General features: G+C 71.0%; 102 protein-coding genes, 1 tRNA gene, 1 pseudogene and 1 riboswitch (1 of these 105 only partly in view). Of the genes and pseudogenes, 64 read left to right on the forward strand and 40 right to left on the reverse strand.

What is annotated here, in order from left to right:
• From ACIQ7M_RS33810 to ACIQ7M_RS33860, 11 genes are all read left to right on the forward strand, one after another.
• Positions 1-3752, forward strand: a 3752-nt coding sequence (locus tag ACIQ7M_RS33810) for a DUF6531 domain-containing protein (RefSeq protein WP_403651414.1), incomplete at its 5' end; no start/stop codon positions are given.
• An 11-nt stretch (positions 3753-3763) separates the two neighbouring features.
• Complete coding sequence (locus tag ACIQ7M_RS33815; RefSeq protein ID WP_403651416.1) at positions 3764-4348, forward strand: hypothetical protein; 585 nt, start codon at positions 3764-3766, stop codon at positions 4346-4348.
• Positions 4349-4720: 372 nt separating this feature from the next.
• Positions 4721-5446: an RcpC/CpaB family pilus assembly protein gene (locus ACIQ7M_RS33820; protein WP_403651418.1), complete on the forward strand. Its 726-nt coding sequence runs from the start codon at positions 4721-4723 to the stop codon at positions 5444-5446.
• A gap of 20 nt (positions 5447-5466) precedes the next feature.
• Complete coding sequence (locus ACIQ7M_RS33825) at positions 5467-6327, forward strand: hypothetical protein (RefSeq protein ID WP_355761795.1); 861 nt, start codon at positions 5467-5469, stop codon at positions 6325-6327.
• On the forward strand, positions 6324-7634 hold the full coding sequence (locus ACIQ7M_RS33830) for a CpaF family protein (protein WP_386978901.1): 1311 nt from the start codon (positions 6324-6326) through the stop codon (positions 7632-7634). The genes ACIQ7M_RS33825 and ACIQ7M_RS33830 overlap by 4 nt, the downstream gene beginning before the upstream one ends.
• Before the next feature lie 227 nt (positions 7635-7861).
• A complete protein-coding gene (locus ACIQ7M_RS33835) occupies positions 7862-8791 on the forward strand; it encodes a type II secretion system F family protein (RefSeq protein ID WP_355761924.1) in 930 nt (309 codons plus the stop codon).
• Positions 8788-9711, forward strand: a complete 924-nt coding sequence (locus ACIQ7M_RS33840; protein WP_403651421.1) for a type II secretion system F family protein — start codon at positions 8788-8790, stop codon at positions 9709-9711. Before ACIQ7M_RS33835 ends, ACIQ7M_RS33840 begins: the two co-directional genes overlap by 4 nt.
• 63 nt (positions 9712-9774) lie before the next feature.
• On the forward strand, positions 9775-10026 hold the full coding sequence (locus tag ACIQ7M_RS33845; RefSeq protein ID WP_028805786.1) for a hypothetical protein: 252 nt from the start codon (positions 9775-9777) through the stop codon (positions 10024-10026).
• Positions 10027-10116: 90 nt separating this feature from the next.
• Entirely contained in the window at positions 10117-10497 is a 381-nt protein-coding gene (locus tag ACIQ7M_RS33850; RefSeq protein WP_386978980.1) for a TadE family protein, read from the forward strand.
• Positions 10494-10940, forward strand: a complete 447-nt coding sequence (locus ACIQ7M_RS33855) for a TadE/TadG family type IV pilus assembly protein (protein ID WP_403651424.1) — start codon at positions 10494-10496, stop codon at positions 10938-10940. The genes ACIQ7M_RS33850 and ACIQ7M_RS33855 overlap by 4 nt, the downstream gene beginning before the upstream one ends.
• 143 nt (positions 10941-11083) lie before the next feature.
• On the forward strand, positions 11084-11533 hold the full coding sequence (locus tag ACIQ7M_RS33860; RefSeq protein WP_386978983.1) for a Tad domain-containing protein: 450 nt from the start codon (positions 11084-11086) through the stop codon (positions 11531-11533).
• A 30-nt stretch (positions 11534-11563) separates the two neighbouring features.
• Here the strand turns inward: ACIQ7M_RS33860 and ACIQ7M_RS33865 are convergent, their stop codons facing one another.
• The 7 genes and pseudogenes from ACIQ7M_RS33865 to ACIQ7M_RS33895 all read right to left on the reverse strand — a co-directional run bounded on the left by ACIQ7M_RS33865 (position 11564) and on the right by ACIQ7M_RS33895 (position 14658).
• Positions 11564-11905 carry a hypothetical protein gene (locus ACIQ7M_RS33865; RefSeq protein WP_403651426.1) on the reverse strand — a complete coding sequence of 114 codons (342 nt, stop codon included), beginning with the start codon at positions 11903-11905 and terminating at the stop codon, positions 11564-11566.
• 86 nt (positions 11906-11991) lie between these two features.
• Positions 11992-12321, reverse strand: coding sequence for a hypothetical protein (locus ACIQ7M_RS33870; RefSeq protein ID WP_355761813.1), 330 nt, complete (start codon positions 12319-12321; stop codon positions 11992-11994).
• 34 nt (positions 12322-12355) lie between these two features.
• Positions 12356-12574: pseudogene (locus ACIQ7M_RS33875) on the reverse strand (hypothetical protein); the annotation flags it as partial.
• 115 nt (positions 12575-12689) lie between these two features.
• Entirely contained in the window at positions 12690-13049 is a 360-nt protein-coding gene (locus ACIQ7M_RS33880) for a toxin-antitoxin system YwqK family antitoxin (RefSeq protein ID WP_403651586.1), read from the reverse strand.
• Positions 13049-13555: a hypothetical protein gene (locus ACIQ7M_RS33885; protein ID WP_403651428.1), complete on the reverse strand. Its 507-nt coding sequence runs from the start codon at positions 13553-13555 to the stop codon at positions 13049-13051. The genes ACIQ7M_RS33880 and ACIQ7M_RS33885 overlap by 1 nt, the downstream gene beginning before the upstream one ends.
• Before the next feature lie 39 nt (positions 13556-13594).
• On the reverse strand, positions 13595-13798 hold the full coding sequence (locus ACIQ7M_RS33890; protein WP_403651430.1) for a DUF397 domain-containing protein: 204 nt from the start codon (positions 13796-13798) through the stop codon (positions 13595-13597).
• Between the two features lie 8 nt (positions 13799-13806).
• Complete coding sequence (locus ACIQ7M_RS33895; protein WP_403651432.1) at positions 13807-14658, reverse strand: helix-turn-helix domain-containing protein; 852 nt, start codon at positions 14656-14658, stop codon at positions 13807-13809.
• 353 nt (positions 14659-15011) lie between these two features.
• Here ACIQ7M_RS33895 and ACIQ7M_RS33900 point away from each other — a divergent pair, with 353 nt between their 5' ends.
• From ACIQ7M_RS33900 to ACIQ7M_RS33915, 4 genes are all read left to right on the forward strand, one after another.
• Entirely contained in the window at positions 15012-18038 is a 3027-nt protein-coding gene (locus tag ACIQ7M_RS33900) for a BTAD domain-containing putative transcriptional regulator (protein ID WP_403651434.1), read from the forward strand.
• Between the two features lie 431 nt (positions 18039-18469).
• Positions 18470-19207 (forward strand): A24 family peptidase, encoded by a 738-nt coding sequence (locus ACIQ7M_RS33905; protein WP_355761832.1) that lies wholly within the window; start codon positions 18470-18472, stop codon positions 19205-19207.
• 206 nt (positions 19208-19413) lie between these two features.
• The gene (gene mqnC, locus ACIQ7M_RS33910; protein ID WP_355761834.1) at positions 19414-20613 is read left to right on the forward strand and encodes a cyclic dehypoxanthinyl futalosine synthase; all 1200 of its coding nucleotides are present in this window, start codon (positions 19414-19416) and stop codon (positions 20611-20613) included.
• A gap of 7 nt (positions 20614-20620) precedes the next feature.
• Positions 20621-21220 (forward strand): hypothetical protein, encoded by a 600-nt coding sequence (locus tag ACIQ7M_RS33915; protein ID WP_403651436.1) that lies wholly within the window; start codon positions 20621-20623, stop codon positions 21218-21220.
• Positions 21221-21327: 107 nt separating this feature from the next.
• Here the strand turns inward: ACIQ7M_RS33915 and ACIQ7M_RS33920 are convergent, their stop codons facing one another.
• Positions 21328-22371, reverse strand: a complete 1044-nt coding sequence (locus tag ACIQ7M_RS33920; RefSeq protein ID WP_403651438.1) for a chitinase — start codon at positions 22369-22371, stop codon at positions 21328-21330.
• A gap of 328 nt (positions 22372-22699) precedes the next feature.
• On the opposite strand from ACIQ7M_RS33920, the gene ACIQ7M_RS33925 reads away from it, so the two are divergent.
• The 5 genes from ACIQ7M_RS33925 (at position 22700) to ACIQ7M_RS33945 (ending at position 29418) form a co-directional block, all read left to right on the forward strand.
• Positions 22700-23119, forward strand: coding sequence for a hypothetical protein (locus ACIQ7M_RS33925; RefSeq protein ID WP_403651440.1), 420 nt, complete (start codon positions 22700-22702; stop codon positions 23117-23119).
• An 18-nt stretch (positions 23120-23137) separates the two neighbouring features.
• The gene (locus ACIQ7M_RS33930; RefSeq protein ID WP_403651442.1) at positions 23138-25489 is read left to right on the forward strand and encodes a bifunctional polysaccharide deacetylase/glycosyltransferase family 2 protein; all 2352 of its coding nucleotides are present in this window, start codon (positions 23138-23140) and stop codon (positions 25487-25489) included.
• Positions 25490-26827, forward strand: a complete 1338-nt coding sequence (locus ACIQ7M_RS33935; RefSeq protein ID WP_403651444.1) for an acyltransferase — start codon at positions 25490-25492, stop codon at positions 26825-26827. It abuts the gene before it with no gap.
• A gap of 80 nt (positions 26828-26907) precedes the next feature.
• A complete protein-coding gene (locus ACIQ7M_RS33940; protein ID WP_403651446.1) occupies positions 26908-28479 on the forward strand; it encodes a reprolysin-like metallopeptidase in 1572 nt (523 codons plus the stop codon).
• Positions 28480-28722: 243 nt separating this feature from the next.
• A complete protein-coding gene (locus ACIQ7M_RS33945; protein WP_355761854.1) occupies positions 28723-29418 on the forward strand; it encodes a demethylmenaquinone methyltransferase in 696 nt (231 codons plus the stop codon).
• A 40-nt stretch (positions 29419-29458) separates the two neighbouring features.
• Here ACIQ7M_RS33945 and ACIQ7M_RS33950 read toward each other — a convergent pair whose 3' ends face one another.
• Positions 29459-29791: a PASTA domain-containing protein gene (locus ACIQ7M_RS33950; RefSeq protein ID WP_355761857.1), complete on the reverse strand. Its 333-nt coding sequence runs from the start codon at positions 29789-29791 to the stop codon at positions 29459-29461.
• 147 nt (positions 29792-29938) lie between these two features.
• Positions 29939-30445 (reverse strand): GNAT family N-acetyltransferase, encoded by a 507-nt coding sequence (locus tag ACIQ7M_RS33955; RefSeq protein WP_355761859.1) that lies wholly within the window; start codon positions 30443-30445, stop codon positions 29939-29941.
• 47 nt (positions 30446-30492) lie between these two features.
• Between ACIQ7M_RS33955 and ACIQ7M_RS33960 the strand changes: the two genes are divergently transcribed.
• Complete coding sequence (locus ACIQ7M_RS33960; protein ID WP_403651449.1) at positions 30493-31845, forward strand: geranylgeranyl reductase family protein; 1353 nt, start codon at positions 30493-30495, stop codon at positions 31843-31845.
• Between the two features lie 121 nt (positions 31846-31966).
• Here ACIQ7M_RS33960 and ACIQ7M_RS33965 read toward each other — a convergent pair whose 3' ends face one another.
• Positions 31967-32794 carry a C40 family peptidase gene (locus ACIQ7M_RS33965; RefSeq protein WP_389847260.1) on the reverse strand — a complete coding sequence of 276 codons (828 nt, stop codon included), beginning with the start codon at positions 32792-32794 and terminating at the stop codon, positions 31967-31969.
• Between the two features lie 724 nt (positions 32795-33518).
• On the opposite strand from ACIQ7M_RS33965, the gene ACIQ7M_RS33970 reads away from it, so the two are divergent.
• From ACIQ7M_RS33970 to nuoN, 14 genes are read left to right on the forward strand one after another with little or no spacing between them, the layout of a single operon-like run.
• The gene (locus tag ACIQ7M_RS33970) at positions 33519-33878 is read left to right on the forward strand and encodes an NADH-quinone oxidoreductase subunit A (RefSeq protein ID WP_037627175.1); all 360 of its coding nucleotides are present in this window, start codon (positions 33519-33521) and stop codon (positions 33876-33878) included.
• Between the two features lie 13 nt (positions 33879-33891).
• Positions 33892-34446, forward strand: a complete 555-nt coding sequence (locus ACIQ7M_RS33975; protein ID WP_003998928.1) for an NADH-quinone oxidoreductase subunit B family protein — start codon at positions 33892-33894, stop codon at positions 34444-34446.
• A complete protein-coding gene (locus tag ACIQ7M_RS33980) occupies positions 34443-35183 on the forward strand; it encodes an NADH-quinone oxidoreductase subunit C (protein ID WP_355761868.1) in 741 nt (246 codons plus the stop codon). The genes ACIQ7M_RS33975 and ACIQ7M_RS33980 overlap by 4 nt, the downstream gene beginning before the upstream one ends.
• Positions 35180-36520: an NADH-quinone oxidoreductase subunit D gene (locus ACIQ7M_RS33985; protein ID WP_355761870.1), complete on the forward strand. Its 1341-nt coding sequence runs from the start codon at positions 35180-35182 to the stop codon at positions 36518-36520. Before ACIQ7M_RS33980 ends, ACIQ7M_RS33985 begins: the two co-directional genes overlap by 4 nt.
• Entirely contained in the window at positions 36517-37359 is an 843-nt protein-coding gene (gene nuoE, locus ACIQ7M_RS33990) for an NADH-quinone oxidoreductase subunit NuoE (protein WP_386978955.1), read from the forward strand. The genes ACIQ7M_RS33985 and nuoE overlap by 4 nt, the downstream gene beginning before the upstream one ends.
• A complete protein-coding gene (gene nuoF / locus ACIQ7M_RS33995) occupies positions 37356-38708 on the forward strand; it encodes an NADH-quinone oxidoreductase subunit NuoF (RefSeq protein WP_355761876.1) in 1353 nt (450 codons plus the stop codon). The genes nuoE and nuoF overlap by 4 nt, the downstream gene beginning before the upstream one ends.
• Complete coding sequence (locus tag ACIQ7M_RS34000) at positions 38705-41209, forward strand: NADH-quinone oxidoreductase subunit G (RefSeq protein ID WP_403651452.1); 2505 nt, start codon at positions 38705-38707, stop codon at positions 41207-41209. Before nuoF ends, ACIQ7M_RS34000 begins: the two co-directional genes overlap by 4 nt.
• Positions 41206-42576, forward strand: coding sequence for an NADH-quinone oxidoreductase subunit NuoH (nuoH, locus tag ACIQ7M_RS34005; RefSeq protein WP_403651454.1), 1371 nt, complete (start codon positions 41206-41208; stop codon positions 42574-42576). Before ACIQ7M_RS34000 ends, nuoH begins: the two co-directional genes overlap by 4 nt.
• On the forward strand, positions 42569-43198 hold the full coding sequence (gene nuoI / locus ACIQ7M_RS34010; protein WP_103548329.1) for an NADH-quinone oxidoreductase subunit NuoI: 630 nt from the start codon (positions 42569-42571) through the stop codon (positions 43196-43198). The genes nuoH and nuoI overlap by 8 nt, the downstream gene beginning before the upstream one ends.
• Positions 43195-44013: an NADH-quinone oxidoreductase subunit J gene (locus ACIQ7M_RS34015; RefSeq protein WP_355761885.1), complete on the forward strand. Its 819-nt coding sequence runs from the start codon at positions 43195-43197 to the stop codon at positions 44011-44013. Before nuoI ends, ACIQ7M_RS34015 begins: the two co-directional genes overlap by 4 nt.
• Positions 44010-44309, forward strand: a complete 300-nt coding sequence (gene nuoK / locus ACIQ7M_RS34020; RefSeq protein WP_355761887.1) for an NADH-quinone oxidoreductase subunit NuoK — start codon at positions 44010-44012, stop codon at positions 44307-44309. Before ACIQ7M_RS34015 ends, nuoK (ACIQ7M_RS34020) begins: the two co-directional genes overlap by 4 nt.
• Positions 44310-44323: 14 nt before the next feature.
• A complete protein-coding gene (gene nuoL, locus ACIQ7M_RS34025) occupies positions 44324-46237 on the forward strand; it encodes an NADH-quinone oxidoreductase subunit L (RefSeq protein ID WP_355761890.1) in 1914 nt (637 codons plus the stop codon).
• 5 nt (positions 46238-46242) lie between these two features.
• A complete protein-coding gene (locus ACIQ7M_RS34030) occupies positions 46243-47814 on the forward strand; it encodes an NADH-quinone oxidoreductase subunit M (RefSeq protein WP_355761893.1) in 1572 nt (523 codons plus the stop codon).
• Positions 47811-49469, forward strand: coding sequence for an NADH-quinone oxidoreductase subunit NuoN (gene nuoN, locus ACIQ7M_RS34035; protein ID WP_355761895.1), 1659 nt, complete (start codon positions 47811-47813; stop codon positions 49467-49469). Before ACIQ7M_RS34030 ends, nuoN begins: the two co-directional genes overlap by 4 nt.
• Positions 49470-49528: 59 nt before the next feature.
• Here nuoN and ACIQ7M_RS34040 read toward each other — a convergent pair whose 3' ends face one another.
• Complete coding sequence (locus tag ACIQ7M_RS34040) at positions 49529-50239, reverse strand: hypothetical protein (RefSeq protein ID WP_403651458.1); 711 nt, start codon at positions 50237-50239, stop codon at positions 49529-49531.
• Positions 50240-50529: 290 nt separating this feature from the next.
• On the opposite strand from ACIQ7M_RS34040, the gene recQ reads away from it, so the two are divergent.
• Positions 50530-52575 carry a DNA helicase RecQ gene (gene recQ / locus ACIQ7M_RS34045; protein ID WP_403651582.1) on the forward strand — a complete coding sequence of 682 codons (2046 nt, stop codon included), beginning with the start codon at positions 50530-50532 and terminating at the stop codon, positions 52573-52575.
• Positions 52576-52789: 214 nt separating this feature from the next.
• Here recQ and fahA read toward each other — a convergent pair whose 3' ends face one another.
• Positions 52790-54019 carry a fumarylacetoacetase gene (gene fahA, locus ACIQ7M_RS34050; protein WP_403651460.1) on the reverse strand — a complete coding sequence of 410 codons (1230 nt, stop codon included), beginning with the start codon at positions 54017-54019 and terminating at the stop codon, positions 52790-52792.
• 734 nt (positions 54020-54753) lie between these two features.
• Here fahA and ACIQ7M_RS34055 point away from each other — a divergent pair.
• The gene (locus ACIQ7M_RS34055) at positions 54754-55563 is read left to right on the forward strand and encodes an HAD family hydrolase (RefSeq protein ID WP_355761904.1); all 810 of its coding nucleotides are present in this window, start codon (positions 54754-54756) and stop codon (positions 55561-55563) included.
• 77 nt (positions 55564-55640) lie between these two features.
• Here the strand turns inward: ACIQ7M_RS34055 and ACIQ7M_RS34060 are convergent, their stop codons facing one another.
• Both ACIQ7M_RS34060 and ACIQ7M_RS34065 read right to left on the reverse strand, forming a co-directional pair.
• Positions 55641-56411, reverse strand: coding sequence for a LysM peptidoglycan-binding domain-containing protein (locus ACIQ7M_RS34060; protein ID WP_355761907.1), 771 nt, complete (start codon positions 56409-56411; stop codon positions 55641-55643).
• 4 nt (positions 56412-56415) lie between these two features.
• Positions 56416-56609: riboswitch (cyclic di-AMP (ydaO/yuaA leader) on the reverse strand.
• A 549-nt stretch (positions 56610-57158) separates the two neighbouring features.
• Positions 57159-59156 carry a CocE/NonD family hydrolase gene (locus ACIQ7M_RS34065; RefSeq protein ID WP_403651463.1) on the reverse strand — a complete coding sequence of 666 codons (1998 nt, stop codon included), beginning with the start codon at positions 59154-59156 and terminating at the stop codon, positions 57159-57161.
• Between the two features lie 432 nt (positions 59157-59588).
• On the opposite strand from ACIQ7M_RS34065, the gene ACIQ7M_RS34070 reads away from it, so the two are divergent.
• Positions 59589-60599 carry a polyprenyl synthetase family protein gene (locus ACIQ7M_RS34070; protein ID WP_355761912.1) on the forward strand — a complete coding sequence of 337 codons (1011 nt, stop codon included), beginning with the start codon at positions 59589-59591 and terminating at the stop codon, positions 60597-60599.
• A gap of 157 nt (positions 60600-60756) precedes the next feature.
• Here the strand turns inward: ACIQ7M_RS34070 and ACIQ7M_RS34075 are convergent, their stop codons facing one another.
• On the reverse strand, positions 60757-61359 hold the full coding sequence (locus tag ACIQ7M_RS34075) for a hypothetical protein (protein ID WP_403651466.1): 603 nt from the start codon (positions 61357-61359) through the stop codon (positions 60757-60759).
• Positions 61360-61598: 239 nt separating this feature from the next.
• Here ACIQ7M_RS34075 and ACIQ7M_RS34080 point away from each other — a divergent pair, with 239 nt between their 5' ends.
• From ACIQ7M_RS34080 to ACIQ7M_RS34095, 4 genes are all read left to right on the forward strand, one after another.
• Positions 61599-62690 (forward strand): CHRD domain-containing protein, encoded by a 1092-nt coding sequence (locus ACIQ7M_RS34080; RefSeq protein ID WP_403651468.1) that lies wholly within the window; start codon positions 61599-61601, stop codon positions 62688-62690.
• 317 nt (positions 62691-63007) lie between these two features.
• On the forward strand, positions 63008-64273 hold the full coding sequence (locus ACIQ7M_RS34085) for an outer membrane lipoprotein carrier protein LolA (RefSeq protein WP_403651470.1): 1266 nt from the start codon (positions 63008-63010) through the stop codon (positions 64271-64273).
• A gap of 32 nt (positions 64274-64305) precedes the next feature.
• The gene (locus ACIQ7M_RS34090; RefSeq protein WP_403651472.1) at positions 64306-65445 is read left to right on the forward strand and encodes an ABC transporter ATP-binding protein; all 1140 of its coding nucleotides are present in this window, start codon (positions 64306-64308) and stop codon (positions 65443-65445) included.
• Positions 65432-66436 carry an ABC transporter permease gene (locus tag ACIQ7M_RS34095; protein ID WP_403651474.1) on the forward strand — a complete coding sequence of 335 codons (1005 nt, stop codon included), beginning with the start codon at positions 65432-65434 and terminating at the stop codon, positions 66434-66436. The genes ACIQ7M_RS34090 and ACIQ7M_RS34095 overlap by 14 nt, the downstream gene beginning before the upstream one ends.
• A gap of 11 nt (positions 66437-66447) precedes the next feature.
• Here ACIQ7M_RS34095 and ACIQ7M_RS34100 read toward each other — a convergent pair whose 3' ends face one another.
• Both ACIQ7M_RS34100 and ACIQ7M_RS34105 read right to left on the reverse strand, forming a co-directional pair.
• Positions 66448-67032 carry a flavodoxin family protein gene (locus ACIQ7M_RS34100; protein ID WP_403651476.1) on the reverse strand — a complete coding sequence of 195 codons (585 nt, stop codon included), beginning with the start codon at positions 67030-67032 and terminating at the stop codon, positions 66448-66450.
• A 436-nt stretch (positions 67033-67468) separates the two neighbouring features.
• Positions 67469-70114, reverse strand: coding sequence for a hypothetical protein (locus tag ACIQ7M_RS34105; protein ID WP_403651478.1), 2646 nt, complete (start codon positions 70112-70114; stop codon positions 67469-67471).
• 46 nt (positions 70115-70160) lie between these two features.
• Between ACIQ7M_RS34105 and ACIQ7M_RS34110 the strand changes: the two genes are divergently transcribed.
• Positions 70161-70718 (forward strand): hypothetical protein, encoded by a 558-nt coding sequence (locus ACIQ7M_RS34110; protein ID WP_355767078.1) that lies wholly within the window; start codon positions 70161-70163, stop codon positions 70716-70718.
• A gap of 14 nt (positions 70719-70732) precedes the next feature.
• Here the strand turns inward: ACIQ7M_RS34110 and ACIQ7M_RS34115 are convergent, their stop codons facing one another.
• The 11 genes from ACIQ7M_RS34115 to ACIQ7M_RS34165 form a co-directional block, all read right to left on the reverse strand.
• Positions 70733-71899, reverse strand: coding sequence for a zeta toxin family protein (locus tag ACIQ7M_RS34115; protein ID WP_403651481.1), 1167 nt, complete (start codon positions 71897-71899; stop codon positions 70733-70735).
• A complete protein-coding gene (locus tag ACIQ7M_RS34120; RefSeq protein WP_403651483.1) occupies positions 71896-72207 on the reverse strand; it encodes a hypothetical protein in 312 nt (103 codons plus the stop codon). The genes ACIQ7M_RS34115 and ACIQ7M_RS34120 overlap by 4 nt, the downstream gene beginning before the upstream one ends.
• An 18-nt stretch (positions 72208-72225) precedes the next feature.
• Positions 72226-72678: a DUF4913 domain-containing protein gene (locus ACIQ7M_RS34125; protein ID WP_403651485.1), complete on the reverse strand. Its 453-nt coding sequence runs from the start codon at positions 72676-72678 to the stop codon at positions 72226-72228.
• A 151-nt stretch (positions 72679-72829) separates the two neighbouring features.
• Positions 72830-74587 (reverse strand): TraM recognition domain-containing protein, encoded by a 1758-nt coding sequence (locus tag ACIQ7M_RS34130; RefSeq protein WP_403651487.1) that lies wholly within the window; start codon positions 74585-74587, stop codon positions 72830-72832.
• A gap of 226 nt (positions 74588-74813) precedes the next feature.
• The gene (locus ACIQ7M_RS34135; protein WP_403651489.1) at positions 74814-76316 is read right to left on the reverse strand and encodes an ATP/GTP-binding protein; all 1503 of its coding nucleotides are present in this window, start codon (positions 76314-76316) and stop codon (positions 74814-74816) included.
• Positions 76313-77806, reverse strand: coding sequence for an SCO6880 family protein (locus tag ACIQ7M_RS34140; protein WP_355767095.1), 1494 nt, complete (start codon positions 77804-77806; stop codon positions 76313-76315). The genes ACIQ7M_RS34135 and ACIQ7M_RS34140 overlap by 4 nt, the downstream gene beginning before the upstream one ends.
• 154 nt (positions 77807-77960) lie before the next feature.
• On the reverse strand, positions 77961-79106 hold the full coding sequence (locus tag ACIQ7M_RS34145; protein WP_355767098.1) for a hypothetical protein: 1146 nt from the start codon (positions 79104-79106) through the stop codon (positions 77961-77963).
• A 1-nt stretch (position 79107) separates the two neighbouring features.
• Complete coding sequence (locus ACIQ7M_RS34150; protein WP_403651492.1) at positions 79108-79878, reverse strand: hypothetical protein; 771 nt, start codon at positions 79876-79878, stop codon at positions 79108-79110.
• Between the two features lie 39 nt (positions 79879-79917).
• A complete protein-coding gene (locus tag ACIQ7M_RS34155) occupies positions 79918-80217 on the reverse strand; it encodes a hypothetical protein (protein WP_328554028.1) in 300 nt (99 codons plus the stop codon).
• A gap of 581 nt (positions 80218-80798) precedes the next feature.
• Positions 80799-81056 carry a hypothetical protein gene (locus ACIQ7M_RS34160; protein ID WP_386985944.1) on the reverse strand — a complete coding sequence of 86 codons (258 nt, stop codon included), beginning with the start codon at positions 81054-81056 and terminating at the stop codon, positions 80799-80801.
• Positions 81053-81658 (reverse strand): hypothetical protein, encoded by a 606-nt coding sequence (locus tag ACIQ7M_RS34165; protein ID WP_403651584.1) that lies wholly within the window; start codon positions 81656-81658, stop codon positions 81053-81055. Before ACIQ7M_RS34165 ends, ACIQ7M_RS34160 begins: the two co-directional genes overlap by 4 nt.
• Positions 81659-81863: 205 nt before the next feature.
• Between ACIQ7M_RS34165 and ACIQ7M_RS34170 the strand changes: the two genes are divergently transcribed.
• From ACIQ7M_RS34170 to ACIQ7M_RS34180, 3 genes are read left to right on the forward strand one after another with little or no spacing between them, the layout of a single operon-like run.
• Positions 81864-82898 carry a peptidoglycan DD-metalloendopeptidase family protein gene (locus ACIQ7M_RS34170; RefSeq protein WP_355767110.1) on the forward strand — a complete coding sequence of 345 codons (1035 nt, stop codon included), beginning with the start codon at positions 81864-81866 and terminating at the stop codon, positions 82896-82898.
• A 14-nt stretch (positions 82899-82912) separates the two neighbouring features.
• A complete protein-coding gene (locus tag ACIQ7M_RS34175; RefSeq protein WP_403651495.1) occupies positions 82913-83680 on the forward strand; it encodes a hypothetical protein in 768 nt (255 codons plus the stop codon).
• Between the two features lie 8 nt (positions 83681-83688).
• A complete protein-coding gene (locus ACIQ7M_RS34180) occupies positions 83689-86103 on the forward strand; it encodes a hypothetical protein (protein WP_403651497.1) in 2415 nt (804 codons plus the stop codon).
• A gap of 66 nt (positions 86104-86169) precedes the next feature.
• On the opposite strand, the gene ACIQ7M_RS34185 is transcribed toward ACIQ7M_RS34180, so the two are convergent.
• From ACIQ7M_RS34185 to ACIQ7M_RS34195, 3 genes are all read right to left on the reverse strand, one after another.
• Entirely contained in the window at positions 86170-86640 is a 471-nt protein-coding gene (locus ACIQ7M_RS34185) for a VOC family protein (RefSeq protein WP_403651499.1), read from the reverse strand.
• Between the two features lie 284 nt (positions 86641-86924).
• Positions 86925-87980 (reverse strand): EamA family transporter RarD, encoded by a 1056-nt coding sequence (rarD, locus tag ACIQ7M_RS34190; RefSeq protein ID WP_403651501.1) that lies wholly within the window; start codon positions 87978-87980, stop codon positions 86925-86927.
• A gap of 264 nt (positions 87981-88244) precedes the next feature.
• A complete protein-coding gene (locus ACIQ7M_RS34195; protein WP_403651502.1) occupies positions 88245-89099 on the reverse strand; it encodes an SDR family oxidoreductase in 855 nt (284 codons plus the stop codon).
• Positions 89100-89228: 129 nt separating this feature from the next.
• Between ACIQ7M_RS34195 and ACIQ7M_RS34200 the strand changes: the two genes are divergently transcribed.
• Positions 89229-89645 carry a helix-turn-helix domain-containing protein gene (locus ACIQ7M_RS34200; RefSeq protein WP_355767127.1) on the forward strand — a complete coding sequence of 139 codons (417 nt, stop codon included), beginning with the start codon at positions 89229-89231 and terminating at the stop codon, positions 89643-89645.
• A 43-nt stretch (positions 89646-89688) separates the two neighbouring features.
• Here ACIQ7M_RS34200 and ACIQ7M_RS34205 read toward each other — a convergent pair whose 3' ends face one another.
• The 5 genes from ACIQ7M_RS34205 to ACIQ7M_RS34225 form a co-directional block, all read right to left on the reverse strand.
• A complete protein-coding gene (locus tag ACIQ7M_RS34205) occupies positions 89689-90768 on the reverse strand; it encodes a 2-oxoacid:ferredoxin oxidoreductase subunit beta (RefSeq protein ID WP_355767130.1) in 1080 nt (359 codons plus the stop codon).
• Entirely contained in the window at positions 90761-92704 is a 1944-nt protein-coding gene (locus tag ACIQ7M_RS34210; protein WP_403651503.1) for a 2-oxoacid:acceptor oxidoreductase subunit alpha, read from the reverse strand. The genes ACIQ7M_RS34205 and ACIQ7M_RS34210 overlap by 8 nt, the downstream gene beginning before the upstream one ends.
• A gap of 236 nt (positions 92705-92940) precedes the next feature.
• Positions 92941-93600, reverse strand: a complete 660-nt coding sequence (locus ACIQ7M_RS34215; protein ID WP_276313648.1) for a response regulator transcription factor — start codon at positions 93598-93600, stop codon at positions 92941-92943.
• Positions 93601-93871: 271 nt separating this feature from the next.
• Positions 93872-95227 carry a sensor histidine kinase gene (locus ACIQ7M_RS34220; protein ID WP_403651505.1) on the reverse strand — a complete coding sequence of 452 codons (1356 nt, stop codon included), beginning with the start codon at positions 95225-95227 and terminating at the stop codon, positions 93872-93874.
• Positions 95228-95500: 273 nt separating this feature from the next.
• The gene (locus ACIQ7M_RS34225) at positions 95501-96700 is read right to left on the reverse strand and encodes a sensor domain-containing protein (protein ID WP_355760741.1); all 1200 of its coding nucleotides are present in this window, start codon (positions 96698-96700) and stop codon (positions 95501-95503) included.
• A gap of 273 nt (positions 96701-96973) precedes the next feature.
• On the opposite strand from ACIQ7M_RS34225, the gene ACIQ7M_RS34230 reads away from it, so the two are divergent.
• From ACIQ7M_RS34230 to ACIQ7M_RS34290, 13 genes are all read left to right on the forward strand, one after another.
• Positions 96974-97387 carry an NADH-quinone oxidoreductase subunit A gene (locus ACIQ7M_RS34230; protein WP_095936005.1) on the forward strand — a complete coding sequence of 138 codons (414 nt, stop codon included), beginning with the start codon at positions 96974-96976 and terminating at the stop codon, positions 97385-97387.
• Positions 97378-98037: an NADH-quinone oxidoreductase subunit B gene (locus ACIQ7M_RS34235; protein ID WP_403651507.1), complete on the forward strand. Its 660-nt coding sequence runs from the start codon at positions 97378-97380 to the stop codon at positions 98035-98037. The genes ACIQ7M_RS34230 and ACIQ7M_RS34235 overlap by 10 nt, the downstream gene beginning before the upstream one ends.
• Entirely contained in the window at positions 98034-99518 is a 1485-nt protein-coding gene (locus ACIQ7M_RS34240; RefSeq protein ID WP_403651509.1) for an NADH-quinone oxidoreductase subunit C, read from the forward strand. The genes ACIQ7M_RS34235 and ACIQ7M_RS34240 overlap by 4 nt, the downstream gene beginning before the upstream one ends.
• A complete protein-coding gene (locus ACIQ7M_RS34245) occupies positions 99515-100483 on the forward strand; it encodes a complex I subunit 1 family protein (protein WP_355760752.1) in 969 nt (322 codons plus the stop codon). Before ACIQ7M_RS34240 ends, ACIQ7M_RS34245 begins: the two co-directional genes overlap by 4 nt.
• A 2-nt stretch (positions 100484-100485) precedes the next feature.
• Complete coding sequence (locus ACIQ7M_RS34250) at positions 100486-101157, forward strand: NuoI/complex I 23 kDa subunit family protein (protein ID WP_403651511.1); 672 nt, start codon at positions 100486-100488, stop codon at positions 101155-101157.
• A complete protein-coding gene (locus ACIQ7M_RS34255; RefSeq protein WP_355760758.1) occupies positions 101154-101819 on the forward strand; it encodes an NADH-quinone oxidoreductase subunit J in 666 nt (221 codons plus the stop codon). The genes ACIQ7M_RS34250 and ACIQ7M_RS34255 overlap by 4 nt, the downstream gene beginning before the upstream one ends.
• Positions 101819-102193 (forward strand): NADH-quinone oxidoreductase subunit NuoK, encoded by a 375-nt coding sequence (gene nuoK, locus ACIQ7M_RS34260; protein WP_355760760.1) that lies wholly within the window; start codon positions 101819-101821, stop codon positions 102191-102193. The genes ACIQ7M_RS34255 and nuoK (ACIQ7M_RS34260) overlap by 1 nt, the downstream gene beginning before the upstream one ends.
• A complete protein-coding gene (locus tag ACIQ7M_RS34265) occupies positions 102190-104181 on the forward strand; it encodes an NADH-quinone oxidoreductase subunit L (RefSeq protein ID WP_403651514.1) in 1992 nt (663 codons plus the stop codon). Before nuoK (ACIQ7M_RS34260) ends, ACIQ7M_RS34265 begins: the two co-directional genes overlap by 4 nt.
• Positions 104182-104187: 6 nt before the next feature.
• A complete protein-coding gene (locus tag ACIQ7M_RS34270; RefSeq protein WP_403651516.1) occupies positions 104188-105762 on the forward strand; it encodes a NuoM family protein in 1575 nt (524 codons plus the stop codon).
• Entirely contained in the window at positions 105759-107258 is a 1500-nt protein-coding gene (locus ACIQ7M_RS34275) for an NADH-quinone oxidoreductase subunit N (protein WP_403651518.1), read from the forward strand. The genes ACIQ7M_RS34270 and ACIQ7M_RS34275 overlap by 4 nt, the downstream gene beginning before the upstream one ends.
• A 209-nt stretch (positions 107259-107467) precedes the next feature.
• Positions 107468-108331, forward strand: coding sequence for a zinc metalloprotease HtpX (gene htpX / locus ACIQ7M_RS34280; protein WP_403651520.1), 864 nt, complete (start codon positions 107468-107470; stop codon positions 108329-108331).
• Positions 108328-108720, forward strand: coding sequence for a YccF domain-containing protein (locus tag ACIQ7M_RS34285; RefSeq protein WP_403651522.1), 393 nt, complete (start codon positions 108328-108330; stop codon positions 108718-108720). The genes htpX and ACIQ7M_RS34285 overlap by 4 nt, the downstream gene beginning before the upstream one ends.
• Before the next feature lie 110 nt (positions 108721-108830).
• Complete coding sequence (locus tag ACIQ7M_RS34290) at positions 108831-109397, forward strand: SMI1/KNR4 family protein (RefSeq protein WP_403651524.1); 567 nt, start codon at positions 108831-108833, stop codon at positions 109395-109397.
• Between the two features lie 111 nt (positions 109398-109508).
• Here the strand turns inward: ACIQ7M_RS34290 and ACIQ7M_RS34295 are convergent, their stop codons facing one another.
• Positions 109509-110753: an APC family permease gene (locus tag ACIQ7M_RS34295; RefSeq protein WP_403651526.1), complete on the reverse strand. Its 1245-nt coding sequence runs from the start codon at positions 110751-110753 to the stop codon at positions 109509-109511.
• A gap of 188 nt (positions 110754-110941) precedes the next feature.
• Here ACIQ7M_RS34295 and ACIQ7M_RS34300 point away from each other — a divergent pair, with 188 nt between their 5' ends.
• On the forward strand, positions 110942-111208 hold the full coding sequence (locus ACIQ7M_RS34300) for a GlsB/YeaQ/YmgE family stress response membrane protein (protein WP_103554853.1): 267 nt from the start codon (positions 110942-110944) through the stop codon (positions 111206-111208).
• Between the two features lie 115 nt (positions 111209-111323).
• Here the strand turns inward: ACIQ7M_RS34300 and ACIQ7M_RS34305 are convergent, their stop codons facing one another.
• Entirely contained in the window at positions 111324-111812 is a 489-nt protein-coding gene (locus tag ACIQ7M_RS34305) for a YajQ family cyclic di-GMP-binding protein (protein WP_355760782.1), read from the reverse strand.
• A 201-nt stretch (positions 111813-112013) separates the two neighbouring features.
• Here ACIQ7M_RS34305 and ACIQ7M_RS34310 point away from each other — a divergent pair.
• Positions 112014-112095: transfer RNA gene (locus tag ACIQ7M_RS34310), tRNA-Tyr, on the forward strand.
• An 899-nt stretch (positions 112096-112994) separates the two neighbouring features.
• On the forward strand, positions 112995-113207 hold the full coding sequence (locus ACIQ7M_RS34315; protein ID WP_355760785.1) for a hypothetical protein: 213 nt from the start codon (positions 112995-112997) through the stop codon (positions 113205-113207).
• A 198-nt stretch (positions 113208-113405) separates the two neighbouring features.
• On the opposite strand, the gene ACIQ7M_RS34320 is transcribed toward ACIQ7M_RS34315, so the two are convergent.
• Positions 113406-114062, reverse strand: coding sequence for an SDR family oxidoreductase (locus tag ACIQ7M_RS34320; protein WP_355760787.1), 657 nt, complete (start codon positions 114060-114062; stop codon positions 113406-113408).
• A gap of 144 nt (positions 114063-114206) precedes the next feature.
• On the opposite strand from ACIQ7M_RS34320, the gene ACIQ7M_RS34325 reads away from it, so the two are divergent.
• Positions 114207-114909: the 5' portion of a hypothetical protein gene (locus ACIQ7M_RS34325; protein ID WP_403651529.1), read on the forward strand. 371 nt of this gene lie beyond the right edge of the window; 703 of the gene's 1074 nt are visible here — the first part of the coding sequence; its start codon is at positions 114207-114209; the stop codon falls past the right edge of the window.

Consider the following 114909-nt stretch of genomic DNA (forward strand, 5'->3'; position numbering starts at 1 on the left):
TCCTCGCCGACACGCTGTACAAGTACTCCAAAGGCCAGGCGTCCCTCTGGGATGTGGCCTTCGCGGCGCTGGACTGCATCCCCGGCATGAAGGGGCTCACCACCCTCGGCGGACTCGCCAAGGGACTCAAGGGCCTCAAGGCCTTCGGCAAGACCGGCCTCAAGGGCCTGGCCTTGGGGGCCAAGGGGTTCGGCAAGAGCGCACGCTCCCTGAGCCGTCCGATGAAGAAGCTCTTCACCTGCGGAGATCCCGTCGACATGGCGACGGGCCAGATGGTGATGTCCGAGACGGACGTGGCCCTGGACGGCGTACTGCCCCTGGTGCTGGAGCGCCATCACCGCACCGGTCTGACCGGCGGCCGTCACTTCGGGCGGGCCTGGACCTCCACGCTCGACCAGCGACTGGTCCTCGACGCCACGGGCGTGCGGTTCTTCGCCGCCGATGGCATGATCCTCACCTACCCCGTGCCCGAACCGGACGTGCCCGTCCTGCCCGTGGAGGGTCCGCACTGGCCGCTGAGCTGGGACGGCGGCCCTGGAGGAACCCTCACGGTGAGCCAGCCGGAGACGGGCCGCACGCTGAGCTTCCGGCCCCGGGAGGGCCGGCCGCCGCAGGAACTGCCCCTCGCCGTGATCGGCGACCGGAACGACAACACGATCACCGTCGAGTACGCCGCCGACGGCAGCCCGGCCGAGATCGCCCACCAGGGCGGCTACCGCGTCGGCGTGACCTGCGCGTCGGGGCGGATCGTGAACCTCACCCTGCTCAGCGACCCCGCGCGGCCGACCCTGATGACGTACGGCTACGACACGCACGGCCGTCTCACCGAGGTCCGCAATTCCTCGGGCCGGCCGCTGAAGCTGGCCTACGACGACCGCGGCCGACTCACCGGCTGGGAGGACCGCAACGGAGCCTGGTACCGGTACACGTACGACGAGGGAGGCCGCTGTGTCGCCGTCAACGGTGTGCACGGAATCCTCGACTACACCTTCGACTACGACGACGAGAGGCACCTGACCCGCGCCGTCAGCTCCCTCGGGCACACCACCGCCTATCAGTTCAACGACGCGTACCAACTGATCGCCGAGACGGACGCGCTGGGCCACACCGAGTTCCACGAATGGAACCGGCGGGATCAACCGACCTCCCGGACCGACCGGTTGGGGCAGGTCACGCGTATGGAGTGGGACGACCTCGGCCGGCTCGCCGAAGTCGGGCTCCCCGACGGGACGGTGTCCGCGGCCCGTTACAACGCGCAGGGCCTGACCGTCGAGCTCATCGGATACGACGGCACGGTCGTACGACAGGAGTGGGACGAGCGGGGCAACTGCACGTCGGTCACCGACACCGACGGGACGACCACGGAGTTCACCCGGGACCGCACCGGCGCCGTCACCTCCGTGACCGATCCGCTCGGGGCCGTCCAGCGGTTCGTCAACAACCCCGCGGGACAGATCGTTTCCGCGACCGACGCCCTGGGGGCGGAGACCCGGTTCGGGTACGACGCCTCCGGGCGGGTCACCGCCGTCGTCGACCCGGTCGGGGAGGTGACCCGCCAGGAATGGACCGTGGAGGGACATCTCGCCGCCCGGACGGGCCCGGACGGATCGACCGAGGCATGGACGTACGACGGCGAGGGGAACCGGCTCACGCACACCGACGCGCTGGACCGGGTCACCCGGTTCGAGTACGGCGCCTTCGATCTGCTGACCGCGCGCACGACACCGGACGGCGCGCGGTACGCCTTCCGCCACGACAGCGAGCTGCGCCTCTGCCAGGTCACCGATCCTCGCGGGCTGACCTGGGACTACACCTACGACGCGGTGGGCAGCCCGACGTCCGAGACCGACTTCGACGGGCGGACCGTCCGCTACGTCTACGACGCCGCGCGCCGGCTCACCGGCCGGACGAACCCGCTGGGGCAGAGCACCACCTTCGCCTACGACGCGGTGGGCAACCAGGTCGAGAAGACCGTGGACGGCCGGACCACGGTGTTCACGCACACACCCGGCGGCCGTCTGCTGCGGGCCGCCGGCCCCGACACCACCCTGACGCTCCGCTACGACGAGGCCGGGCGCATCGCCGGAGAGGCGGTGGACGGACGGGAGCTCTCCACCTCGTACGATGCCGCGGGGCGGCCGGTCCGCCGTGTCACACCGGCCGGTGCCACGACGACGTACACCTACGACGCCGCGGGGAACCGCACGGCGCTCAGCGCCTCGGGTCACGTCCTCACCTCCTCCTACGACGCCGCGGGGCGCGAGACGGCCCGGGCGTTCGGGCACGGCCTCACCCTCGGTTTCGCATGGGACAGCGGGGACCGCCTCGGCTCCCAGACGCTGGAGGACACCCGCTCCTCCCGTCCGCCGGCCCGCCGGACGTACACCTACCGCGCGGACGGGAACCTGACCGGGGTCGACGACCCGGCCGCCGGCCGGCGCACGTTCGATCTCGACGTCCTGGGCCAGGTCACCGCGGTGCGCGCCGCCGGCTGGACCGAGTCGTACGCCTACGACGGCACGGGCAACGTGACCGGCGCGGACTGGCCCGCGCACCGCGACCAGCCCGAGGCGCGGGGGGCGCGCGCCTACGCGGGCAACCGCCTCGTCGGTGCCGGTTCCGTCCACTACGAGTACGACGACGCCGGCCGCGTGATCCTGCGCCGCCGCACCAGGCTGTCGCGCAAGCCGGACGTCTGGCGCTACTCCTGGGACGCCGAGGACCGGCTCGTCGGCGTCACCACGCCGGACGGCACGCGGTGGCGCTACCTCCACGATGCGCTCGGCCGCCGTGTGGCCAAGCGGCGGCTCGCGGCGGACGGGGTCACGGTCGCCGAGGAGACGCGCTTCGTGTGGGACGGCCCGCACCTCGTCGAGCAGACCGGCCGGGTGGCCGGCCCGGACGGGGGCGCCGACCGCGAGACGACGCTCACCTGGGAGCGCGACGACACCCGCCCCCTGACCCAGACGGAACGCACGACCCTGTCCGGAGCGCCCCAGGACGTCGTCGACGAACGGTTCTTCGCCATCGTCACGGACCTGGTCGGCACCCCGACCGAACTCGTCGACGAGACCGGCGTGATCGTCTGGCGCGGCGACACCACACTGTGGGGGCTGGGCACCGTCCCCGACCCGGGGTCGGACACGGCGCCGGGCTCCGGCGCGTCCACCCCGCTGCGCTTCCCCGGCCAGTACCACGACGCCGAGACGGGGCTGCACCACAACTGCTTCCGGCACTACGACCCGGCGTCGGCCGTCTACCTCAGCCCCGATCCGCTGGGCATGGACGCCGGGCCCAACCCGCGCCGCTACGTGGTCAACCCGCTGCTGTGGTCCGACTATCTCGGACTGAAGCAGTGCTCCAAGATCCTCGGCGAGAACATGGCGAAGGAGGGCCGCGCGGTGGGACCCGGCCAGGCGGCCGCCCACATCGTCCCCTCCGGGTTCTCGCGCGGCGGCGGCCCGCGGATGCGGGGACTCCTGGCCAAGTACAAGGTCGACATCAACGACGCGGCGAACGGCATCCCGCTGGGGCATCCGAGGCCGCACAACTTCACGCACAGCAACCGGTTCCTCGGCCGCCTCGACGCCCATCTGCACAACGTCGTCGCGGACCGCGTCGCCCGGGGCTTCGGGGACCGCGCCATCCGCACGACGCTTCGGAGGGAACTGCGCAGTATCGGCCGGCAGATCGAGTCCGAGCTGTCCGGCGTCACCACCGCGGTGCCGAGCACCGCCTACTGGACGGCGTGATGATGTCCTCCATGAACTCCGAACCCCTGGCCGTGTACCGGCTCATGCCGAGCGCCCGGAACCTGCGCACCCTGCGTCTGGACGACTCGCTCATCGATCTCAAGCGCTGGCAGTTCCAGGGCGACCGGGCGCCGCGGCCCACCGCGTTCGCGGCGGAGTGGACGGGTGATCCGAAGGCCCGCGAGGCCGAGTTCGCGTCCGACTATCCCGGCGCTCCGATCCTCGCCGGCCCGCTCGCGGAGCGGCTGCGGGAGGATCTGGAGAGGTCGGGCAGCCTGCTTCCGGTCCGTGTCGAAGGGGCGTCCGCGGACGCCTACCTGCTCCACCTCGTGGACCAGGTCGTCGACTGCGTGGACACCCGTGCCTCGTCGCAGCCGAAGAAGGCGACCGGCGAGATGCAGAAGACCGTCTTCCGCCCGGACGCCCTCCCTCTGGCCCTGCCCTCCTTCCGCGTGCCGCAATTCCCCGTCGGCGTGCAGTGGAACGCCTGGGCCGTCGACCGCCTGACCCAGCTCCTCGGGGACGACCTGGAGGCCCGCCTGGTCTGGTCGGAGGACCCGGCGGTCAAGCCTCATCCCGCTCCCTGGGGGTTCTGAGTCCGGTTCTCCACCCGCCTCGTCCGTGAGCACCTCGTGCAGGCCTCGTGCACGGCCCGTGACGGCTGTTCCGGCCGGCGGCGGTGATTCGCTGGCGCACAGCCGACGGACAGCCCGTGCCGCCGGGCCCAACACGGAACCGAACGGCCGTCGTTGCGCGTCGATAACGTCGAGTCGGGTGCGCTTCAGGGGTCTTGACGCGCCTTGAGGGGCTTATGTGCGGCTGATACGGTGCCATGGCTTGACACTCGCCCCGGCGCCGGAAGTTCGACCAGGTCGCACGGTCCGTCCCGTAAAGGGGATCGGGGGCGAAGTGTCCTACTTGGCTCGTGAATTGACAGACATTTTCTTGGGTGTACGGGGAGCGGTCGCGTGAGGATCCAAGAGCGTACGGGGGCGGGCAACAACCGTTCCGCCACGTCGGCCCAGCCGGCGATGGGCGAGCGGCTTCCCACCCCGCCTCGCGAGCGCAAACCCGCGCTGGCCGCGCTCGCCGTGCTCCTGATCCTCGTCGGCGCGCTCGGGGCCACCATGCTCGTGCTGCGCGCCGGTCACCGTGTCGAGGTCGTGAAGGTGACGAGCGACATCCAGGCCGGTGAGTCCGTGGACGGTCACGTGACCTCCGTCCTGGTCGCGGACGACGCCTCCATCCACTACGTCAAGTGGAACCAGCTCGCCGTGCTCAAGAAGCTCAAGGCCAAGTCCACGATCTACAAGGGCACCGTGGTCATCGGCGACATGTTCGCCTCCGGTGCCGAGCTTCCCGCCGGCAAGGCCTCCGTGGGTGTCTCCCTCAAGGAGGGCCAGTACCCCTCGGGCATCAAGTCCGGTGACACGGTGGCCGTCTACCGCGTCGGCGACACCGGAACGAGCGGCAGTCGCGCGTCGAGCCCGTCCAACTCCTCCGGTTCGTCGAGCGCGGACGGCGCGCCCATCGTCGAGCAGGCGAAGGTCATCTCCGTCAAGAACGACACGGACAGCACGATCAGCAGCACCAACCTGCCCGTCACCCTGATGGTGGACAGCGGCCAGGCGGCCTCCGTCACCGCCGCGGCCTCGGCGGGCCAGGTCGCCCTCGTCATCGTCCCCGGCAACTAGAGGCGAGTGAGTAGACAGACATGGCGCTCATCGCCCTCGCCGCAGACAAGGGTTCCCCGGGAGTCACCACCGCAGCGGTGGCACTCGCGGCGGTCTGGCCCCGCAGAGTCCTGCTCGCCGAGACCGACCCGGCCGGCGGCGACCTCGTGTACCGGAGCGCGGCGGCCCACGGCGGCCCGCTGAACCCGAACACCGGCATGCTCTCGATCGCGGCGACCGCCCGGCGCGGGCTCGTCCCCGACCAGCTCTGGGACCACGTACAGCCGCTGAGCGGCGGACTCGACGTCCTCGTCGGACTCGGGATCGCCGAGCAGGCCGCCGGCCTCGCCGGACTCTGGCCCACCCTGGGCCGGGCGTTCGCGCAGCTCGCCGACTCCCCGAACGCGCCCGCCGACGTCATCGCCGACTGCGGCCGGATCAGCGGGGACACCCCGGCGGCCGAACTGTTCCCGCACGCCGCCCTGGTGCTCCTGCTCTCCCGCACCGAGCCCGAGGCCATCGCCCGCGTCCGCGACCGGGCCGCCGCCCTCACCGCCAAGCTGCACGGCGGACCGCGCGGCGCCGGCGGACTCGCCACCCCGTTCATCGGCGTCGTCCTCGTCGCCGACCCGGGCGACTCCGCCAAGCTCGTCCACCAGGTCAACGACATGCTCGTGGCGGCCCAGACCGGAGCCCGCGTCGTGGGCACCATCGCCGACGACCCCGCGGGCGCCGCCCAGTTGTCCGGACGCCGACGCGGGCGCCTCGACAAGTCCCTGCTCATCCGCTCGGCCCGCAAGGTGACCGCGGATCTGTATCAGCAGTACGGCGCCGCCTGGTCCGTACCCGCCGACGGACCGAACGCCGGGCACGGACAGCCCGCCGCCGGAGCCGGCCGATGACCACCGTCGACCACCAGCTCGTCAAGCGGTTCCGGCAGGACGCCGGCGACCGCATCTCCGAACAGCGCCGCGAGGACCAGGTCCGCGGCGTCACCCCGATGTCCAGCGAGGACGAACGGCACTACGCCCGCGCCGTCATCGCCCAGATACTCGAGAACCACGCCCGTACGGAGATCAACCTCGGCCGGACCCCGCTCGACGCGGAGACCGAGGAGCAGTACGCGGCCGCCGTCCACGCCGCGCTCTTCGGCGTGGGCCGTCTCCAGCCGCTCCTCGACGACCCGGAAGTCGAGAACATCGACATCAACGGGTACGACGAGGTCTTCATCGGCTACGCCGACGGCCGGGAGACCAAGGGGGACCCCGTCGCCGAGACCGACGAGGAGCTCGTCGAGCTGATCCAGGTCCTCGGCGCGTACTCCGGTCTGTCGTCCCGTCCCTTCGACTCCGCGAACCCGCAGCTCGACCTGCGGCTGCCGGACGGCTCCCGGCTCTCCGCCGTCATGGACGTGACCCGCAGGCCCGCCCTGTCGATCCGCCGCGCGCGCCTGGGCAAGGTCTTCATGTCCGACCTCGTGGGCAACGGCACCCTGACCCCCGAGGTCGCGCACTTCCTCGCCTGCGCCGTCCGGGCCCGCCAGAACATCATGATCGCGGGCGCCACCAACGCCGGCAAGACGACGCTGCTGCGCGCGCTCGCCAACGAGATCCCGCCGCACGAGCGGCTCATCACCGTCGAGCGCGCCCTGGAGCTCGGCCTCGACACGTTCGCCGAACTGCACCCGAACGTCGTGGCGTTCGAGGAGCGGCTGCCCAACTCCGAGGGCCAGGGCGCCATCACCATGGCCGAACTGGTCCGCCGTTCGCTGCGTATGAACCCCTCACGGGTCATCGTCGGCGAGGTCCTCGGCGACGAGATCGTGACGATGCTCAACGCGATGTCGCAGGGCAACGACGGCTCGCTCTCCACGATCCACGCGAACAGCTCCAGCGAGGTGTTCAACCGCATCTCCACGTACGCGCTCCAGGCGTCCGAGCGACTGCCCATCGAGGCCAGTCAGATGCTCATCGCGGGCGCGGTGAACTTCGTGGTCTTCATCCAGCGGCGCAACGACTACGAGTCCGGCGGCCGCCTCCAGCGCATGGTGACCTCCGTACGCGAGGTCAACGGCGTCGACGGACGGGTGCTGTCCAGCGAGGTGTTCGCCGAGGCCCCGGACGGCCGGATCGTCCCGCACGCGCCCATCGCCTGCCTCGACGAACTCGTCGCGCAGGGCTACCGGCTGCCCGGCAGCGGGAATTGGTGACGACGATGACCCAGGACATGACGACGGCCGTGGCCCCGGCCGTGCCGCACCTCGACACAGCCCTGCCGCACCTCGACAGAGCCCTGCCGCACCTCGACAGAGCCCTGCCGCACCTCGACAGAGCCGCGTCCCACCTCACCGCGGCCGCCCCGCACCTGAGCGTCGCCGCGGCGCCGGGCGGGACCTCCGGCACGACGTCGCTCGCGGCCCTCGACTCGCTCGGCTCCATGGGCGGACTGTTCTCCCTGCCCGTCCTGTACGCCCTCGGGTCCGGGATCGCCGTCGGCGGCGGCCTCGCGCTGTTCGCCGTCGCCGTACGCGGACTGCCCGCCAAGCCCGAACACGAGAAGCAGAAGGCGAGCGAGCGCGCGGCCGAGCTGATCCGGTTCGCCGGACAGCGCGGTTCGATCGCCGCCGTCGCCGGCCTCGTCGTCCTCCTCCTCACCCGCTGGGCCGTCGCCGGTCTCGCGGCCGGCATCCTCGTCTTCTTCTGGGACAAGCTCTTCGGCGGTGCCTCCGAGGAACGGGCCGCGATGCGCCGAGTGGAGGCGCTGGCGTCCTGGACCGAGTCGCTGCGCGACACCATCGCCGGCGCGGTCGGTCTGGAGCAGGCCATCCCGGCCTCGGCGCGCGCCTCCGCCCCCGTACTGCGGCCGCATCTCGACGCGCTGGTGGACCGGCTGCGTTCCCGGACACCGCTCCCCGAGGCCCTGCAGCACCTGGCCGACGAGATCGACGACGCGTCCGCCGACATCATCGTGGCCGCGCTCATCCTCAACGCCCGGCTGCGCGGCCCGGGTCTGCGCCAAGTGCTGGGAGCGCTGGCCAAGTCGGCGCGCGAGGAGGTCGACATGCGGCAGCGCGTGATGGCCCAGCGCTCCTCGACCCGGCGCTCCGTGCAGATCGTCGTCGCGGTGTCCATCGCCTTCGTCCTCGGACTGTCGGTCTTCAACCGCGAGTTCGTCGAGCCGTACGGGACCCCGGTCGGCCAGCTCGTACTCGCCTGCGTGTGCGGGCTGTTCGGCCTCGGCTTCTGGTGGCTGCGCAAGCTGTCCACGATCGAGACGCCGGAGCGGTTCCTGGTACGGGACGAGTCGTCCGTGCGGTTCGTGCGGCCCCGTACACCGGTTTCCGGGGATGAGGCGGTACGCCGATGAACCTGACCATGCCGATCCTGATCGGCGCCGTCCTGGGCCTCGGCGTCTACGTCGCCGTCCGCGCCCTCATGCCGTCGAGGCGCAGCGCGGTCGCGCAGGTCGCCCGTATCGACGCCATGCGGGCCCGCGGGGCGGCGTACGAGTCGGCGCACCACGGACAGCGGGACAGCGGACGCCTGGGAAGCCTGCGCGCGCAGGTCGGCCTGCGCGTCGCCGAGCTCTACCTCCAGCAGGGCTGGGAACAGCGCTCGCTGCGCGCCGATCTGGCGGTCCTGGACCGGAGTTGGGAGAGGTTCCTCGCGACGAAGGTGCTGCTGGCCGCGGCCGGTGTCTTCTTCGGGCCGTTCCTCTTCGCCGTCGTCTGGACGCTCGGGGCCGGCACCAGCCCGATCATCCCGGTCTGGCTCGCGCTGCTCTTCGCGGTCGTCTTCTTCTTCCTGCCCGATCTGGAGGTGCGGCGGGACGCGGTGGCCAAGCGCCGCGACCTGCGACGGGTGATCGGCGCGTATCTGGACCTGGTGTCGATGAGCCTGGCCGGCGGCCGCGGTCTGCCGGAGGCGCTGCTGGCCGCCGCCGAGATCTCGGACGGCTGGGCCACGCAGCGCATCCGCAACGCGCTCGCCGACGCCCGGATCACGGGCATCAGCCAGTGGCAGGCGCTCGGCTCGCTCGGTGAGGAGCTCGGTGTCGAGGAGCTGAAGGATCTGTCGGCGTCCCTGGCCCTGGTCGCGGACGACGGGGCCAAGGTGCGGGAGTCGCTCGCCTCGCGTGCCGAGACGATGCGCCACCGCGAGCTCTCCGAGATCGAGGGCAGCGCGGGCGAGAAGTCGCAGTCGATGCTCGTCGCCCAACTGCTGCTGTGCGCCGGCTTCCTGGTCTTCCTGATCTTCCCGGCGGCGATGCGTGTGTTCCAGGTCTGATCGTCCACGGTGCCCGCAGGGCCACCCGTCGGCCAACCCTTTTCTTCGAGAGGACAACTCACCATGAACGGACGGAACTTCAGCACCGGGATCCCGGGGGTGGACTTCCTGATCACCTTCCTCCAGGGCCGGGTGCAGCGTGCCCGCTCCGGCGAGCTCGACCGGGGCGCGTCCGCGGTCGAGTGGGTCATCATCTCCGCCGTCGTCGTCGCCATCGTCGGCGTGGTCGCGGCCATCATCAACGCGGCGCTGAGCGACGGCGCCAACAAGGTCGGCGACTGCATCAAGGGCGCCGACGCCGGCAAGACCTGCTGAGCGGCGGGGATGCGCGTGCGCGAACACCGAGGGGTACGACGCTGGGTGCGCCGCAGGGTGGAGGCGGCCTCCGCCCGCGGTGACTCCGGCATGACCGCGATCGAGTTCGTGCTGCTCACTCCGGTGCTGTTCTTCATGATCTTCGCGACGGTGCAGTTCGCGCTGTACTTCTTCGCGGACCATGTCGCCCAGGCGGCGGCCCAGGCGGGTGCCCGCAAGGCCCGTGCCACGGCGGACGCGCAGCCGGGCGCGTGGCGCGGGGAGGCGGGTGACGTCGTCGACAGCTACATCAGCCAGCTCGGCCCGAAGCTGGTGCTGTCCCCGGACGTGACGATGCTCCAGCCGGAGCCGGACACCGTCGGGGTCGAGATCAGGGCGAGGGTCCCCTCGGTCTTCCCGGGGCTGGACCTGACGGTGCACGCGCGGTCGTCCGGGCCGGTGGAGAGATTCGTGAAGGAGGAGGCGCCGTGACGGGATCCGGGGTCCGGCTCGCCGCCCTCCTGGACCGCGTGTCCGGGCACCGGCGCGACCGGGGACTGTCCACCATCGAGGTGGTCATCCTCGCGCCGGTGATGATCCTCTTCATCCTGGTGCTGGTGGCCTTCGGGCAACTGGTCGACGGCCGCGGCGCGCTGGACGGCGCCGCCCGGGACGCCGCGCGGGCCGGTTCGATCCAGAAGGACCACGCGACCGCGATGGCCGAGGCGCGGAAGGCGGCCGAGGCCGACCTCGGGGACGTGTGCTCGGGGCCGGTGAGTGTGACGCAGACCAGCGCGGGATTCGAGCCGGACACGCTGTTCACCGTCGAGGTGAGCTGCGAGGTGCGGGGCCTCGCGATGATCGGCCTCGATGTGCCCACCACCCTGGAGGCGTCATTCAGTTCACCGCTCGACCCGTTCCGGAGGACGGCATGAAGCTGAACTCCGTGCTCCGGGAGCGGACCCGGCGGGCGTGCCCGAAGCCGAGCGCCGCCCGGCGGGAGCCGAAGCCGAGTCCCGTGCGACGGGGGCCGAAACGGAGTGCCGCCACCCGGTCGGGCCGGAGGCCGCCCCTCGCCCTGCGTGGCTGGGTCGCCGCGCGCCGGGAGCGGCTCGACGACCGGGGCTCGGGGGCCGGCGCGGTCATCATCTTCGCGCTGGTCTTCCTCTCCCTCTCGGCGTTCGTCATCGACGGCGGGATGTCCATCTCCAAGCGGGAACGGGCCGCCGACATCGCCGAGCAGGCGGCCCGGTACGCGGCCCAGGACATCGACCTGGACTCCCTCTACGAGAACCAGAACGGCCCGGCGCCCATCAACTTCGAGAACTGCGGCGCCCGGGTGAAGGCGTTCGCCCGGGAGATGGGCATGTCCGGCGCGGACATCGCGGCGACCCACTGCGTTACCGCGGACGCCGAACAGGTCGAGGTGGAGGTCCAGTTGACGTACTCGCCGGTCTTCACGGGCATGTTCTACGGCGGAGACGTGACCGTCCACGGCAGCGCGGTGGCGGAGAACGAGGTGGGCTGAGGCCCCGGCCCCGCCTGGTCGGGTGGTCGCTCAGTTCATGCCGATTCCGAGGTCCCGGGTGAGGATCTCCACCAGCCGTGTCTCGGGAACGTCCGGAACCCGGTACCGGGCCTTTCTGACGTGCGTGAGGAAATCCCGGGGCAGGGAGACGTGGTAGGTGCCGAGGTAGTACGCCAGGTCCTGACGCCACAGCCAGGTCCCGTCGGTGTACAGCGAGCCGATGCCGGACATGACGGGGCCGTCCGGGTCCAGGACGTCGGACCCGGCACTCGTCTCGGCCCAGATGCCGGCACCGCGTCCGAGATACCCGATGATCTCCGCCTCGTCCGGCTCCCCACCCGGGCGGACGGAATCCCTCAGAAGCCCGCTCACGGGAAGCCCCCACCCGGGCCGAAGCTCGGAGAAGAACCCCAGGGGCCGGATCATTCCCGTGTCTCCGTCCTCGTGCTGTTCTCGAACTACTTCGCCCCGTCCTTCTTCTCCGTCTTCATTCCCTCGGAGACGTTCTTGGCCAGGTCGTCGTCGAGTTTCTTGAACTCGCGGACCACGGCGTCGGACATCTTCGCCAGGGCGTCGAGGGCCTGGCCGATGTCCTCGCGGCCGTCCTCCCAGCCGGACTCGAAGTCGTCCAGGGCGTCGTAGACGGTGTGGTCGCCCAGGTCGTCCCGATACGACTCGAAGAGCTTCTTGGTGTGGTTCAGCCGGGTCTTGATGTCCCGCAGCCGCCCGCCGTAGTCCTCCAGCTCGCTCAGCGGGAGCGCGAGGTCGCTCTTGCCGCCACCACCCATGTCGGTTCCCCCTTGTCGAGTCCTGAAGTCCCGGTCAGACGAACCGGAACGTGCCGGTCACCGCGTCGAAGATGTCGTGGAACGCCTCGGCCAGATCCAGCACCGGGCTGGCTCCGGAGACGAGCACGACCTGGTCGGTGGTTCCCGGGACCGGGATGCACGTCTGGGTCAGCACCATACGAAGGGTACGGGTGTCGTCCTGCGCGAGGGGCACGTCCTCCACGCCGAACGTCCTTGCCGCGACGCCCAGATCCTCCGATGGCGTGGGGGATCGGCGTCCGTGGTGAGGGACACAGGCAGGTCGAGCCGGGCTCTCCTCGCGGTGGTCAGCCAGGTGGGCGTCGGGGGAGCGGAGGCCGCGTTCGACATCACGCGTCGAAGGTCCGGTCGTCGATGAGCTCGCCGTTCTCCGACCACTTCTTGATCGATCGCACCATCCCGCGCGCGCCGTATTCCTTCTCGAGGGCGAGCTGACCGTTGGGGTGCCAGTCCCGCCATCGGCCGTACGGAATGCCTCTTCGGCATCGGCCCTCCGCCCTGTCCGCTCCGTCCGAATACCACTCGCGCGGGGGGCCGTCCTCCACACCCTCGACATAGATGGTCATGGCGACCACCTGACCTGTCCGGGGATTCTCTTCGACGGTATCGCCGGTGAACAGCTGACCCTGGTGAGTCAGCGACTGGTCGAGTCCCATGTCCAACTCGGGGTCGTCGACGTCGATGCGCATCAGTAAGCGACTCCAGGTATGAGAACTTCGTCGCTCGGCGGCCGGCCAGGAAACCTGCCTGCGATGCTGTCGACGCCGCCGACACCGTGTCCAGGTCGTAGGAGTCGGCCTTCGTGGTGGCGGTGCGCACCCAGTCGTCGGCGCCCGACAGCGAGGTCTGCGCCGTGGACAGGTCCTGGCGGGCCTGGCTGCCGTCGCGCAGCGCCTTGTCCGCCTTCTGCTGCGTCCTCGAACTCCGAGGCGAAGGAATCCGCCGTCTTGCCCGCCCACTTCAGGACCGCGTCGTCGTTGGCCAGTCCCTTCACGTCCCGCAGGATGTCCGCGACGTCGTCGGAGAAATCGTGGAGCGAGCCGGCGAGTCTGCGTACCCGCTGCGGGTCGCCCGGCGTCGGGTCGTGGTCCAGGTCGAGTATGTGCCAGTCCGGCGGCCTGTTCGACACGCGTTCCCCCGTAACACCCGCAACCTCTGCATCAGAACGTACGTGTGAACGTATCTCGTTGGTCATTGCGGGTGGAACGCCGAACCGGGCTTCGTCGAGGGGCTGTTACGAGCGGGGTGCGCCCACCGTTCCGGTGCGGATGGCCTGGAGCAGGTGGCCGACGGGGGGCGGGGTGGTGGTGAGGACGGTGTCCGGGTCGTCGGACTCGCGGAGGTGGAGCACGGCGGGAGTGGAGGCGAGCTCGACGCAGGAGTCGCCGTCGCCGGGCCCCGAGTAGGACGACTTCTGCCAGTTGGCAGGGGTGCTCATGGACAACTTCACAGCTCCTTCGTCAACCTGTGGATGAAGTCGCGGGACCGGTCGGCGTCCAGCGACACCGCCTCGACCTTGTGGAACAGCGTGCGATAGGCGTTGAGCTGGGCTTCGGAGTCGATGAACGCGGCTCCCTGGGGGGCGTCGCGCACGACGGTGTCCAGCCTGGGCACGGGGCCGCCCGCGTAGGTCATGGCGCTCGCGGCGCCACCGAACCCCTCCAGGTCGAAGGGGATGACGCGTACGGTGATGTGCTCGGCCTCGGACAGGTCCAGCACGTGGGCGAGTTGGGACCTCGAAGCGGAGCGGTTGCCGACCATGATGCGCAGGGCGGCCTCGTGGACGACGCCGTCGTACCGCTTGGGATCGGGGCCGTCGAGGAGCGCCTTGCGCTGCATCCGGTGCCGCACACGCAACTCGACCTCCTCGGCCGGAAGGTCGGGGACGCGGTAGGAGAACACCGCGCGTGCGTACTCCTCCGTCTGGAGAAGGCCGGGGACGTGAAGGAACTGGACGTCCCGCAGGAAGGCGGCGTAGTGCTCCAGCTCGGCGAGGTCGAGGAACGGCGTGGGCAGCAGACCGCGGTACGGCTCCCACCACCCGCGTGTCCGGTCGGTGGCCATGGCGACCAGGGCCTCCACGAACGCCTCGTCCGTGCAGACGTACTGCGCCGCGAGCCGGCGTAATCGCTTCTCGCTCACGCCCGCGAGGCCGGCTTCGATCTGGCTGATCTGTGCGGGGCTCACTCCGAGCAGTGTGGCCGCTTCACGCGATGCGAGTCCGGCGGCTCCGCGGAGTCGGCGCAATTCCGTCGCCAGACGCATCTGACGTGCTGTCGCGTCACGCCTCAGTGCCATCGGGTTCCCCTCTCGGCGTGCCATGAAGGTGACTCGTTCGGGGGCAGATTACGCGACCGTCCCGGTGGCTCTGAAGCGTCGGATCTACCGTCGGTGACGCCATGGCCACTCTGCGACACCCGCGAACAGGGTCGTCTCCTTCTTGCGGATGTTGTGAAGGGTGTGAGGGGGTCGGCGGTGGTGACGGAAGCCGGGGTGAAGGGGCAACTCTGTTGTCCTGGGCGGTTGGTGATGAAACGGGCGGTCTGCCGTCCATGCCGTCCTCCCGGCCTTCGACACCCTCCCTAGACTCTCAGTAGGCTCGGTTCACCCCCGAACTCACGCCCTCCCCAAACGACCCCGGGACACCCGCCATGGCGCGACGCACCACCTCCAGTTCGACGGGCGGCTCGCCGGGTCCGAGGAATCGGACGCCGCAGCCCCTGCCCCGGCGTCGTCGGACGTTCGGGGACTTCGTGAAGGCGTTCGGCGCGTTCGTCGCCCTGCTGGCGCTGCTCGTCGGTGTGCCGGGCGCGCTGGTCGCCCTGGGCTGGCCGCTGCCGCACGGGACGCCCTCGCTGGACTGGCTCCAGCAGGAGATCACCGTCGGCACGTTCATCCACGTGCTGACGGTCATCGTGTGGCTGGCCTGGGCGCAGTTCACCGCGTGCGTCCTCGTCGAGATGAAGGCCGCGCTGTCGGGCGTCGGGCTGCCCAACCGCGTACCGGGCGCCGGGGCGAGCCAGTTGCTGGCCCGTCAGCTCGTCGCGGCACTCCTGCTCGTCGGCGCCGCCGCCGCGAGCTTCACCCCGGGCCTCTCCCAGCTCGGCCAGAGCCCGGAAGGCAACCGGCACGGCTCCGTCGCCGCCGCTCAGCAGACCCCGGGCACGCTGTTCGATCAGCAGCGGGAGCAGGCCGCCGCGGGAGCCGCCGCCGTCGCCGAACAGGCCGCCGACGCCGCTGCCCAGGCCGCCTCCCAGGCGGACGGCGGATCCTCCGCCCGGCACGGCGACACGAAGTACTACCGGATCCAGCCCCCCGAGGGCCGTCACCACGACTCCCTCTGGGAGATCGCGCAGCGCCACCTCGGCGACGGGCGCCGGTACAAGGAGATCTACGAGCTCAACAAGGACCGTACGCAGCCCGACGGGTCCAAGCTGTCCGAGGCCAGCCTCATCCGGCCCGGCTGGATCATGGAGATGCCCGGCGACGCGCACGGCGGCGAGCTCGTCGAGATGCCCGAGGCCAGGCCCGGTATCCCGGAACAGGTCCAGCAGCAGATCCACGACTACGCGAAGACCGGCGACCACCAGCAGGCCGGCGGACAGCGGGCCGGCGGCGTCGGCCGGCAGGGCGAGCAGGGCGACCGGGACACCACGCACTTCCGCGTTCCCCAGCAGCGGGCCGGTGGTGACCAGGGCCAGGACGGCGACCGCGCCTCCTCCGGCGAAACCGCCCCGGACACGCGCGACGGGCGGAGCGAGCCGTCGGCCTCCGAGGAGAGCGGGTCCTCCTTCGGACTGCCCGAGGCGCTCCTCGGCGCACCCCTCCTCGCCGCGGGCCTCCTCGGCGCCCTCGGCCGACGCCGCCGCCAGGCCCTGTGGCAGTCGGCCCTCGGCGCGGTCGGCGGACGCCGGGGCATGGAGCCGCCGGTTCCCACCGGAGCCGCCCAGGACGCCCAGGACGCGCTGCTCGTCGGCGCCGACCCCGAGGGCGTACGCCTCCTCGACCTGTCGCTGCGCGGCCTCGCGGCCGCCCTCGCCGCCGAGTCGCGCCCGCTGCCGACCGTCTACGCGGCCTGGCTCGGCGGCAACGGCGATCTGCACCTTCAGCTCGCCCAGCCGGCCGGGAAGCCGCCCACGCCGTGGCAGCTCGGCCAGGACCAGACGTTCTGGATGCTGGCCCGCGCGGACGCCGAGCGGTACGAGGAGGTCGACACCGCCGCCCCCTACCCGGGCCTCGTCAGCCTCGGCACCATGGACGACTCGCGGCTGCTGCTCAACCTGGAGGCCGTGCCCGGCATCGTCTCGCTGAGCGGCAGCGCGGCCGACCGCGCGGGCGTCTTCGCCTCCGTCGCCGCCGAACTGGCCACCAACGGCTGGTCGGACCGCATGACGATCACCCTCGTCGGCTTCGGCGAGGACCTGACGCCGCTCGCGCCCAACCGGCTCCGCCACCTCGACGACATCGAGGCGCTCGTCGAGACCATGGAGGCCGAGACACGGCAGCGGCGCGGCGCGCTGGGCGCCGCCGGGCACGACTCCGTGCTCACCGGCCGCACCGGGCCCGCCCAGCACACCCGTTGGGCCCCGCACCTCGTCCTCCTCGCCGCCGAGCCGTCCCCCGTCGACGCCCTCAAGCTCGCCGAACTGGCCGCCGACGCCGGGCGGTTGGGCATCGGCTACCTCGTCGGTACCGAGAGCGGTGAACTGCCGGGCGCCGCCTGGGAGATGGAGGTCACCCGCGAGGGCAAGCTGCTCGCACCGCTCCTCGGCCTCGAACTCGACGCGCAGATGCTGCCGGTCGCCCAGCAGCGGGCGGTCGTGGAACTCTTCGTCGAGGCGGACCCGGAGGGCGGGCCGGACGGTCCGACCGACTCCCCGCCGTTCCTCGTCGACATCAGCGAGCAGGGACGGCCCGCCGTGTACGCACGGCTCGTGGGCCCGTACGAGATCATCGGTCTGGAGACGCCCGAGGGCGAACGCAGTCCGCTGCTGCACGAGGCGCTGGCGCTGCTCCTGCTGCACCGCGAAGGGGTGCACCCGCGCGTGCTGTCCTCCGCGCTGTGGCCGCGCGGAGTCACCGACGACGTGCGGGACGCGCTCGTCGAGCGGCTGCGCGGCTGGCTCGGCGACGACCCCGACGGCACCCCCCGTCTCGGCTCCGACGCGACCGGACGGCTCACGCTCGCCAAGTCCGTCGTCTCCGACCTGGACGTGCTGCGCTCCCTCTACCACGAGGCGACGCAGGGCAAGGGAGTCGACAGCCGGGTGGTGCGCGGGCGGCTGCTCACCGACGCGCTCGTCCTCGTCCGCGGCCCGCTGCTCGCCGACCGTCCCGAGGGGCGGTACGGCTGGCTCACCCACGAGATCATCGACGCCCAACTGCCGCTGCTGGTGGCGGACATCGGCCTCGCGCTCTCCGCGTTCCATCTGGAGAAGGACCGGGCGGAGAAGGCGATCGAGGCGCTGAACGCGTCCATGAACTCGGCGCCGGCGGACGAGCGGCTGTGGAACGAGCTGCTGCGCGCGACGCACGCGACGGGGGACGAGGACAAGGTGAAGCGGCTCGCCGCGGACCTGGTGTCCCGCAGCGGGGCGCGGGGGCTGCCGCCCCGGACGGAGGCCCTGCTCGACGAACTCCTCCCGGCCTGGCGCAGCGGCACGGCAGCGGTGGGCTGAGGGTTCGAGCCCCGGCCCGCCCCGCGCACCGACCGCTTCCGGCCGGCCGGCGCGGCCCACCGACCGCTTCCGGCCGGCCGGCGCGGCCCACCGCCCGGCCTGGGGCATTCCGCAAAGGCTCGTCTGCCCGGCCGCGCTTCGGGCGGACGCCGCGACTTCGCGGACACGCCCTGGGCCCTCACCACGACCACCGGCCGCATCCGGCCGTCGTCCACATGACAACCGCGCGCCGGCCGCCGCCCGTACGCTGACCGGCCAGGGGCGGCCGGACGGGAACCGGGGGGCCGAGTTCGGCGGAGCGGTCTCGACGGCCGGTCTCGACGGCCGGTCCCGGCGGGTTCTTTCGGTACCGGCGGCCGGGGCGCTGGTCACCGGCCCCGCCGGTCGGCTCGGTCGGCCCGGCCGGTACAGCGGACTATTGGGGGGAACGCGTGGATCTCGATCTCTGGCTCGTCGTCGCCGCCGCGCTCTGGGGAGCGGCGGCGGGGCTTCTGGTGCCCCGGCCCGCGTACCGCTTCGCCGTCGAGCCCGACGAGCCGTGGCGGGACCGCTGTCCGGAAGGACAGCCGATCACCGGGGCCGCGCGCGGATGGCTGGGGCTCGCCCGTTCCCCGGGCGGAACCCGCTACGGCCCCAGCGCCCTCCTCGTCGCGCCGGTCACCGCCCTCCTCTGCGCCGGACTCGCCCTCGCCACCGGCACGCGTCCGGAGCTCGGCGTCTGGCTGCTGCTCGCGCCGCTCGGCGTCCTGCTCGCCGTGGTGGACTTCCGGGTGCAGCGGCTGCCGGACGCGCTGACCCTGCCGCTCGCGGCGACGGCGCTCGTCCTGCTCGGGGTGGCCGCCGCGCTGCCCGAGCACGCGGGGGAGTGGACGACGGCCCTGTTCGGGGCGCTCGCACTCGGCGGCGGGTACTTCGTGCTGTTCCTCATCAACCCGAACGGCATGGGCTTCGGCGATGTGAAACTCGCCCTCGGCCTCGGCGCGGTGCTCGGCTGGTACGGGTGGAGCGTGGTCGTCCTCGGCACCTTCGCCGGGTTCCTGTTCGGCGCGCTGTACGGGATGGCGCTGGTGATCGCCCGGCGCGCGGGGCGCAAGACGTCGATCCCGTTCGGCCCGTTCCTGATCGCGGGGGCGTACGTGGGGCTGCTGATCGGGGCGTTCGCGGCCTGACGGCGACCCGGACCGGCGCGGGTCGGGCCGATGAGCCCGAAGTCGGTCTCGCCGACGGGCTCGGCGCCGGTCGGCCGGTGGGCCGGAAGTCGGTCGCGCCGGTGGGCCCGACGCCGGTCCGCCGGTGGGCCTGGCGTCGGCCGGTGGGGTGGGCTGGCGTAGGGTGGTTGAGTCTGTCCACAACCCTTACGAAAGGGACGCTCCCGGTGACCGAGAAGGCCGACCTTCAGTCCGTGCTGGACCGTGCCGCCGAGGGTGGGCGGATCACCCCGGAAGAGGCACTCGACCTCTACCGCGACGCCCCCCTGCACGCGCTCGGTGCCGCCGCCGACGCCGTACGCCGCCGCAGGTACGCGGGTACCGAGCACATCGCGACGTACATCATCGAGCGCAACATCAACTACACGAACGTGTGCGTCACGGCGTGCAAGTTCTGCGCGTTCTACGCGGCCCCGAAGGACACCGCCAAGGGCTGGACGCGCGACCTCGACGACATCCTGCGCCGCTGCGCGGAGACCGTCGAGCTCGGCGGCACGCAGATCATGTTCCAGGGCGGGCACCACCCGGACTACGGCGTCGAGTACTACGAGAAGCACTTCGCCGCGATCAAGGGCGCGTACCCCGAGCTGGTCATCCACTCCCTCGGCGCGTCCGAGATCGAGCACATGGCCCGGATCTCCAAGGTGAGCGTCGAGGAGGCCATCCAGCGGATCCACGCGGCCGGCCTCGACTCGTTCGCCGGCGCCGGCGCCGAGCTGCTCCCGGCCCGCCCGCGCAAGGCGATCGCCCCGCTCAAGGAGTCCGGCGAGCGCTGGCTGGAGATCATGGAGATCTCGCACGGGCTGGGCGTCGAGTCGACGTCCACCATGCTGATGGGCACCGGCGAGACCAACGCCGAGCGCATCGAGCACCTGCGGATGATCCGTGACGTACAGGACCGGACGGGCGGCTTCCGCGCGTTCATCCCGTACACCTACCAGCCCGAGAACAACCACCTGAAGGGCCGTACGCAGGCGACGCTCTTCGAGTACCTGCGGATGATCGCGATCGCGCGTCTGTTCCTGGACAACGTGGCGCACATCCAGGGCTCCTGGCTGACCACCGGCAAGGAGGTCGGCCAGCTCTCCCTGCACTACGGCGCGGACGACCTCGGCTCGATCATGCTGGAGGAGAACGTCGTCTCCTCCGCCGGCGCCAAGCACCGCTCCAACCGCATGGAGATCATCGACCTGATCCGCAAGGCGGACCGTGTCCCCGCCCAGCGGACCACGACGTACGAGCACATCGTCGTCCACGACGACCCGGCGAACGACCCGGTCGACGAGCGCGTCATGTCCCACATCTCCTCGACCGCGATCGAGGGCGGCACGGCGCACCCCGAGCTGAAGCTGCTCGCGTCCAACTGACGTACTCATGCTGACGATTCACGTAGCCGAGGAGTCGGCCGGGACGGCGGTCCTGGTCGACGGGGCGGTCGTCGCCGCCGTCGGCCCGTACGAGGACCTGGCCGCCGTCCGTCCGGGCGCGAAGGTGCGGCGCTGGCCCGGCATCCTGACGCCGGGACTGCTCAACCCGTACGGCCCGGAACTCCTGGAAGCCATGTACCACCCGGACCCGCGCGAGGCCGAGGGCTTCGGCACCGAGCCCATCGGCGGGGAGCGGGCCAAGCGGATCTTCCGCGCCGATCCCGCACGTGTCGGCGCGAGCGCGCGGCGCGGGATCCAGCGGCTGCTGGCGCACGGCACGGTGGCGGTGGCAGGGGAGCTGCGGTCGCGAGCCGTGGTCGACGCGGTGCGCAGGGTGGGTCTCGCGGTGGGGCGGCGGCCGGACGGGCTCGCGGGGCCGGCGTCGCTTTCCCCGACCCCGCTGATCCTGCTGCCCGGGCTGGTGCCGGGCGGTCCGGCCCGGTTCGCCGTGTTCGACGTCGCGGACCGCGCCGAACTGGTCCGACGCGGCGCGGGGACCTGCGTGGCGACCGTGATCGGCGGCCGACTGGTGTACCGCGCCCACTGACCACGGCACGTGACGCCGACCACGGCACGTGACGCTGACCACCGCACGTGACGCCGGCTCAGCCCGCGAGGGTTCGCTGAGGCCGCTCCAGGCCACGTGACGCCGGCTCAGCCCGCGAGGGCCTTCGCGAACGCCCCCGCGCTCTGCCGCACGCCGCTGCAGTCGGTCGCCGCGTCGTCCGCCGTGGCGCTGCCCTTCTCGCACTGCCTGTCGCGGAACGTCGACCACATCGACACCCAGGCCACCTTCTTCCTCTCGGCGAACTCCCGTACCTGCGCGGCGTCCGCGAGCCCGAACGTCTCGTTGTCCACGTCGTTGACGCCGATCATCGAGGTGAGCGCGAGCCCCTGCCAGGCGTCGGCGCTCGACAGTCCGAACACCTTCTTCACCTGGGTGTGGGCCGCCTGGGCGGACGTGATCGCGTAGTCGCCCATGTCGCCGGCGTACGAACTGCCGTAGTTCATGGTCATGATGTTGACCGTGGAGACGTCCACGGAATGGTCGTTGGCGGACTCCAGCAGGGCCAGGCCGTCGGCGTCGAGCCCGGACGGCATCACGGGCAGGGTGAAGGACACCGTCAGCCCGGGACGCTCCTTCTGGAGCAGCGCGATGGCCTCGGAGCGCAGCGCGACCGAGTCGGAGTCGCTCAACTGGGTGCCCTCGACGTCGAAGTCGGCCCGCGTGGACCCTGCCGCGTCCAATGCCGCGCCGTAGGCCGCGGCGAGGTCGCTCGCGCTGCCGCACGTCGATGCCAGCTCCTTGCCGGAGGCACCCCCGAACGACACCCGCACCCCTGCCCCGGACTTCTCGAGCGCCGAGATCCGGGACTTCACCGCCGTGTCGCCGATGGCGTACATCCCGTCCCACTTCGGTGTGCAGCCGCTGCCGTCCGAGATCACGAAGGCCAGGTTGTACGTGGTCGGCGACCCCGCCGAGTCGGTGTCCGCGGCGGTCGTGGCGCTCACGTACGGGGCGTACGAGGTGGCCGACGACGTCGCCGCGCCCGCTTCCGGCGACGCCGCCGCGGCCGTCGTTCCGCCGCCCCCCGCGGACGGCCGGTCCGAGGCGTCACCGCCGCCCGAGGAGCACCCCGCACAGGCCAGGGCCACCAGGCAGACGACCCCTACGGCCGGCCTCAGGAAACTCCGCATTCCGCACGCACCCACTCTCGTGATCTTTCGCGATCTCGTGTGATGTCTGTCTCGGATCGAAAACAAACAGCCGTTCCCCGACTGGAAATGTGTCACATCCGGAACGGAATGCCGAATGGAGACCGTGAGAGGAAAGCGTGGGCAAGCGTGCGGTCAAAAAGGGTGATTCGGGCTTCGGTTGGGTGCATATCCCTCATATCCATCGGGTCCGGGTCGCGCGGACATTTCTCGATTTTCATAGGGAAAGTACAGGCTCGGGCCTCTCTCATGGGCCGTTCATACGGAACTCGGAGTTTCCGACACATAAACGCGTCCTACCGTCTGGGGAATGCAATCCGAGTCCGCCGTCGAAAACCATGTCCAGGTGCGAGGCCGTAGCCGCAAACGCGGCAGGGGGCCCGAGGCCGGCCCCGTGTTCGTCGACAGCTCCGGGCGCCGTGCCCGCCTGCTGAGCAGAGTCGGCATGCTCGTCGGCGTCGTCTGCCTCGGGTACGCCGTCGTGCTCGGCATGGCCTTCATGGGCTGGGGCACCTCGCTGACGCCGTCCTCCCTCCTCCCCTTCGGCAGCGGCCGCTCCGGCTCCGCACCCGGCGGGGGCTACGGCGGGCCCGACGCCGGCGCCCGCCCGAGCGGCGCGCCGGACGGAGCGCCCACCGGCGTCCCGCCGTCGGGCCCGCTCACCGGCTCCGCGCCCTCCTCCGCCCCCACGACCACCGCCGGGGCGTCCGCGTCCACCGGCGCCGAGTGACGGGGCGCACCCAATCCCATGACCACGACGACACCCACGCGCGGCCGTCGGCGGGCCCCCTCCAAGCTGGAGCGGGCCGCCGGGAAGGCCGCGGCGCTGCAGAAACCCCGTGTCATCCTCGCCCTGATGCTCCTGCTGGCCCTCGTCAGCGTCATGCTGCTCGACGGCTATCTGCGCTCGGAGATCGGCAACGACGCCCGGGTGCGCGACGGCGCCGCCTACGACAAGGTCCCCCAGAAAATCCTCGACGGCGGCCCCATCCTGACGTTCGCCGACGGCGCCGCGAAGACGCAGTCCGTGCCGGAGAAGACCATCGTGCTCACCTTCGACGACGGGCCGACCCCCACCTGGACGCCCGAGGTCCTGAAGGTCCTGGAGAGGAACGACGTCGACGCCACGTTCTTCATGGTCGGTTCGATGGTCTCCCGCTACCCCGACGTCGTGAAGAAGCTGGTGAACCAGGGCAACGAGGTCGGCATCCACACCTTCACCCACGTCGACCTCTCCTACCAGAGCACCGCGCGGCTCCAACGCGAGCTGAAGCAGACGCAGTTGGCCCTCGCGGGCGCGGCGGGCGTCCAGACCACGCTGTTCCGTGCCCCGTACTCCTCGGAGATCAGCGCCGTCGACAACTACAGCTGGCCCGTCTACAAGGAGCTCGGCGGCCTCGGCTACACCAGCGTCTTCGTCGACACCGACAGCGACGACTGGAAGAAGCCGGGCGTCTCGAAGATCGTCCAGTGGGCGACACCGAAGAAGAACAAGGGCGCCATCGTCCTCATGCACGACGCGGGCGGCGACCGCTCGCAGACGGTCCGGGCGCTCGACACGTACATCAAGAAGATGAAGGCGAAGGGCTACACGTTCGCCACGGTCAGCGGCGCCCAGGCCGAACTGAACCGGGCCGCGTCCCTGGCCGCCGCCGGCCGGGGCGGGTCCGGAACGGCGCGCGGGACCGGGTCCGGGGCGGCCGGCCAGGGCGGTTCCCGGGCCGGGGGCACCGCGGCGGCCGGCGGTCCGTCGGCCGGTGTCATCGAGGGCGCCGAGGCGCAGGCGGGCCAGCGCAGGGCGACCGGCGCGACCCTCTACGAGGGCAAGGCGCTCGTCTACGCCGTGGCGGTCGCCGAATGGGTCGTACCGGCGCTGTCCTGGTTCCTCGTGGTCGTCGGAGTCGCCGTCATGGGCCGGTTCGCGATGATGCTGGTCCTCGCCCGCCGGCACCACCGGCAGCGCAACCGCAAGCGCGGCCGCAGAGGAGGTCGGGGCGGGAAGTTCAGCTGGGGACCGACGGTCACCCGGCCGGTGACGGTCATCGTGCCCGCGTACAACGAGAAGGAATGCATCGCCAACACCCTGAGGTCACTGGCGAAGAGCACGCATCCGATCGAGATCATCGTGGTCGACGACGGCTCCGAGGACGACACGTCCGAGATCGCCGAATCACTCGGCATGCCGAACGTCCGGGTCGTCCGGCAGGAGAACGCCGGCAAACCCGCCGCGCTCAACAACGGTGTCCGGCACGCCCGTCACGACATCGTCGTGATGATGGACGGCGACACCGTCTTCGAGCCGGACGCCGTGCACCAGCTCGTGCAGCCCTTCGCCGACCCGGAGATCGGGGCCGTCGCGGGCAACGCCAAGGTCGGCAACCGCGACACCGTGATCGGCGCCTGGCAGCACATCGAGTACGTGATGGGCTTCAACCTCGACCGCCGCATGTACGACCTGCTGCGCTGCATGCCCACCATCCCCGGCGCGATCGGCGCGTTCCGCCGGGACGCGGTCCTTGAGGTCGGCGGCATGAGCGAGGACACGCTCGCCGAGGACACCGACATCACCATCGCCATGCACCGCGCGGGATGGCGGGTCGTCTACCAGGAGCACGCCAAGGCCTGGACGGAGGCGCCCGGTTCGCTCAAACAGCTCTGGTCGCAGCGCTACCGCTGGTCGTACGGCACCATGCAGGCGCTGTGGAAGCACCGCAAGTCCCTGACGGACAAGGGTCCTTCGGGCCGCTTCGGACGCGTCGGCATGCCGCTGGTGGTGCTCTTCCAGATCGTCACGCCGGTCTTCGCGCCGCTCATCGACGTGTTCACCGCCTACTCGATGATCTTCGTGGACTTCCGGGCCGCGCTGCTCGCCTGGCTGGCCGTCCTCGCGGTCCAACTGATCTGCGCGGCCTACGCGTTCCGGCTCGACCGGGAGAAGTACCGCTACCTCGCGATGCTGCCGCTGCAGCAACTCGCCTACCGCCAGATGATGTACCTGGTTCTGATCCACTCCTGCGTCACGGCCCTGACCGGCGGCCGCCTCCGCTGGCAGAAGCTCAAACGCACGGGCGAGGTCGGAACCCCGGCAGGAGTGAGCTAGATGACCTGGGGCGCGGAACAGCAGGGCCAGGGGTACGAGGGCGGATACGGGTACGGGTACGACGGCGGGTACGGCCACGGCCCCGCGTACGGGTACGACGGCGGGTACGCCTACGACCCCGGGCCAGGGCTCCCGTACGACCAGACCCCGTCGTACGAGCAGCCGATGACGTACGAGCAACCGGCGCCGTACGAGGAGCGGTGCCCGTACGTGCCCGAGCCGGAGGATCCCGTTCTCACGGAGACGGAGACGGCGGCGGCCGAGCCGGTCCCGTCCCCGGTCCCGTCCCGCGAGAAGGGAACCGGGGGCGGCCGGGACCGCTACTTCGACGCCCTCCGTGCCGTCGCCCTGGTCCGTGTCGTCACGTACCACACCTTCGGCTGGGCCTGGGCCGGACTGGTCTTCCCGTCGATGGGCGTGATGTTCGCGCTCGCCGGCACATTGATGGCCAAGTCCCTGGAGCGGCCCGCGCTCAAGGTGGTGCGCGGCCGGATGCGGCGACTGCTGCCGCCGTTCTGGTTCTGGGGCCTCTTCGTCGTGATGGCGATGCTGATACACGGCTGGATGCCGGGATGGCAGATCGTGTTCTGGATCGTCCCGGTCGGCGACCCTCCGGGCAACGAGTGGGGCGAGCAGGCCTGGGAGATCCTCTGGTACCTGCGGACGTACCTCTGGTTCGTGCTGCTCTCCCCTCTCCTCCTGAACGTCTTCCGCAGGGCCCCGATACCGGTGCTGCTCCTCTCGCTCGTCCCGATCGTGGTCTTCCAGTACGTGTGGCAGCCGCCGGACGACCGCTTCGGCAGCACCCTCACGGACCTCGCCACCTATCTCTTCTGCTGGCTCCTCGGCTTCGCCCACCGCGAGGGGGCGCTCCGGCGCCTGAAACCGGCCGTGGTGGTCCTCGCCTCGGCGGCCGCCCTCGCCTACGGCGGCTGGTACGCCCTCGCGCACCGGGCGGAGTACGGCACGTACGACCTGGACGACATACCCCTCGCCCAGGCCTTCTGGTCGGCGGGCTTCGTGACGGCGCTGATGTACTTCAAGGCCTACTACGACGTCGACTTCGCCTGGATGGCCCGCTTCAGGCGGCTCGACCGCACGGTGACGATCTTCAACGGGCGGGCGGTGACGATCTACCTCTGGCACGAGATCGCGCTGATCCTGGCCGTCCCGCTGATCGACCGGTTCTGGAACGTGCCGGCCTTCGAGAAGTGGCTGCCCCTGGAGAGCCAGTGGTTCATGTTCGCCGTCGGCTGGGTGCTGATCTGGATCGCGATCCCGCTGTTCGGCTGGGTCGAGGACGTGGCCGCCCGGAAGCGGCCCCGGCTGCTGCCGTAGCGGCTCGAAGGGTGAACCTCGCCCCGGTTGGCCGTCTGTGGACGCCTCCAGCGAGCAGGGCGCGATCTTGGTTACGGAGCATGGGAGAAACCCCCACAGAGAGGCTGACGTTCCTCATGCGTCGTTCCCTGCTCGCCGCGTCCACCGCGGCGACCGCACTCGCCGCCGCCCTGTCGCTGGCCGTGAACACCCCCGCTGCCGCCGGAGCCGGACCCGGCCGCGACCCCGAGCCGTGGGTGAAGCGCAGCGCGGTGATGCGCGCGAATCCCAAGGACTTCCATTCGCTGTGCGGCAGACAGAAGGACGGCGTGCCCGAGCGCCGCACCTTCCCGCTCTTCGAGCACCAGAAGGGCTTCACGGCGATCGAGGACTTCAAGCGCCAGGACCCGGACGGCACGGTGTTCTGGTCCGGCCACGACCCGAGGCACCCGGAGAACACGATCTCCGTGTCCGTCATCGGCGCGTGCACCGCCGGACCGGTCACCCTGTCCGGCGAGATCGAGGCGGGCTTCCGCCAGTACCTGTACAAGCCGGTGGCCAAGCGGCCGGGCAGGTACCTGCTCCAGGAGATCGACGCTCTGAAACTGCCGCCGAGCGGACAGGGCGTCGACACGGTGACCGTGCCGCCGACCAGGTCGGTCGGGCCGCACAAGCCGGGGCTGAGGGTCGCCACCCCCGACAACCCCGCGGCCATCGACATCGTCGTCGCCTACACCCCGGCCACCCTCACGGAACTCGGCTCGGTCTCCGCGGTCCAGAGCCGGATCCGGTACGGCGTGAACCAGCTCAACAGGGCGCTCGCGACCAGCCAGGTGCCGGCCAGCGTGCATGTCGTGAACACCTACGAGACCGCGGCGACCGGCGTCGCCCGTGAGAACGCCGGAACCCTGCTCAGCATGATCAGCAACCCCCTGAACCCGACCCTCGGCGTCACGGCCGCCGCCCAGCGGACGGCCTTCGGCGCCGACCTGGTGGCGCTCATCGCCTCCATTCCGGTGGGGGACAGCTCCGGGAAGGCGGACCTGCCCACCCCGGCGGGCCCGGGGACCAGCAACAACGCGTTCTCGGTCACCAGCGCCTTCTCCATCACGGGGTGGGAGAACCTCGCCCACGAGATCGGCCACAACTTCGGTCTCATGCACGACCGCAAGACGGTGGTGTCCCAGGGCGGTACGACTCCCGTGGGCACCGACAACTACGGCTGGGTCACCGCCGACCAGCGGCACCACACGATCATGGCCTACTCCGACGCCTGCACCCGAGCGTGCGCGGTCGTCAACCAGTACTCCAACACCGTCAACCTGCTGAACGGCCAGGCTCTCGGGGACGAGAACAACAACAACGCCGCCAACGCGACGAGGGCCGCCGAGTTCCTGGCGAACTACTGGGCCTCCAAGGTCACCAACCGGGCCTCCCTCACCATGACCTCCACCCCGCCCGCCGGAGGCAGCCTCACGCCGAGCGAGTACGGACCGTACGACCCCGGCACGCAGGTCACCGTCACCGCCGAGACGAGCCCCGGCTTCCGGCTCACCGGCTGGGAGGTCGACGGTGTGCTCCAGACGGACACCACGCCGAACTACACGATCACCATGAACGCCAACCACACCATCAACGCGGTGTTCGCCGAGATCCCCGAGCCCACGCGGTAGCACCCGGCACGTGGTGCCTGGCACCCCGTGATACCTGACAACCCCCGTAGTACCTGGCACCGGCAGTACCCGGCGCGCGGCGGAGCCCGTCGGCAGGCGGAACCCGTCGGGCCGTCGGAACGGCGCCGTATCCTCCCCGCGGTTCACGGGGCGGGTGCGGCGCCTTCCCGTACAGGGGAACGACGGACCGTTCCCGGCCGGGCGCCGGAGAGCCCTCGGGCCCGTACTGCCACAATGGGGACCGTGATTCGCGCATCCCTGGACAAGCAGCCGCACGAAGTCGCCTCGATGTTCGACGACGTGGCGGAACGGTACGACCTGACGAACGACCTGCTGTCGCTCGGACAGGACCGGGCGTGGCGCAAGGAGGTCGCGAAGGCGGTCGACGCGCGCCCCGCGCAGAAGATCCTGGACCTCGCGGCCGGCACCGCGACCTCGTCGCTCCCCTTCGCCCGCACCGGCGCCTACGTCGTCCCCTGCGACTTCTCCCTCGGGATGCTCCGCGTCGGCAAGCGGAACCACCCCTGGCTGCCACTGACCGCCGGTGACGCGACCAGACTGCCCTTCAAGGACGACACGTTCGACGCCGTCACGATCTCCTTCGGGCTGCGCAACGTGCAGGACACCGACACCGCGCTCCGCGAGCTGTACCGCGTGACCAAGCCGGGCGGCCGCGTCGTGATCTGCGAGTTCTCGCACCCCACCTGGGCGCCGTTCCGCACGGTCTACACCGAGTACCTGATGCGCGCGCTGCCCCCGGTCGCCCGCGCCGCCTCCTCCAACCCCGACGCCTACGTCTATCTCGCCGAGTCCATCCGCGCCTGGCCGACCCAGCCGGAACTGGCCCAGCGGCTCATCGGCGCCGGCTGGTCGAAGGTGGCCTGGCGCAACCTGACGGGCGGCATCGTGGCCCTCCACCGGGGCTTCAAGCCGGCCTGACCCCGCTCGACGCCGACGCCCGGGGGCCCTCCGGGACCGGCTACCTGAGGACCACGAACGGGTCGCCCGGCAGGTCGAGTTCGCGGCGCGGTCCGCCCGACGGCGGACGGGGCGGACGGGGCTCACGCACCCCGGCGCCGCCCTCCGCGTCCCCCAGGTCGAACCACACCGTCACGACGGCTCCGCGCGGCACTTCGGCCCCGGGCTGCGGAAATTGCCGTACGACGTAGTCGACGACCGTCCGATGGAAATCGGGCCGGTCGGGCGCGGCGAGCAGAACACCGCGAGCCTCTGCCGTCTCACGCGCGTCCACGGCCATCAGACCGACGAGCCGCGGCACGCGCACTTCGGGTGTCTTGGGTGTTATGCGCACAGACGTCACCCCCAGCGGTACCGGAAGGGTAAGCCTCGCCCGTGCCCTTCCGGAAGCCATGAGGAGACGCGCCGGACTCCGTCACAGGGCCGACGCCGGCAGCCGTCACAAGGCCGGCCGGCAGGGGTGGCCTCGCTCCGGCAACCGTCACAGAGCCAGCCGGTAGCGGTGGCCCTCCTGCCGCGACGAGGGCAGCGTGAACCGCTCCGCGAGTTCCATTCCGAGCCGTCTCGTCACCGCGATGGAACGGGTGTTGCCCGCGTCGACCATCGCGACGACGTCCGTGACGCCCGCCGCGCGGACCCGCTCCAGGGTGGTCCGGGCCGCCGCCGTGACGTACCCCTTGCCCCAGTGCGCCCGCCCCAGCCGCCAGCCGATCTCGATCTCCCCGGCCGGGCCCCAGGCGTGCGGCCAGGGCTGCGCGCCCGTGAAGCCCAGTACCTCGTCCCCGGGACCGACCATCGTCCACAGGCAGAACCCGTGCTCCGCGTCGTGCCGCCGCTGGCGCGCCGTGAGTTCCTCGTAGACGGACCGCTCGGCCGCGCGGCCCCCGTGGAACTCCATGACCTCGGGGTCGTCGAAGACCCGGTGCCACTCGAGAGCGTCCTCGTCGGTGGGGACGCGCAGGCGTACTTCGGGGAGAGCTCGGTTCACGGGGCAGCCCTTCAGCCGGGTGATCGGTACCGCTGCATAGACTGCCCATGTCCAGTGCCCGTCGGCACGTTCATTTCGAGTCTTGGGGAGACCCCGCCGTGACCGAGTCCCAGCCACTCTCCGAGAACACCGCCGACGTCATCGTCGTCGGGGCCGGGCCAGCCGGCTCCACCACCGCCTACTACCTGGCGAAGGCGGGGCTCGACGTCCTGCTCCTGGAGAAGACGGCCTTCCCGCGCGAGAAGGTCTGCGGTGACGGACTGACCCCGCGCGCGACCAAGCAGCTCGTGTCGATGGGCATCGACATCTCCGAGGAGGCCGGCTGGCTCCGCAACAAGGGCCTGCGCATCATCGGCGGCGGTGTCCGCCTCCAGCTCGACTGGCCGGATCTCGCCTCCTTCCCCGACTACGGACTCGTGCGCAAGCGGGACGACTTCGACGAGCAGCTCGCGCGGCAGGCGCAGAAGGCGGGAGCGAGGCTGCACGAGCGCTGCAACGTCGGCGCCCCGATCCTCGACGAGCGCACCGGCCGGATCATCGGCGTGCACGCCAAGGTGGGCGACGCCGACTCCAAGGAGAAGCGGGAGGTGACCTTCCACGCCCCGCTGGTGGTGGCGGCGGACGGCAACTCCAGCCGCCTCTCCCTCGCGATGGGCCTGCACCGCCGTGAGGACCGCCCGATGGGCGTCGCCGTCCGCACGTACTTCACCTCGCCGCGCCACGAGGACGACTACCTGGAGTCGTGGCTGGAGCTGTGGGACCGGCGGGGCGCCGAGGACCGGCTGCTGCCCGGCTACGGGTGGATCTTCGGCATGGGCGACGGCACCTCGAACGTCGGCCTCGGTGTCCTCAACACCTCCGACTCCTTCAAGGAGCTCGACTGGCGCGAGGTCCTGAAGGCGTGGTGCGCCTCGATGCCGGAGGACTGGGGCTACACCCCCGAGAACATGACCGGCCCGATCCGCGGCGCGGCCCTCCCGATGGCCTTCAACCGTCAACCGCACTACACCAAGGGCCTGCTGCTCGTGGGTGACGCCGGCGGTCTGGTGAATCCCTTCAACGGTGAGGGCATCGCCTACGCCATGGAGTCCGGCCAGATCGTGGCCGACGTCATCGTCCAGGCCCACGCCCGCGCCACCCCCGGCCAGCGCGAACTCGCTCTCCACCGCTACCCGCGGGTCCTGAAGGACACCTACGGCGGGTACTACACCCTCGGCCGCGCCTTCGTGAAGCTCATCGGCAACCCGAAGGTCATGAAGATCGCCACGCAGCGCGGTCTGACCCACCCGATGCTGATGAAGTTCACCCTCAAGATGCTCGCGAACCTCACCGACCCGACGGGCGGCGACGCGATGGACCGCATCATCAACGGCCTCTCGAAGGTCGCCCCGAAGGCCTGACCGCACGACCCGCCCCGGTGGCCACCGGGGCGGCTCCGGACGCCGCCGGCACCGGGTCAGGAACAGCCCGAAGGACCGCTCCCCGCACAGGAAGCGGTCCTTCGGCAGTTCACCCGGGGGTTCAGAGCACGCGCACCGCGCCCGTGGCCGGGTAGCCCGACAGGTCCTGGATCACGACGCCCTTGGAGGGGTTGGCCGCGTCGAGGTACTGCCCGTTACCGATGTACACACCGACGTGGTAGGCCGAACCCGCCGAACCCCAGTACAGAATGTCGCCGACCTGGACATTCGACAGGGAAACCGGCGTACCGGACACCGACTGGTCCTGCGAGACACGCGGCAGGTCGACACCGACCTGCTTGAACGCCGCCTGCACCAGACCGGAACAGTCCCACGCGTTGGGTCCGGTGCCGCCCATGACGTACGCGTCGCCGACCTGCGCCTTGAGGAAGGCGATGACAGTCGCGACACTGCCGCTGGCCGGGGCCGCGACGTTCGTGGACGCGCTCGCCGACAGGGTGGTCCGCGCCGAGGAACGCGAGACGGCGTCGGCCGCCGCGGCCTTGCGCGCGGCTTCGGCCTTCGTCTTGGCCTCGGCCTTCTTCTTGGCGTCCGCCAGGTCGGCCTTGGCCTGCTTGGCGGCCTTGGCGGCCGCCGCGTCGCGCTCAGCCTGGAGCTGATAGTCGGCCGCGGCCTGCTGGGTGGCGTCCGCGGACTGGGCGACCTGGTTGGCCAGGTCGGCAGTCAGGGTCGGCAGTTCCATGGTCTGCGTGACGGGCTCGGCGGCGCTCGCCGAACCCGCGGCCGCGGCCACGGCGAGGGTGCTGAGGACGCCACCGGCAACTCCGGCGCGCATCGCGAGCGACGGAGCGTTGCGACGGGGCTTCCGGTGGCTTCGTATGTGTGCGGTGTGGGACATGGGTACTAGCGGTACCAGGGGCTCCTCCATACCTTCAAGAAACGTGTGGTGCGCCACAGTTGTTCAATCGGCCGCCGAATTCGTCGCCCGTCACTCTTTATTGACGCCGTAACGGGCATTGCGGACACTGTCCATCAGGCCCGTGATCATGGCCTTTCAGTATTACGTCCGAATTGCCCGCGACCTACCACCGGTTGAAGAGGATGGCCAAGCCCGGCTTATCTGACCCATAGGTAGATGTGGCGCAGGTCACGGAACGGTCACCCGGGCGCTCGCGTCCCGCGCGTGGACCCCCGTCGCCCAGCCGTCGCGCCCGCTCGTGAACGCGTGCACGTGTCCACATCGGTCCCGTTGATCCCTCCGACGTGTGAACGCGGTCCCCTATCAAGGGGGTGCGTCCAGCGCGAATTTGCATGCGGCGGAAGACTCTTGATATTGAGACGACCCCCTGGGCCTGCGGAGATGAACGAAAATGTCACGTCTCGTGATCGACCTGACGCTTCGTGTGTGAAGATCACTGCTCATCCGACTTCATGATCGTTCGCCAGGTGGTGGAGATCACAAAGCTAAGGCAATACCCCGTGTCGCAGATCACAGACCGCCGGGCATAAGATGCGAGGCAGTTGGGCTTGTGACCTGCTTCACATGTCCGCGATCTTCGCCGGGACGGGTGGGGTTCGCGGTGCTGACGAGGCAGGGGTGCGGGCCCGTCGAAACCGCCACCAGTCAGTGCCGACTGAGAGGAGCGAGGAGCGTGAACGCGTATGCGCCGATCCTCGTACTGGGAGCCCTCGGGGCAGGCTTTGCGATCTTCTCCGTGGTCATGGCCACGCTGATCGGTCCGAAGCGGTACAACCGCGCCAAACTCGACGCCTACGAGTGCGGCATCGAGCCGACCCCCACGCCGGTCGGCGGCGGGCGTTTTCCCATCAAGTACTACCTGACGGCGATGCTCTTCATCGTCTTCGACATCGAGATCGTCTTCCTCTACCCCTGGGCCGTCACCTTCGACGCCCTGGGTGTTTTCGGGCTCGTGGAGATGCTGCTCTTCGTGCTCACCGTCTTCGTCGCCTACGCGTACGTATGGCGGCGCGGCGGCCTGGAATGGGACTGAGGGGCCTTTAAGCATGGGACTCGAAGAAAAGCTGCCGAGCGGATTCCTGCTGACGACCGTCGAGCAGGCCGCGGGCTGGGTGCGCAAGGCGTCCGTCTTCCCCGCGACATTCGGACTCGCCTGCTGTGCCATCGAGATGATGACGACCGGCGCCGGGCGCTACGACCTGGCCCGCTTCGGTATGGAGGTGTTCCGCGGGTCGCCCCGCCAGGCGGACCTGATGATCGTGGCCGGCCGGGTGAGCCAGAAGATGGCGCCGGTGCTGCGGCAGGTCTACGACCAGATGCCCAACCCCAAGTGGGTCATCTCCATGGGGGTTTGTGCGTCATCGGGCGGAATGTTCAACAACTACGCCATTGTGCAGGGAGTTGACCACATCGTCCCGGTCGACATCTATTTGCCCGGATGTCCGCCGCGGCCCGAGATGCTGATGGACGCGATTCTCAAGCTCCACCAGAAGATCCAGACCTCGAAGCTCGGCGTGAACGCCGAGGAGGCGGCCCGCGAGGCGGAGGAAGCGGCGCTCAAGGCGCTTCCCACCATCGAGATGAAGGGCCTGCTGCGGTGAGCGACGCGAACGGCAACGGGGTCAACCCCGAGAAGGACCTGAGCGCCTCCAACCTTCCCGGCCAGCGAGGCGACCAGGGCGAGGAGATCCGCGTCCAGCGCGGCATGTTCGGCGCCGACAACGGCGGCGACACCTCCGGCTACGGCGGCCTGGTCCGCTCGATCCGGCTGCCAGGCGCGGCCGCCCGCCCTTACGGCGGCTGGTTCGACGAGGTGGCCGACGAACTGGAGGGGGCTCTCGAGGAACAGGGACTCGTCCCCGAGAACGTCATCGACAAGACGGTCGTCGACCGCGACGAGATCACCTTCCACGTCGAACGCGAGTACCTGCTCCCCGTCGCCCAGACCCTGCGCGACGACCCGGCCCTCCGGTTCGAACTGTGCACCGGCGTCTCCGGCGTCCACCACCCGCAGGACAAGGGCCGCGAGCTGCACGCCGTCTACCACCTGCGCTCGATCACCCACAACCGGCTGATCCGGCTGGAGGTCAGCGCCCCGGACGCGGACCCGCACGTCCCCTCGCTCGTCACCGTGTACCCGACGAACGACTGGCACGAGCGCGAGACGTACGACTTCTTCGGCCTGATCTTCGACGGCCACCCCGCGCTGACGCGGATCATGATGCCGGACGACTGGCAGGGCTTCCCGCAGCGCAAGGACTATCCCCTCGGCGGCATTCCCGTCGAGTACAAGGGCGCCCAGATCCCGGCTCCGGACCAGCGGAGGTCGTACTCATGAGCACGCAGACCCCTTCCGGGGCATCGGCCGCCTCGCCCCGCGAGACGACCGAGGGCACCGTATATACGGTCACCGGCGGCGACTGGGACGAGATCGCCCAGTCCGCGGCCAAGTCGGACGACGAGCGCATCATCGTCAACATGGGCCCGCAGCACCCGTCCACCCACGGCGTGCTCAGGCTCATCCTGGAGATCGACGGCGAGACCGTCACCGAGGCCCGCTGCGGCATCGGCTACCTCCACACCGGCATCGAGAAGAACCTCGAGTTCCGCACGTGGACCCAGGGCACCACGTTCGTGACGCGCATGGACTATCTGACGCCGTTCTTCAACGAGACGGCCTACTGTCTCGGCGTCGAGAAGCTCCTCGGGATCACCGACCAGATCCCCGACCGCGCCTCGATCATCCGGGTGCTCCTCATGGAGCTGAACCGACTCTCCTCCCATTTGGTGTGCATCGCCACCGGAGGCATGGAGCTCGGCGCCACCACGATCATGATCTACGGCTTCCGTGACCGTGAGCTCATCCTCGACATCTACGAGCTGATCACGGGCCTGCGGATGAACCACGCGTTCATCCGCCCCGGCGGACTCGCCCAGGACCTGCCCCCGGGCGCGGTGGACCAGATCCGCGAGTTCGTGAAGAAGATGACGAAGAACCTTCCCGAGTACGACAAGCTCGCCACCGGGAACCCCATCTTCAAGGCCCGCATGCAGGACGTCGGCTACCTCGACCTGGCCGGCTGCATGGCCCTCGGCGCCACCGGCCCGATCCTGCGCTCGGCGGGCCTGCCGCACGACCTGCGCAAGTCCCAGCCGTACTGCGGCTACGAGACCTACGACTTCGAGGTCCCGACCGCCGACACCTGCGACTCCTACGGGCGCTTCCTGATCCGCCTGGAGGAGATGCGCCAGTCGCTGCGGATCATCGAGCAGTGCCTGGACCGGCTCCAGCCCGGTCCGGTCATGGTCGCCGACAAGAAGATCGCCTGGCCCGCCCAGCTCGCGCTCGGCCCCGACGGTCTCGGCAACTCGCTCGACCACATCAAGAAGATCATGGGCACCTCCATGGAGGCCCTGATCCACCACTTCAAGCTGGTGACCGAGGGCTTCCGCGTGCCGCCGGGACAGGCGTACACGGCGATCGAGTCGCCCAAGGGCGAACTCGGGGTGCACGTCGTCTCCGACGGAGGCACCCGCCCCTACCGGGTCCACTTCCGGGACCCGTCCTTCACCAACCTGCAGGCCATGGCGGCGATGTGCGAAGGCGGCCAGGTCGCCGACGTCATCGTCGCCGTCGCGTCCATCGACCCCGTGATGGGAGGCGTCGACCGGTGACCACCACCCCCGAGGGCGTCAGCCTGGGCATGCCCCGACTGCCCGCGCCCGACTACCCGGCCGACGTCCGGGCCCGGCTGGAGGCGGACGCGCGCGAGATCATCGCCCGCTACCCCGACTCCCGCTCGGCGCTCCTTCCGTTGCTGCATCTCGTGCAGTCGCAGGAGGGCCACGTCACGCGCACGGGACAGCGATTCTGCGCGGAGGTACTGGGCCTGACGACGGCCGAGGTCGCCGCTGTCGCGACCTTCTACTCGATGTACCGGCGCAAGCCGAGCGGTGACTACCAGGTGGGTGTCTGCACCAACACCCTGTGCGCCGTCATGGGCGGCGACGCCATCTTCGAGGCCCTCCAGGACCACCTGGGCGTCGGCAACGGAGAGACCACCGGTGACGGCAAGGTCACCCTGGAGCACATCGAGTGCAACGCGGCCTGCGACTTCGCGCCGGTCGTGATGGTCAACTGGGAGTTCTTCGACAACCAGACCGTTGACTCCGCCAAGCGCCTCGTCGACGACCTGCGCGCGGGCGCCGACGTCGAGCCGACCCGCGGTGCCCGGCTGTGCACGTTCAAGGAGACCGCCCGGATCCTGGCGGGCTTCCCCGACGAGCGCGAGGGCGCGGTGGAGTCCGGCGGCAGCGCCGGCCACGCGTCCCTGGTGGGGCTGCGCCTGGCCAAGGGGGAGAGCGCCCCCGCGCGCGTGGTGCATCCGCGGGGCGGAGGAGCACCTCAGAACCAGCGGCCCGCCGAGCACCCGAGCTCGCACGACGCGCCGCAGGACACGTCGGCCTCCGACCCGTCCCACCCGGCGGGTCCCGTGGCAGAGGAGGGGGAGTGATGACCTTGGCAGCCGAGATCAACGAGACAAGTCCGGAAAAGCTGCTCGCACCCGTGCTGTCGGCCTTCTGGGACGAGGACAGGTCCTGGTCGCTGGACGTCTACCGAAGGCACGAGGGGTACGAGGGCCTGCGCAAGGCACTCGCCATGTCACCGGACGACCTGATCGCCTACGTCAAGGACTCCGGGCTGCGGGGCCGCGGCGGCGCCGGCTTCCCGACCGGAATGAAATGGCAGTTCATTCCCCAGGGAGACGGCAAACCTCACTATCTAGTTGTCAACGCCGACGAATCGGAGCCGGGAACCTGCAAGGACATCCCGCTCCTCTTCGCGAACCCGCACAGCCTCATCGAGGGCATTGTGATCGCGTGCTACGCCATCCGGTCTTCGCATGCCTTCATCTATCTCCGCGGTGAAGTCGTCCCCGTATTGCGGCGGTTGCACGAGGCCGTGCGTGAGGCCTACGCGGCGGGCTACCTCGGCGAGAACATCCTGGGCAGCGGACTCGACCTCCAGCTCACCGTGCACGCGGGCGCGGGCGCGTACATCTGCGGTGAGGAGACCGCGCTGCTCGACTCGCTCGAAGGCCGCCGTGGTCAACCGCGGCTCCGTCCCCCCTTCCCTGCTGTCGCGGGCCTTTATGCGTGTCCAACTGTTGTGAACAACGTCGAATCCATCGCGTCAGTTCCCGCAATTCTCCAAAAAGGCAAGGAATGGTTCAGGTCGATGGGCAGCGAGAAGTCTCCGGGCTTCACGCTCTACTCGCTCAGCGGCCATGTCGCCAGCCCCGGCCAGTTCGAGGCACCCCTCGGCATCACCCTGCGTCAACTCCTCGACATGAGCGGCGGGATGCGCCCCGGCCACCGGCTGAAGTTCTGGACGCCGGGCGGCTCCTCGACCCCGATGTTCACCGCCGAGCATCTCGACGTCCCTCTTGACTACGAAGGAGTGGGCGCCGCGGGTTCCATGCTCGGCACGAAAGCACTCCAGTGCTTCGACGAGACGACCTGCGTCGTCCGCGCCGTCACCCGCTGGACCGAGTTCTACGCCCACGAGTCCTGCGGCAAGTGCACGCCGTGCCGTGAAGGAACGTACTGGCTCGTTCAGTTGCTCCGCGACATCGAGGCCGGCAAGGGCGTCATGTCCGACCTCGACAAGCTCAACGACATCGCCGACAACATCAACGGCAAGTCGTTCTGCGCCCTCGGCGACGGTGCCGCCTCGCCGATCTTCTCCTCGCTCAAGTACTTCCGCGAGGAGTACGAGCAGCACATCACGGGCCGCGGCTGCCCCTTCGACCCCGCCAAGTCCACGGTCTGGGCGGACAAGCACACGGAGGTGAACGCATGACAGTGACCACCAGCGCTCCCTCCGGAGGCGGGGAAGCCGCGGTCCCGCCGGAGGACCTCGTCTCGCTGACGATCGACGGCGTGGAGATGAGCGTGCCCAAGGGCACCCTGGTCATCCGGGCCGCCGAACAGCTCGGCATCGAGATCCCCCGGTTCTGCGACCACCCGCTCCTCGACCCGGCCGGCGCCTGCCGCCAGTGCATCGTCGAGGTCGAGGGCCAGCGCAAGCCCATGGCGTCCTGCACGATCACCTGTACGGACGGGATGGTCGTCAAGACTCAACTCACCTCCCAGGTCGCCGAGAAGGCACAGCACGGTGTGATGGAGCTGCTGCTCATCAACCACCCGCTGGACTGCCCGGTCTGCGACAAGGGAGGCGAGTGCCCCCTGCAGAACCAGGCGATGTCGCACGGCAACGCCGAATCCCGGTTCGAGGGCAGGAAGCGGACGTACGAGAAGCCGGTCCCGATCTCCACCCAGGTGCTCCTGGACCGCGAGCGGTGCGTGCTGTGCGCCCGCTGCACCCGCTTCTCGAACCAGATCGCGGGCGACCCCATGATCGAACTGGTCGAGCGGGGCGCGCTCCAGCAGGTCGGTACCGGTGACGGCGACCCCTTCGAGTCGTACTTCTCCGGCAACACGATCCAGATCTGCCCGGTGGGCGCGCTCACGTCGGCGGCCTACCGCTTCCGCTCGCGCCCCTTCGACCTCATCTCCTCGCACTCCGTGTGCGAGCACTGCTCCGGCGGCTGCGCGACGCGCACCGACCACCGGCGCGGCAAGGTGATGCGACGTCTCGCGGCGCCGGACCCCGAGGTCAACGAGGAATGGGTCTGCGACAAGGGCCGGTTCGGATTCCGGTACGCGCAGCAGCGGGACCGCCTCGACACCCCCCTGGTGCGCAACGCCGGCGGTGTCCTCGAACCCGCGTCCTGGCCGGAGGCCCTGGAGGCCGCCGCCCAGGGGCTGACCGCCGCCCGCGGCCGGGCCGGTGTCCTCACCGGCGGCCGGCTCACCGTCGAGGACGCCTACGCGTACAGCAAGTTCGCGCGCGTGGCTCTCGACACGAACGACATCGACTTCCGCGCGCGCGTGCACAGCTCCGAGGAGGCCGACTTCCTGGCCGCCCGGGTCGCCGGACGCGGCCGGGACCTCGACGGCACCGGCATCACGTACACCTCTCTGGAGAAGGCGCCCGCCGTCCTGCTGGCGGGCTTCGAGTCGGAGGAGGAGGCGCCCGGCGTCTTCCTGCGGCTGCGCAAGGCATGGCGCGGGCACAGGCAGAAGACCTTCTCCCTCGCCACGCACGCCACCCGAGGTCTGGAGAAGGCGGGCGGCACGCTGCTGCCGGCCGCCCCCGGCACCGAGACCGAGTGGCTGGACGCGCTCGCGAGCGGCGTCGGCCTGGAGGGCGACGGCGCGAAGGCCGCCGAGGCCCTGCGCGCCGAGGGCGCCGTGATCGTCGTCGGTGAGCGGCTGGCCTCCGTGGCCGGAGGGCTGACCGCCGCCGTGCGGACCGCCACCGCCACCGGAGCCCGCCTGGTGTGGATCCCGCGCCGGGCCGGGGAACGCGGTGCGATCGAGGCCGGCGCGCTTCCGTCGCTGCTGCCGGGCGGACGCCCGGCCACCGATCCGCGCGCGCGGGACGAGGTCGCGGCCGTGTGGGGAGTCTCCGAACTCCCGCACCGCTACGGCCGTGACACCGGCCAGATCGTGGAGGCCGCCGTCGGCGGCGAGCTCCGCGCCCTGGTGGTGGCAGGTGTGGAGGTCGCCGACCTCCCCGACCCGGCACGCGCGCGTGAGGCCCTGTCCGAAGTCGGCTTCCTGGTGTCGCTCGAAATGCGACCCAGCGAGGTCACCGAGCACGCGGACGTCGTCCTGCCGGTCGCCGCGGTCGCGGAGAAGGCCGGAAGCTTCCTCAACTGGGAAGGCAGGGTCCGCTCCTTCGAAGCCGCTCTCAAGCCCGACCAGATGACCCGGCGCCTCGCGCCCGCCGACGCGCGCGTCCTGCAGATGCTGGCCGACGCCATGGACATCCACCTCGGACTGCCGGACCTGCGCACCACGCGCGGGGAGATCGACCGGCTCGGCGCCTGGGACGGACAGTCGGCCGGTGAACCCCGGGAGTCCGGGGTGCAGATGCCCCGTCCGGCCGCCGGGGAGGCCGTACTGGCCGGACACCGGCTGCTGCTCGACCAGGGGCGCCTCCAGGAGGGCGACACCGCGCTCGCCGGGACCCGGCACGCCGCACGCGCGCGCGTGTCGGCCGCGACCGCTGCCGAGGCCGGGGTCAAGGACGGCGACGTGATCGCCGTGACCGGTCTCGCCGGAGCGGTCGAACTCCCGCTGCAGATCACCGAGATGCCCGACCGTGTGATCTGGCTCCCGCTGAACTCGACCGGAGGGGGCGTCGCCTCCGACACCGGGGCGCTGCCCGGCGCACTCGTCCGCATCGGCCCGGCGACGATCGCCGCCGAGGCCCCTAAGGAGGTGGAGGCATGACGCCGTACCTCGCCGCTGAAGACCTCTCGATGTTCGGCCACGACCCCTGGTGGCTGGTCGTCGTCAAGGCGGTGTTCTGCTTCGCCTTCCTGATGGTGACCGTGCTCTTCTCCATCGTGTGGGAGCGCAAGGTCGTCGCCTGGATGCAGCTCCGCATCGGCCCCAACCGGCACGGGCCCTGGGGCATGCTCCAGTCGCTCGCCGACGGCGTGAAGCTGATGCTCAAGGAAGACCTGATCGTCAAGCGCGCGGACAAGGTCGTCTACGTCCTCGCGCCGATCATCGCGGCCATCCCGGCCTTCATGGCGATCGCGGTGATCCCCTTCGGGCCCGCGGACAACGAGGTCTCGATCTTCGGCCAGCGCACCACGATGCAGCTCACCGACCTGCCGATCGCGATGCTCTACATCCTCGCGGTGGCCTCGGTGGGCATCTACGGGATCGTGCTCGCCGGCTGGAGCTCCGGATCCACCTATCCGCTGCTCGGCGGTCTGCGCTCCTGCGCCCAGATGATCTCGTACGAGATCGCCATGGGTGCCGCGTTCGCCTCGGTGTTCCTCTACTCCGGGTCGATGTCGACCTCGACGATCGTCGAGCAGCAGCAGGACCGCTGGTACATCCTCCTGCTGCCGGTCTCGTTCCTGATCTACATCGTGACGATGATCGGCGAGACCAACCGGGCCCCGTTCGACATGCCGGAGTCCGAGGGCGACCTCGTCGGCGGCTTCAACACCGAGTACTCGTCGATCAAGTTCGCGCTGTTCATGCTCGCCGAGTACGTGAACATGGTGACGGTCTCGGCCGTGTCCACGACGCTCTTCCTGGGCGGCTGGCGGGCGCCCTGGCCGATCAGCAGCTTCTGGGAGGGCGCCAACCACGGCTGGTGGCCGATGCTCTGGTTCGTGGTGAAGGTGCAGCTCCTGCTGTTCTTCTTCATCTGGCTGCGCGGCACGCTCCCGCGCGTCCGCTACGACCAGCTCATGAAGCTCGGCTGGAAGGTGCTCATCCCGGTCTCCGTGGTCTGGCTGATGCTCGTCGCGACGGTCCGGACGCTGCGCAACGAGAACTACGACTTCGCGGACATCGCCCTGTACGTCGGCGGAGGCGTCCTCGTCCTCCTGCTGCTGTCGTTCGTGGCGGACATCTTCCGCGACAAGCAGGGCCAGGAGACGCCCGCCGAGCCCACCGCCTTCGACCCGATGGCCGGTGGATTCCCCGTGCCCCCGCTGCCCGGACAGGAGCTGCCGCCGGTTCCGCGGCGCCGTCCGCGCCGGGAGCGGGAGCTGATTGTCAGTGGCGGGTCCGATACTGCGAGTGATGGACCGGTTACCGGATCTCGTGACGGAAAGGAGGGGTCCGATGGCTGAGGAGCCCAAGGAGACCAAACCCGGTTTCCAGAACCCTGTCGCCGGTTTCGGCGTGACCTTCAAGGCCATGTTCAAGAAGCGGCTGACCGAGCAGTACCCGGAACAGCAGAAGACCACCGCACCGCGGTTCCACGGCCGGCACCAGCTCAACCGTCACCCGGACGGCCTGGAGAAGTGCGTCGGCTGCGAGCTCTGTGCCTGGGCCTGTCCCGCGGACGCCATCTATGTGGAGGGCGCGGACAACACCGAGGAGGAGCGCTACTCCCCGGGCGAGCGCTACGGCCGCGTCTACCAGATCAACTACGCCCGCTGCATCCTGTGCGGCCTGTGCATCGAGGCGTGCCCCACGCGCGCGCTGACGATGACGAACGAGTTCGAGCTCGCGGACAGCAGCCGCGCCAACCTCATCTACACCAAGGAGCAACTGCTCGCCGGACTCCAGGAAGGCATGGTCGACACGCCGCACTCGATCTTCCCGGGCACGGACGAGCAGGACTACTACCGAGGTCTGGTGACCGAGGCGGCGCCCGGCACCGAGCGCCAGGTGGCCGTCTCCAAGGGCGAGTTGCACCCCTCGGCGAGTCCGTCGGGCACGTCCGCCGGAGAGGGGGCGGAGGCATGACCGCCAACCTGGCCGCGTACTCCACCTCCACCGGGGAAGCCGTCCAGTTCTGGGTTCTCGGCACGGTCGCGGTGATCGGCGCCCTGTGCACCGTCTTCATGCGCAAGGCCGTGCACAGTGCGCTGTGCCTCGCCGGGACCATGATCGTCCTGGCGGTGTTCTACCTCGCCAACGGCGCCTACTTCCTGGGCATCGTCCAGGTCGTCGTCTACACCGGCGCGATCATGATGCTCTTCCTCTTCGTCGTCATGCTCGTCGGTGTCACCGCGGCGGACTCGTTGAAGGAGACCATCAAGGGCCAGCGCTGGCTGGCCCTGCTCTGCGGAGCCGGCTTCGGCATCCTGCTGTTCGCCGGCATCGGCAACGCGTCCGTCCAGGACTTCGACGGCCTGGCGAAGGCGAACGCGAACGGCAACGTGGAGGGCCTCGCCGCCCTCATCTTCACGAAGTACGTGTTCGCCTTCGAGATCACCGGCGCCCTGCTCATCACGGCCACGGTCGGCGCCATGGTGCTGACGCACCGCGAGCGCACCGAGCGTGCCAGGACCCAGCGCGAGCTGTCCGAGCAGCGGGTGCGCGAGGGCAAGCACATCCCGCCGCTGCCGGCGCCGGGTGTCTACGCCCGGCACAACGCCGTGGACATCGCGGGCCTGCTGCCCGACGGCACTCCGTCCGAGCTGACCGTCAGCAAGACGCTGCGCGACCGCGGGCAGATCCGTGACGTGTCGGCCGACGCGCTGAAGGACCTCAAGGCGCTGGAGCAGCGTGCCGAGGAGCGCTTGGAGCGCACGAAGCCGGAGGAGGCGTCCAAGTGAATCCGGTCAACTACCTCTATCTCGCCGCTCTGCTGTTCACGATCGGCGCCACCGGTGTCCTGATCAGACGGAACGCGATCGTGGTGTTCATGTGCGTCGAGCTCATGCTCAACGCCTGCAACCTCGCCTTCGTCGTCTTCTCCCGGATGCACGGCAATCTCGACGGCCAGATCTTCGCCTTCTTCACGATGGTCGTCGCCGCCGCGGAGGTCGTCGTCGGGCTCGCGATCATCGTGTCGTTGTTCCGTTCCCGCCACTCGGCCTCGGTCGACGACGCCAGCCTGATGAAGCTGTAAGGGGTCGCTGAATCGTGGAGAACCTGATTGCGCTGCTCATCGCGGCGCCTCTGCTCGGAGCGGCCGTACTGCTGTGCGGCGGACGTCGGCTGGACGCCGTCGGTCAGTGGATCGGCACCGCGCTCGCGGCCGCCTCCTTCGTGATCGCGGTCGTGCTCTTCGCCGACATGCTGGGGAAGAGTCCGGAGGACCGGACGTTCACCCAGCATCTGTACAGCTGGATCGCCGTCGGAGACTTCCGCGCGGACGTCGGCTTCCAGCTCGACCAGTTGTCGATGACGTTCGTCCTGCTGATCACCGGCGTCGGCTCGCTGATCCACCTGTACTCGATCGGGTACATGGAGCACGACGAGCGCCGCCGCCGTTTCTTCGGCTATCTGAACCTGTTCCTGGCGGCGATGCTGCTGCTCGTCCTCGCCGACAACTACCTTCTGCTGTACGTCGGCTGGGAGGGCGTCGGTCTCGCCTCGTACCTGCTGATCGGCTTCTGGCAGCACAAGCCCAGCGCGGCCACGGCCGCCAAGAAGGCCTTCCTGGTCAACCGCGTCGGCGACATGGGCCTGTCCATCGCCATCATGCTGATGTTCACGACCTTCGGGACCTTCGCCTTCGGGCCGCTGCTCGGCACCGAGGGGCACCCGGGCATCGCCGGGGACGCCACCGAGGGCAAGCTCACGGCCGTCGGACTGATGCTGCTGCTCGCGGCCTGCGGAAAGTCTGCCCAGGTGCCGTTGCAGTCCTGGCTGGGGGACGCGATGGAGGGCCCGACCCCGGTCTCGGCCCTCATCCACGCCGCCACCATGGTGACCGCGGGCGTGTATCTGATCGTGCGCTCGGCCGCCGTTTTCAACGCGGCACCCGACGCCCAGCTCGTCGTCACCGTCGTGGGCGGCGTCACGCTCCTGTTCGGTGCGATCGTCGGTTGCGCGAAGGACGACATCAAGAAGGCGCTCGCCGGCTCGACCATGTCGCAGATCGGCTACATGGTGCTGGCGGCCGGCCTCGGCCCCATCGGCTACGTCTTCGCGATCATGCACCTGGTGACGCACGGCTTCTTCAAGGCCGGGCTCTTCCTCGGCGCCGGTTCGGTCATGCACGGCATGAACGACGAGGTCGACATGAGGAAGTTCGGCGGCCTCAGGAAGTACATGCCGGTCACCTTCGTGACCTTCGGCCTCGGCTATCTCGCGATCATCGGCTTCCCGGGCCTGTCCGGCTTCTTCTCCAAGGACAAGATCATCGAGGCGGCCTTCGCCAAGGGCGGCACCGAGGGCTGGATCCTCGGCGGTGTGGCCCTGCTGGGCGCGGCCATCACCGCGTACTACATGACGCGCGTGATGATCATGACCTTCTTCGGGGAGAAGCGCTGGCAGCCCGACGCGGAGGGCCATGAGCCCCACCCGCACGAGTCGCCCAGGTCCATGACGATCCCGATGATCGTGCTGGCCTTCGGCTCGGTGTTCGCGGGTGGCTTCTTCAGCATCGGCGACCGCTTCGTGCACTGGCTGGAGCCGGTCACCGGGCACGCGGAGGGCGACTCGCCCGTCAGCGCCCTCACCGTCACCCTGGCCACCATGGTGCTGCTCGTCGTCGGCGCCGGCATCGCCTACCTCCAGTACGGACGCAGCTCCGTCCCGGTCGTCGCCCCGCGCGGCTCCCTGCTCACCCGCGCCGCCCGGCGCGACCTGTACCAGGACGACTTCAACCACGTCGTGCTGGTACGCGGCGGTGAGCACCTCACCCGCTCCCTGGTGTACGTCGACCACACGCTGGTCGACGGAGTCGTCAACGGGACGGCGGCCTCCGTGGGCGGCCTCTCCGGACGGCTGCGCAAGCTGCAGAACGGCTACGCGCGCAGTTACGCGGTCTCGATGTTCGGCGGTGCGGCGATCCTCGTCGCCGCGACCCTGCTGATGAGGGCGGTCTGATACCGATGTCCTTTCCTCTTCTGACAGCGACGGCGGCGCTCCCGGCCCTCGGGGCGATCGCCACGGCCGCCGTGCCGGCCGCCCGCCGCGTCGCCGCGAAATGGCTGGCGCTGCTCGTCTCCCTCGGCACGCTGGCGCTCGCCGCGGTCACCCTGGTGCGTTTCGACCCCGGCGGCGACCGCTACCAACTCACCGAATCCCACTCCTGGATCCCGGACTTCGGGGTCAGCTACCAACTGGGCGTGGACGGCATCGGGGTGGCGCTCGTCGCGCTCACCGCGCTGTTGATGCCGTTCGTGATCCTGGCGGGCTGGCACGACGCCGACCCGATGGAGACCGGAAGCAGGCGCTGGCGGCCGACCCAGGGCTTCTTCGCCCTGATCCTGGCCGTCGAGGCGATGGTGATCATCTCCTTCGAGGCCACCGACGTCTTCCTCTTCTACATCTTCTTCGAAGCCATGCTGATCCCGATGTACTTCCTCATCGGCGGCTTCGGGGACCGGGCCCACGAGCACGGCGACGAGGCGGCGGCGACGCAGCGCTCGTACGCCGCGGTGAAGTTCCTCCTCTACAACCTGGTCGGCGGTCTGATCATGCTGGCCGCCGTGATCGGCCTGTACGTGGTCGCCGGAAGCTTCTCGCTCCAGGAGATCGTCCACGCGCGGGCCGACGGCTCCCTGCACATGGCGACCAGCACCGAGCGGTGGCTCTTCCTCGGCTTCTTCTTCGCCTTCGCGGTGAAGGCGCCCCTGTGGCCGCTGCACACCTGGCTGCCCAACGCCATGGGCGAGGCCACCGCCCCGGTCGCCGTGCTGATCACCGCGGTCGTCGACAAGGTCGGCACCTTCGCGATGCTCCGCTTCTGTCTCCAGCTCTTCCCCGAGGCGAGCAAGTGGGCGACGCCCGCGATCCTCGTACTGGCGCTGATCAGCATCGTCTACGGGGCGCTGCTCGCGGTCGGGCAGCGGGACATCAAGCGGCTGGTCGCCTACGCCTCGATCTCCCACTTCGGGTTCATCATCCTGGGCATCTTCGCGATGACCAGCCAGGGTCAGTCGGGCGCGACGCTCTACATGGTCAACCACGGGATCTCGACCGCCGCCCTGATGCTGGTGGCCGGCTTCCTGATCTCGCGGCGCGGCTCGCGTCTCATCGCCGACTACGGAGGGGTGCAGAAAGTCGCCCCGGTGCTCGCGGGCACCTTCCTGATCGGCGGTCTCGCGACGCTGTCCCTCCCGGGTCTCGCGCCCTTCGTGAGTGAATTCCTGGTCCTGGTCGGCACGTTCACGCGTTATCCGGTGGTCGGCATCATCGCCACCTTCGGCATCGTCCTCGCCGCGCTCTACACCCTCGTCCTCTACCAGCGGACGATGACGGGCCCGGTGAAGGCCGAGGTGGCCCAGATGCCGGACCTCAGGGTGCGCGAGCTCCTGGTCGTCGCCCCGCTGATCGCTCTGCTGATCTTCCTGGGCGTCTACCCGAAGCCGCTCACCGACATCGTCAACCCGGCGGTCAAGCAGACCATGTCAGACGTACACAAGACGGACCCCAAGCCCGAGGTGGAGGCGGCCCAGTGAGCGCATCAGCCGTCCACAGCCTGTGGACAACCGCGGCGACCGCGGCCGAGCCGATCTCCAAGATCGATGCACCGAAGATCGAATATGGGCAATTGTCGCCCACGTTGATCGTCCTCGGCGCGGCGGTCATCGGGGTTCTGGTCGAGGCCTTCGTGCCGCGCAAGTCCCGTTACTACGCACAGGTGTTCGTCGCCGTCGTGGCGCTGGCCGCGGCCTTCTCCGCGGTCGTCGCGCTCGCGGCGGGCGGATACGGCACCACCAAGGCGCACATCGCGGCGATGGGCGCGGTCGCGGTCGACGGACCGGCCCTGTTCCTCCAGGGCACGATCCTGCTCGCCGGAATCCTCGGCGTCTTCACCTTCGCCGAGCGGCGCCTCGACCCCGAGGCGCACGGGAACCGGGTCGACGCGTTCGCCGCGCAGGCCTCGTCGGTGCCCGGCAGCGACAGCGAGAAGGCCGCCGTGAAGGCCGGGTTCACCACCACCGAGGTGTTCCCGCTGCTGCTCTTCGCGATCAGCGGCATGCTCGTCTTCCCCTCGGCCAACGACCTGCTGACGCTGTTCATCGCTCTGGAGGTCTTCTCCCTGCCGCTCTACCTCCTGTGCGCCGTGGCGCGCCGCAAGCGGCTCATGTCGCAGGAGGCGGCGGTCAAGTACTTCCTGCTCGGCGCCTTCGCCTCCGCGTTCACGCTGTTCGGCATCGCCCTGCTGTACGGCTACGCGGGATCGGTGTCGTACGCGACGATCGCGCACGTCGTCGACGGAACGGTCGCGAACGTCGACCCGGCGCTCGCCGGCACCATGGGCAACGACGTGCTGCTGCTCATCGGCACCGCCCTGGTGGTCATGGGCCTGCTCTTCAAGGTCGGCGCGGTGCCGTTCCACATGTGGACGCCCGACGTGTATCAGGGTGCGCCGACCCCGGTCACCGGCTTCATGGCGGCCGCGACGAAGGTGGCGGCGTTCGGCGCGCTGCTGCGCCTGCTCTACGTCGTCCTGCCCGGCCTGCGCTGGGACTGGCGGCCGGTCATGTGGGCCGTGGCGATCGTCACGATGCTGGGCGGCGCGATCGTCGCGATCACCCAGACCGACATCAAGCGGCTCCTGGCGTACTCGTCGATCGCGCACGCGGGATTCATCCTCGCGGGTGTCATCGCGACCTCTCCGGACGGCGTCTCGTCGGTCCTCTTCTACCTGGGCGCGTACTCCTTCGTGACGATCGGCGCCTTCGCCGTCGTCACGCTCGTACGTGACGCGGGAGGAGAGGCCACGCACCTGTCCAAGTGGGCCGGACTCGGACGCAGGTCCCCGTTGGTGGCCGCGGTGTTCGCGATCTTCCTGCTGGCCTTCGCGGGCATCCCGCTCACGTCGGGATTCGCCGGAAAGTTCGCCGTGTTCAAGGCGGCGGCCGAGGGCGGCGCGGGCGCGCTGGTCGTGGTCGGTGTGATCTCGTCGGCGATCGCGGCGTTCTTCTACATCCGCGTGATCGTGCTCATGTTCTTCAGCGAGCCGAAGCCCGAGGGGCCGACGGTGGCCGTGCCGTCGCCGCTGACCATGACGGCGATCGCCGCGGGTGTGGCGGTCACGCTGGTGCTCGGTGTGGCGCCGCAGTACTTCCTGAACCTGGCCAGCCAGGCCGGGGTCTTCGTGCGCTGAGCGGTTCCTCGCGCGGCTCGGGCCCCGCTCCCTTCGAGGGAGCGGGGCCCGAGCCGTTCTCAGTGGGCGGAGTGGGCCACGCCCGCGGAACCGGTGTGCGCCATGCCGGACGAGCCGTGGTGGGCGGTGGGCGTCTTGCCGCTGTGGGCCGAGTCCGCCTTGCCCGTGTGACCCGAGTCCGTCATACCGGTGTGGGCCGTGTCCGTCTTGCCGGTGTGGGCCGGGGCGGCCGGGCACTTCACCCGGGGGTTCCAGCGGTCGAACAGCCCGCTCGGATTCTGCTTCCACAGCCAGACATGCAGGTCGTAGTGGATCGGCATACCGGGGTAGTGACCCGGCATCGGACCGTCGAACTTCTGCCCGCCGAACATCGACGGCCGGTCCTTGCTCGTCTTCATGTTCTGGTCGGAGTCCAGCACGATCCACTCGACCCCGGCGAGCCTGCGCCTTCCGTCCTTGCCGTCCTCGAACAGCAGGGCCGCGGGCTTCGCCGGATCGAGTGAGCCGTATCGGGACTCGTTGAAGTAGTGGTAGCCCATGCTGCCGTGCCCCGCGGGATCCGAGGAGCACTGGTGGGGCACGTACCCGTCGGCGAGAGCGACCTTCTCGTCGAGGTACTTGATGCTGGCGAGGTATGCCTTGACCAGATCGCGATAGGCCTTCGGATCGACCGGGCGGTCGGCGGCCGGGGCGGGGCCGGCGGACAGGGCGAGCGACGCGGTGGCGGCTGTCACGAGGGTGATGACGGTCCTGAGGGGACGCTGGGGCATGTGAAGGCTCCTAGAGACACGAGAGAGGCGTACGGACTGCACGGGTCCGTCGACTGCGGGCCCCCTCCTCCCGCCCGAAGAGCATGGCCCTCGGCCCCGGAGCGCCGCCATGCAAGCGGGGCCAACGGGTTGAACCCCACCGGGGCGCGCCGTGCAGCGGAGTGAGACGGGGCGGGCGCCGATACGTAGGGAAGCCGGTCCCTCGCAGCCTGTGGACAACTCTCGGACTGTCGGCGCGGACCCCTATCGTGGACGCAGTGGTCGAGGCGCGACGTACGGGGGACGGAACGATGGGTGGGACGGGTGTGATGACCGAAGCGGACGCGACGGAGACGCTGGGCGGGAGCGAGGCGCTGGCCGCCCTCCACCGGGTCTTCGGGTACGACGCCTTCCGCGGCGAGCAGGAAGCGATCATCGAGCACGTGGTGGCGGGCGGTGACGCCGTCGTCCTGATGCCGACCGGTGGCGGCAAGTCCCTCTGCTACCAAATCCCTTCCCTGGTCAGACCGGGTACGGGCGTTGTGGTCTCCCCGCTCATCGCGCTCATGCAGGACCAGGTGGACGCGCTGCGGGCGCTGGGCGTGCGCGCCGGGTTCATGAACTCCACCCAGGACTTCGACGAGCGGCGCGTGGTCGAGGCGGAGTTCCTGTCCGGCGAGCTCGACCTTCTCTATCTGGCTCCCGAGCGACTGCGCCTCGACAGCACGCTGGATCTGCTGTCCCGCGGGAAGATCTCCGTCTTCGCGATCGACGAGGCGCACTGTGTGGCCCAGTGGGGCCACGACTTCCGTCCCGACTATCTGGCGCTCTCGCTGCTCGGCGAACGCTGGCCGGACGTCCCGCGCATCGCGCTGACGGCCACCGCCACCCATGCGACGCACAAGGAGATCACCCAGCGGCTGGGCATGTCCGCGGCCCGCCACTTCGAGGCGAGCTTCGACCGTCCCAACATCCAGTACCGGATCGTTCCGAAGGCCGACCCGAAGAAGCAGCTGCTGTCCTTCCTGCGCGAGGAGCACGCGGGCGACGCGGGCATCGTGTACTGCCTCTCGCGCAACTCCGTGGAGAAGACCGCCGAGTTCCTCTCCCGCAACGGCATCGAGGCGGTGCCCTACCACGCGGGCCTGGACTCGGGCACCCGGGCCGCGCACCAGTCCCGCTTCCTGCGGGAGGAGGGCCTCGTGGTCGTCGCCACGATCGCCTTCGGCATGGGCATCGACAAGCCGGACGTCCGGTTCGTCGCCCACCTCGACCTGCCGAAGTCCGTCGAGGGCTACTACCAGGAGACGGGCCGCGCCGGCCGTGACGGACTGCCCTCCACGGCCTGGATGGCCTACGGCCTTCAGGACGTCGTCCAGCAGCGCAAGATGATCCAGGGCTCGGAGGGCGACGAGGCGTTCAGACGCCGGGCCACGGCCCATCTGGACGCGATGCTCGCCCTGTGCGAGACGGCCCGGTGCCGGCGCTCCCAGCTCCTCGCCTACTTCGGCCAGGACCCCGACACCCCGGCCTGCGGAAACTGCGACACCTGTCTGACACCCCCGGAGACCTGGGACGGCACGGTCGCGGCGCAGAAGCTGCTGTCCACGGTGGTACGCCTCCAGCGCGAGCGGGGACAGAAGTTCGGCGCCGGTCAGATCGTCGACATCCTGCTGGGGCGGAAGACCGCCAAGGTGATCCAGTTCGACCATGACCAACTGTCCGTCTTCGGCATCGGCGAGGAACTGGCGGAGTCCGAATGGCGCGGAGTCGTACGGCAGTTGCTGTCCCAGGGGCTGATCGCGGTCGAGGGCGAGTACGGCACGCTGGTGCTGACCGAGGCGAGCGGGACCGTGCTGCGGCGCGAACGGGACGTGCCGCTGCGCAAGGAAGCGCCGAAGCCGGCCACGTCCCGGTCGTCGGCACCCAAGGGGGAGCGCAAGGCCAAGGCGGCGGCGGTCGAACTGCCCGCCGAGCTGGTGCCCGCGTTCGAGGCGCTGCGTGCGTGGCGCGGCGAGCAGGCACGTGAACAGGGCGTCCCGGCGTACGTCATCTTCCACGACGCCACGCTGCGGGAGATCGCCACGGTGTGGCCCACCTCCGTGAAGGACCTGGGCGGCATCAGCGGGGTGGGCGAGAAGAAGCTGGCGACGTACGGCGAGGGCGTCATCGGGGTCCTCGCCTCGTTGGCCGACGGCGCGCCCGCGACCCCCGGGGCCGGCGCCGAGCCCGCGACCCCTGGGACCGGCGGCAGACCCGAGGCCGCACCGGTTGCGAAGGCCCCGGCGGCCCCGACGGGACCGGACCCGGACTGGCCGGAGCTGGACCAGGAGCCGGAGCCCGAGGACTGGATGTAGCGGGCCCGACACCGGACGACCGGGTCCGACGTCGGACGACCGGGGGCGAGGCGAGACGCCCCGCCGGGCCCCGCCGACTCCGTCCGGCTTCGCCGACCCCGTCAGGCCCCCGCCGACCTCGCCGGGCCCCCGTGCCGGGCTTCGCCGGACACGGTGGCCAGGATCCTGGCCACCGTGACACGGACCTCGTTCCCGGTGGAGGCCCCTCTCACCTCTACGGAGAGACGGCCGGTGTGATGCGGCCCCGGACCTCGCCGAGGCCGATCCGGGTTCCGCCCGGCCCCGGTGCCCAGGCCGTCAGCGTGACCTCGTCGCCGTCCTCGAGGAACGTCCGCTTGCCGTCGGGGAGTTCGAGGGTGTCGCGACCGTTCCAGGTGAGTTCGAGCAGCGAGCCGCGCTCGCCCTCGGTGGGGCCGCTGACGGTTCCGGAGCCGTAGAGGTCACCGGTGCGCAGGGAGGCGCCGTTGACCGTCATGTGGGTCAGTTGCTGGGCGGCCGTCCAGTACATGGTGGAGAAGGGGGGTTCGGAGACGACGTGGCCGTTGATGGCCACGGAGATCCGGAGGTCGTAGCCGCCCGGTTCCTCGGAGGCGTCGTCGAGATAGGGCAGGAGGGGGTGCGTGCGGACGGGCGGGGCCACCAGGGCGTCGTCGAGGGCGTCCAGCGGGGTGATCCATGCCGACACGGACGTGGCGAAGGATTTGCCGAGGAAGGGGCCGAGCGGGACGTACTCCCAGGCCTGGATGTCACGCGCCGACCAGTCGTTGAGCAGGCAGAGGCCGAAGACGTGGTCGCGGTAGTCGCCCAGGGGCACCGGCCGGCCCTGTTCCGAGGGGGTGCCGACCACGAAGCCGACCTCCGCCTCGATGTCCAGGCGGATCGAAGGGCCGAAGACCGGGGCGGCGTCCGCGGGCGCCTTGCGCTGGCCTGACGGGCGGACGACATCCGTGCCGGACACCACGACCGTGCCCGAGCGGCCGTGATAGCCGATCGGCAGGTGCTTCCAGTTCGGCGTGAGGGAGTCGGCGGCGTCGGGGCGGAAGATCTGGCCGACGTTCCGGGCGTGGTTCTCGGAGGCGTAGAAGTCCACGTAGTCCGCGACGGTGAACGGGAGGTGCAGCGTCACGTCGGAGAGGGGGTGGAAATGGGGAGCGAGGGTTTCCCGGTGGGCCGGGACGGTCACCCAGGCCGTCAGCGCGCGCCGGACATCGGACCAGGCGGTGGGGCCCGCGGCGAGCAGCGGGTCGAGGGTCGGCTGTGCGAGCAGCCCGGCGTAGGGGGAGCCGAGTGAGCGGGCCGCCGCACCCGCGTCGAGCACGTGGTCGCCGAGCCGTACGCCGACGCGCCGTTCGGGGTCGCCGGCCTGGTCGGTCAGGGAGAACACGCCGTACGGCAGGTTGTGCGGACCGAAGGGATCGCCCTCGGGGACATCGAAGGGGGGCATCGGTAGGTGCCTCGCTTTCGGATTCGTACTCGCCATGTGAGCCATGCGTTCCACGCGTTTGATGTGGTCGGAGCACACGTTACGGGGGAGTGTCCCCGCTGTGGCAGGGCCTAAAGAGTGCGCAATGTCTGAATTGGCCCGGTGTGGAACCGGCGGTTGGCGAGCTGCGGGACACGGAAGCGGGGTACCGGGTGCCGCATCACCCGACCTCGGACCGCGGCTGTTGCGCTCCCGTCGCTCTCGCGTCGCGCTCCTTGGCCCGTTCGTTCCCCGTTCGTGCTCGCTCTCGTCCCCCGCACCCCTGACCCGCACCTCTGACCCGCACCTCTGCCCCGCACCCCTGCCCGTGACCGTCCGCTGCCCCGAGATCCGGCCCGATGCTCCGCGCCCCTGCCGCGGTTGTCCGCGACTCCGCGCGGCTGCTGCGCGCAGCACCGGAGTGCGTTTCGCACGGGAGGGAGTTCGCCATGTCTCGCACCAACGGAGGTGACACGTAACGGACTTGGTGATGCGCTCCCTCGGGTCGGGCCGAGTTGGCCTTGGTGCAGGGGGTGTTGGGGAGTTGTGAGTGGTCCTGTGCGGGAAAGTGGGTGTGGACGGAAGCGGAGCCTGGGTGATCCAAAGCGGTCGCAACGCGCTTACCACCGTACGGTGAACGGCGTTGCTGACGGGATACCGGACGTCGTCCGGTTCAGGCCGGGCCGATGAGTCGTTCGATCCGTATTCTTCGGATCATGGCCGCTCCGACTGCATATTCACTCATCGCCACTGACCTGGACGGAACGCTGCTGCGCGGCGACGACACACTCTCCGACCGGTCACGGGCCGCGTTGGCGAAGGTGACCCAGGCAGGTGCCCGGCATCTCGTGGTCACGGGCCGACCAGCACCGCGCGTGCGACCGCTTCTCGACGAACTCGGCGGCGAGGGGCTGGCGGTGTGCGGTCAGGGGGCGCAGCTCTACGACGCGGGCGCGGACCGCATGCTGTGGTCGGTGACCCTGGACAGGGAGTTGGCGGAGACGGCGCTCGGGAAGATCGAGGCGGAGGTCGGGCTGCTGTACGCGGCGGTCGACCAGGACGGCGTGGACGGGCTGACGCTCATCGAGCCGGGGTACGTCATGCCGCATCCGACGCTGCCGGCGGTGCGGGTGCCGCGTCGGGACGACCTCTGGGCTGAGCCGATCAGCAAGGTGTTGCTCCGTCACCCGTCTTTGTCCGACGACGAGTTGGCGTCGGCGGCGCGGGGAGTGGTCGGTTCGCTGGCGACGGTCACCATGTCCGGGCCCGGCACCGTCGAACTCCAGCCATGCGGGGTGACCAAGGCGACGGGCCTCGCGCTGGCCGCTGCGCATCTCGGGCTCACGCCGGGCGCGACGCTCGCCTTCGGCGACATGCCCAATGACATCCCGATGTTCGACTGGGCGGCCCGGGGTGTGGCGATGGCCAACGCCCACCCGGAACTGAAGGCGGTGGCCGACGAGGTCACCTTGTCGAACGAGGACGACGGGATCGCGGTCGTCCTGGAGCGCCTCTTCGGCTTCTAGCGACACCGACGCACCCGCCGACGGGCCGGAAGGCGCCGTCGGCGGGTGCGGGTGAAGCGGGTGGGGCGGGGGTGGGATCAGTAGGCGCCGTTGACGTTGTCGATGGAGCCGTACTTGTCGGCCGCGTAGTTGCAGGCCGCGGTGATGTTGGCGACCGGGTCGTAGATGTTCGACGACGTGCCGGCGACGTGGTACGCCTGGAACGTGGGGTCGATCACCTGGAGCAGGCCCTTGGAGGGGATGCCCGCGGCGGCGTTGGAGTCCCAGTTGTTGATGGCGTTGGGGTTGCCGGAGGACTCGCGAATGACGTTGCGGTGGATGCCGTCGTAGCTGCCCGGGATGCCGGCCTTGGCCATGACGTCCAGGGATTCCTTGATCCAGCCGTCGAGGTCGTTGGTGTACGTCTTGGCGGCGGCCTGGGTGACGGTGGTCGCCTTGGACTTGGCGACGGCGGCGGTCGCGTTCGCCGTGGTGCGGACAGTCGTCGACTTCAGCGTCTTCGTGCCGACGGTCAGCTTCAGGCCCGGACGGATGACCGAGGGGTTGTCGCCGATGACCGCGCGGTTCGCCGCGTACAGCTTCTTCCAGCCACCGCTCTTGGGGTACTTCTTCGCCACCTTGGACAGGGTGTCGCCGGCGACCACCTTGTAGGTGATGAGCTGCACGTTGGGGACCACCGCGGTGTGGGCGGTCTTGGCCGCCTGGGGGGCCTGCGCCGGGGTGGCGGCGCTGGCGCCGGTCGCGCTCACGAGGGGGAGGGCGAGGGCGATGCCACCCGTTCCGGCGGCGATCATGCCCCGGGTGATGACGTTGGTCTTCATGCGGCGGTGCTTGGCTCGTACGGGCATGACGAAATGTCCTCTCCGACGCCTGCGAGGTGAGCTGTCGGGTTCGGGCGGGAGATGCCCGGCCGCGCTCTGGGCGCGGCTTCACCCCAAGCCGTTCCGGGTGTGTCCGGATCGGCGGCTTACCTGTGGTTCCCCCGCTCCTGCCGTGCGTGGGTCGATGGGTTTCCGGGCGGCGGCAGGATTCGGCGATCCGCCCGGGGTCGACCAGAACGTATGCGAGAGCACATGTCCGAAACAAGACGAGATTTGACCGCGAAGATCGCTTTGGCCTGGTTAATCAGAGGGTGAAAAGTCCGATTGTGCCGGAATTGGATCCTCAACTTGCCTTTCGCAAACGGGTTGATCCACTAGGAACGTCCGGCGGCGGCCCGGCGGACCGGTGACCCAACTCACGAGACCAAAGAGCATTAAGGCGCCACGAGGGGGTAATTCGGGCATTGCGCCCGCGTCGGCGGGCGCTTTCGGGCCTCGCGGAAGGCATCGAGCGGCCCCTGGCGCGGCGGGAATTGTGGCGCGGGACACATCGGTGGACGCGGCAGGTGCCGGGCGGGAGCGCCGGGCCGGAGGCGGGTCGAACCCCGGGGGCGCGCGGCGAAGTGGACGTCGTTTCAACCGAGTTCGGCGTGCGAGCGCCACACCGACGGTGAACTCCCGCGCCCGCAGGCCCGGTCGGCAGGCCCGGTCGACAAGTCCGGGCGACAAGTCCGGGCGGCAAGTCCGGTCGGCAAGTCCGGTCGGTCGGCCCGGTCAGCCTGCCGTGCGCGGGATGCGCTTCTCCCAGGTCCGGTGGAACACGACCTCGTCGCCGTTCCTGCAGACGAGTTCGTCGGTCGTGATGAAGTCCTCCGCGTCGCAGGCGATGGCGGAGACCGTCTCGACGCGGGCGTCCCACGGCAGGTCGGGCCGGTGCAGCCGGATCGACCAGACGGCGTGGGCGCGGGCGGACAGTGGGTCCGCCGCGTCGATCGTGTACGTCTCCCGGGCCTCCTCCGTGCATTCGAGGCCGTCGGGGAACATCCGGGTCCCGCCGCGCCCCGGGTCCACCTCCAGGCTCCAGGTCTCCGCGGCCACGTCGCGCAGGACCAGGCGCCGCGGGCGGGGCTCGTCCAGGGTCGCCGAGACGGTCACGCCGAGGGGTTCGGCCTCCTCCGGTTCCCCGAAGGTGATCGAGGGGTCCGACTCCGTCGCCCGTACCGGGAGTTCGAGGACGCTGCCGACCGGCTCCAGGGTGAAGCCGGCCTCCGAGCCCGGCTGGGGCCAGATCCAGGGCCAGTACGCGGAGGAGACGCCGAGCCTGATGCGATGGCCCGGCGGGAACGCGTAGCCGATGGCGTTCAGATCGAGGACCACGTGCTCCGTGGCGCTCGGCCGCCAGGGAACCGCCTGGTCGGGGCCCCGGCGTGCCGACAGGTTCAGAACACCCCGGGTGACGAGCGTGGACGCCCCGTCCGGGGCCACGTCGCACAGCCGGGCGATCACCTGGCCCCTGGGCGCCGCGGACGTCAGCCGCAGATTGACCCGGGGACGGCCCAGGACCCAGGTCTCCTCCGCCACCTCGAACTCGAAGCAGGCCGACCGGGCGTCCTCCTCCCGCTGGTCCGGCGGCAGGTCGGCGTCGTCGCCCGAGGGGAAGAGGCGGCCCGCGTCGACCCCCGTGTGCTGCGGGGACCGCACCGGCAGCGGGGCACCCTGGAGCGCGTACGCGACCGGGGTCACCGAGGGTGAGGGCCAGGCCGGGTCGCCCACCCAGCGGCCGGGGATCCGCTCGTACACGGTCGCCGGAGGGTGCGCGTCCATCACGTACGAGCGCAGCAGGGGGACGGAGAGCGCGTCCGTCGCCTCGTCGCGGAGCCAGTGGTCCCACCAGCGCAGCGTCTCCTGGAGGAAGCCGATCGCCGGGCCGGGCGGCAGGCCCCGGTCCGGGTACTGGCGGGACCAGGGGCCGATGAGACCTCGTACGCGATCCGGCGGCAGGTTCCGCACCAGGCGCAGCACCGTGTCCCGGTGCGGATCGTGCCAGCCGCCGACCGCGAGGACCGCCGCGCGGATGGCTCCGTACTCCTCGCGGACGCCGCTCTCGCGCCAGTACGCGTCGCGGGTCTGGTGGGCCAGCCAGGCGTGCGCGCGGGGGGTGACCGCCTCCAGCCGCTTCTCCCACATGTCCCGCCACATCCCCTCGCCCACGTGCGCGGGGTCCGGCGGGCGGGCGGCGAAGGCGAGCAGACGGGCCGACCTGGCGTGCGTGTCGACGGTGAGGGCGGAACCTCCCGCGTGGTGCGCGTCGTTGTCATAGAGGTCGTCGGTCGAGCAGACCGTGACGACGGCCTTGAGCGGCTCGGGCGCGCGGGCCGCGACGCGGAGGGAGCTGAAGCCACCCCACGACACCCCGAACATGCCGACCCGGCCGGTGCACCAGGGCTGGGCGGCCAGCCAGGAGACCACCTCCACCCCGTCGTCCGGCTCGGTCCCCGCCCGTTCGTCCCCCGGCACGCCCTCCGAATTGCCGTGCCCGCGCACGTCCACGCGGACGGAGGCGTAGCCGTGCCCGGCGTACCAGGGGTGGCGCTGCTGGTCGCGCGGGGCCGTCCAGTCGGTCAGGCGGTACGGCACGTACTCCAGGAGCGCCGGTACGGGCTCCTCGGTCAGCGGCCGCCAGATCCGGGCGTACAGACGGGTGCCGTCCGAGAGAGGGACGAGGACGTCCTCGTGAGTGGTCTCGTAGGGGAAGGACGTACGGATGTGCATGAGTGTCACCTCAAGGGACGGAATGCGTCGTGCGGCACGGCCGGAAGCGCGGGGACCGTCGGGTCCCGGCCGTACACGGGTCGGGCACGGCTGTGGGACACGGTGGCCTCTTCCGGGTGCTTCGCCGCATGTCGTCGCAAGTCGGTTCACATCGTCTGATCATGAACATACCGTCGGTGATCGGGTGGCGCCCGTGAGTCGGGGTACCCGGCGTTGGGACACGCAGGTGCTTCCCCTCTGCCTTCCGGGTGTACTCCCGCATACCTCCTGGCGGAGCGAAGTGGGCCGGGGGACGGTGGGCGCTCGTGGTGATCGAAACGTGACCGGATACGCTGACTTGAGTGATGGCAGCGACACATCGACAAACCGTGTCATCGACCGAATGATCGACCGAGTTCGCCATGTGATCGTCAGCAGACAGGAGAACCTCTCGTGACCGTCGTCGGGCCGTTCGGGCTGAGCGTGCGGGACCAGGCTCTCGAAGCCGATGTCCAGGCCGGATTGGCGGCTGTCGAGGAGGGTTTGCTCGAAGCCACCAAGAGCGAGGTCCCGTTCATCACGGAAGCCGCCCAGCACCTCGTGCGGGCCGGCGGGAAGCGGTTCAGGCCGCTGCTCGTGATGCTCGCCGCGCAGTTCGGCGACCCCTACGCGCCGGGTGTCGTGCCCTCGGCCGTGGTCGTCGAGCTGACCCACCTCGCCACGCTGTACCACGACGACGTGATGGACGAGGCCGAGGTCCGGCGCGGGGTGGACAGCGCCAACGTGCGCTGGGGCAACTCGCTGGCCGTCCTCACGGGCGACTTCCTCTTCGCCCGCGCCTCGTACATCCTGGCCGACCTCGGGCCCGAGGCCGTCCGGATCCAGGCCGAGGCGTTCGAGCGGCTGGTGACCGGACAGATCCTGGAGACCGCGGGGCCGCGCGACGGCCGAGACCCGGTCGACCACTACCTCGACGTGCTCGGCGGCAAGACCGGATCGCTGGTCGCGGTCGCGTGCCGGTTCGGCGCGATGATGTCGGGCGCCGACGAGACCGTCGTGGACGTGCTCACGCAGTACGGCGAGCGCCTCGGCGTCGCCTTCCAGCTCGCGGACGACGTCCTCGACATCGCGTCCGACTCGCACGAGTCCGGCAAGACGCCGGGGACGGACCTGCGCGAGGGCATCGCCACGCTCCCGGTGCTGCGGCTGCGCGAGCGCGCCGAGCGGCTGGGCCTCGCCGAGGACATCGCGCTGTGCGAGCTGCTCGAGTCCGACCTGACGGACGACGCGCGGCACGCGGAGGCGCTGGCCCGGCTGCGGGAACACCCCGCGCTGGAGCAGGCGCGCCGCGACACCGTGCGCTACGCGGAGGAGGCGCGCGCCGCGCTGGCCCCGCTGCGCGAGTGCGACGCGAAGGCCGCGCTGGTCGAGCTGGTGGACGCGGTGGTGCACCGGGCCGGCTGAGCCGACTCGGGGGTGCACCCCTCACGCGCCGGCCGGGAAGCCGACGCGCGGATGCCCCGTCATGGGCCCACTGGGAGCCACTCGCCTCCGGGACGTCCGTCCCTCGACGTCCGGTCATGGGCCGGCCGGGATGGCCGGCCCGTGCGAGGGGCGGACGTCAGTAGCCTCCGGCTCCCGGGCTCGTGGTGGCCGGTGCCGGTGTCGAGGACGTCGCGACCGGTGTCGTGATCTTCGCTCCGCCGGGCGTGACGGCCCACCACGTTCCGTCCACTCCCTGGCCGTACGGCTCCTTCGGCTCGTCGTCCTTCGCGTACCGGTACAGGGGCCAGCCGGCGAGGGTGATCTGGGTGGTGCCGTCGTTGCGCTTCACCGTGGAGACCAGGCTCTTGTCGATGCCCTTCGTCGTCACCGCGCTCTTGGCCGTGGTGGTGGCCGCGGGCCAGAGGGCGGCGCAGGTGTCGTAACAACTGACCTTGGTCGGGTTCACCGAGTCCGTGTCGAAGCGGTACAGGACGTACCCCTTGCCGTCGGTCACGACCGTGCCCAGTTTCGCGACCTTGGCGGTGGTCAGCGTCGTCGTCGCCGATCCTGTCGCGCCGTTCTGCGTCGAGCCGCCGCTCTGCGCGGAGCCGCTCTTCTGTGGGGTGCTGGTCCCGCTGCCGCTGCTGCCGCCGCCTCCCCCTCCGCATCCGGCGAGCGCGAGCGCCAGGACGGCGGCGCCCGTGGCGGCGTATCCCGTGACATGCCTGATGGCAACCATGGCGATCCCTCGATCCTGTGAGCCCGGAGTGCTGTGCGCTCCGGTCGCTGCCACCCGTACGTACGGATTCGAGCCGGTTTTTGCTCGAATGGTCGCCACATTTGACTATTTCTGAGCGATACGGAGTGATGTGACCGGCGCCACAGGGCGAAGGTGAGTCCGGGCCGAACCGGGTCCGTAATCCCCCGCAGAAGCTGACGCAGGGGGCGTCGGCCGGGTTACGGGGAGAAAACGGAATCATGGGATCGAACGCCATGTTCACGATGCGTCGCCAGAGCCTGATCCTGACCGGCGTCGCGGTGGCCGCCGCGGCCGGAGTCACCGCCGCCGTCGTCCCGGCGGCCGCCGCCGACCACGGCGCGCACGCCGGGAGCACGAGCCGGAGCGGCGACGCACACCACGCCGGGCGTGATGCCCACCAGGCCGGACGCGACGCCCACCACGCCGGACGCGACGCGCGGACGGCCGGGACCAGTCCCGCGGTCGTGACCAGTCACGTGGTCATGGGCGGCAGCGGCGGCACCGTCCTCGCCGCGAGCCTGCGGGGCGCCGCCGAAGTGCCCGTCGCGGGCGGCCCCGCCGTCGGCGACCCGGACGGCGCGGCGCTGGAGTTCATCAAGGTCGAGGGCGACGAGGTGTCCGTCGCCGTGAAATGGCGCGGTACCGGCAGGCCCACCCTGCTCCACATCCACCAGGGCGCGAAGGGAGCGAACGGCGACGTCAAGATCGACTTCAGTGGGCTGCTCGGCCGGATCAAGGGCCACAGCGCCGTCGGAACCGTCAAGGTCGAGGACACGGCCCTGCTCGACACGCTGAAGACCGATCCCGGTTCGTTCTACGCCAACCTGCACACCACGAAGTTCCCGGGCGGGGCCGTCCGTGGACAGCTCCACAAGGTGACGGGCGCCTTCGACTTCCGCGACGCCCTGCACAACTTCCAGGCGTCCGTGGTCGAGGGCGAACAGATCTACGAGTGCAAGGCGGCCGACGGCGGCGGCTACGCCTTCGCCCAGCGCGATGTCTCCGCGCGGCTCGGCGGCCACATCGCTCACTCGTTCGTGAAGCCCAACTCCGGTACTCCGCAGTGGATCGCGCCCGACCGCAGCGCCGTCACCGGCACGCTGATCGCGAAGACCCCGAACGGCGCAACGAACATCCCCGAGCTCGACCTCAGGGCCACGAAGTCCGGCAGGGACCACGGTCTGCTGGCCGGCACGCAGGAGATCCTGCGCCTGAACACGGTGGGCGGTGTCGCCCCGGCGGGTTCGTGCGCGCCGGGCGCGATCGTGGGTGTTCCCTACCGCGCCGACTACGTGTTCGTGCAGCGCTGAGCAGAGCTTCCGAACCGCCGGGCCACCCAGCCACCGGGCCGCCGGTCCGGCGGAGCACCGGCCGACGCGGTGCCGGCCGACACGGCGCCAGGGCGGCGTTTCCCCCACGAGCGACCCCTACGGGTCCGGGGGAGGCGCCGCCCTCTCGCGTCATACCGCAGGACTACGCGGAGTTGAGCCCCCGGGTTGACGCGTTCATCCGGCGTATTTGGTCAGATGGAGAACACCACTCCTCACCGGTCCGGGTGAGAATGGCGGCTTAGGAGTGGAGCGGAAACGAGGGCAGGGCCGCCGCCGACGACGGAGGTAAGGCACACATGGCACCGTACGAATCCGACGACAGCGCGAGGGCCGCGGAGGCCGACGACAGGCTCGCCGGGCGACGCAAGGCCGCTCGGTACGTCGTTCCGGTCGCGGTGGTGGGGGTGGCGGCGGCGACGATCGGACTCGTCCCGGCGCTCGCCGACTCCGGAGACCCCGACCTGCCGAAGGTCACCGCACAGCAACTCATCGAGAAGATCGCCCAGTCGGACGTCCAGCAACTGTCCGGCACCGTCAAGATCAGCACCGATCTGGGGCTGCCCGACCTGGGCGGTCTGGAGAGCGGCCTGCTGTCCGGCGCGGCCGGGGGGCACGACGGTTCCTCCGCCGACCCGCAGTCCAAGCTCCTCGAACTGGCCTCGGGCACGCACACCCTGCGTGTCGCGGCCGACGGACCGGACAGGGGCAAGGTCTCCCTGCTGGACAACGCCGCCGAGTACAGCGTCATCCACAACGGCAAGGACGTGTGGGGATACGACAGCAAGTCGAACGAGGTCTTCCACTCGGCGTCGGCCGAGTCCGGGCTCGCCGGCGAGGGCGCCAAGGGCAAGGCGCCGCGGGATGTCCCGGCCACCCCGAAGGACTTCTCCGACGAGGTCCTCAAGTCCGTGGACGACACGACCTCCGTCACCGTAGACGGCACCGCCCACGTCGCCGGCCGCGACGCCTACAAGCTGGTCATCAAGCCCCGGCAGTCCGGCACCACGGTCGGCGCGATCAGTATCGCGGTGGACGCGAAGACGGGGCTGCCGCTGAAGTTCACGCTGACCCCGGCGAGCGGTGGCGCGGCCGTCGTGGACGCGGGCTTCACCCAGGTCGACTTCTCCCGGCCGGCCGCGTCGACGTTCGCCTTCACCCCGCCGAAGGGCGCGAAGGTCACCGAGGGCGACGACGCGAAGGGCACGAAGGGCGGCGAGTCGAAGGGCGGCGCACCGAAGGACTTCGAGAAGGCGCTGCCGAAGGGACACGAGGGCACGGCCGACGGTCTCGGCGGCTCGAAGACCATCGGCGAGGGCTGGAACGCGATCGTCGTCCTCGACACCGGTGGCGAGGGCGTGCCGTCCGGCGCGTCCGGCTCGACCGGCAACAGCGACGTCGACGGGTTCCTGAACTCCCTCGGCGACCACGTCAAGGGCAAGTTCGGCTCGGGCACGGTCTTCTCGACCCGCCTGGTCAACGCGCTGATCACGGACGACGGCACGGTGTACGCCGGAGCCGTCACCAAGGCCGCGCTGGTCAAGGCGGCCGACGCGGCCCAGTAGAAGCACCCAGGCGAGCCGAACCGAGGGAGCCCATGGAGGAGCTGTCCGCCGACGAGCCCGATCCGGCGTACGCCGCGGGCGCCGCCGTCCCCGCGGGGCGGACGGTGAGCGCCCGCACTCAGCCGGCCCGGGACCCCGGAGGTTCCGGCGCCGCGCCGGTGAGGGCGGTGGGTGACGCGGTTGCCGCGTCACCCACCGTGACCGCACGGCGGGCGGGAGAGGCCGGTGCCGCGTCCGCGGAGGGCGCGGTGATCGCCACCCGCGCGCTGAGCAAGCGGTACCGCGGCGGACAGCTCGCCGTCGACGGCCTGGACCTCACCGTCCCGGCGGGCAGCGTCTTCGGCTTCCTCGGCCCGAACGGCTCGGGGAAAACAACCACCATCCGCATGCTGATGGGCCTGATCGAGCCGACCTCGGGCACGGCGAGCGTGCTGGGGCGGCCCATGCCCCGGTCCGCGCGCGCCGTGCTCCCGCACGTCGGGGCGCTGATCGAGGGCCCCGCCCTGTACGGCTTCCTCTCCGGTCGGGACAACCTCCTCCGGTACGACGCCGCGGACCCGACAGCCGACCCGCGCACCCGGCGCACCCGTGTCGGGACCGCGCTGGACCGGGTCGGACTGACCGCGGCGGCGGGAAAGAAGGCGAAGGCCTACTCCCTGGGGATGAAACAGCGGCTCGGACTCGCGGCCGCGCTGCTCCAGCCCCGCCGACTGCTCGTCCTGGACGAGCCGACCAACGGTCTCGACCCCCAGGGCATGCGCGAGATCCGTGCGCTGGTCCGGGAGCTGGCCTCCGAGGGCACGACCGTCTTCCTCTCCTCGCACCTCCTCGACGAGATCGAGCAGGTCTGCACCCACGCGGCCGTGATGACCCAGGGACGGCTGATCGTCCAGGGCCCGGTGGCCGACCTCGCCGCCGGTGCCCGGGGCCGGCTGGTGGTGACCACCCCGGACCCCGGGGACGCGGCACGGATCCTCAAGGAGCAGGGCGTCACGGATCTCGTCGTGACCGGGACGGGAGTGACGGCGGAGCCGCCCGTTCGTGAACTGGCCGAACTGAACGCGGCGTTGGTGCTGGGTGGCGTCAGGGTCCGCGGCTTCGGAGTGGAACGGGCATCGCTGGAGGACGCGTTCGTGGCGCTGACCGGGGAGGGTTTCGATGTCGCGGGCTGAGAGTCTGCCGAAGCGGGACGCGGAAGGGGCACCGGAGGCGCGCACGGGAGGAAGCACACCTCCGGCGACGAAGCAAGGAGACGACGGAGCGGCGACGACCGGTACGCCGCCGCCCACGGGAGCGACGACGAGACCCGGAACCACCCGCCGACCCCGCCCCCTGTGGACACTCGGACTCTTCCGCGACGAACTCGTCACCACCTTCCGCCGCTGGCGCACGATCGCGCTGCTCGGGGTGCTCGCGGCCGTGCCGATCCTCATCGGCGTGGCCGTCAGGATCGAGACCGGAGACGGCTCGACCGCGGGTGGTGGCGGCGAGGGCCCCGCGTTCATCGCTCAGATCACCAACAACGGCCTGTTCCTGGTGTTCACCGGGCTCGCCGCGACCCTGCCGTTCTTCCTGCCGATGGCGATCGGCGTCATCGCGGGCGACGCGATCGCGGGCGAGGCCAACGCCGGAACCCTGCGCTATCTCCTCGTCGCGCCCGCGGGCCGTGCGCGGCTGCTGCTCACGAAGTACGCGACGACGATGACGTTCTGCCTGGTGGCGACCCTGGTGGTGGCGGTCTCGGCGTTCGCGGTGGGTGCCCTGCTGTTCCCGCTGGGCGACCTGACCACGATCTCCGGGACCCGTATCGGATTCGCCGAGGGGCTCGGCAGAGCGCTGCTCATCGCCCTGGTCGTGGCCGCGTCACTGACCGGTGTCGCCGCGCTCGGCCTGTTCGTCTCCACCCTCACCAACAGCGGCATCGCGGCCATGGCGACGACGGTCGGCCTCCTGATCACCGTCCAGATCCTCGACCAGATCCCCCAGCTCCACGCGCTCCAGCCGTACTTCTTCTCCCACTACTGGCTGTCCTTCGCCGACCTCATGCGCGACCCGGTCTACTGGGACGACCTCGTCCGCGACCTCGGCCTCCAGAGCCTGTACGTCGCCGTGTTCGGTTCGGCCGCGTGGGCGCGGTTCACGACGAAGGACATCACCGCCTGAGCGGGCACGCGTCACCCCTCGTAGGGGAAACGCGCGAGCGGTGCCTCCTGGGTGAAGAAGGTCTTCGCGCGGGTCAGGGCCGCGGTGTCGTTCAGTACGTCGCCGGGCCGGCTGCCGTTGCCGAGCAGGACTCCGCCGAAGCGCATCCGCATGTACGCCGCCGTGTGGTTCAGGGTGCCGATCAGCGGGTCGGCGACCTCCGGCTCCTCGTGCGCGAGCGCGGTGACGCCCCACAGGGTGCGGCCGGCCAGCGTGGCCTTGAAGTCGACGCCGGGCGTACGGAGCCAGCCGGACCAGTAGTCCAGGTAGCGCTTGGTCAGGCCGGACACCGAGTACCAGTACAGCGGGGAGGCGATCACGATGTCCGTGGCGGCGAGGGTGGCGTCGAGCAGGGTGCCCTCCGTGCCCGAGGCGGGCGGGCGTACGTGGTCGCCGTCCCGGCGCAGGTCCATGAAGTCGGGGAGCGGGTGCTCCGCCAGGGACAGCCAGCGCTGCTCCACGTCGGCGGGGAGTTGTTCGGCCGCCCTGCGGGTCAGGGTCTCGGTGTTGCCGTCGGGGCGGCTGCTGCCGAGCACGAACAGGAATCGGCGGGTCATGGTTTCCCCCTGAGATGCGGCGGCGCCTATCACTTGCGTGAACAATATATGCATACGCATCTACCGTCCAGGCCGACCCCTGCGACTCGACTCACCCCAGCTTGCTCGCCCCCTCCGCCCCTACCCGACCCATACCTGGGGCTCCGCCCCGGACCCCGCTCCTCAATCGCCGGAGGGGCTGAATCTTGCCCGGCACCCGAAAAGGCGCCCCGCGGGGAGGCCGCCCCCTGGGCTCCGCCCCGGACCCCGCTCCTCAAACGCCGGAGGGGCTGAGACTTTCGCCCGCGGCCGGGGCTGAAACCCTCCACGGCCCGCAGTCGGGATCCGGCGTGAGGGGACGTGGCGGTACATCGATGCCCGTCGCCACCGACGGCCACATCTCCGTCCGACGGCGACGGGCTGATGCACCGGCACGGCCCCGACCCACCCACCGGGGCTACCGCCCGGACCGCGGCGGCTGTGGCGGCCGCTGCACCCGTGGGGCCGACCCGGGCACGGCCGCGCCGGGAACAGCTCCGCCCGGGGAGGCGGAACGCCGGCCGGACTGGAGACGGGCCGCGTTCGCCACGGGGTTCGTCGGCCCGCCGGAGCCAGTGGCCCCCGCCACAGCCGGCCTCCGCCAACTCTCCGGAACCGAAGCGTGTCGCTCCACGGTCCCCCGCGTCCGCGCCTCCGCCAGCCGAGCCGCCTGCTCGGCCACGGGCGCGAACCCCGGAGCCGCGTTGCCGCTCTGGGAAGGCACCTGGCGGACAGCCATGGCCCCCAGGGCGGCCTGGGTGTCACGGGGGAACACATCCCGGGGCAGCAACTGCGAGGCCGCACCGGTCACCTCGACCCGGTGCTGCCTCCCCCCGGACTCGAACGTGACGCCGTACCCGAGGTACTGCCGGTCCCGGTCGAACATCAGGTCCCCCCGCACCCGCCCACCCCCGTCCCGCGTCCGCTCGCTCAGCTCCCGAAGGGCCTCCGGCATCGGCGCGGTCCGCCCGAGGCTCGCCACATACGCGTCCGCCTCCACACGCCCCTCCCGGAACCGCGGCGTCCCGTCGGGCCCGAGGTGCATCTGCACGGCCCCGACCCGGTTGTCGGGGTGGATGTCGATGGTGAGGCGTCCGTCCCCGCCGTACTCGCGGACGAACCGCTCGCGCAGCGCGGTGAACTGCACCTGGTTCTCCAGCGCCGGAGGCAGGTTCGGCCCGTAGATGGTGACCCGCGCCTCGGGGTCGGCCTCCAGGATGATCTCGGCGTTGGCCACCCCCGTGCCACCGGCGCCCGCGACGAGCCACGTCTTCGGGGCACCCTCCGCACCCGCGGCCCGCGCGTCGAACCGTCCCTCGGCGATCTCGTCCCCGATGAAGACACGTCCAGGCGCGGCGGCCCGCGCCCGCTCCCACTGGGCGGTCGCGTCGAGTGTCTGGAGCGCGGCCCGCGCCCCGCCGCCCGAGCGCAGCCCGTCCAGCACCCCGTCCTCCCGCAGCACCTGGAGCGCCCGCTCCGCGGTGACCTCCCCGGTCAGCCGCGCGTGCGCGGGCGAGTCGGCGGGCAGTTGTCCGCGTACGGCGTCGAGGGCCTCCGGCAGATTCACCGCGTCCCGGCGGTCGACGCCGGGCACCATCTCCGGCGGCAGCCCGGTGGCCACGGTCGGCGTGCCCTCGACCTTCACGTAGAGGTCCGGGGAACCGTCACCGGGACGGATGTGCGCGTAGAGGTGGCCGTCCTGGCCCGGGACCAGGGCCGCGGTGCCGTCGACGACAGGCCCGCGTACGGCGAGCTGGTCCTCCCACAGGCGTACCGCGTCGCGCGGAACCCGCGCGGTCGGGTCGGCGAACTGGTGCGCGTCGCCCATCCCGTTGCCCCGCATGTCCCTCGTCTGGTCGGGGGACTGGACGATGCCCTGGCCGGGGTCCAGGTGCCAGCGGCCGCGGGCGTCGACGAGCAGGGCCTCGGGGTCGCGTCCGACGAGGCTGGCGCCACCGCCGATGACGACCTGGCGGGTCGGCCACTCGCCGGTCGTGGCGCTCTCCGTGCGGAGCTGGTCCAGGGTGGCGGCACCGTCCCGGGTGCGCTGGTCGGCAGCCTGGGCCGCCGCCGCGGCGAGCTCCTCGCGGGGGACGGGGGAGCCGTCGGGCCGGAAGCCCGGCAGGGGAGGGGCGCCGACGGTGGCCCCGAGGGGCCGGGCGTGCTCGGCCCGTGACCGGAACTCCCGTAACTCGGCGGCGTCGGCCGCGCTCAACCGCTCGACGGGGACGGCCAGTTCGCGCAGGGCGTCGGCGGTCGCCGGGGTCAGATGCGGGTCGATGACATCGCGGCGGATGTCCGAGGCCTGGAGTTCCGAGGCGTGACGGTCGGAGTCGACGGGGGCCAGCGGCCGTAGCCCGACGTGGTCGATGAGCGCCGACAACTCGCTCCGGGACTCGGCACGTTGGGCGGCGTCGAGGGCGACGTCGTTCATGCGGGTGGCCAGGTGGTTCAGTTCGCCGACCCGGCCGAGGTCCTCCTCGGTGAGGCTCAGGCGCCGGTCCGCGCCGCCGAGGCCGCCGCGCGCCAGCAGGTCCTGGCGGTTCGGCGCGACGCCCGCGACCTCGGGGTCACCGGCGGCGGCACGGGTCGCCCGGTCGCGCACCGCGATCAGTTCGCCGACCTCGTGGCTCAGCGCCCGGCCCACCTGGCGCGGGTCCATCCGGTCCGAGAGTTGGACGACGTGCTGGTCCGAGGTGGTGTTGACGTGGGTCCGCGCGACCGTGCCGGAGGGGAGGGGTATGGCGTCCAGGCGCAGGGTGAGGTTCCGGCCCCGGTCGTCGGTGAGCGCGAAGAAGCGGTCGCCGGCGGCGCCGGACCGCAGCTCGACCGAGGTCAGCCGCTGCGCGTACAGGCTCCCCACCACCATCGGCAGGGCGCTCTCCGCCTGCGCGACGACGGCCGCCTGCCGTCCGGGGTCGGGCGCGGCGCCGGTGCCCGAGACGAAGCGGCTGCCCGCGACGTCGGTCGCGGTGATGACGACGGGCTCCGCGCGGGCGTTCTTCCGGGCGTCCGCCCGGTCGGAACGGCCGGCGTTCCCGTGGGCGGGCGGTTCCTGGTCCACTGGCACTTTCCCCCTTGAACGGCCTCGTGGCACGTAAGATCTTGGCATGCTGATCGCCCGTTCGACGCAGGAAGCACACCTCTACATGGACCTGCACGCGTGCGCGTGCGGGGCGGAGAGCTTCGAGCGCGAGCACCGTCTGGACGAGCGTGACGGTGTCCTGGTCGCGGTGTACGAGGGCGTCTGCCCCCCATGCGGCCGCGCCCGCTCCTTCGCGTTCCGGCTCGCCGACGAACTCCCGCCCGCACCACCGGCGTTCGGCGGGCCCGAGCCCTCGCGGATCATCGACCCGGGGGAGTTCCTGTGGGTCAGCGACCAGGTGGCCACGGACACGGGGCTGCGGTTGCTGCACACCCCGTCCGCCGAGCGGCACGTGCAGCGCGAGGGTTCCGCGTTCGCGCTCGCGGCGGTCGAGGAAGTCCTCAAGTTCCTTCCACAGGGCGCCGACAGCGTCCCCGAGGAGCTGTTCACCTCGGAGCGCGGCCGCGAGCTGTACGACAGGACCCCGCACCGCTTCGGGCGGGCCGCACTCCTCGAGAACATCGCCCGCAAGCGCCGCATCCTGGAGAGCATCGACCCCGTGGGCCCGCACCAGAACACGTAAGCCCTGCCCACCGCTCACGGCGTCCGCGGTGGCCGGGGCGCCGGGCGCGGGACGGCCGCGGCGGCCGGAGCCGACGGCGTGCCCCCGGTCACCGGGGAGGCGCTCCCGCCACCGGACCGCAGGCGTGCCGCCGTGGCGACCCGAACCGTGGCATCCCCCGCACCACCCGACCCCGACACCGCGCCCCCCGGCCCCGGCATCGCACCACCTGCGACACCCGCCCCCGACACCACCCCCGCCGAGGAACCAAGCCCCGACACCGGGGCCGGCCCCGTCCCCCGCCCGGCGGGGAACACCCCCCGATCCGAGGTGATCAGCGCGGTGGCCAGCCCTTCCTCGACCAGCTTCTCCGCGTTCTCGCGGCCGACGGAGAACCCCCGCCCCGACGTGCTCCGCGCGTACAGGTCCTCGATCATGACCTCGGGGGCCATGCGCCCGCCGTACGGGTCGCGGCCCGCGTCGAACGCGGTGCGGCCGTGCTGCCAGCGGCCGGCGTTCTGGGCGAGGCACTGCTCGACGGGGACCTCGACCGACAGCAGGACGCGCCGGTCGTAGCCGTCGGCGCGCAGATCGCCGAGCAGCTTCTCGTTCCAGCGCTGGTCGCGCAGCGTCGCGTCGTAGAGGAGGTTGTAGCCCTCGGAGCGGGCCCACCGCTCGAAGACCTCCTGGAGGAAGGCCGATTCGCGGTGGGTGAGCGAGGCCGTCTCGGACGGTGCTACCGGCCGCCCGTCGGACAACACATGCGCGGCGGGCGGCAGATGGGGCGATCCGCCGTGCTCGAAGATCGCCACCTTGAACTGGTCCGGGTCCAGGACCACGTAGTCGCGTACGTCGATGCCGTGCGCCCGCCGCAGCGCGTGCCCGAGTTCGTCGTCGCGCCCCTGCCACTCGTCGAGCCCGCGCAGCGCGCCGCCCTTCCCGGCACCGGGCGCCCCGGCGGTGAGCAGGGCGGCATGGCCGTCGCGCGGCAGGCCGGTGCAGCGCGCGGCGAACTCCTCCAGGATCGCGGAGTGCATCCGCTCGCGGTCCGGCGTCCACAGCGCGCCGCGCCGGAAGCGGGCGAACGTGTCCGCGTCGCCCGGCGCGAGATCGCCGCCCGGTGACATCCGGTTCTGCAATTCCCGGTACAGCGCGCGGTATTCGGGTCTGAGCCCCGCCTCCGGCCGCTCGCTCGTGGTCATGGCCGCCGCTCGGGCCCGTCGGCCCGGCCGTCCGGCCGGCTGTCGATCCTGTGCTGGATCTCCTCCACGTCCTCGCGGGTCACCTGCCCGAGCAGCCGTGCCGCGGCGAGCACGGACAGCGTGTTGTCCTGGTGGGTCGGCTCGGGATGTCCCTCGTCCAGGCCCTCCTCGGTCTCGAAGGGCCAGCCGGCGACGGTCGCGATCATCTGCTCGCGTTCCACGAATCCGGCGGCGTAGAGCCCCAGATAGGCGCGCAGGGAAGGGGTCGAGTCGGCCGCGGACGTGTCTTGTGCGGGAGTGTCGTTCATGGGCGGAGTATTCCTCGCTCACCAGAGACTGGTCTCGTACGGATCCGGGTCGGACCGATGGGAGGACGCGGCGACGGCGTCCTCGTACGGCTCGACCGCGGGTGGCGTCTTAGGACGGTGACTTCCGCCCTTGCAGCCCGCGAACGGGCCGCTGGGGGAACGCAGTTCGGACAGTACGGCGCCGAGATGGTCCCGGTGCCAGACGGCGGGGCCCGACGCGCCCGCCGCCGGGTCGGTGTGCTCCTGCCAGGCCAGCCACAGCCCGTGCAGTCGGGCGACCGCCTCCGGGTGTTCCCACCAGCGGGGACACCAGGGCTGTTGCGAGGTGACCTCGCGGCCGTAGACGGGAAGCAGCAGGTCGCTCACCCAGAGGGCCAGTCGGCTCATCTCCCCGGCGTACTCGGGACCGTCGAGGAAGAGGATGAACGGCGGTGCGTCGGGGGCCTGTTGCTCGGCCGCGTCGGTCGTCATCGAGAAGGCTTCCTTTCAGCGGACGGCACAGGGCCACGGCCGCGTCGGACCGCTTCGGCGGCGGATTGCACCGGACGCCGGGCGCCCCGGGCCGTTTCGGCGGCGGACTTCACCGGGCTTGGGCCTCCCCGGGCCGCGGAGGGCGCGGATGTCATCGGTAGGTGATCCTCTCGGCCGCGCGGGCGGTGATGGCCTTCACCTCGGCCTGGGCGGACGCCGCGATGCGGTCGGCGCCCGGTTCCGCGTACCAGGGGCGGAGCCGGACCAGGGCGGGCCTGATGCCGGTGGCCAGGAGCAGGGCGGTGCCCTTGGGCAGCGCGCGGATGCGGTCGGCGGGCAGGATGCGTTCCAGGCGGTACGACGTCGACCGGGACCGTCCGTCCTTGCTCCTGGACCAGCTCACCGTCGACACGTCGTGCTCGCCGACCAGCCGGGAGATCTTCTCCACGAAGTCGGCGTCGTCCAGGCCCGCGCCGAGCAGCTTGATGGTCGCGGCCGACCAGAGCGCGTCCATGCCCGCCTCGCCCCAGACCCGTGCGCCCTGCCGGTAACTCTGGAGCAGAGTCACGATGTTGATGCCGCGGGAGCCGAAGTGGGAGTACAGGTCTGGGAGATCGGCGATCCGGCAGACGTTGGCCGCCTCGTCGAGGACCGCCGTCATCGGCGGTTCGAGGCGTCCGCCCATCCGTTCGGCGGCGACGACTCCCGCGCGCAGCACGGAGTCGGCGGCCGCGGCGATGACCCCGGCCGCCGAACCACCGCCGTCCTTGGAGAGCAGATAGAGCGTGTCGGCGGACAGCACATGGCGGTCGGGGAAGAACTGCGGCAGCGCGGGATCCGGGGTCACCCACGCGGAGATCGCGGGGTCGAGCAGGCAGGCCACGCACTGGCGGCTGGTCTCGTAGATGCCGTCCCGGGTCTCCACCGCGCCCTGCACGGTGCCCTGCAACTGGTCGGCGAGCGCCGTCATCCCGGCGTCGCGCAGCAGGTCGACCGGGGTGCGGTCGGCCGGGTCGGCCAGCCAGGCGAGGACCTCGCCGATCGGCCTGCAGCCGCGCTGGGCCGCGTGGAAGAGGGCGGTGAGGGTGTTCTGGGCGGCCGAGATCCAGAAGTCGCGACGGGAGGCGTCGTCGTTGACCGCGCCGACGAAGTGTCCGGCCAGCCGGCGGGCGCCCTCGATCGTGGCCGCTTCGGCGAGCATGTCCCACCACAGGCCGCGCGGGGTGTGGGCGATGCCCTGGGGGTCGAACGTCCAGACCCGGCCGACCCGTTCGCGTTCCGCCAGCGTCACGCTGTACACGTCCGCCTTGTTGGACGTCAGCAGCACACTGCCGCGGGCCCGCAGGACGCGCGGGACCGCGATGCCGGTGGACTTGCCCGCGCGGGGCGCCATCAGATCGAGCTCGACGTCCTCGTGACTGGAGCGCAGTTCCGGGCCGCGGGGTTCGAGGTTGCCGATCAGGTTCCCGGTGTCGTCCGGGGTGACCTTGCTGAGCTTGGCCAGGACCGGGCGCAGCTCGCGGGCCCGCCGGGCGGCGCCCTTGGGCAGGAGGGCGGCCAGTTCCTTGCGGCCCGCGAGGCCGGTGGGCGCGGTGAGTCGGCGTCGTACGAGCGTGATCAGGACGGTGATCGCCGCCACGACCGTGCCGAACACCGTGGCCATGCCCGCGGTGAGCGCGGTCGGTGAGGCGGTCGGCCACAGGGGGCCGGGGCCCTCCTTCGCCAGGGTCGAGAGGGTGGACAGGGCGAAGGGGGGCGGGTGCCAGCCGGCGCCGGTCACCGCCGCGCCCAGGGTTCCGCCCAGCCAGGCGCCGAGGAACATCGTGCCGATGAGGAACGCGGCTCCCGGCACGATCCAGGGGAGGAGGTCCTCTCCGGCCCCGGGTCCCGTCCTGCGTGTGCTGCTCATCTCTGCTCCCCCCGTTGGATGTCTCTCGCCCCCGCCGCCCCTACCCGTCCCATCCCGGGGCGGTGCCCCCGGACCCCCCGCCGCGCTCCGCACGGGTCCTCAAACGCCGGACGGGCTGGAATGTCCCCGCGGCCTTCAAGCCTGGGGCGGGCTGGAATGTCCCTCGGCCTCAAGCCCCGGACGGGCTGAAACGCGTCCCGGACGGGTTGGAATGTCCCCTCGACCTTCAAGTTCCGGACGGGCCGGCGGCCTTTTGCAGGGACGTCTTGCCCGCTTCCGACCAGCGGGTGTTCGTGTTGTGCAGGGCACGCTCGGTGTCGGTGATGGAGACCTTGATCGGGATGCCGGGACGGCCGCCCACCTTGATCAGGAAGCGTCCGCGTCCGGGCGGCTCCTCGTTGCCGCCGGTGCTCGCCCAGCCGGGCGGGGACGACCAGGAGGACACGAGCTCGATCTCGCGCTCGGACATGCCCACGATCTCGCCCAGCTCCCGCATCTCCGAGCGCGGCAGCCCGGCGCAGACGACCATGCCCGCCCGCTCCACGAAACCCCGTGCCTTCGCGCGGTCGGCCTCGCTGCCGAGCGCCTCGGCGTCCTTCAGGGTGTGGGTGATCTTCGCGTCGCCGAGGCCGAGCGAACGGTTCAGCCGGGTCAGCGCGTCGATCCGCTCCACGATGCCGGAGGCGGCCCGCAGCGGACGCCACAACTCGTCGAGGACGGTGAAGAACCAGCGCTGCGGGGCGAGTCCGGCGTCCGCGAGGGCGTGCGCGGCGGCCACCGTGCCGAGCCCGTCCGACCAGGCCGCCAGCATCGCCGCGGCCGTGAGCTGGGTGTCCGCCTCACCGATGCGGGAGATGTCCACGCAGACGGCGGGCGACGCCGGGTTGATCCGGGTGGACGTCTCGGTCGCGAAGGTGTCGCCGAGCGGGCCGTCGAGCACGCCGAGGAGCGAACGGTGCAGCGGGTCCACGGCCTCCTGGTAGCGGGCCACGTTCCCGCGGTCCAGCGTCACCGCGCGGACCCGGTCGGGACCCTCGTCCAGCACCTTCAGCAGATCCGGCAGGAGCGGCGGCCGCCCCGGCTTCGTACGCTCCGCGAGATGGTGCAGACACGCGGACAGCACCGACTGCTCGTGGTCGTCCATCGGACGCCCGCGCACGATGGTGATCAGCGCCGCGACCATGTTCAGCACCCGGCCGTGCGCCTCCGCGGCCAGGATCCGGCCGCGTTCGCCGCCGATCCGGGCCGCCGCCTCGCCCATCGCGCCCGGGTCGAGGACGTTGATGCCACCGACCCCGCGCCCGATGGAGATCACCTGGCCGCCGAGCGCCCGTACGGTGTCGGCGTAGTCGGGCTTCAGGTCGCCGAGGACCAGGGGCGTGATGCCCGTCGCGGACATGCCGATCAGCATGCGGTTGACCAGGGTCGACTTGCCGAGGCCCGGCATGCCCAGCATGAAGAGCGACGGGTTGGAGATGTAACGGGCCCGGGTGAACCAGGAGATGGGGTCGCCGCACACCGTCGCCCCGGTGTGCAGATGCTGCCCGAGCGGGACCCCGGTCATCGGCGCGCCGGAGCCGGCCGCGAACGGCCACAGCCCGCACGCCTGCACGGTGGTCGCGCGCCACAGCGCGGGCGGGTCGACGTGCCCGACCTGGCCGCCCGCGGGGCCGTACCAGCCGCGCGGCGGCGCGGTGACCGGGTTCCCCTGCGTCTGCTGCCTGCTCACAGTGCCTCCCGGATCTGGTACGGAACGAGGGTGTGCTCCCACGGGAGCAGGCCGACCGGCAGCGTGCAGGTGAAGGCGGCGGCCTGCATCCGGTCCGCGGGGCGCATCAGGATGCGGGACGAGGCCTGGAGGTTGCGCACGGTGATGCCCGCGTCCTGCAACTGCTCCTCGTCGTCCACGGTGACCGTCATCATCAGCGAGAACTCCACGAGCCCCGCGCCCGCCGCCTCCTCGGCCGCGGTCTGCTCGGCGGCCTGCATCTCCGAACTGGCCCGCGCCTGGACGAGACCGCGCTTCGAGCCCGCCATGAAGTGCGCGGTGCGCCGGTCGGACTCGACGATGCGGGCCGAGGTCGCCGGGTCGATGGGCCGGTAGATCAGGGAGACCCGCTTGCGCCGGGTGCCCGGAGCCGGTTCGAGGAGCCCGCGCAGCACGCTGGAACGGACCGTGCCGCGCGGCGCGAGCGTCAGCATCCAGGTGCGCGAGACCCCCGAGTCGTGCTTGTACGAGGTGACGGTCTCCACGGCCGCGGCCGGGCCCGCGTCGCCCCACTCCACGCCCGTCGTGGCGTGCTCGGCGCGGGCGCTGAGCACATCGGGGGCGATGGCGGGGTCGTACGCCACCCGGACGATCTCGGCGAGCCGGTCGGCCGGCAGTGGGTAGGCGCTGCCGCCGCCCGCCGCGACCAGGCCGGACAGCAGTCCGGGCAGCCGCATCGACAGATCGGTGACGATGTCGTCCGTGCCGCGCTTGGGGCCGCCCGTCGGGCCGTAGGTCAGGGCGATGTACGTGTGCATCTCGGAGGACGCCGACGGATAGCGCTCGACGACCTCCTCCATCACGGCGCGCGCGGCGGCCGGCGCGTCCGGGGAGATCCGGGGGAGCACCTCGGCCGCGAGCCGGGTCCCTGTGTCCGGTGCGGTCTCCACGACCACCTGGGCGCCGCGCAGGCCGGGTTCGTGCGAGAGCCGCGCGAGCCAGTCGCCCCAGGAGGCCACCCAGATGTCGACCTGGGAGGGGTCGACGAGCGAGCCGCCGTCCGGTTCGCAGGCCAGCACCACCGTGTAGAGGCCGCGTCCCGGGTGGTGCAGCACGCCGAAGGAGCGGTTGTAGGCGTCGCGGCCCTCGTGCATCCGGGTGCGCGCGAGCAGTCCGGGCGGCTGGTAGCGGCCGCCGGGGCGCTTGGACAGCGGCCCGGAGAGGTAGGTGTGCGAGCCGGCCGACTTGCGCCGCGCCCAGCCGACGCGGATGGCGAGGACCTGGTAGACGTTGCGGCCGTCGACCGTGCGCAGCGCCAGCGGGGCGAGGAAGAGACTCACCGGTACGAGGACGACGATCGCGGCGGTCAGCGAGACCAGCGAAGCCAGCAGCGCCACCAGCAGTCCGCCGAAGGCGACGACGGTGCCGAGCAGACCCAGCGGACCGAGTCCGGGACGGCGGGGCCTGCGCCAGTTCCCGTAGGTGGGACGCGTCATGGCGTCGGTGGACATGGGGTTCCTTCTTCCGGCTCGAAGCGCTGGATACGTGACGGGGGTGGAGTTCCGGGGCGGTGGCCGGCCCGGTGACGGCGGCCCGCGCGCCGCCCCGGAACTCGCTGAGCGCTGTGGCTCCTGAGGCTTCTGTGGCTCCTCGGCCTCGGGGCCGCTATTGGTTGTGGCCCTTCATCCCGTCGTTGTCGTTCAGGGAGTTGGCCACCTCACTGGCCGCCGCGACACCGGTCTGCACGGCGACCGCCGCGGCCTGTACGGCGAGGGTCGCGCCTCCCGTGGCAGCGCCCGCCGCGGCCGCGCCGCCCGCCGCCGCAGCGCCACCCGCGCCTCCGGCCGCACCCGCGCCACCGCTCGCCGGAGCTCCGGCGCCCGCGGACGGCGAGCCCTGCGGCCCGGCGGCGCCCCCGCCGCCTCCACCGGCACCGCCCGCGGCGATGCTGACGGCTCCGGTGGCGACGTTGTTGACCGCGTTCAGCGTGACCGTGCCGCCCGAGGTGCCGCCCAGGGCCGCGGTCGCCGGGACGATCAGCTTGAGCAGGGCCGGCAGGGCGAACACCGCCATGATCAGCATGCCCAGACCGGCGATGGTCTGGTCGAGGTTCTTGGTGTCCTTGGTCATCGAGGTGGCCGAGTAGATGATGAGCGCGGCCGCCGGTTTGTACAGCAGCCAGGCGGCGAGCCAGCCGACGTGCTTCTTCCACCAGCCCTCGCCCCACCCGGTCATCGAGGAGACGGCGGCCAGCGGCAGGGTGCCGACCAGCATGATCAGGACGCCGATGCGGATGTACATCAGACAGATCTGCACGAAGCTCGACAGCATCACCAGCAGGCCGAAGATGAGGATGAGGCCCGGCTGGTCGAGGGTCAGCACACCGAGCATCGTCGACGCCTGGTCGCCGAGGTCGGACTTCGCGTACACGTCCTGCGCGTACAGGTCGGAGGCCCTGGTGAGCGCCTGGACCACCGGGACGGCGACCGCGCCGACGAGGATGACCTTCCACATCCCCATGAACGCCTGCTTCATGGGCTGGCCCTTGCGCTCCAGTGCCATGTGGATCGCCGCGACCAGCAGCGAGGCCACCGCCACGTAGCCGACGAGCCAGTCGACCTCCGCGTCGATCTTGGCGATGGGCCCGGAGGCGTCCCCCACGTCCACGTGCATCCACACGCCGTTGAGCGCCTTGAGCACGGCCGCGGTCGCGTCGCCGATCGCCTTGGCGAAGGCCACCACGGCACTGTCGGTGAGCTGCGTGCCGACCTCGTCGATCACACAGTCGTACACCCGCCAGGAACACGACATCTCACACCTCCCAGGTGACGAAGCCCTTGGTGCCGCTGATCTGCGACATGCCCGAATAGACCGTCCCGTCGGTGTCGGGCGAGAGTTTCCAGTCGCCGTCCAGCCAGCGCAGCGTCACCGAGGCGGTGCCGTAGGCGTTCTTGCCGGGGACCCGCACGACGAACATCACGGTCGACTTCTCCTTGTCGTACGACAGGACGGTGAAGCCGGCGTAGCCGCCCCCGTCGGGCGCTCCCGAGGTCGGCTTGTCGCCCGCGGCGGTACGGCTCGCGACGAGCGCGTCGCGGCCCGCGCCGGGGACGACCTGCCGGTCGACGACCTGCCGCCAGCCCGGGTAGCTCAGGTGGTCGGTGATGGCGTGGGCGGCCATGACGGAGCCCATCGGCGTGTGGGCGAAGCAGGACCAGACCGGTCCGTCGAACGTGAGCGGGCCCGCCGTCCTCGAGACCGGCACCAGGCCGGTCCCGTCGGCCTTCCACGTGAAGTCCTTCGGGGCCCGGGCGGGCTTGGCCTGGTCGCCGTCGTCGGTGCGGCAGCCGTCGGGGCGGGTGTCCGGCCGGCCGCCGCGGTCCCGGTCCGGGCCGGCGGACGGGGTGGGCCTCTCGCCGCCCGATGCGTTCGCCGGCGTCCCGTCGCCTCCGCCGAGCATCGTGAAGACGGCGAGCACGAGCAGCACCAGCAGGAATCCGGCCGACAGGACCCAGCTTCGTTGCTGCCAGAACGGCTGTTCCCACTCTCCGCTGCCCCCTTGGGGCCGACCGGAGTTCAGCATGGTTGCGCTCCCTTCGCTCAGGCTCTGACGGAGCGTCGGTCAGGCGAAGACGAACGTGACGACGGGGCCCGCGGTGGCCACCAGGACACAGCCGCCGAGCACCATGCCGAGGCGGCCCATGTGCTCCGAGCCCTCGCCGCGGCGCATCGAGATCGCCATCATGGCGCCGGTGATGAGCACACCCGCGACGCCTGCCGCGGTGCCGGCCCAGGCGAGGATGCCGAGGACGGTGTCGACCTTGCCGGTCAGCGCGCCCGGCGCGTCACGGTTGGGGTCGGGGATCTTGCCGTCCGCCAGGTAGACGTACTGGTGGGCCTGGGCTGCTATCGCCTTGAACATGGTTTCTCCCCGATATGGCCGGCTGCTCGCGTCTCCGTCCGGGACGGACGCGGAACTCGCCGGATCTGAGCGGCACTTGCTCGGTACGAGCGGTACGTGCTTGCCGAGAGCGGTACTTGGGGGCGATGAAGATCCGTGGGACGCCCCGTGTTTCCCGGTGCACAGTGAGCTTGGCGACTCCTGTGGGCCGGGGCCAAGCGATGTGGGAGACCAGCACCTGTCGGTGACGTGTCCGTGACAGACGGGAAGAGACCGTCATGAAAGACGAGGTGGGAGGCGCGGAAAAGAGCTGAGGCACCATCAGGGGTGATGGTGCCTCGAGAGATCCCCACGACGCGGGGCGCGGCGGATGCCCTCCGCGGGACGACGGGTGACGGGTCGCGTCCGAAACGGGTGCCGGGCGGCGGGTGGCATCCGATGGTGCCGTCCGACGCGCGGCGGGTGGCATCCGGCGGTGCCGTCCGACGGGCGGCGGGTCGGACGGATGGTGCCGTCCGACGGGTGTCGCGTGGCATCCGATGCTGCCGTCCGACGGGCGACGCGTGGCATCCGATGCTGCCGTCCGACGGGCGACGCGTGGCTCAGAGTACGAAGCCGACGATGGGTCCAGCCGTGGCGCCGATGACGCAGGCGCCCAGCACCATCAGGAACTGATTCAAGTGCTCCTCGAACTCACCGGACTTGACGGCCAGCGCCATCCGGGAGCCCACCATCATCAGGCCCGCCACACCGGCGGCGGTGACGAGCCAGGCGATGATGCCGAGGACGTAGTCGAGCTGGCCGGTGACCTTCGCGTCGACGGCCAGCGGGGTGGCGGCGAGGGTGTACAGGGCGGTCATGGCGCGGTCCTTCCCGTCAGGCGGGCCAGGGCGGCGGCCTCGCGCGGCAGCGGCCCGGTGAGGTCGCCGGTGCGCCAGGCGGGCATCCACGGCACCCGGTAGACGTCGATGACCGAGTTGATCACCTTGATGCGCTGGGTGAGCTGGCGCGGCAGCCGGCCGGGCGCGTCCGCGACCAGGACGATGGCGTCGAGATCGAGTCCCGGCGGCGCGTCGCCCCGGCGGAAGATGTCGAGGGTGTGCGACACGGCGTCCAGACCGGCCGCGTGCGTACGCCCGACGAGCAGGACCGAGGCCGGCTCGCCCCGGTCGGGGCGGGGCCAGTCACGGCCCGCGTCGTGGCCGCCGAAGACGGTGGCGAGCGTCGAGGACCCGGCTCCGCCGTGCGTGGCGATCCAGGCGAACTGCCGTACCCGCACAACGGGTTGGTGTTCCTCCTCGTACCGCTGCGGCGCCCGTTCCGGCTCCTCGACCGCCCCGCGTATCCATATCTCCGGCCCGTCCGGGCCGTGTTGCTCGGTGCCGCGCGGCACCGAGCCGTCTCTCCCGCGCAACCGCACTCCCTCGCTCCCGCGCACGGCGGGACTCTCGTTCGCCCGCATCGCCACCCCCTCGATCCCCTGCATGGGTGCCCTCTCCTCGTCCTCTTCGTCGGTGCGACCGATCCTCCCGGCGTCCGGGCGGGTTGGGTAACGGGGCGTGAGTTCCTGGGACGAGCCTGTGACGCCGTGGTGACGCGGGAATCGGGTGGGAACCGAGAGACTCGACTGCATGTACACGACCGGAACATGAGGCTGAGGGGGGCCGATGTCCAACGGGGGCGGATCCACCATGACCTGGGTGGTCGGCGGCTGCCTGGCCGTCGTGATCATGCCGGTGGTCATGATGGTCGCGGTGAGCGGGGCATCGAGCGAGGAGGATCCGGGCTCGGGCGGGGGCGGGGGGCTGAAGGACGGTGCCGTGCCCGCGAGTTACGTTCCGTGGGTGCTCAAGGCGGGTGCCATGTGCGAGGTCATCAAGCCGGCGGTCATCGCCGCGCAGATCGAGGCCGAGTCGGGCTGGAACCCCAACGCCCGCTCTCCGGTGGGCGCCGAGGGGCTGTCGCAGTTCATGCCGGGGACCTGGCCGAACTGGGGCAAGGACGACGACGGCAACGGCCGGGCCTCGCCGTTCGATCCCGGTGACGCCATCATGGCGCAGGGCCGTTACGACTGCGCCCTCGCCAAGACGGTCGAGGGCTACAAGAACCGCGGCGAGGCGAGCGGCGAGACCCTCGACCTCGCGCTCGCGGCGTACAACGCGGGACCCGGCGCGGTGCACCAGTACCACGGCATGCCCCCGTACACCGAGACCCGGAACTACGTCGCCCGCATCAAGTCCCTGATACCCAAGTACGAATCGGTGGACGATCCGCCGGGCACGATCCCCGCCGGGCAGCAGATGGCGATGCCGCTCTCCGGCAACCCGCGGGTGACCTCGCCGTTCGGCATGCGCATGCATCCGATCCTGCACGTCTACAAGCTGCACACCGGCATCGACTTCGGTGCCGCGGCCGGTACGCCGTTCAAGGCGGCCCGGGACGGCACGGTCACCTTCGCGGGCTGGTCCAACGGGTACGGCAACCGCGTGGTCATCTCGCACGGGACCATCGACGGCGCCCGCATCTCGACGACGTACAACCACATGCGGAGCCTCAGCGTGCAGGTCGGGCAGCACGTCCAGGTCGGCCAGAAGGTCGGCGAGGTGGGCTCCACCGGCTACTCGACGGGGCCGCACGCGCACTTCGAGGTCCAGCGGAACGGCACGTACGTGGATCCGGCACCCTGGCTGGGGTTGAAGTGAGGAGGGAGGCGAGGATGAGGACGACACGGACGGGTACAGCGGTCCGCACCGGGACGCGCGGGAACGTCGCCGCGCTGACGGTCGTGTCCGTGGCCGGGATCCTGGCGTTGACGGGCTGTGGCCTGCGGGACCATCGTGAAGACGTGGGTGTGCCGGGTTCGTCGCCCTCCTCGGTGCCTTCCGTGGCACCGAAGGCGTCGCTCCCGCCGGGCAGGCCGCTGGGCACGGACGCACACGTGCCGAGCCCGTCGGGTGTCGACGGGACGGACGCGACGGAAGTATCGGAGGCGTGGGCGGAGGTGGCGTACGGCTATGACACGAAGTACGACTACGGTCCCCACGACGCCATACTGCGCTCCGCCCGCTGGTTCACCCCGGCCAAGGCCGCGGCGGAGCGGTCGTACCACCCGGCCAGTGGGGCGGGTGCCGAGTGGAACACCTGGGCCGGCCACCGGGCCTGGACCACGGTGAAGGTGACCCCGGACGACGACGCCGACGGTCCCGCCGACACGGCCGTCCTGGCCTACCGCGCCCTCTACGTGGAGGGCACGGCCCGGGGCCGCGACGGCTGGACGGGTACGGGCCCGCGCGCGAACGTCTACCTCAAGCTCACCCGGGCGGGTGGCGGCCGTCCCTGGCGCGTCGCCGAGGTGACGACCGTGGAAGCGGCCGATCCGCCTCCCCTGCCTTCACCTTCCGAGCCCGCGGCCTCGCCCTCGACGTCGATGTCGCCCTCGGCCTCGATGATGTTCTCGAACCCGTCCTCGACCACCCCTTCGTGAGGGAACCGATGTCTCGACTCAGCCGCGAACAGAAGCGGGAACTCAAGCGGCAGCGCTCGACGGCCGGTGCCGGGGGGCAGCCGACCGCGGGGATGACGCCGATCGAGGTGCACGTGCCGGCGTCCGCGGACGCGGCCGGGGCGCCGGGCGCTGCGGGTATGCCGGGTGCCGCGGGTGCCCCGGGTGTGCCAGGTGCTGCGGGTATGCCGGGGTCGGCGGGGGTGCGGGGCTGTGCCACGGTCGGCGGGATGCCGGTCGTGGCCGCGCCCGGCGAGACGGTCCAGGGCGCGATCCTGAACTACCTCCACCGCCTCGCCCTCGCCACCGGCCACCCGGTGCTGGCCAGCATCCACGACGAACGCATCGGCTTCGTCGTACCGCTCCAGGTCCACGTCGACGGCTCCAGCCGCTACACGGCGGAGCCGGTCCGCGTGGCACCCCCGGCCCACCCCCACCCCGAGAGGCGCCCGAACCTCCCGGCCCAGGCACAGCACCCGCGGCCGCCGGCCCCGGAACAGCGTTTCCAGGCTCATGCTCCGGAGCAGCGTTTCCAGGCTCCGGCTCAGGAACGCCACTCGCAGCCTCCGGCGCAGGTACGACGCCCGCAGTCGCCGGTTCCGGAGTACCGCCCGGAGCCCCGGACCCCGGAACAGCCCCCGCAGCCCCAGGCTCCGGAGCAGCGTCCGCAGGCGCCGGCTCAGGAGCGCCCGCGCTTCGGAGACGAGGAGCGCCGGCAGGCCCCGGCCCCCGAGCGCCCGGCGCATCCGGCCGGCGATGTTCCGCAAGCGCCGGTCCAGGGAGTGCCGCAGCCTCCGGCTCCGCGGCGTCCGGAGGTGCCGGCTCCGCCGATTCCGTCCGCTCCGGTGCCCACCGAGGCGCCGGCCGCTCCGCGCCGGGACAAGGCGACGTACGTTCTGCGTGCGGTGCCGGAACCGGACGTTCGACCGATCCCGGGATCGGAGAGCGGGACACCGCCGACCCCGGCGACGACGCCCGAGGCGGCGCCCGCGCCCGCCCTGGCGTACCCGCCCACGGCACCGCCCGTGCCCGAGCCGCAGGTCGGCGCGGGGTTCGTGCCGGAGTCGCGGCCTGTGCCGGTGCGCAGGTCGGAGCCGGCGGTGACGGCGGAGTTCGTGCGGCAGCCGGTGCCCGAGCCGCAGGCCGGCCCGGGGTTTGCTCCGGAGTCGGGGTCCGTGCCCGAGCCGCAGGCCCGCCCGGCGTTCGCTCCGGAGTCTCAGCCTGTGCCGGTGCGCAGGTCGGAGCCGGCGGTGACGGCGGAGTTCGTGCGGCAGCCGGTGCCCGAGCCGCAGGCCCGCCCGGAGCTCGCTCCGGAGTCGCGGCCCGCGCCGGTGCGCAGGTCGGAGCCGGCGGTGACCGCCGAGTTCGTTCCGCAGCCGCAGCCGCAGCCGCAGCCGCAGTCCTTGCCGCAGGCGCCCCCGGTGCCCGCTCCCGACCCTGTGGATTCCGGCAGGGGCGCCGGTGCGGGGGCCGGTCCGGCGGGCGGGGGCGATGTCGCTCCCGCCGCGGGCCCCGGCCCGGTGCGCGCGGCCGAGTCCGGCGTGCCCGGTACTCCCACGCCGTCCACCTTCGTCCTGCGGGCGGTAACGGAACCGAGGCCGTTGCCCGGGGCCGCGTCGACGCGTGTTCTGCGGGCGGTGCCGGAGTCGGCGGCCGCCGAGGTGCCCGCGCCGACGGGGGAGGTCGGCCCGGCCCCGGTGACCGGTTCCGCTCCGGAGCCGGAGCGCGCCCCCGAGCCCAAGGCGGCCGCCCCGGAGCGGAAGCGCGCCTCCGCGGCGGAGGCACTGGCGCTGCTGGGCCCGGACCCGGAACCGGATCCCAAGCCCACTCCCGCCCGCGGCTTCGACGCCGTGGCCGAGGCGGTGCTCGCCCCGAGCCCTCAGGGGCCGGCTCCGGAACAGGACGCCGCGGCGGCGTTCCTCGCCGAGCCCGTCGCGCGGATCAACGAGGCCGTGAAGATGGGCCGTATCGAGGCCGCCGCGGGGATGGCCGAGCAGGCCGTCGCGGAGGCGGCGCGGTCGCTGGGCCAGGAACACCCCGAGGTACTGAAGCTGCGCGAGCTGACCGCGTACATCGCCTACCTGGCCGGTGACGCGCTCAGGTCGTTCCATCTGTCGCTGGATCTCGCGAGGGTCCGCCGGCGCCACCGGGACGCGGGCGGTGCCTACGGCAACGTCCAGAGCGCGGCGGCGGCGTGGCGCGCCGTCCGCGACCCCCTCCAGGGACTGCACCTCGGGCGGGACCTGATCGGACTGTGGACCGAGCTCGCGGCCGACGACGGTCCCGCCGCCGACGACCTCGAACAACTCGAATCGGCCCGCACCCGCATGATCCGCCTCGCGGAGCGCGCCCGCCTCGCGGCGGACAACCCGTACGCCCGGACGCCCCGAGCACACGGCGAGTGAGGAGTGGGGCGGGCCGGGGGCGGGTGTCCTGGCCCGCCCGGCGCCTGGCCCGCCCGGCGGCCGAACTCAGTGGACGCAGAACTCGTTCCCCTCGGGGTCCGTCATCACGACCCACTCGCCCGCGGGTTCCTTCACCTCGCGCAGCACGTCGGCGCCCAGCGACGTCAGACGCTCGACCTCGTCGGCGCGCAGTCCCTCGCCGGGGTGCAGGTCGAGGTGGAGCCGGTTCTTCTGCGTCTTGGGCTCGGGCACCCGCTGGAAGAGCAGGCGCCGCCCGAGGCCGGTGCCGCGTTCCTCGTCGTACGGGTCCTCGGGATGCCGTACGGCGATGAGGTCCCGGAAGGCCGGGCGGCCGTGGAAGTCGACGGTGGCGTCGGCCGGCAGGGCACCGAGGCTCAGCAACTGCTCGATGAGGGCGCTGTTGTCCTCGACCGTGTAATTGAGCGCGGCGGACCAGAAGTCGGCCTGCGCGTGCGGATCGGCGGCGTCGATGACGAGCTTCCAGTGGACGGGTGCGGGTGCGGGATTCGGCGTCATGAACCCACTCATAGTGGCTGCCGGGCCACACGGGCAAGGTCACTCGCCGGACGGCCAAGGTCAGCCGCCGGACTGGCAAGGTCAGCCACCGGCCCGCCCTCATGCCGTACGAGCCCCGCCCGCCGGCATGTCGTACGAGCCAGGCCTGCCCTCACTCCGTACGAGCCCCGCCCGCCGGCATGTCGTACGAGCCGGGCGCACCCTCACTCCCTACGAGCCGGGCCCGCCCTCACCTCGTACGGGGAAAGTCCCTCCGGCTCACCCCCGGCGCGACCGACCGTTCCTCACGAGGTGCCGCGTGAACCCGTCCCACCGGCGGAGCCGACGGCACCGGCGGCGACCCCCGCGGCCTCCGTCGCGGTACCCGCGGCGACGGCGGCGACGGCGGTGACCTCGGCGGACGGTCCCGTGACCTCCGTCGCGAGGGCCGATTCCCGCAGCGCCCGCGCCCCCCGCCGCGCGTTCCGCAGCGCGTCGAACGTCAGGAGCGACAGGGCGAGCCACACCAGCGCGAACCCGGCCCACCGCTCGGCCGGCATGGCCTCGTGGAAGTAGAAGATGCCGAGCAGGAACTGGAACACGGGCGCCATGTACTGGAGCAGGCCCAGGGTGGACAGCGGCACGCGGATCGCGGCGGCGCCGAAACAGATCAGGGGGATCGCGGTGACCACACCGGTCGCCGCGAGCAGCGCACCGTGCCCCGCCCCCTGCGCGGCGAACGTCGCGTCGCCCCGCGAGCCCAGCCACACCAGATAGGCGAGCGCCGGCAGGAACTGGATCGCGGTCTCGGCGGCGAGCGACTCCAGGCCGCCGAGGTTGACCTTCTTCTTCACCAAGCCGTACGTGGCGAAAGAGAAGGCGAGGCAGAGGGAGATCCACGGCGGGCGGCCGTAGCCGATCGTCAGGACGAGGACGGCCGCGGCGCCGACACCCACGGCGGTCCACTGCACCGGCCGCAGCCGTTCCTTGAGGAGCAGCACGCCCATCGCGATGGTGACCAGGGGGTTGATGAAGTAGCCGAGCGAGGCCTCGACCACGTGCCCGGAGTTGACCGCCCAGATGTAGACGCCCCAGTTGACGGTGATGACCGCCGCCGCGACCGTGATCAGCGCGAGCTTGCGCGGCTGCCGCAGCAGCTCGCCCGCCCAGGCCCAGCGGCGCATCACCAGCAGCAGGACCCCGACCACCCCGAGGGACCACACCATCCGGTGGGCGAGGATCTCGACGGCTCCGGCGGGCTTCAGCAGCGGCCAGAAGAGGGGGACGAGCCCCCACATCCCGTATGCCGCGAAGCCGTTCAGCAGACCTATGCGCTGCTCACCTCTCGACTTCCCGGCCACCGGCGTCTCCTTCTCCCACGGTCTCGGACGTCTGTCGCGTCCCGTGCCCCGGAGCTCCCGTGCGGTCGGGGAGCTTCCGTGCAGCATGAAAGAAGGTAGCGCCGCGGACCCTCGCCTGTCATGCCCGTATCGCCATACGGTCATGACAGGCGAGGTCCGCGGGACGGGCACCCGGCACCCGCGAGGTCCGAAGCCCCAAAAGGCCGCCCAGCGCCCGCCCGCCCCTCGGGCACCCGGCTCTCGCCCAGCGCCCGTCCCCTCGGCTCAGCCCTTCAGTGCCGCCGCCACCGCCTCGGCGATCGGCGTGGTCGGGCCGCCCGTGAGCCGGGACAGGTCGCCGGAGGTGACGGCGAGCTCGCCCTTCTCGATGGAGACGTCGACGCCCGCGAGGATCCCGGCGAAGACCTCGGGCAGCCCGGCGCCGGTCAGGATCGAGGTGAAGGCCTCGGGGGAGACGGAGTTGTAGACGATCTCCTTGCCGGTCTGCCGGCTCAGCTCGGCGGCGTACTCGGCGAAGCCCCACGCCTCGTCGCCGCTCAGCTCGTAGGTCTTGTTCTCGTGCCCCTCGCCGGTCAGCACCGCGACCGCGGCGGCCGCGTAGTCGGCGCGCGCGGCGGAGGCGATCCGGCCCTCGCCGGCGGCCTGGACGACGGCGTCGTGCGCGAGCACCGGGGCGAGGTTCTCGGTGTAGTTCTCGTGGTACCAGCCGTTGCGCAGCAGCGTGTAGGGCGCTCCGGAGGCGAGCAGGACGTCCTCGGTGGCGCGGTGGTCGTCGGCCAGCGCGGCCGTCAGGCTGCCGGGGGCGCTGGTGTAGGCGAGCAACGACACTCCGGCGGCCGCGGCCGCGTCGATGACGACCCGGTGCTGCCCGACACGGCCCTTGTCGAACTCGTTGCCCGAGATCAGCAGCACCTTGTCACCGGCCGCGAACAGGCCGTCGAAGGTCTCGGGGGTGTTGTAGTCGGCGACCGCGAGCCGCACACCGCGGGCCGCGAGGTCGGCGGCCTTGGACTCGTCCCGCACGACGGCGGTGATCTCCTCGGCGGGGAGCTTCTCCAGCAACTGCTCGACCACGTGACGGCCGAGGTGTCCGGTGGCTCCGGTGACGACGATGCTCATGGCGTACATCTCCTTGTGGGGTGCGGATGTCACTCACCCTAGGAGCTGCACTAACTGTTGGAAAGTACCCACCTTGAAGTAAGGTGCCCACCTCTGGGTAAGGTACCCACCTGTGAGTAAGGTGTTGGCATGGCCGTAAGCAGCGTGAAGGCAGCGGACGGGTACGACGCCGACGAGGCGATGTGCCCCTACCGCCTGGTCCTGGAACACGTCACCAGCCGCTGGGGCGTCCTCGTCCTGATCGAGCTCCTGGAGCGTTCGTACCGCTTCAGCGAGCTGCGCCGGGCGATCGGCAGGGTCGGGAAGGGCGTCAGCGAGAAGATGCTCACCCAGACCCTCCAGACCCTGGAGCGCGACGGGCTCGTCCACCGCGACGCCAAGCCGGTCATCCCGCCGCGCGTCGACTACTCCCTGACCGACCTGGGCCGCGAGGCCGCCGAGCAGGTGCGGTCGCTGGCACTGTGGACCAGTGAGCGCATGGCCGACGTCGAGCGGGCCCGCGGCGCGTACGACGAGGCCCGGGGACGCGGGCCCCGGGCCTCGTAGAACCGCCTGCGGACGGGTTCGGCGGAACCGCCCGCGGAAGGGTTCAGCCGACGACCGTCCAGGTGTCGCCGCCGGCGAGGAGCGCGGCGAGGTCGCCCTTGCCGTTCTGCTCGATGGCGGCGTCGAGCTGGTCGGCCATCTGGGTGTCGTAGACCGGCCGGTCGACCGAGCGGAACACCCCGATGGGGGTGTGGTGCAGGGTGTCGGGGTCGGCGAGCCGGGACAGCGCGAACGCGGTGGTCGGCGACGTGGTGTGCGCGTCGTGGACCAGGACGTCGGCCTCGTTCTCCGGGGTCACGGTGACGACCTGGAGGTCACCGGTGCGCGGGTCGCGGACCACGCCGCGGGAGCCGTCGGCGCCGAAGCGGATGGGCCGGCCGTGCTCCAGGCGGATCACCGCCTCCTCCGCGGACTGTCTGTCCTTGAGGACCTCGAAAGCGCCGTCGTTGAAGATGTTGCAGTTCTGGTAGATCTCCACCAGCGCGGTGCCGGGGTGGGCGGCGGCCTGGCGCAGCACGTCGGTGAGGTGCTTGCGGTCGGAGTCGACGGTGCGGGCCACGAAGGAGGCCTCCGCGCCGATCGCCAGCGACACCGGGTTGAAGGGGGCGTCCAGGGAGCCCATCGGCGTCGACTTGGTGATCTTGCCGACCTCGGAGGTCGGGGAGTACTGGCCCTTGGTGAGCCCGTAGATCCGGTTGTTGAAGAGGAGGATCTTCAGGTTCACGTTGCGGCGCAGGGCGTGGATCAGGTGGTTGCCGCCGATGGACAGGGCGTCGCCGTCGCCGGTGACCACCCATACGGACAGGTCGCGGCGCGAGGAGGCGAGGCCGGTCGCGATGGCGGGCGCGCGGCCGTGGATGGAGTGCATCCCGTAGGTGTTCATGTAGTACGGGAAGCGGGACGAGCAGCCGATGCCCGAGACGAAGACGATGTTCTCCTTCGCCAGGCCGAGTTCGGGCATGAAGCCCTGGACGGCGGCGAGGATCGCGTAGTCACCGCAGCCGGGGCACCAGCGCACTTCCTGATCGGACTTGAAGTCCTTCATGGACTGCCTGGCGTCGGCCTTGGGGACCAGGGAAAGCGCCTCGATCGTGCCCGGGCCTTCCGTTGACGTGTCAGCCATCGATGGCCTCCTTGAGAGCTGTGGCGAGCTGCTCAGCCTTGAAGGGCATGCCGTTGACCTGGTTGTACGAGTGCGCGTCCACCAGATACCTGGCCCGCACGAGGGTGGCGAGCTGGCCGAGGTTCATCTCGGGGATCACCACCTTGTCGTAACGCCCGAGCACCGCGCCCAGATTCCGCGGGAAGGGATTGAGGTGGCGCAGATGCGCCTGCGCGATGTGCTCCCCGGCGGTACGCAGCCGGCGGACCGCCGCGGTGATCGGCCCGTACGTCGAACCCCAGCCCAGGACAAGGGTGGTGGCCGCCGTGTCGGTGCCCGCGGTGGGGTCGTCGACCTCGAGGTCCGGGACGTCGATGCCGTCGATCTTGGCCTGCCGGGTGCGGACCATGAAGTCGTGGTTGGCGGGGTCGTACGAGATGTTGCCCCTGCCGTCCTGCTTCTCGATGCCGCCGATACGGTGTTCGAGTCCGGGAGTCCCGGGGACGGCCCAGGGGCGGGCGAGGGTTCCGGGGTCGCGCTTGTACGGCCAGAAGACCTCGGTGCCGTCGTCCAGCGTGTGGTTCGGTCCCTGGGCGAACTGCACGCGCAGGTCCGGGAGTTCGTCGGTCTCCGGGATGCGCCACGGCTCGGAGCCGTTGGCCAGATAGCCGTCCGACAGCAACAGGACGGGCGTCCGGTACGTCAGCGCGATCCGGGCCGCCTCCATCGCCGCGTCGAAGCAGTCGGCCGGCGTCCGCGGCGCGACGATCGGCACCGGGGCCTCGCCGTTGCGCCCGTACATCGCCTGGAGCAGGTCGGCCTGCTCGGTCTTGGTCGGCAGGCCGGTCGAGGGGCCGCCGCGCTGGATGTCGATGACGAGCAGGGGCAGTTCGAGGGAGACGGCGAGTCCGATCGTCTCCGACTTCAGCGCCACACCGGGACCGGATGTCGTCGTCACGGCGAGCGAGCCGCCGAACGCCGCGCCCAGCGCCGCGCCGATGCCCGCGATCTCGTCCTCGGCCTGGAAGGTGCGTACTCCGAAGTTCTTGTGCTTGCTCAGCTCATGGAGGATGTCGGAGGCCGGGGTGATGGGATAGGAGCCCAGGTACAGCGGCAGATCGGCCTGCTGGGAGGCGGCGACCAGGCCGTACGACAGGGCGAGGTTCCCGGAGATGTTCCGGTAGGTGCCGGTCGGGAAGGCCTTCGACGCCGGCGCGACCTCGTAGGAGACCGCGAAGTCCTCGGTCGTCTCGCCGAAGTTCCAGCCGGCCCGGAACGCGGCGAGGTTGGCGGCCGCGATGTCGGGCTTCTTGGCGAACTTCGTCCGCAGGAACTTCTCGGTGCCCTCGGTCGGCCGGTGGTACATCCACGACAACAGACCCAGCGCGAACATGTTCTTGGAGCGCTCGGCCTCCTTGCGGGAGAGCTCGAAGTCCTTCAGCGCCTCGACGGTCATCGTCGTGAGCGGGACGGGGTGGACGTTGTAGCCGTCCAGCGAGCCGTCCTCCAGCGGGCTGGTCGCGTAGCCGACCTTCTGCATCGCCCGTTTGGTGAACTCGTCCGTGTTGACGATGATCTCGGCTCCGCGCGGCACGTCGGCGATGTTCGCCTTCAGGGCCGCCGGGTTCATGGCCACGAGGACATTGGGCGCGTCGCCCGGCGTGAGGATGTCGTGGTCGGCGAAATGCAGTTGAAACGACGAAACGCCCGGCAGTGTGCCTGCGGGCGCGCGGATCTCGGCGGGGAAGTTCGGCAGGGTCGAGAGGTCGTTGCCGAAGGAGGCAGTCTCCGAGGTGAAGCGATCGCCGGTGAGTTGCATACCGTCACCGGAGTCCCCCGCGAACCGGATGATGACCCGGTCGAGCCGGCGGACGTCCTTCGTCCCCGGCGGTTTGCGCTGTTCTCCTACGACGGCTTCGTCGGCCTGTTCCGTTGGGCTGCTGACCTTGCTCGTCACTGAACTGGACCTCCTTTGAGGCGGCTGTCCGGGAGTGGCCTTCCCGCAGACCCTTCCTTTTTCAACCCTACGTCGGTAAGGGTCGCCTTCCTTAGGCCATTCGCATGATGGACGCCGTTATGAGACGCCCTGACATGCTGATGTGTCACGATTTTTCCCGCCCCTGGCCCCTTCCTCGAATGACGTTCCCCGCTCGCCCTTTGGTTCCGCTCGACAACTGACAGACTGTCAGGTCGTCATGAGTTCAGGTATGTGAGGACGGCCAGAACACGCCGATGATCCCCGTCACTTTGTGACAAGCCGAGCTTCTGGAAGATATTGCTGACGTGCTTCTCGACGGCGCCGTCGCTGACCACGAGCTGGCGGGCGACGGCGGAGTTCGTCCGGCCCTCGGCCATGAGCCCGAGCACCTCGCGTTCCCTCGGCGTCAGTCCGGCCAGCACGTCCTGCTTGCGACTGCGGCCCAGCAGTTGCGCCACGACCTCCGGGTCGAGCGCGGTACCTCCCTGGGCCACCCGCACCACCGCGTCCACGAACTCGCGCACCTCGGCGACCCGGTCCTTGAGCAGATAGCCGACGCCACGGCTCGAACCGGCCAGCAGTTCGGTGGCGTACCGCTCCTCCACGTACTGTGACAGTACGAGCACACCGAGTCCCGGATGCGCCTTGCGGAGCTGCACGGCCGCCCGCACGCCTTCGTCGGTGTGCGTCGGCGGCATCCGTACGTCCGCGACGACGACGTCCGGCAGCGCGTCCTGCGCCGCGAACTCGGTGATGGTCTTGATCAGCGCGTCGCCGTCACCGACCCCTGCCACGACATCATGCCCGCGGTCGGTCAGCAACCGGGTCAGGCCCTCCCTGAGCAGCACTGAATCCTCGGCGATGACGACCCGCACCCTGTCCTCCACGATTACTCGGCCCCCCAGAGCCCGCCCCCGGCCGCCCCCGGCTCCAGCCGGGTTCGTGCCCGCTCGTACGACAGACCCCAGCATTCCAGCATTCGGACCCGGATGCGCCCGGGCGACGATAAGAGGGGCGACCGCTACCCCGGTGGGGTACACGCATCACGCCGTACCCCGGTGGGGTACACGGTGTTTCGCCGACCCCGCGGCGCGCGGGGGCCCCGGTGGAGTGCACCGGGGCCCCCGCGCGCCTGCCTGAGGAGTCTCAGCCCCGCCAGGGCAGCTCCGCCGTGACCCGGGTGGGACCGGCCGGCGGCGAGTCCACCACCAGGATCCCGTCCACCGCGTCGAGCCGTTCCGTGAGCCCGGCCAGGCCCGACCCCTCGTTGACGTCGGCCCCGCCGACCCCGTCGTCGCCGACCTGGATCATCAGCCGGTTCTCCACCCGCCACACGTCCACGGTCGCCCGCGTCGCCCGCGCGTGCTTGCTGATGTTCTGGAGCAGCTCGGAGACGGTGAAGTAGGCGATCCCCTCGATCGCGGGTGCCGGCCGCGCTGCCAGATCCACTTCCACCCGCACCGGCACCGTGCACCGCGAGGCCACCGCGGAGAGCGCGGCGTCGAGCCCGCGGTCGGTCAGCACCGCCGGATGGATCCCGCGTGCGAGATCCCGCAGCTCCTGCAACGCCGTCTTGACCTCGCCGTGCGCCTCGTCCACCATCCGCGCCGCGGCTTCCGGGTCCTCGGTCAGCTTCTCCTTGGCGAGCCCCAGGTCCATCGCCAGGGCGACGAGCCGGGCCTGCGCCCCGTCGTGCAGATCGCGCTCGATGCGGCGCAGATCGGCAGCGGCCGTGTCGACCACGACACCGCGGTCGGACTCCAGCTCCACCACGCGCGTGGCCAGCCGCGAGGGGCCGAGCAGTCCGCGCACCATCACCCGGTCCACGGTCGTCAGCGCCCGCACGATCCACGGCGTGGCCATCGTGAAGAGCGCGCCCACCAGCGCGGTCACCGTGATCTCGAACGGGTTGTCCAGATAGATCGAGTGCGTGCTGTCGCCGTACAACTGGAGCCCGTCCTGACCGCCGTACATCGGGAAGACCCAGAACCACAGCGGATACGTCAGCAGCGCCCAGCCGTACACCCAGAAGTTCACCGCGACGACGAACGAGAACACCGACCACGGGAACTGCACCACCGCGTACAGCAGGTGCCGCCACGACGTGCCGCTCTTGAGCACGGCGCCCATCCACGCCATCGCCCCGTGCTTCTTCATCCGCAGCGGCTCGGGCTCGGCCACCTCGACGCCGAGCAGCCCGCGCGCCCGCGCCCGCTCCAGCGAGCCGAGGCCGCGGCAGCCGGCCAGCGCGGCGGCGAGCACCGGAACGCCCAGGAAGGTGATCAGCAGACCCGCGCCGAGCGAGACCATCGTCACGGTGAACGTGAACATGAGGATCCCGAGCGGCAGGCCCAGCAGCACATAGCCGAACTCACGCCACGTGCGGGCCTCGAACGGCGCCCGCAGCGGGGCCGGAAGACGGTGCCGTGCCCCGGCGGCGCCCGCCTCGTCGGACCGGGACCCGCCGCGGTGCCCGTATCCGTGTCCGTACTCCGTGGCCATCGGTCCGTCCGTTCTCTCGTCTCGTCCTGCGCCTCGGCCTGCTCCGCGAGCCGGCTGCTTCCTCTTCTTCCAGCGTGCCGCTCGGGAGGCCCATGGGACATGCGGCGGATCGGCGTCTTGAACGGGGGGTTTTCCCTACCCCGGCGATCCCGCCTGCCGAAGATCTCCATCGAGTGAACCCTCGGCTCGTCCGGACGGTCACCCGACGGGCTCGTTCCGGTGGTCACCGGACAAGCTCGTTCCGATGATTGCCGGACGGGCTCGTTCCGGTGGTTACCGGACGGGCTCGTTCTGGCGGTCCCGCCATGGCAGTTCGGCCGTGATGACCGTCGGGCCGCCCACCGGCGAATCGACGACGAACAGCCCGTCCACCGCGCCGAGCCGGTCCGCGAGCCCCGCCATGCCCGTACCGCCGTCGACACCGGCCCCGCCGCGGCCGTCGTCCCGGACCTGGATGAGCAGACGGTCGTCCGTCCGCCAGACGTCCACCGACGCGGACCTCGCCCCACTGTGCTTGCTGACGTTCTGGAGCAGCTCGGAGACCGTGAAGTACGCGATGCCCTCGATGGCGGCGGCCGGCCGCGTCTCCAGTTCGGTGCTCACCTTCACGGGCACGGTGCACCGCGAGGCGATCGCGGACAGGGCGGCGTCCAGACCCCGGTCGGTGAGGACCGCCGGATGGATGCCACGGGCCAGATCACGCAGTTCCTGAAGGGCGAGCTTCACCTCGCCGTGCGCCTCGTCCACCATCGACGCCGCGGCGTCGGGGTCCTCCAGGAGCTTCTCCTTCGCCAGGCCGAGCCCCATCGCCAGGTTGACGAGCCGGGCCTGCGCCCCGTCGTGCAGATCGCGCTCGATACGGCGCAGATCGGCGGCGGCCGTGTCGACCACCACCCCGCGGTCCGACTCCAGTTCGGCGATGCGCCGCTCCAACTCGTCGGAGGGCGACAGCAGGCCGCGCACCATCGCCCGGTCCACGTTCGTCAGCCCGCGCGCGATGAACGGCAGCACCGGCCACAGCACGAAAAGCGACACCAGCGTCACCGTGAAGGTGGCGATGCCCCAGGGCAGCCGTATCAAGTCGTACAGCACCGCCCGCCAGCCCACCGGGTCCTTCAGGCTCGACCACAGCCAGCCGAAGAAGCCGGTCCGGCGCACCGGCAACGGGCTCGGCTCGTCGATCCGCAGCCCCAGCAGCCGCCGCGCCCGCGCCCGCTCCAGCTTGCCCAGTTGCCGCGAACCCCGCAGTCCGGCCGCGAGCAGCGGCAGTCCGACGACGGTCACGGCGAGCCCCGCGCCCGTGGCGAGCATCGTCACCACGTACACGAACCCGATGATCGAGGCCGGCAGGTTCACCAGGAGATGGGAGATCTCCCGCCAGGTCCCCGGGTCCAGCGCGAGACGTACGGCGGGCGGCCGGTCGCCGTCGGACGGCGCGTCCGACGGATCGGCTGGTGTGATGCGTTCGGTCATATCCGCTAGCCTGCCCGGCGGCGCGCCGCCGCGCCATGAGGTGGGCTGCCGCGATGCACTGGGGATAACCCCACCCCCAGGAGGAACGTGTTCACACCGTGAGACGTGAACACGTCAGCGGCGGCCGAGGGATGGTCGAGGCGTGACGGGCTGCTTACGCTCTCTTTAGCAGGCCCTAGACTCCCGTCCGTACAGATCGTCGAACATGGCGCATCACAGAGTGCGCGACGGCGCACGACGGGGCGCAACGAGGTCAGGGAGTGAGGGGCTGACGTGCCGGAACCGACCGTTGTCACGGCGACCGGGGCCGTCGTCGCGGCGGACTACTTCCAGTCCTACTCGGTCGTCGGGCTGCTCGCCGTCGTCGGCGTGCTGTTCGTCGCCGTCGCCTTCGGAGCGGGCCGCCTGCTGCGGCCCGTCGTACCGACCCCCGAGAAACTCCTGACGTACGAGTGCGGCGTCGACCCCGTCGGCGAGGGCTGGGCCCACACCCAGGTCCGCTACTACGTGTACGCCTTCCTCTACGTCATCTTCGCCGTCGACTCGATCTTCCTCTTCCCCTGGGCCACGGTCTTCGCCGCTCCCGGCTACGGTGCCGCGACGCTCGTCGAGATGTTCATCTTCCTCGGCTTCCTGGCCGTGGGCCTGCTGTACGCATACAAGAAGGGCGTCCTGACATGGACGTGACCCCGTCCGCCCCGGAGCAGCCCGCGCCGGCCCCGGTGTCGCTGCCCGAGCCGAAGCGGCTCGGCGCGCTCGCCCGCCTCGCCCCCGAGCCCATGAAGGTGGTCCTGAACTGGGGCCGCCGCTACTCGCTCTGGGTCTTCAACTTCGGCCTCGCCTGCTGCGCGATCGAGTTCATCGCCGCGTCGATGGCCCGCCACGACTTCATCCGCCTCGGCGTGATCCCGTTCGCGCCGGGCCCCCGCCAGGCCGACCTGATGGTCGTGTCGGGCACGGTCACGGACAAGATGGCGCCCGCCGTCAAGCGCCTGTACGAGCAGATGCCCGAGCCGAAGTACGTCATCTCCTTCGGCGCCTGCTCCAACTGCGGCGGCCCGTACTGGGACTCCTACTCCGTCACCAAGGGCGTCGACCAGATCATCCCCGTCGACGTCTACGTCCCCGGGTGCCCGCCCCGCCCCGAGGCACTGCTCCAGGGCATCCTCAAGCTCCAGGAGAAGATCGCCCGGGAATCGCTGGGGGAGCGCTACGGATCCGACGCCGCGCGCCCCTCCGCCGCCGCGCTCCAGAGCGGCCTGGTGAAGCCACCGACCCCGTCCGTGACGACCGTCCCGGACGCGGATCCGGCCGCCCCCGGTGAGGAGGACCGATGACCGTCGGCTGGCTTCCCGGCCCCGCCGAGGAACTCTTCGGCCCCGACGCCACGGCCGAGGAGTCGTACGAGGTCCTGACGGTCGACGTGCCGCCGGCCTCCTGGATCACGGCCCTGGAGACGGCCCGTGACACCCTCGGCTGCACCTACTTCGACTGGCTGAGCGCCGTCGACGAACCCGGCACGGGCTTCCGCGTCTCGGCCCACGTCGTCGCCCTGTCCCCGCTGCACCGCCTCCTCGTCCGTACGACCGTCCCGCACACCGCCCCGGCGCTCCCGTCGGCGGTCTCCGTCTACGCGGGTGCCGCCTGGCACGAGCGCGAGACGCACGAGATGTTCGGCGTGACGTTCGAGGGGCACCCCGGCCTCGACCCCCTGCTGCTCCCGGAGGGCTTCGAAGGACACCCCCTCCGCAAGGACTTCGTCCTGGCCGCCCGCGTCGCCAAGGCCTGGCCCGGCGCGAAGGAGCCCGGCGAGTCCGAGCACGGCGGCCCCAAGCGCCGTCAGATGCTGCCGCCCGGCGTGCCCGACCCCAACGAGTGGGGCCCTCTCAAGGGCCAGCTCCCCCCGGCCCCGTCCCGCCCGGCCCGCGGCGCCGCCCGCCCCGCCGGCGACCGCCCGGTCCGCAGGACCCGCACGGCGGCGGAGGGCTCGGCCGGCCAGACACCGGCCGCCCCTGCCACCACGGCGACTCCGGCCACAGGTCCGGCCGCGGAGACCCCGGTCGCGGGTGCCGCGGGATCGGACGGCGCGTCCGCCGCCGCGGGTGCCGCCTCCGGTGCCGGTGCCGAGGCCGCGCGCCCCGCACGCCGATCGCGCAGCGCGAGCCAGGGCTCAGCCAGCCAGCGAACCGAGCAGCCGCCGTCTCCGGCCTCGACGCCCACCTCCGAGCCGTCGGCTGCCTCGCAGACGCCGACCGGGAACGAGCCGTCGCCGGCGGCGGGAGCCGCCTCTCCGTCGGAACCGGCGACCGCGCCGACGGGAACCGCGGCTGCCACGGAGCCGGCGTCCGAAACGGCCGCTCCGGCGGGCGCCTCAGGGGCAGCCGAGCCCGACTCGGCGGCGAGGCCCGCCAGAAGGCCTGCCGCCCCGCGCAGCTCCGACGCTCCCTGGCACCAGCCGAAGCCCGCGTTCGACGACACGGAACCAGAACCGGACCGGCCGGAGCACCAGCCGAAGGCGAAGCCCGAGCCCGAAGCGACGCCCGAGCCCGAGGCACAGGACCAGGCCGAGCCCGCCCCGACCTCCGAGGCGAAGCCCGAACCGACCTCCGAACCGGCGCCCGAACCGGAGTCCCCGCCGCAGGCCGAACCCGAGCCCGCGGCGCAGCCGGTGTCCGAACCTGGGACGGCGTCCGAGCAGCCCGACGCGGATTCCGGGTCGGATTCCGCCGACTCGGGGGCGACGCCCGCCCCGGGATCGAACCCCGACCCCAGCCCCGAAAACCCCAGCCCCGAAGACCCCTCCGGAGGTACGCGGTGAACGACGCTCTCGACGTCGCCCTACGCCTCCTCGTCGTCTTCGTCGTGTTCCTGACGTTCCCCCTGATCGTCGGCCAGACCGAGCACAAGGTGATGGCCCACATGCAGGGCCGCCTCGGCCCGATGTACGCGGGCGGCTTCCACGGCTGGGCCCAGCTCGTCGCGGACGGCGTGAAGTTCGCGCAGAAGGAGGACATCGTCCCCACGGGCGCGGACCGGCGTATCTTCCAGCTCGCCCCCGCGGTGGCCCTGCTCCCGTACCTCCTGGTCCTCCTCGCCATCCCGATCGGCCCGGGCGAGGGCGCGGTCGGCGAGGTCGTCGACGCGGGAATCTTCTTCGTCCTCGCCGTCATGGGCGTGGGCGTCCTCGGCTCGCTCATGGCGGGCTGGGCGTCGGCCAACAAGTTCTCCCTTCTCGGCGGCCTGCGCACCGCCGCCCAGCTCCTCGCGTACGAGCTCCCGATGCTCCTGACCGCGGCCTCGGTCGCGATGGCGGCGGGCACGGTCTCGCTCCCCGGCATCGTCGACGCCTTCCAGTGGTGGTGGCTGCCCTGGCAGATCGTCGGCGCGATCGTGTTCTTCGTCGCCGGCCTCGCCGAACTCCAACGGCCCCCCTTCGACATGCCCGTGGCCGACTCCGAGATCATTTTCGGCGCGTACACCGAGTACACGGGCCTGCGTTTCGCCCTGTTCCTGCTCGCCGAGTACGCCGGGATCGTCGTCCTGTGCGGTCTGACCACCGTCCTCTTCCTGGGCGGCTGGCACGGCCCCTGGGGCGCCGACGGCCTCGGCTGGGTCTGGACCCTCCTGAAGGCCGCGATCCTCGCCTTCGTCGTCATCTGGCTCCGCGTCACCTATCCCCGTCTGCGCGAGGACCAGCTCCAGAAGCTCTCCTGGACCCTCCTCGTCCCTCTGTCCCTCGCCCAGATCGCCCTCACCGGCATCGTCAAGGTGGTGATCGCGTAACCATGGCCCCCATTCCTGGCTCCGGCCTCGCCAAGGGCCTGGCCGTCACCCTCCGCACGATGACGAAGAAGACCGTCACCGCGCAGTACCCGGACGTCCAGCCCGAACTCCCGCCCCGCACCCGTGGAGTCATCGCCCTCTTCGAGGAGAACTGCACGGTCTGCATGCTGTGCGCCCGCGAGTGCCCGGACTGGTGCATCTACATCGACTCCCACAAGGAGACCGTCCCCGCCGCCGTCCCGGGCGGCCGCGAGCGCAGCCGCAACGTCCTCGACCGCTTCGCCATCGACTTCTCCCTGTGCATGTACTGCGGTATCTGCATCGAGGTCTGTCCTTTCGACGCGCTGTTCTGGACTCCGGAGTTCGAGTACGCGGAGACCGACATCCACGAACTCACCCACGAACGCGACAAGCTCCGCGAGTGGATGTGGACCGTCCCCGCCCCGCCCGCCCTCGACCCCGGCGCCGAGGAGCCCAAGGAGATCGCGGCCGCCCGCAAGACCGCCGACAAACTCGCGGCCGAACAGGCGGCCCAGGCCGAAGCCGAACAGTCGGCCGAGGCCGAACGATCGGCCGAGGCGGCTCAGCCGACGCAGCCAGCCCGGGCCGAGGACGCCGGGCAGCCGGAGCCCCCGGCCACGCCCCCCTCGGGCCCGCAGGAGGGACAGTCGTGACCTTCGCAGCAGCCACGGCCACGGCGGCCCACGCGGCCACCACCGTCGCCGCCGATCACCACGGCTTCCTCTCCCCGACCGGTGTCGAGATCGCCTTCCTCCTCGTCGGCCTGCTCACCTTCGGCGCCGCGCTCGTCACCGTCACCACCAAGCAACTCGTGCACGCCGCACTGTGGCTGGTGGTCGCCCTCGGCGGCCTCGCCGTCGAGTACCTCCTGCTGACGGCCGAGTTCATCGCCTGGGTGCAGGTCCTCATCTACGTCGGTTCCGTCGTCGTCCTCCTGCTGTTCGGTCTGATGCTCACCAGGGCCCCGATCGGCCGCTCCCCGGACGCCGACTCCGGCAACCGCTGGGCAGCCCTGGCCGTCGCCGTCGCCTCGGCCGGCACCCTGGTCTGGGTCGTCGTCGACGCGTTCCGCACGACCTGGGTCGATCTGAACGGTGCCGCCGCCGGCTCAACCGAGGTCACCGGAGCGAGCCTCTTCCAGAACTGGGTCCTCCCCTTCGAAGCGCTGTCCGTCCTCCTCCTCGCCGCCCTGGTCGGCGCGATCGTCCTCTCCCGCAAGGCGAAGGCGGACACCGCCGCGGCGACCACGTCGGCCGCCGGCCCGCGCGTCCCCGGAAGCCGCGACGGCAAGCAGGACAAGGAAGGTGTCCGCTGATGCACCTCGCCTATCCCGCCGTGCTCGCCGCCCTCCTGTTCTGCACGGGCCTGTACGGAGTCATGGCCCGCCGCAACGCGATCCTGGTCCTGATGTCGGTCGAGCTGATGCTCAACGCCGTCAACCTGAACCTCGTCGCCTTCGACGTCTGGCTCTCCAAGGCCGCCCGCGACACCCTGCACTCCGGCCAGGCCCTGACCCTGTTCACCATCGCCATCGCCGCGGCCGAGATCGGCATCGGTCTGGCGATCGTCCTCGCCGTGTACCGCAACCGCGGCACCTCGGACATCGACAAGCTCCGCGACACCGCCGAGGGCCACGGCCCCGACGACCCCGACGCCCCCGCGGCCGAGAAGGCTGAGGCCACCGCGTGACCACGACCACCCTCGCCGTCCTCGTCCCCCTCCTTCCGTTCCTCGGTGCCGTCGCCGGACTCCTCCTCGGCCGCACGGCCCCGGGCTTCGTCCGCCCGCTCGCGGTCCTGCCCGTCCTCGCCTCGCTCGCCCTCGCGGTGACGGTCGCGGTCGACCAGGGCGGCGGCCTGGCCATCAACTCGCACACCGAACTCACCCCGACCGGCTCGGTCCCCATCGAACTGGGCCTGCACATCGACGGCTTCGCCGCCCTCGTCGCCGTACTCGTCGGCGTCGTCGCCACCTGCGTGCAGATCTACTCGACGGGCTACCTGCGCGACGACCCGCGCTACCCCTCGTACGCCGCCCTCGTCTCCCTGTTCACCTCCGCGATGCTGCTCGTCGTCTACTCCGGCGACCTGATGGTGCTGCTGGTCGGCTGGGAGATCATGGGCATCTGCTCGTACTTCCTGGTCGGCCACTACTGGGAGACCCCGGAAGCCCGTGCCGCCTCGCTCAAGGCCTTCCTGGTCACCAAGCTCGGCGACGTCCCCTTCCTCATCGGTCTGTTCGCGCTGGCCACCGACGCCGGCTCGTTCCGGATCACCACGGTCCTGGGCACCGTGGCGAGCGGCGGGCTGCACCACCCGACCGTCGTCGCCCTGCTGCTCCTCGCGGGCGTGGCGGGCAAGTCGGCCCTGTTCCCGCTGCACACCTGGCTGCCCGACGCGATGGCGGGCCCCACACCCGTCTCCGCGCTGATCCACGCCGCGACGATGGTCGCCGCCGGCATCTACTTCGTCGCGCGTCTCCTCCCCGTCTTCCAGGCCTCCGCGGCCGCGATGATCGTCCTCGCCGTCATGGCCGGCGTCACGATGGTCGGTTCGGGACTCGCGGCACTCGCCCAGGACGACATCAAGCGGGTCCTCGCCTACTCGACGATCGGTCAGCTCGGCTACATGGCCGGTGCCCTCGCCGTCGGCGACCGCGGTGCCGCCGTCTTCCACCTCCTCGCGCACGGCGCCTTCAAGGCGCTGCTGTTCCTCGCCGCCGGCGTGATCATCCACGCCTCCGGCACCAACTCGCTGGCGGCCATGTCCCGCATGAAGGACCTGCGCCTCCGCGTCCCCGACGCCTTCTGGACGATGACCGTGGCGCTGCTCGCGCTCGCCGCGATCCCTCCGTTCAGCGGCTTCTTCTCCAAGGAGGCCGTCCTCGGCGCCGCCGAGCACGTCGCCACCGGTCACACAGAGCAGGCTCCCGGTGCTTCGGGCTGGATCGTCCTGATCACCGGCCTGGTCACCGCCGTCCTCACCGCGGCGTACGCGACCCGGCTGTGGCTGCTGGCCTTCCGCGGTCACGGAGCCGAGGCCCCCGACCACGGCAGCCAGCCGGTCACCATGACGGCCGTACTGTGGGTGCTCGCCATCCCCTCGCTCGCGTTCGGTCTCGCGTTCGGCCCGCTGCCCGACTGGTTCGACGGCCGCGACCTGACGCCGGTCCTCACCACCTCGGTGCTCGGCACGGGACTCGCCCTGGTCGGCGGGATCGTCACCTACGGAGCCTGGCGGCACACCACCGCCCTGGCGACCCGCGTCCCCCTGGGCGCGGTCGCGGCCCACCCGGACGCAGACGCCGGACACGTCGAGGCCGAGGCCATCGCCTCCCACGAACCCGTCTACGGAGACGTCGCCAAGGCGCCCGACCCGGCGGACCCGGGCCGGCTGCTGCTCGGCCCGCTGCACCGCCACGCGGCCGTCGGCTTCCACCTCGACACCGTGTACTCGGTGCTGTTCGTCCGCCCGGTCCAGGCCGGAGCCACGCTCGTCCGGTTCCTCGACCGCGAGGTCGTCGACACCTACGTACGCGGCGCGGGCGCCCTACCCCGCTGGCTCGGCACCGCCGTACGGCGTGCGCAGACCGGCAATGTGCAGACCTATGTGAGCGCGCTGCTCGCCGGCACCGTCGTCCTGGTGGTCGCCGCCCTCCTCGTCGCCACGGGAGCGTGAGCAGGCGTGATCGATATCAGTGAATCCGTGATGCAGATTCTTCTCGCGTTGATCGTCGTCGGCCCGCTCATCGGGGCCGCCGCCGCCCTTCTCCCGGCCCCGCCGGGGCTGAAGGGGAAGTCGCCCGAACAGGCGGTGCTGCGGCACGGCGTGACCGTCACGGGCGTGGTCCTCATCGCCGCGATCGTCCTCGCGCTCGGCTTCGACCACGACCACCCGTCGAGGATGCAGGCCACGACGGACATCAGCTGGATCCCCGCACTCGACGTGCGGATCCACCTCGGCGTCGACGGCATTTCCCTCCCCCTTCTGGTCCTGACCGCGCTGCTGACCTTCCTCTGCGCGCTGTACTCCTACTTCAAGATGCCCGCGGGCCCGACCCCGAAGGCGTTCGTCGCACTGCTGCTCGTCCTCGAGTCCGGCACCCTCGCGACCTTCGCCGTCCTCGATCTGCTGCTGTTCTTCCTCGCGTTCGAGACGGTGCTCATCCCGATGTACTTCCTCATCGCACGGTGGGGAGGCGCCCAGCGCCAGGCCGCGGCCTGGAAGTTCATCCTCTTCACCCTGCTCGGTTCGGTCGTCATGCTGCTGGGCCTGCTCCTGATCGGAATCAAGGCGGGCACATTCGACATGGTGGCACTCGCCACTGACAACGGCCGGTCGCTGAGCACATCCGTGCAGGTCACCGCCGTTCTGGCGATCGGTATCGGGCTCGCGGTCAAGACGCCGATGTGGCCGCTGCACAGCTGGCTGCCCGACGCCCACACCGCCGCCCCGACCGTCGGCTCTGTCCTGCTGGCCGGCGTCATGCTGAAGATGGGCACGTACGGGTTCGTCCGGATCCTGCTGCCCATCACACCGGACGGCTTCCGCACCTTCGCCCCCTACCTCGCAGCGTTCGCCGTGGTCGGGATCATCTACGGTTCCCTGGCCTGCCTGGCCCTCGCCAAGCAGGGCGCGAAGGGCGACCTCAAGCGGCTCATCGCCTACTCCTCCGTCGGCCACATGGGCTTCGTCCTGCTCGGCATCTCGACCATGACCCCGACCGGCGTGAACGGCGCGCTGTTCGCCAACATCGCCCACGGCCTCATCACCGGCCTCCTCTTCTTCCTCGTCGGAGCGCTGAAGGACCGCACGGGCACCAGCGACCTCGACAGCCTCGCCGAGGAGTCCGGCGCCGCGCTGTACGGCAAGGCACCGCGCCTCGGCGGCCTGCTGGCCTTCGCCGCCGTGGCCTCGCTCGGACTGCCGGGCCTCGCCGGGTTCTGGGGCGAGATGCTGGCGCTGTTCGGCGCGTTCGAGCCCGCCTCCGGCCTCAGCCGCCCCGCCTATCTGACCTTCATGACGATCGCCGCGTTCGGCACGCTGCTCACCGCCGCGTACATGCTCGTCGTCGTCCGCCGCGTCTGCATGGGCGCGCCACCGCACGAGTCGCCGAAGCTCACCGACGTCCAGACCTATGAGTTCGCCGCCTGGACACCGCTCGTCGCCCTCACCGTCGTCGCCGGTCTGTGGCCCCGGGCCCTGCTCGGCCTGACCGACCCGGCCGTCCAGCAGCTCCTCGCAGGAGGCACCCGATGAGTTCCCTGGTCCAGTCCGTCGACTGGCTCGCCATCGCGCCGCCCACGCTCGCGGCGGTCGTCGGACTCGTCGTCCTCGTCGCCGATCTCTTCATCGGCGAAGCGCGGAAGGCCGTACTCGGCTGGACGTCCGTCGCGGGCCTCGCGGCGTCGGCGCTGTTGCTGCTGCCCCTGCGGAACGGCGACCGGGCCACGTTCTGCCTGACGGGTGCCACCGACACCTGCAGCTACGTGGCGGACCGCTTCACCCTGGTGATCCAGCTCCTGGTTCTCGGCGGCGCGCTCCTCGTCGCCCTGCTGTCGGTCACCGCGCTGAAGGACGCCGACAGGGAACTCTCCGAGGGGGAGTACTGGTTCCTGCTGCTCTCCTCGGCCGCCGGTGCCGCCCTGCTGCCCGCCTCCCGCGACCTCGCGACCCTCATCGTCGCGCTGGAGGTCGCCTCGCTGCCCGCCTTCGCGCTCGTCGGCATCAAGCGCGGCGACAGGAAGTCCTCGGAAGCGGCCCTGAAGTTCTTCCTGTCCTCCGTCACCGCGACCGCGGTCAGCCTGATGGGCGTCAGCTTCGTCTACGCGACGACGGGCACCCTTTATCTCACCCGGATCGCGGACGGGATCCAGCACGTCGACGGGCAGTTCCACACCCTCGCCCAGACAGGTGTCGTCCTCACCCTTGTCGGCTTCGCCTTCAAGACGGCCGCCGTGCCCTTCCACTTCTGGGTGCCCGACACCTACGTGGGCGCGCCCCTGCCGATCGCCGCGTACCTGTCGGTCGTCGGCAAGGCGGTCGGCTTCTCCGGGCTCATCCTCGTCACCGTCGTCGCCTTCCCCTCGTACACGGACGTCTGGGGTCCGGCGCTGGCGGCCCTCGCGGCCCTCACCATGACGGTGGGGAACGTCGGCGCCCTGCGGCAGCGGTCCACGCGCGCGTACAGCGCGGTGCGGCTGCTCGCCTGGTCCTCCGTCGGCCAGGCCGGCTACCTCCTGGTCCCGATCGCGGCCGCCGCCTACTCCAAGGACGCCCAGCAGGCCATCGGCTCCACGGTCGCGTACGCCCTCATGTACGCCGCCGTGAACCTCGGCGCCTTCGCCGTGGCCGCGCTGGTGGCCCGCCGGAGCCCCCTGAACCGTGTCAGCGACTACCGCGGCCTGTACGCCGAGAGCCCGCTCTCCGCGCTGGTCCTCGGCTTCTTCCTGCTCTGCCTCGCCGGTCTGCCGCCGGGCATCATCGGCCTCTTCGCCAAGGTGACCGTCTTCTCGGCCGCCGTCGACGCGGGGCTCGGCTGGCTGGCCGTCGTCATGGCCGTCAACGTGGTGATCGCGCTCTTCTACTACCTCCAGTGGACCGCACTGCTCTTCCGCGCTCCCGAAGGCGAGCCGGGCACACACCGCGCTCCGGTCCCGCTCACCGCGGCCATCGCCCTGACGGCCGTCCTCGGCGTCGTCCTGTCCGGGGCACCCCAGCTCATCCTCCGCTTCTCGGAGACCGCGCTCTTCTGAAGCACCACTCCCTGAGAGCCTCTTCACGAGGCACGCGCCCGCGTGAACGGGCGTCCGGATCACCCGGACGGCCCACGCTCCAGCCAGTGCGCACAAGGGAACTAGTGCCTCCCGTCTGGCGTTGACCTGTACGGGAGGGTCCACTGAAGAGTGGAAGCAGAGCAGCAGCAAGCAAAGGGTTCCCCCGCCGCACGACTTGGAGGGCTACCGTGCACCGCCGGCACAATGGGCTCAGGACAGCCGTACTTCTCGGGGGACTGTCCGCACTCATCATCGTCATCGGCAGCTTCTTCGGGCGCACAGGCCTGATCGTCGCGCTGTTCATCGCGATCGGCACGAACGCGTACGCGTACTGGAACAGCGACAAACTGGCTCTACGCGCGATGCGCGCCCGCCCGGTGAGCGAGTTCGAGGCTCCGGCCCTGTACCACATGGTCCGCGATCTCTCGACGCAGGCCCGTCAGCCCATGCCGCGCCTGTACATCTCACCGACGGAGGCACCGAACGCCTTCGCCACGGGCCGCAACCCGCGCAACGCGGCCGTGTGCTGCACCGAGGGGATCCTGCGCATCCTGGACGAGCGCGAACTGCGCGGTGTCATCGGCCACGAGCTCAGTCACGTCTACAACCGCGACATCCTGATCTCGTCCGTGGCCGGCGCCCTCGCTTCCGTGATCATGTTCCTGGTCAATTTCGCCTGGCTGATCCCCGTCGGCCGGTCCAACGACGACGACGGCCCCGGCATCCTCGGACTGCTTCTGGTCATGATCCTGGGCCCGATCGCCGCCTCCCTCATCCAGCTCGCCATCAGCCGCTCCAGGGAGTACGAGGCGGACGCGTCCGGTGCCCAGCTCACCGGCGACCCCCTCGCCCTCGCGAGCGCGCTGCGCAAACTCGACGCGGGCACGAAGCAGCTCCCGCTGCCTCCCGAGCCGCGCATCGAGACCGCGAGCCACATGATGATCGCTAACCCCTTCCGCCCGGGACAGGGAATGTCAAAGATGTTCTCTACGCATCCGCCGATGGCGGAGCGCATCGCCCGGCTCGAGCAGATGGCAGGTCGGCAGCAGTGAAGACAATTCTGAACGTCATTTGGCTCATCCTGAGCGGCTTCTGGCTGTTCCTCGGGTACCTCGCCGCAGGCCTCATCCTGTGCATCACGATCATCGGAATCCCGTTCGGCATCGCGGCGTTCCGTATCGGCATCTACGCGCTGTGGCCCTTCGGCTATACGACCGTGGAGCGCCACGACGCCGGCGCCCCGTCCTGCATCGGCAACGTCCTGTGGCTCGTCCTCGCGGGCTGGTGGCTCGCGCTGGCCCATGTCGTCACGGGCATCGCCATGTGCATCACGATCATCGGCATCCCCTTCGGCATCGCCAACTTCAAGCTCATCCCGATCTCGCTGTTCCCGCTGGGACGCGAAATCGTGCGCACGGACGAGCCGTTCGCCGGGCGTTAGCCGTACGGGAGCACGTGCCGCACTCCTCGCGGAGACGGGGTCGATCCCGTCTCGCGTGAGGGTTTTCCACAGGCTCCCCGATTGTCCGTGGCGCGCTGCATCATGAATCCATGACCGAAATCGAGCAGTTGCTGGCACGGGTCGCCACGGAGGCCCGCAACACCCGCCCGTGGGGCTGGCCTTCGCTCCCCGCGCCCGTGGGCCCGGCCGAGGTCGCCCGTGCCGAGGCCGTCCTCGGCTTCCCTCTGCCCGCACTGCTCGCCGCTCTCTATCTCCGGATAGGGGACGGCGGATTCGGTCCGGAATACGGTCTGTTGCCCCTGCTCGACGGTCAGCCGTCGGGTGAACCGGCGGCTGTTCCGCAGTACCTCGCCAGCCGCGAGAGCGGCCGCAAGGACCCCGAATGGCCATGGCCCGAGGGTGTCCTGCCCATATCCCACTGGGGCTGCGGAATGTACGCGTGCGTGGACTGCCAGAGCCCCGACGGCACGGTCCTTCTCTTCGAGCCGAACGCCGACCGAGCCGACCACGCCTGGTACGTGGACGCGCCCGACCTCGCGTCCTGGCTGCTCGCGTGGCTGGAGGGAACGGGCTGGTACGAGGAGTCCAACGACGGCGCGGACCTCCCGCTCTGGCCCGACTTCCCCCAACGCGCGACGGCGACCCGGGCTTCCTGACCCCTGATCGCCCCCTGGTCGCCGGATGCGCCCGAGACGGCGACCACCGCCCACCCGCCCCGCACGGCATCTCACCGCACGCGTTGATCCACAGGGCATCACGGGACAGCGTCAGCGCGAAGCCGCCCCCATCCGTACGCCGTACGCGGCCGCCCCCACCGCCAGGACGGCCGCTCCGACGACCACCGAAACCCCCGGCAGGGCGAAGGCCAGCGTGACGCAGCCGAGGAGGCCCAGCGCCGGCACGACGCGCGATGCCGGTTCCGGACTCAGCGTCCACGCGGAGGCGTTGGCGATCGCGTAGTACGCCAGCACGCCGAAGGAGGAGAAACCGATCGCGCCGCGCACGTCCAGCGTCGCGGCCAGCACGGCGACCACCGCGCCGACCGCCAGTTCCGCCCGGTGGGGGACCTGGAAGCGCGGATGGACGGCGGCCAGGGCGTGCGGCAGATGACGGTCGCGGGCCATGGCCAGCGTGGTCCGCGAGACACCCAGGATCAGAGCGAGAAGAGAGCCGAGCGCGGCCACGGCGGCCCCCACCCGCACGATCGGCACGAGCCCCGGCAGTCCGGCCGCGCGTACGGCGTCCGCCAGCGGCGCGGCGGCAAGCCCCAGCCCGTCCGTTCCGAGCACCGAGACGACGGAGACAGTGACCGCCGCGTACACCGCGAGCGCGATGCCCAGAGCCAACGGGATCGCGCGCGGAATGGTGCGTGCCGGATCGCGTACCTCCTCGCCGAGGGTGGCGATCCGCGCGTACCCGGCGAAAGCGAAGAAGAGCAGCCCGGCGGCCTGGAGCACCCCGACCGCGCCGGACGACAGACCGATGCCCAGCCGCCCGGCATCGACGGCGTCGGATCCGAGACACCCCACCACCACGGAAGCGAGGACCGCCAGGACCACCGCCACGATCACCCGCGTCAGCCAGGCCGACTTCTGCATGCCGCCGTAGTTCACGGCGGTCAGCGCCACCACCGCGGCGACCGCCACCGCGTGCGCCTGCGAGGGCCAGACGTAAGCGCCCACGGTGAGTGCCATCGCCGCGCAGGAGGCCGTCTTGCCGACGATGAACGACCAGCCCGCCAGATATCCCCAGAAGGCTCCGAGCCGCTCGCGCCCGTAGACGTACGTGCCGCCGGACGCGGGGTACAGGGCGGCCAGCCGGGCCGAGGACATCGCGTTGCAGTAGGCGACGACCGCGGCGACGGCGAGACCGAGCAGGAGCCCGGATCCGGCTGCCCGCGCGGCCGGGCCGAGCGCGGCGAAGATGCCCGCGCCGATCATCGAGCCGAGCCCGATGACCACGGCGTCACCGACTCCCAGCGTGCGGCGCAATACGGGACGGGGTGGCGTCATAGGCCGCACCCTACTGATCACCGCAACCGGCGGGAGCCACGGCGACGTCCTGTTCATCGGCACGGCACCGAGACGGCATTCGGTACTCGTGACCGAACCGCAGACGGACAGCGCGGACAGGGCCCGCACGGAGCGGATCCACAGGACCGCGACAGCGTGAGTACAGAACGGAAGGGCAGGCTCAGAACATGGGCATCATCAGCTGGATCATTCTGGGGCTGCTGGCAGGCGCCATCGCCAAGTTCCTGCTGCCGGGGCGCGACCCGGGAGGCTTCGTCGGAACGACCGTCATCGGCGTCGTGGGGGCGTTCGTCGGCGGCTGGATATCAGCCCGCTGGCTGGACCACCCCGTCAGCAAGCACTTCTACGACGGCGCCACCTGGGTCGCGGCCATCGGCGGCTCGCTCGTACTGCTGATCCTCTACCGCATCCTGTTCGGCGACTCGCGCCGCTGAGCCAGCGTCGCCGGGACCGCGGCCGGCAGACGAGAAGGGTGGACACCCCGGGTGCCCACCCTTCCTCGTACCGCCGGCCACGCCTGCGGCCACCTCATGGCGCCTGCCAGGGGTTCTACCGGTAGTTCACGAACTGCAGGGCGAAGTCGAAGTCCTTGCCCTTGAGGAGGGCCTGAACGGCCTGCAGGTCGTCGCGGCTCTTCGAGCTGACGCGCAGCTCGTCGCCCTGCACCTGGGCCTTCACAGCCTTGGGGCCCTCGTCGCGGATGATCTTCGCCACCTTCTTGGCGTTCTCCTGGGAGATGCCCTCCTCGATCGTCGCGAAGATCTTGTACTCCTTGCCGGAGAGCTGGGGCTCACCGGCGTCCAGGGACTTCAGCGAGATGCCACGCTTGATCAGCTTGGTCTCGAACACGTCGAGGATGGCCTTCACCCGCTCCTCGGTGTTCGCCTCCATGAGGATCTTCTCGCCGGACCAGGAGATGGAGGCGCCGACGTTCTTGAAGTCGTAGCGCTGCGAGATCTCCTTGGCGGCCTGGTTGAGGGCGTTGTCGACCTCCTGCCGCTCGACCTTCGAGACGATGTCGAAACTGGAGTCGGCCATGTCCTGTGGCTCCTTGTATCGGGGTGCGTAGGGGCGGCTGCCGAGCCCGGCGTAGGCCTCGGGCCGCATCCGCATAAGCCTAGCCACCCCCCTCCCCCCGAGCGTCGATCAATTGGGTGGCGAAGCATCCCCGAGCATCAGGTATCGTTTACGTCGTTGCCAGGGAGCACCGCGAGAGCGAGGCTCAAGGACAACAACCCCGGCGGTGTGCCCGAGCGGCCAAAGGGAGCAGACTGTAAATCTGCCGGCTAAGCCTACCCAGGTTCGAACCCTGGCGCCGCCACATGTAGGTGAACCCCCTCCGATCTGCGGAAACGTGGATCGGAGGGGGTTTCTCTTTGTTTGAGTGCGTATGGCGCGTCCGCGGCGGTGCCGCCCCGGGGCCCGCGCGATCCACAGAGGCCGCTGCGGGGTGTGCGGTCCGGGTCCAGTTCGGCTCAGGTCCGGTGGAGGGCGCCTCAGTGGTCGCCTCCCTCTCGATTCGCGGGGAGTCGAGGGCGGGTGATGTGACCCCATGTCATTCGACGGGTTCGCGTGCTTACTTGCTCTGGGTTTCCTTCGGTCCGGCCGTGGCATCGCCCGCCCCTGCGTGGCTCGGTCTGCGGGCGGGTGAATAATTGGCGGGCGCGCTCGGCGCTATGCAGAAACGCAAGAAAAGCCTTCTGGGACAGGTGCGGATCTTTGTGAGGGGTTCCGTGGTCAGGTCGACGTGGGGCGCATTCAGAGGGTCCGCGGGGGCAGGGGTGCTGTCGCTGCGGTCAAGGCGGCCCTCGATACCTATCCTTGCGTCTCGCTTGTGATGGCCAAGCGCCATGTGCATGAACTGCCTTTGTGAGGAGCGGAGTTGAGGTGGGAGCGCTGGCGGCGGGCAGGCGTCCACGGCCACGCGGGCGCGGGTGAGATCGGTCTGGCCCGCCGGTTCGGTGCCGGGTCGGCGAGCGGGTCGGCTGCTCTCCGTCCCACTCTCTTCTCTTCTGCTTTTACGTGTCCAATTTCTCGCGGGCGTGTTCTGTTCTAGATTCTCTCGGGAATAGGAAATAGAGAATGGTGAATAGAGAATGGCGAATTAGGGGAGTTTGTTTGCGGTGGAAGGTCTGCCCTGCGGTCGGTGGAGTTCAGCGGCCGCGCGGTGGTCCGCGACCGGCGGGGCGGAGGTCGTGGGCCGCGGGGCACACTGATCACATGTCATCGCGTCGCAGGAACTGCCCCGAGTGCCGTCGGGAGATCGCCGTCGTCGCGGGGCGGTTCGCCCGGCACGATCCGCCCGGCGCACGGGGGACCGGGGAACTGGTCTCGTGCGCCGGTTCGCGCCGGGAGGCGTTCATCGGGGCGGCGCAGCCCACGCTGGACGGGTACGCCCTTCCCGACTTCCCCGGCCAGCTCCCCCTGTTCTGAGCAGCCCCCGAAGACCTGCCCCGAAGCGAGTCCCGCTGATTCGGTCCCGAAGAACCGCCCCCGAAGCGAGCCCCGCCGAGTCGGTCCCGAAGCGCCGGGCCCACCGAGCCGGTTCCGAAGAGCAGCGCTCACGAGTCGGTCCCGAAGAGCCGGGCCGGGCCCATCAAGGCGACCCCCGAAGACCGCGCCCGCGCGTGCCTAGTTGCCCGCCACCGCCTTCACCGCCACCGAGATCGGTGTCGAGCCGCTGATGGCTTCCAGGACCAGGCCGGTGGTGGCCGGGGTGTCGACCAGTTCGGCGAGGACCGCGGCGACGTCGTCGCGGGGGATCATGCCGCGGCCGGTCGAGGCCTCCAGGCGCACGAGCCCGGTTCCGGCGTCGTCGATCAGGCCGCCGGGGCGCAGGATCGTCCAGTCCAGGCCCGTACGGCCGCGTACGTATTCGTCGGCCTCGCCCTTGGCGCGCAGGTAGGCGTCGAAGATGTCGTCACCCGTGTGGGCCGGGTCCGCGCCCATGGAGGAGACGACCACGTGCCGACGTACGCCCGCGCGCTCGGCGGCGTCGGCGAACAGGATCGCGGCGCCCTTGTCCACCGTCTGCTTGCGGTCCGCGCCGCTGCCAGGTCCGGCGCCCGCCGCGAAGACGGCCGCGTCCGCGCCCTGCAGATGCGCGGCGACCTCCTCCACCGAAGCCGATTCCAGATCGCACAGGACGGGCTCGGCGCCGGCCGCCCGTAGATCGTCCCCTTGTTCGGCACGGCGGATGATCCCCGCTACCTCGTCCCCGCGCGCGGAGAGCAGCCGCTCCAGCCGCAGCGCGATCTGACCATGACCACCAGCGATGACAATGCGCATGTTTCCGACCGTACGCCCGGATGACCGCGTTCGCCGCACAACCCTGTGGACAACTCATGCGTCACATGGGTGATCACTGTGAACGCGTGGGTGATCGCCGCGAGAACGCGTCAGAACGAGTGAACACGCGAACGAAGGAACGCCGTGCGGACCTGTACGGCGTTGCAAGAGGAGACCATCATCACCGCCATACGCAAGACCGCCACCGCGGTCGGCTGCACCGCTGTCCTTCTCACCGCGGCGGCCGCCTGCGGCACGGTCCAGAACCTCACGGCCGGGCAGAAGGTGGACCACGCCGTCTCCCGGATCGGCGAACAGAAGTCGCTCGCCTTCCAGTTGGACCTGGACGCCGACGCGGCCGCGATCGACACCCTCGCGGGCGAGGACGGTGCCGACGAGTCCCTCCCGCCGGAGTTCGCCGAGTTCGTCAGCGGCCTGCGCGTCGACGTCTCCGTCAAGTCCAGGAAGGCGCTGGCGGATTCGGGCGAGAAGGACCTCGTCGGTACGAGCATGAGGATCACGGGCACCGGCGGTGTCCTGGTCGAGTACCGGATCATCGGCGACTTCATGTACTACCGCACCGACATAAAGGCCGTCGGCCGGGCGATGGGCGTTCCCATGCCCACGGCCGACGATCTCCCCCCGAGCCAGAAGGAGCTGAAGAAGGTCCTCGAAGGCGACTGGGTGAAGGTGAACACCAAGGAGCTGGAGCGGGCGGGGAAGGCCGCCGGAGGTGCCTCGAAGGGGGCTGCCGGTGGCGGGGAGGTCGACGCGAAGACCCAGAAGAAGGTTCTCGACGCCGTGCGCGGTGTCATCGGCCGCAAGGTCACGTTCCGGACCAAGGGCG

This window comes from Streptomyces sp. NPDC096324 (assembly GCF_044763015.1).
Classification (GTDB): Bacteria; Actinomycetota; Actinomycetes; order Streptomycetales; family Streptomycetaceae; genus Streptomyces.

Coding starts and splice junctions, on each gene's coding strand:
- ACIQ7M_RS33825 (WP_355761795.1), top strand. CDS start 5,467: ATGGCGCTCATCGCCCTCGCCGCAGACAAGGGTTCCCCGGGAGTCACC.
- ACIQ7M_RS34195 (WP_403651502.1), bottom strand. CDS start 89,099: ATGAGCATCGTCGTCACCGGAGCCACCGGACACCTCGGCCGTCACGTG.
- ACIQ7M_RS34155 (WP_328554028.1), bottom strand. CDS start 80,217: ATGTTCAAGGCGATAGCAGCCCAGGCCCACCAGTACGTCTACCTGGCG.
- ACIQ7M_RS34090 (WP_403651472.1), top strand. CDS start 64,306: ATGGAGGAGCTGTCCGCCGACGAGCCCGATCCGGCGTACGCCGCGGGC.
- nuoI (WP_103548329.1), top strand. CDS start 42,569: ATGGCTGAGGAGCCCAAGGAGACCAAACCCGGTTTCCAGAACCCTGTC.
- ACIQ7M_RS34085 (WP_403651470.1), top strand. CDS start 63,008: ATGGCACCGTACGAATCCGACGACAGCGCGAGGGCCGCGGAGGCCGAC.
- ACIQ7M_RS33885 (WP_403651428.1), bottom strand. CDS start 13,555: ATGACCAACGAGATACGTTCACACGTACGTTCTGATGCAGAGGTTGCG.
- ACIQ7M_RS34080 (WP_403651468.1), top strand. CDS start 61,599: ATGGGATCGAACGCCATGTTCACGATGCGTCGCCAGAGCCTGATCCTG.
- ACIQ7M_RS33830 (WP_386978901.1), top strand. CDS start 6,324: ATGACCACCGTCGACCACCAGCTCGTCAAGCGGTTCCGGCAGGACGCC.
- ACIQ7M_RS34000 (WP_403651452.1), top strand. CDS start 38,705: ATGACAGTGACCACCAGCGCTCCCTCCGGAGGCGGGGAAGCCGCGGTC.
- ACIQ7M_RS33940 (WP_403651446.1), top strand. CDS start 26,908: ATGGGAGAAACCCCCACAGAGAGGCTGACGTTCCTCATGCGTCGTTCC.
- ACIQ7M_RS33930 (WP_403651442.1), top strand. CDS start 23,138: ATGACCACGACGACACCCACGCGCGGCCGTCGGCGGGCCCCCTCCAAG.
- ACIQ7M_RS34170 (WP_355767110.1), top strand. CDS start 81,864: ATGTCCAACGGGGGCGGATCCACCATGACCTGGGTGGTCGGCGGCTGC.
- ACIQ7M_RS34295 (WP_403651526.1), bottom strand. CDS start 110,753: ATGACGCCACCCCGTCCCGTATTGCGCCGCACGCTGGGAGTCGGTGAC.
- recQ (WP_403651582.1), top strand. CDS start 50,530: ATGGGTGGGACGGGTGTGATGACCGAAGCGGACGCGACGGAGACGCTG.
- ACIQ7M_RS34100 (WP_403651476.1), bottom strand. CDS start 67,032: ATGACCCGCCGATTCCTGTTCGTGCTCGGCAGCAGCCGCCCCGACGGC.
- ACIQ7M_RS33920 (WP_403651438.1), bottom strand. CDS start 22,371: ATGCGGAGTTTCCTGAGGCCGGCCGTAGGGGTCGTCTGCCTGGTGGCC.
- ACIQ7M_RS34225 (WP_355760741.1), bottom strand. CDS start 96,700: ATGACCGAACGCATCACACCAGCCGATCCGTCGGACGCGCCGTCCGAC.
- fahA (WP_403651460.1), bottom strand. CDS start 54,019: ATGCCCCCCTTCGATGTCCCCGAGGGCGATCCCTTCGGTCCGCACAAC.
- ACIQ7M_RS34060 (WP_355761907.1), bottom strand. CDS start 56,411: ATGCCCGTACGAGCCAAGCACCGCCGCATGAAGACCAACGTCATCACC.
- ACIQ7M_RS33965 (WP_389847260.1), bottom strand. CDS start 32,794: ATGGAGGAGCCCCTGGTACCGCTAGTACCCATGTCCCACACCGCACAC.
- ACIQ7M_RS34110 (WP_355767078.1), top strand. CDS start 70,161: ATGCTGATCGCCCGTTCGACGCAGGAAGCACACCTCTACATGGACCTG.
- ACIQ7M_RS34055 (WP_355761904.1), top strand. CDS start 54,754: ATGGCCGCTCCGACTGCATATTCACTCATCGCCACTGACCTGGACGGA.
- ACIQ7M_RS34120 (WP_403651483.1), bottom strand. CDS start 72,207: ATGAACGACACTCCCGCACAAGACACGTCCGCGGCCGACTCGACCCCT.
- ACIQ7M_RS33870 (WP_355761813.1), bottom strand. CDS start 12,321: ATGGGTGGTGGCGGCAAGAGCGACCTCGCGCTCCCGCTGAGCGAGCTG.
- ACIQ7M_RS34175 (WP_403651495.1), top strand. CDS start 82,913: ATGAGGACGACACGGACGGGTACAGCGGTCCGCACCGGGACGCGCGGG.
- ACIQ7M_RS34300 (WP_103554853.1), top strand. CDS start 110,942: ATGGGCATCATCAGCTGGATCATTCTGGGGCTGCTGGCAGGCGCCATC.
- ACIQ7M_RS33850 (WP_386978980.1), top strand. CDS start 10,117: ATGACCGCGATCGAGTTCGTGCTGCTCACTCCGGTGCTGTTCTTCATG.
- ACIQ7M_RS34250 (WP_403651511.1), top strand. CDS start 100,486: ATGGCCCCCATTCCTGGCTCCGGCCTCGCCAAGGGCCTGGCCGTCACC.
- ACIQ7M_RS33915 (WP_403651436.1), top strand. CDS start 20,621: ATGCTGACGATTCACGTAGCCGAGGAGTCGGCCGGGACGGCGGTCCTG.
- ACIQ7M_RS34275 (WP_403651518.1), top strand. CDS start 105,759: ATGAGTTCCCTGGTCCAGTCCGTCGACTGGCTCGCCATCGCGCCGCCC.
- ACIQ7M_RS33960 (WP_403651449.1), top strand. CDS start 30,493: ATGTCCAGTGCCCGTCGGCACGTTCATTTCGAGTCTTGGGGAGACCCC.
- ACIQ7M_RS34125 (WP_403651485.1), bottom strand. CDS start 72,678: ATGACGACCGACGCGGCCGAGCAACAGGCCCCCGACGCACCGCCGTTC.
- ACIQ7M_RS34240 (WP_403651509.1), top strand. CDS start 98,034: ATGACCGTCGGCTGGCTTCCCGGCCCCGCCGAGGAACTCTTCGGCCCC.
- nuoK (WP_355760760.1), top strand. CDS start 101,819: ATGCACCTCGCCTATCCCGCCGTGCTCGCCGCCCTCCTGTTCTGCACG.
- ACIQ7M_RS34075 (WP_403651466.1), bottom strand. CDS start 61,359: ATGGTTGCCATCAGGCATGTCACGGGATACGCCGCCACGGGCGCCGCC.
- nuoH (WP_403651454.1), top strand. CDS start 41,206: ATGACGCCGTACCTCGCCGCTGAAGACCTCTCGATGTTCGGCCACGAC.
- ACIQ7M_RS33840 (WP_403651421.1), top strand. CDS start 8,788: ATGAACCTGACCATGCCGATCCTGATCGGCGCCGTCCTGGGCCTCGGC.
- ACIQ7M_RS33890 (WP_403651430.1), bottom strand. CDS start 13,798: ATGAGCACCCCTGCCAACTGGCAGAAGTCGTCCTACTCGGGGCCCGGC.
- ACIQ7M_RS34145 (WP_355767098.1), bottom strand. CDS start 79,106: ATGTCGTGTTCCTGGCGGGTGTACGACTGTGTGATCGACGAGGTCGGC.
- ACIQ7M_RS33845 (WP_028805786.1), top strand. CDS start 9,775: ATGAACGGACGGAACTTCAGCACCGGGATCCCGGGGGTGGACTTCCTG.
- ACIQ7M_RS33815 (WP_403651416.1), top strand. CDS start 3,764: ATGAACTCCGAACCCCTGGCCGTGTACCGGCTCATGCCGAGCGCCCGG.
- ACIQ7M_RS33835 (WP_355761924.1), top strand. CDS start 7,862: ATGGGCGGACTGTTCTCCCTGCCCGTCCTGTACGCCCTCGGGTCCGGG.
- ACIQ7M_RS33985 (WP_355761870.1), top strand. CDS start 35,180: ATGAGCACGCAGACCCCTTCCGGGGCATCGGCCGCCTCGCCCCGCGAG.
- ACIQ7M_RS34320 (WP_355760787.1), bottom strand. CDS start 114,062: ATGCGCATTGTCATCGCTGGTGGTCATGGTCAGATCGCGCTGCGGCTG.
- ACIQ7M_RS34220 (WP_403651505.1), bottom strand. CDS start 95,227: ATGGCCACGGAGTACGGACACGGATACGGGCACCGCGGCGGGTCCCGG.
- ACIQ7M_RS34015 (WP_355761885.1), top strand. CDS start 43,195: ATGACCGCCAACCTGGCCGCGTACTCCACCTCCACCGGGGAAGCCGTC.
- ACIQ7M_RS34160 (WP_386985944.1), bottom strand. CDS start 81,056: ATGACCGCCCTGTACACCCTCGCCGCCACCCCGCTGGCCGTCGACGCG.
- ACIQ7M_RS34065 (WP_403651463.1), bottom strand. CDS start 59,156: ATGCACATCCGTACGTCCTTCCCCTACGAGACCACTCACGAGGACGTC.
- ACIQ7M_RS33895 (WP_403651432.1), bottom strand. CDS start 14,658: ATGGCACTGAGGCGTGACGCGACAGCACGTCAGATGCGTCTGGCGACG.
- ACIQ7M_RS34200 (WP_355767127.1), top strand. CDS start 89,229: ATGGCCGTAAGCAGCGTGAAGGCAGCGGACGGGTACGACGCCGACGAG.
- ACIQ7M_RS34150 (WP_403651492.1), bottom strand. CDS start 79,878: ATGCTGAACTCCGGTCGGCCCCAAGGGGGCAGCGGAGAGTGGGAACAG.
- ACIQ7M_RS34095 (WP_403651474.1), top strand. CDS start 65,432: ATGTCGCGGGCTGAGAGTCTGCCGAAGCGGGACGCGGAAGGGGCACCG.
- ACIQ7M_RS33935 (WP_403651444.1), top strand. CDS start 25,490: ATGACCTGGGGCGCGGAACAGCAGGGCCAGGGGTACGAGGGCGGATAC.
- ACIQ7M_RS34140 (WP_355767095.1), bottom strand. CDS start 77,806: ATGTCCACCGACGCCATGACGCGTCCCACCTACGGGAACTGGCGCAGG.
- ACIQ7M_RS34180 (WP_403651497.1), top strand. CDS start 83,689: ATGTCTCGACTCAGCCGCGAACAGAAGCGGGAACTCAAGCGGCAGCGC.
- ACIQ7M_RS33975 (WP_003998928.1), top strand. CDS start 33,892: ATGGGACTCGAAGAAAAGCTGCCGAGCGGATTCCTGCTGACGACCGTC.
- ACIQ7M_RS34185 (WP_403651499.1), bottom strand. CDS start 86,640: ATGACGCCGAATCCCGCACCCGCACCCGTCCACTGGAAGCTCGTCATC.
- ACIQ7M_RS33900 (WP_403651434.1), top strand. CDS start 15,012: ATGGCGCGACGCACCACCTCCAGTTCGACGGGCGGCTCGCCGGGTCCG.
- ACIQ7M_RS34115 (WP_403651481.1), bottom strand. CDS start 71,899: ATGACCACGAGCGAGCGGCCGGAGGCGGGGCTCAGACCCGAATACCGC.
- ACIQ7M_RS34305 (WP_355760782.1), bottom strand. CDS start 111,812: ATGGCCGACTCCAGTTTCGACATCGTCTCGAAGGTCGAGCGGCAGGAG.
- ACIQ7M_RS33880 (WP_403651586.1), bottom strand. CDS start 13,049: ATGCGCATCGACGTCGACGACCCCGAGTTGGACATGGGACTCGACCAG.
- ACIQ7M_RS34040 (WP_403651458.1), bottom strand. CDS start 50,239: ATGCCCCAGCGTCCCCTCAGGACCGTCATCACCCTCGTGACAGCCGCC.
- ACIQ7M_RS34130 (WP_403651487.1), bottom strand. CDS start 74,587: ATGAGCAGCACACGCAGGACGGGACCCGGGGCCGGAGAGGACCTCCTC.
- ACIQ7M_RS34290 (WP_403651524.1), top strand. CDS start 108,831: ATGACCGAAATCGAGCAGTTGCTGGCACGGGTCGCCACGGAGGCCCGC.
- ACIQ7M_RS33925 (WP_403651440.1), top strand. CDS start 22,700: ATGCAATCCGAGTCCGCCGTCGAAAACCATGTCCAGGTGCGAGGCCGT.
- ACIQ7M_RS34315 (WP_355760785.1), top strand. CDS start 112,995: ATGTCATCGCGTCGCAGGAACTGCCCCGAGTGCCGTCGGGAGATCGCC.
- ACIQ7M_RS34205 (WP_355767130.1), bottom strand. CDS start 90,768: ATGGCTGACACGTCAACGGAAGGCCCGGGCACGATCGAGGCGCTTTCC.
- ACIQ7M_RS34030 (WP_355761893.1), top strand. CDS start 46,243: ATGTCCTTTCCTCTTCTGACAGCGACGGCGGCGCTCCCGGCCCTCGGG.
- ACIQ7M_RS34165 (WP_403651584.1), bottom strand. CDS start 81,658: ATGCGGGCGAACGAGAGTCCCGCCGTGCGCGGGAGCGAGGGAGTGCGG.
- ACIQ7M_RS34235 (WP_403651507.1), top strand. CDS start 97,378: ATGGACGTGACCCCGTCCGCCCCGGAGCAGCCCGCGCCGGCCCCGGTG.